At 73.3% G+C, this 84,343-nt stretch carries 77 protein-coding genes and 1 tRNA gene; 29 read left to right on the forward strand and 49 right to left on the reverse strand.

Annotation, left to right across the window (positions count from 1 at the left end):
* Window positions 1–110 precede the first annotated feature (110 nt).
* The 4 genes from ACFCY1_RS10290 to ACFCY1_RS10305 form a co-directional block, all read right to left on the reverse strand.
* Window positions 111–365: a Txe/YoeB family addiction module toxin gene (locus tag ACFCY1_RS10290; RefSeq protein WP_375874160.1), complete on the reverse strand. Its 255-nt coding sequence runs from the start codon at window positions 363–365 to the stop codon at window positions 111–113.
* Complete coding sequence (locus ACFCY1_RS10295) at window positions 362–643, reverse strand: type II toxin-antitoxin system Phd/YefM family antitoxin (RefSeq protein WP_375874161.1); 282 nt, start codon at window positions 641–643, stop codon at window positions 362–364. Before ACFCY1_RS10295 ends, ACFCY1_RS10290 begins: the two co-directional genes overlap by 4 nt.
* A 134-nt stretch (window positions 644–777) precedes the next feature.
* The gene (gene ychF / locus ACFCY1_RS10300; protein ID WP_049658400.1) at window positions 778–1,851 is read right to left on the reverse strand and encodes a redox-regulated ATPase YchF; all 1,074 of its coding nucleotides are present in this window, start codon (window positions 1,849–1,851) and stop codon (window positions 778–780) included.
* 84 nt (window positions 1,852–1,935) lie between these two features.
* Window positions 1,936–2,325 carry a VOC family protein gene (locus ACFCY1_RS10305; protein ID WP_375874162.1) on the reverse strand — a complete coding sequence of 130 codons (390 nt, stop codon included), beginning with the start codon at window positions 2,323–2,325 and terminating at the stop codon, window positions 1,936–1,938.
* A 188-nt stretch (window positions 2,326–2,513) separates the two neighbouring features.
* Between ACFCY1_RS10305 and ACFCY1_RS10310 the strand changes: the two genes are divergently transcribed.
* The gene (locus ACFCY1_RS10310) at window positions 2,514–3,155 is read left to right on the forward strand and encodes a DUF6542 domain-containing protein (protein ID WP_074001337.1); all 642 of its coding nucleotides are present in this window, start codon (window positions 2,514–2,516) and stop codon (window positions 3,153–3,155) included.
* A gap of 24 nt (window positions 3,156–3,179) precedes the next feature.
* Here ACFCY1_RS10310 and ppgK read toward each other — a convergent pair whose 3' ends face one another.
* Window positions 3,180–3,926 carry a polyphosphate--glucose phosphotransferase gene (gene ppgK / locus ACFCY1_RS10315; protein ID WP_074001336.1) on the reverse strand — a complete coding sequence of 249 codons (747 nt, stop codon included), beginning with the start codon at window positions 3,924–3,926 and terminating at the stop codon, window positions 3,180–3,182.
* A gap of 148 nt (window positions 3,927–4,074) precedes the next feature.
* Complete coding sequence (locus ACFCY1_RS10320; RefSeq protein WP_049651726.1) at window positions 4,075–5,049, reverse strand: 4-hydroxy-3-methylbut-2-enyl diphosphate reductase; 975 nt, start codon at window positions 5,047–5,049, stop codon at window positions 4,075–4,077.
* Window positions 5,050–5,169: 120 nt separating this feature from the next.
* On the opposite strand from ACFCY1_RS10320, the gene ACFCY1_RS10325 reads away from it, so the two are divergent.
* From ACFCY1_RS10325 to ACFCY1_RS10340, 4 genes are all read left to right on the forward strand, one after another.
* Window positions 5,170–6,546: an APC family permease gene (locus tag ACFCY1_RS10325; protein WP_375874163.1), complete on the forward strand. Its 1,377-nt coding sequence runs from the start codon at window positions 5,170–5,172 to the stop codon at window positions 6,544–6,546.
* 99 nt (window positions 6,547–6,645) lie between these two features.
* Entirely contained in the window at window positions 6,646–7,860 is a 1,215-nt protein-coding gene (gene xseA / locus ACFCY1_RS10330) for an exodeoxyribonuclease VII large subunit (protein ID WP_375874164.1), read from the forward strand.
* Between the two features lie 32 nt (window positions 7,861–7,892).
* Window positions 7,893–8,150 (forward strand): exodeoxyribonuclease VII small subunit, encoded by a 258-nt coding sequence (locus ACFCY1_RS10335; RefSeq protein WP_049651723.1) that lies wholly within the window; start codon window positions 7,893–7,895, stop codon window positions 8,148–8,150.
* A gap of 110 nt (window positions 8,151–8,260) precedes the next feature.
* Window positions 8,261–8,863 carry a malonic semialdehyde reductase gene (locus tag ACFCY1_RS10340; protein WP_049651722.1) on the forward strand — a complete coding sequence of 201 codons (603 nt, stop codon included), beginning with the start codon at window positions 8,261–8,263 and terminating at the stop codon, window positions 8,861–8,863.
* Window positions 8,864–8,968: 105 nt separating this feature from the next.
* Here the strand turns inward: ACFCY1_RS10340 and ACFCY1_RS10345 are convergent, their stop codons facing one another.
* Entirely contained in the window at window positions 8,969–9,505 is a 537-nt protein-coding gene (locus ACFCY1_RS10345; protein ID WP_310593165.1) for a DUF4245 domain-containing protein, read from the reverse strand.
* A gap of 215 nt (window positions 9,506–9,720) precedes the next feature.
* On the opposite strand from ACFCY1_RS10345, the gene glpX reads away from it, so the two are divergent.
* On the forward strand, window positions 9,721–10,761 hold the full coding sequence (glpX, locus tag ACFCY1_RS10350) for a class II fructose-bisphosphatase (RefSeq protein ID WP_049651720.1): 1,041 nt from the start codon (window positions 9,721–9,723) through the stop codon (window positions 10,759–10,761).
* A 131-nt stretch (window positions 10,762–10,892) separates the two neighbouring features.
* Here the strand turns inward: glpX and ACFCY1_RS10355 are convergent, their stop codons facing one another.
* Window positions 10,893–11,270 carry a WhiB family transcriptional regulator gene (locus ACFCY1_RS10355; protein WP_049651731.1) on the reverse strand — a complete coding sequence of 126 codons (378 nt, stop codon included), beginning with the start codon at window positions 11,268–11,270 and terminating at the stop codon, window positions 10,893–10,895.
* Window positions 11,271–11,586: 316 nt separating this feature from the next.
* Entirely contained in the window at window positions 11,587–12,357 is a 771-nt protein-coding gene (locus ACFCY1_RS10360) for a DUF1707 domain-containing protein (protein ID WP_375874165.1), read from the reverse strand.
* A gap of 146 nt (window positions 12,358–12,503) precedes the next feature.
* Here ACFCY1_RS10360 and ACFCY1_RS10365 point away from each other — a divergent pair, with 146 nt between their 5' ends.
* Window positions 12,504–14,171, forward strand: a complete 1,668-nt coding sequence (locus tag ACFCY1_RS10365) for a fumarate hydratase (RefSeq protein ID WP_049651719.1) — start codon at window positions 12,504–12,506, stop codon at window positions 14,169–14,171.
* Window positions 14,172–14,274: 103 nt separating this feature from the next.
* Here ACFCY1_RS10365 and ACFCY1_RS10370 read toward each other — a convergent pair whose 3' ends face one another.
* Complete coding sequence (locus ACFCY1_RS10370; RefSeq protein WP_049651716.1) at window positions 14,275–15,033, reverse strand: GntR family transcriptional regulator; 759 nt, start codon at window positions 15,031–15,033, stop codon at window positions 14,275–14,277.
* A gap of 137 nt (window positions 15,034–15,170) precedes the next feature.
* Between ACFCY1_RS10370 and ACFCY1_RS10375 the strand changes: the two genes are divergently transcribed.
* The gene (locus ACFCY1_RS10375) at window positions 15,171–15,374 is read left to right on the forward strand and encodes a hypothetical protein (RefSeq protein WP_049651715.1); all 204 of its coding nucleotides are present in this window, start codon (window positions 15,171–15,173) and stop codon (window positions 15,372–15,374) included.
* Between the two features lie 253 nt (window positions 15,375–15,627).
* Here the strand turns inward: ACFCY1_RS10375 and ACFCY1_RS10380 are convergent, their stop codons facing one another.
* Window positions 15,628–15,912, reverse strand: a complete 285-nt coding sequence (locus ACFCY1_RS10380) for a hypothetical protein (RefSeq protein ID WP_117489375.1) — start codon at window positions 15,910–15,912, stop codon at window positions 15,628–15,630.
* Window positions 15,913–16,126: 214 nt separating this feature from the next.
* On the opposite strand from ACFCY1_RS10380, the gene ACFCY1_RS10385 reads away from it, so the two are divergent.
* The 3 genes from ACFCY1_RS10385 (at window position 16,127) to ACFCY1_RS10395 (ending at window position 22,314) form a co-directional block, all read left to right on the forward strand.
* On the forward strand, window positions 16,127–19,081 hold the full coding sequence (locus ACFCY1_RS10385) for a BTAD domain-containing putative transcriptional regulator (protein WP_049651713.1): 2,955 nt from the start codon (window positions 16,127–16,129) through the stop codon (window positions 19,079–19,081).
* 573 nt (window positions 19,082–19,654) lie between these two features.
* Entirely contained in the window at window positions 19,655–20,326 is a 672-nt protein-coding gene (locus tag ACFCY1_RS10390; protein WP_234348376.1) for a class I SAM-dependent methyltransferase, read from the forward strand.
* Window positions 20,327–20,409: 83 nt separating this feature from the next.
* Window positions 20,410–22,314 (forward strand): SpoIIE family protein phosphatase, encoded by a 1,905-nt coding sequence (locus tag ACFCY1_RS10395; protein WP_375874166.1) that lies wholly within the window; start codon window positions 20,410–20,412, stop codon window positions 22,312–22,314.
* A gap of 52 nt (window positions 22,315–22,366) precedes the next feature.
* On the opposite strand, the gene ACFCY1_RS10400 is transcribed toward ACFCY1_RS10395, so the two are convergent.
* Window positions 22,367–24,550 (reverse strand): MMPL family transporter, encoded by a 2,184-nt coding sequence (locus tag ACFCY1_RS10400; RefSeq protein ID WP_074001328.1) that lies wholly within the window; start codon window positions 24,548–24,550, stop codon window positions 22,367–22,369.
* Window positions 24,551–24,674: 124 nt separating this feature from the next.
* On the opposite strand from ACFCY1_RS10400, the gene ACFCY1_RS10405 reads away from it, so the two are divergent.
* Window positions 24,675–25,334, forward strand: a complete 660-nt coding sequence (locus ACFCY1_RS10405; RefSeq protein ID WP_074001327.1) for a TetR/AcrR family transcriptional regulator — start codon at window positions 24,675–24,677, stop codon at window positions 25,332–25,334.
* A gap of 13 nt (window positions 25,335–25,347) precedes the next feature.
* Here ACFCY1_RS10405 and ACFCY1_RS10410 read toward each other — a convergent pair whose 3' ends face one another.
* On the reverse strand, window positions 25,348–26,298 hold the full coding sequence (locus tag ACFCY1_RS10410) for a LysR substrate-binding domain-containing protein (RefSeq protein WP_082346232.1): 951 nt from the start codon (window positions 26,296–26,298) through the stop codon (window positions 25,348–25,350).
* Window positions 26,299–26,489: 191 nt separating this feature from the next.
* On the opposite strand from ACFCY1_RS10410, the gene ACFCY1_RS10415 reads away from it, so the two are divergent.
* Together ACFCY1_RS10415 and ACFCY1_RS10420 are read left to right on the forward strand one after the other, a co-directional pair.
* Window positions 26,490–27,041, forward strand: a complete 552-nt coding sequence (locus ACFCY1_RS10415) for a peroxiredoxin (protein WP_049659815.1) — start codon at window positions 26,490–26,492, stop codon at window positions 27,039–27,041.
* Window positions 27,042–27,044: 3 nt separating this feature from the next.
* Window positions 27,045–27,587: an alkyl hydroperoxide reductase gene (locus ACFCY1_RS10420; RefSeq protein ID WP_049659817.1), complete on the forward strand. Its 543-nt coding sequence runs from the start codon at window positions 27,045–27,047 to the stop codon at window positions 27,585–27,587.
* A gap of 96 nt (window positions 27,588–27,683) precedes the next feature.
* On the opposite strand, the gene ACFCY1_RS10425 is transcribed toward ACFCY1_RS10420, so the two are convergent.
* The 4 genes from ACFCY1_RS10425 to ACFCY1_RS10440 form a co-directional block, all read right to left on the reverse strand.
* Window positions 27,684–29,237, reverse strand: coding sequence for an AI-2E family transporter (locus ACFCY1_RS10425; RefSeq protein WP_375874167.1), 1,554 nt, complete (start codon window positions 29,235–29,237; stop codon window positions 27,684–27,686).
* Window positions 29,238–29,792: 555 nt separating this feature from the next.
* Window positions 29,793–30,551 carry a transglycosylase SLT domain-containing protein gene (locus tag ACFCY1_RS10430; protein WP_181970664.1) on the reverse strand — a complete coding sequence of 253 codons (759 nt, stop codon included), beginning with the start codon at window positions 30,549–30,551 and terminating at the stop codon, window positions 29,793–29,795.
* Window positions 30,552–30,982: 431 nt separating this feature from the next.
* Entirely contained in the window at window positions 30,983–32,317 is a 1,335-nt protein-coding gene (locus ACFCY1_RS10435) for a PhoH family protein (protein WP_049657856.1), read from the reverse strand.
* A 330-nt stretch (window positions 32,318–32,647) separates the two neighbouring features.
* On the reverse strand, window positions 32,648–33,442 hold the full coding sequence (locus ACFCY1_RS10440; protein ID WP_181970663.1) for an isoprenyl transferase: 795 nt from the start codon (window positions 33,440–33,442) through the stop codon (window positions 32,648–32,650).
* Window positions 33,443–33,841: 399 nt separating this feature from the next.
* On the opposite strand from ACFCY1_RS10440, the gene ACFCY1_RS10445 reads away from it, so the two are divergent.
* On the forward strand, window positions 33,842–35,455 hold the full coding sequence (locus ACFCY1_RS10445) for a chitinase (protein WP_074001323.1): 1,614 nt from the start codon (window positions 33,842–33,844) through the stop codon (window positions 35,453–35,455).
* A 242-nt stretch (window positions 35,456–35,697) separates the two neighbouring features.
* Here ACFCY1_RS10445 and ACFCY1_RS10450 read toward each other — a convergent pair whose 3' ends face one another.
* Window positions 35,698–36,417, reverse strand: coding sequence for a hypothetical protein (locus ACFCY1_RS10450; protein WP_079271861.1), 720 nt, complete (start codon window positions 36,415–36,417; stop codon window positions 35,698–35,700).
* A gap of 249 nt (window positions 36,418–36,666) precedes the next feature.
* Here ACFCY1_RS10450 and ACFCY1_RS10455 point away from each other — a divergent pair, with 249 nt between their 5' ends.
* On the forward strand, window positions 36,667–37,881 hold the full coding sequence (locus ACFCY1_RS10455; protein WP_074001322.1) for a pyridoxal phosphate-dependent aminotransferase: 1,215 nt from the start codon (window positions 36,667–36,669) through the stop codon (window positions 37,879–37,881).
* A gap of 191 nt (window positions 37,882–38,072) precedes the next feature.
* Here ACFCY1_RS10455 and ACFCY1_RS10460 read toward each other — a convergent pair whose 3' ends face one another.
* Window positions 38,073–39,899: a phosphoenolpyruvate carboxykinase (GTP) gene (locus tag ACFCY1_RS10460; protein WP_049659026.1), complete on the reverse strand. Its 1,827-nt coding sequence runs from the start codon at window positions 39,897–39,899 to the stop codon at window positions 38,073–38,075.
* A gap of 284 nt (window positions 39,900–40,183) precedes the next feature.
* Between ACFCY1_RS10460 and ACFCY1_RS10465 the strand changes: the two genes are divergently transcribed.
* Complete coding sequence (locus ACFCY1_RS10465) at window positions 40,184–40,858, forward strand: hemolysin III family protein (RefSeq protein WP_049659028.1); 675 nt, start codon at window positions 40,184–40,186, stop codon at window positions 40,856–40,858.
* Between the two features lie 60 nt (window positions 40,859–40,918).
* On the opposite strand, the gene ACFCY1_RS10470 is transcribed toward ACFCY1_RS10465, so the two are convergent.
* The 3 genes from ACFCY1_RS10470 to ACFCY1_RS10480 all read right to left on the reverse strand — a co-directional run bounded on the left by ACFCY1_RS10470 (window position 40,919) and on the right by ACFCY1_RS10480 (window position 43,513).
* Window positions 40,919–41,560 carry a hypothetical protein gene (locus tag ACFCY1_RS10470; RefSeq protein ID WP_375874170.1) on the reverse strand — a complete coding sequence of 214 codons (642 nt, stop codon included), beginning with the start codon at window positions 41,558–41,560 and terminating at the stop codon, window positions 40,919–40,921.
* A gap of 283 nt (window positions 41,561–41,843) precedes the next feature.
* Window positions 41,844–42,764, reverse strand: coding sequence for a hypothetical protein (locus ACFCY1_RS10475; protein WP_375874171.1), 921 nt, complete (start codon window positions 42,762–42,764; stop codon window positions 41,844–41,846).
* 8 nt (window positions 42,765–42,772) lie between these two features.
* Window positions 42,773–43,513, reverse strand: a complete 741-nt coding sequence (locus ACFCY1_RS10480) for a papain-like cysteine protease family protein (protein ID WP_375874172.1) — start codon at window positions 43,511–43,513, stop codon at window positions 42,773–42,775.
* A gap of 285 nt (window positions 43,514–43,798) precedes the next feature.
* Between ACFCY1_RS10480 and ACFCY1_RS10485 the strand changes: the two genes are divergently transcribed.
* Entirely contained in the window at window positions 43,799–44,731 is a 933-nt protein-coding gene (locus tag ACFCY1_RS10485; RefSeq protein WP_049658495.1) for a hypothetical protein, read from the forward strand.
* Between the two features lie 12 nt (window positions 44,732–44,743).
* Here ACFCY1_RS10485 and ACFCY1_RS10490 read toward each other — a convergent pair whose 3' ends face one another.
* The gene (locus tag ACFCY1_RS10490; RefSeq protein WP_375874173.1) at window positions 44,744–45,364 is read right to left on the reverse strand and encodes a hypothetical protein; all 621 of its coding nucleotides are present in this window, start codon (window positions 45,362–45,364) and stop codon (window positions 44,744–44,746) included.
* The gene (locus ACFCY1_RS10495; protein ID WP_375874174.1) at window positions 45,361–47,088 is read right to left on the reverse strand and encodes an alpha/beta hydrolase; all 1,728 of its coding nucleotides are present in this window, start codon (window positions 47,086–47,088) and stop codon (window positions 45,361–45,363) included. The genes ACFCY1_RS10490 and ACFCY1_RS10495 overlap by 4 nt, the downstream gene beginning before the upstream one ends.
* 68 nt (window positions 47,089–47,156) lie before the next feature.
* Here ACFCY1_RS10495 and ACFCY1_RS10500 point away from each other — a divergent pair, with 68 nt between their 5' ends.
* The gene (locus ACFCY1_RS10500; protein WP_375874175.1) at window positions 47,157–47,525 is read left to right on the forward strand and encodes a hypothetical protein; all 369 of its coding nucleotides are present in this window, start codon (window positions 47,157–47,159) and stop codon (window positions 47,523–47,525) included.
* Between the two features lie 5 nt (window positions 47,526–47,530).
* Here the strand turns inward: ACFCY1_RS10500 and ACFCY1_RS10505 are convergent, their stop codons facing one another.
* The 9 genes from ACFCY1_RS10505 to lanKC form a co-directional block, all read right to left on the reverse strand.
* Window positions 47,531–48,391, reverse strand: a complete 861-nt coding sequence (locus ACFCY1_RS10505) for a GNAT family N-acetyltransferase (RefSeq protein ID WP_375874177.1) — start codon at window positions 48,389–48,391, stop codon at window positions 47,531–47,533.
* An 86-nt stretch (window positions 48,392–48,477) separates the two neighbouring features.
* On the reverse strand, window positions 48,478–50,520 hold the full coding sequence (locus tag ACFCY1_RS10510) for a thioredoxin domain-containing protein (RefSeq protein ID WP_375874178.1): 2,043 nt from the start codon (window positions 50,518–50,520) through the stop codon (window positions 48,478–48,480).
* Window positions 50,521–50,561: 41 nt separating this feature from the next.
* On the reverse strand, window positions 50,562–51,389 hold the full coding sequence (locus ACFCY1_RS10515; protein ID WP_079271858.1) for an ABC transporter ATP-binding protein: 828 nt from the start codon (window positions 51,387–51,389) through the stop codon (window positions 50,562–50,564).
* A gap of 35 nt (window positions 51,390–51,424) precedes the next feature.
* Window positions 51,425–53,530 carry a prolyl oligopeptidase family serine peptidase gene (locus ACFCY1_RS10520; RefSeq protein WP_375874179.1) on the reverse strand — a complete coding sequence of 702 codons (2,106 nt, stop codon included), beginning with the start codon at window positions 53,528–53,530 and terminating at the stop codon, window positions 51,425–51,427.
* Complete coding sequence (locus tag ACFCY1_RS10525) at window positions 53,523–54,797, reverse strand: MFS transporter (protein WP_375874180.1); 1,275 nt, start codon at window positions 54,795–54,797, stop codon at window positions 53,523–53,525. Before ACFCY1_RS10525 ends, ACFCY1_RS10520 begins: the two co-directional genes overlap by 8 nt.
* Entirely contained in the window at window positions 54,794–56,749 is a 1,956-nt protein-coding gene (locus tag ACFCY1_RS10530) for an FtsX-like permease family protein (protein ID WP_375874181.1), read from the reverse strand. Before ACFCY1_RS10530 ends, ACFCY1_RS10525 begins: the two co-directional genes overlap by 4 nt.
* Before the next feature lie 385 nt (window positions 56,750–57,134).
* On the reverse strand, window positions 57,135–57,224 hold the full coding sequence (locus tag ACFCY1_RS10535; protein WP_198959315.1) for a class III lanthipeptide: 90 nt from the start codon (window positions 57,222–57,224) through the stop codon (window positions 57,135–57,137).
* 51 nt (window positions 57,225–57,275) lie between these two features.
* Complete coding sequence (locus ACFCY1_RS10540; RefSeq protein ID WP_220450056.1) at window positions 57,276–57,365, reverse strand: class III lanthipeptide; 90 nt, start codon at window positions 57,363–57,365, stop codon at window positions 57,276–57,278.
* Window positions 57,366–57,367: 2 nt separating this feature from the next.
* The gene (gene lanKC, locus ACFCY1_RS10545; RefSeq protein WP_375874182.1) at window positions 57,368–59,935 is read right to left on the reverse strand and encodes a class III lanthionine synthetase LanKC; all 2,568 of its coding nucleotides are present in this window, start codon (window positions 59,933–59,935) and stop codon (window positions 57,368–57,370) included.
* Between the two features lie 214 nt (window positions 59,936–60,149).
* On the opposite strand from lanKC, the gene ACFCY1_RS10550 reads away from it, so the two are divergent.
* The gene (locus ACFCY1_RS10550; protein ID WP_049659617.1) at window positions 60,150–60,797 is read left to right on the forward strand and encodes a response regulator transcription factor; all 648 of its coding nucleotides are present in this window, start codon (window positions 60,150–60,152) and stop codon (window positions 60,795–60,797) included.
* A 41-nt stretch (window positions 60,798–60,838) separates the two neighbouring features.
* Here ACFCY1_RS10550 and ACFCY1_RS10555 read toward each other — a convergent pair whose 3' ends face one another.
* From ACFCY1_RS10555 to mca, 4 genes are all read right to left on the reverse strand, one after another.
* Complete coding sequence (locus ACFCY1_RS10555; RefSeq protein WP_181970661.1) at window positions 60,839–61,756, reverse strand: winged helix-turn-helix domain-containing protein; 918 nt, start codon at window positions 61,754–61,756, stop codon at window positions 60,839–60,841.
* Window positions 61,757–62,071: 315 nt separating this feature from the next.
* Entirely contained in the window at window positions 62,072–63,427 is a 1,356-nt protein-coding gene (locus ACFCY1_RS10560; protein ID WP_375874183.1) for a sensor histidine kinase, read from the reverse strand.
* A 162-nt stretch (window positions 63,428–63,589) separates the two neighbouring features.
* Complete coding sequence (locus tag ACFCY1_RS10565) at window positions 63,590–63,781, reverse strand: hypothetical protein (protein WP_049654716.1); 192 nt, start codon at window positions 63,779–63,781, stop codon at window positions 63,590–63,592.
* A gap of 49 nt (window positions 63,782–63,830) precedes the next feature.
* A complete protein-coding gene (gene mca / locus ACFCY1_RS10570; protein WP_049654715.1) occupies window positions 63,831–64,736 on the reverse strand; it encodes a mycothiol conjugate amidase Mca in 906 nt (301 codons plus the stop codon).
* Between the two features lie 244 nt (window positions 64,737–64,980).
* Between mca and ACFCY1_RS10575 the strand changes: the two genes are divergently transcribed.
* The gene (locus ACFCY1_RS10575; protein WP_375874184.1) at window positions 64,981–65,394 is read left to right on the forward strand and encodes a DUF4307 domain-containing protein; all 414 of its coding nucleotides are present in this window, start codon (window positions 64,981–64,983) and stop codon (window positions 65,392–65,394) included.
* 352 nt (window positions 65,395–65,746) lie between these two features.
* Complete coding sequence (gene greA / locus ACFCY1_RS10580) at window positions 65,747–66,247, forward strand: transcription elongation factor GreA (RefSeq protein WP_049654713.1); 501 nt, start codon at window positions 65,747–65,749, stop codon at window positions 66,245–66,247.
* A 144-nt stretch (window positions 66,248–66,391) separates the two neighbouring features.
* On the opposite strand, the gene ACFCY1_RS10585 is transcribed toward greA, so the two are convergent.
* The 3 genes from ACFCY1_RS10585 to ilvA all read right to left on the reverse strand — a co-directional run bounded on the left by ACFCY1_RS10585 (window position 66,392) and on the right by ilvA (window position 69,686).
* Window positions 66,392–67,249: an ABC transporter permease gene (locus tag ACFCY1_RS10585; RefSeq protein ID WP_049654712.1), complete on the reverse strand. Its 858-nt coding sequence runs from the start codon at window positions 67,247–67,249 to the stop codon at window positions 66,392–66,394.
* A 1-nt stretch (window position 67,250) separates the two neighbouring features.
* The gene (locus ACFCY1_RS10590; protein WP_079271856.1) at window positions 67,251–68,318 is read right to left on the reverse strand and encodes an ATP-binding cassette domain-containing protein; all 1,068 of its coding nucleotides are present in this window, start codon (window positions 68,316–68,318) and stop codon (window positions 67,251–67,253) included.
* Window positions 68,319–68,471: 153 nt separating this feature from the next.
* Entirely contained in the window at window positions 68,472–69,686 is a 1,215-nt protein-coding gene (gene ilvA / locus ACFCY1_RS10595; RefSeq protein ID WP_074001308.1) for a threonine ammonia-lyase, read from the reverse strand.
* 122 nt (window positions 69,687–69,808) lie between these two features.
* On the opposite strand from ilvA, the gene ACFCY1_RS10600 reads away from it, so the two are divergent.
* Window positions 69,809–70,294, forward strand: a complete 486-nt coding sequence (locus tag ACFCY1_RS10600) for a MarR family winged helix-turn-helix transcriptional regulator (protein ID WP_049654708.1) — start codon at window positions 69,809–69,811, stop codon at window positions 70,292–70,294.
* A gap of 24 nt (window positions 70,295–70,318) precedes the next feature.
* On the opposite strand, the gene ACFCY1_RS10605 is transcribed toward ACFCY1_RS10600, so the two are convergent.
* A complete protein-coding gene (locus ACFCY1_RS10605) occupies window positions 70,319–71,473 on the reverse strand; it encodes a cystathionine gamma-synthase (protein ID WP_049654707.1) in 1,155 nt (384 codons plus the stop codon).
* Between the two features lie 276 nt (window positions 71,474–71,749).
* Between ACFCY1_RS10605 and msrA the strand changes: the two genes are divergently transcribed.
* Together msrA and ACFCY1_RS10615 are read left to right on the forward strand one after the other, a co-directional pair.
* Window positions 71,750–72,415, forward strand: a complete 666-nt coding sequence (gene msrA / locus ACFCY1_RS10610; protein WP_049654705.1) for a peptide-methionine (S)-S-oxide reductase MsrA — start codon at window positions 71,750–71,752, stop codon at window positions 72,413–72,415.
* A 169-nt stretch (window positions 72,416–72,584) separates the two neighbouring features.
* On the forward strand, window positions 72,585–72,947 hold the full coding sequence (locus tag ACFCY1_RS10615) for a cupin domain-containing protein (protein ID WP_049654704.1): 363 nt from the start codon (window positions 72,585–72,587) through the stop codon (window positions 72,945–72,947).
* 46 nt (window positions 72,948–72,993) lie between these two features.
* On the opposite strand, the gene ACFCY1_RS10620 is transcribed toward ACFCY1_RS10615, so the two are convergent.
* The 5 genes from ACFCY1_RS10620 to ACFCY1_RS10640 all read right to left on the reverse strand — a co-directional run bounded on the left by ACFCY1_RS10620 (window position 72,994) and on the right by ACFCY1_RS10640 (window position 78,170).
* On the reverse strand, window positions 72,994–73,779 hold the full coding sequence (locus ACFCY1_RS10620) for a hypothetical protein (RefSeq protein ID WP_375874185.1): 786 nt from the start codon (window positions 73,777–73,779) through the stop codon (window positions 72,994–72,996).
* A complete protein-coding gene (locus tag ACFCY1_RS10625; protein WP_053112304.1) occupies window positions 73,776–74,327 on the reverse strand; it encodes a SigE family RNA polymerase sigma factor in 552 nt (183 codons plus the stop codon). The genes ACFCY1_RS10620 and ACFCY1_RS10625 overlap by 4 nt, the downstream gene beginning before the upstream one ends.
* 107 nt (window positions 74,328–74,434) lie before the next feature.
* Window positions 74,435–75,715 carry an Ig-like domain-containing protein gene (locus ACFCY1_RS10630; RefSeq protein ID WP_375874186.1) on the reverse strand — a complete coding sequence of 427 codons (1,281 nt, stop codon included), beginning with the start codon at window positions 75,713–75,715 and terminating at the stop codon, window positions 74,435–74,437.
* 202 nt (window positions 75,716–75,917) lie between these two features.
* Complete coding sequence (locus ACFCY1_RS10635) at window positions 75,918–76,256, reverse strand: hypothetical protein (RefSeq protein ID WP_063780291.1); 339 nt, start codon at window positions 76,254–76,256, stop codon at window positions 75,918–75,920.
* A 513-nt stretch (window positions 76,257–76,769) separates the two neighbouring features.
* Window positions 76,770–78,170, reverse strand: coding sequence for a cystathionine beta-synthase (locus tag ACFCY1_RS10640; RefSeq protein ID WP_049656493.1), 1,401 nt, complete (start codon window positions 78,168–78,170; stop codon window positions 76,770–76,772).
* A gap of 228 nt (window positions 78,171–78,398) precedes the next feature.
* Here ACFCY1_RS10640 and ACFCY1_RS10645 point away from each other — a divergent pair, with 228 nt between their 5' ends.
* The 3 genes from ACFCY1_RS10645 to ACFCY1_RS10655 all read left to right on the forward strand — a co-directional run bounded on the left by ACFCY1_RS10645 (window position 78,399) and on the right by ACFCY1_RS10655 (window position 81,994).
* Window positions 78,399–79,481, forward strand: a complete 1,083-nt coding sequence (locus ACFCY1_RS10645; RefSeq protein WP_375874187.1) for an SGNH/GDSL hydrolase family protein — start codon at window positions 78,399–78,401, stop codon at window positions 79,479–79,481.
* Between the two features lie 63 nt (window positions 79,482–79,544).
* The gene (locus tag ACFCY1_RS10650; protein WP_375874188.1) at window positions 79,545–80,765 is read left to right on the forward strand and encodes an acetyl-CoA C-acetyltransferase; all 1,221 of its coding nucleotides are present in this window, start codon (window positions 79,545–79,547) and stop codon (window positions 80,763–80,765) included.
* 290 nt (window positions 80,766–81,055) lie between these two features.
* Window positions 81,056–81,994 carry a hypothetical protein gene (locus ACFCY1_RS10655; protein WP_049656499.1) on the forward strand — a complete coding sequence of 313 codons (939 nt, stop codon included), beginning with the start codon at window positions 81,056–81,058 and terminating at the stop codon, window positions 81,992–81,994.
* Between the two features lie 93 nt (window positions 81,995–82,087).
* On the opposite strand, the gene ACFCY1_RS10660 is transcribed toward ACFCY1_RS10655, so the two are convergent.
* From ACFCY1_RS10660 to ACFCY1_RS10670, 3 genes are all read right to left on the reverse strand, one after another.
* A complete protein-coding gene (locus ACFCY1_RS10660) occupies window positions 82,088–82,486 on the reverse strand; it encodes a hypothetical protein (protein WP_375874189.1) in 399 nt (132 codons plus the stop codon).
* An 86-nt stretch (window positions 82,487–82,572) separates the two neighbouring features.
* Window positions 82,573–83,457, reverse strand: a complete 885-nt coding sequence (locus tag ACFCY1_RS10665; protein WP_375874190.1) for a Bax inhibitor-1/YccA family protein — start codon at window positions 83,455–83,457, stop codon at window positions 82,573–82,575.
* A 139-nt stretch (window positions 83,458–83,596) separates the two neighbouring features.
* Window positions 83,597–83,678, reverse strand: a tRNA-Leu gene (locus tag ACFCY1_RS10670).
* 288 nt (window positions 83,679–83,966) lie between these two features.
* Between ACFCY1_RS10670 and ACFCY1_RS10675 the strand changes: the two genes are divergently transcribed.
* A partial coding sequence (locus ACFCY1_RS10675; protein ID WP_375874191.1) for an ABC transporter ATP-binding protein occupies window positions 83,967–84,343 on the forward strand: 377 nt, incomplete at its 3' end.

An 84,343-nucleotide genomic window follows, 5' to 3' on the forward strand; every position in this document is an offset into this window, starting at 1 on the left:
AGACGTTGCAGCGGAATGCTCACCATGCGGCTGTGACCTGCGAAGATGCTGATCCCGGCGACCCAAGTCAGCACAGAATCAGCACGGTGACTCGAACTCGACGCCGGCCATCAGTAGCGGTAGCGGGCGGCCAGAACGATGATCTCCCGGTCCGTCACCAGGTAGACGAGGCGGTGCTCGTCGTCGATCCGCCGCGACCAGGCCCCGGGCAAGTGGTACTTCAGCGGTTCGGGCTTGCCGATGCCGGTGAACGGGTCACGCAGGACGTCCTCGATGAGCTTGTTGATCCGGACGAGCATCTTGCGGTCGTTCTTGAGCCAGGAGGTGTAGTCCTCCCAGCCGGTCTCCTCGAAGACGAGCCTCACGAGGCACCCTTCTCGGGACCCGCCACATCCGGGTCGATCAGCTCCCGCTCGGAAAGCCCCGCGCCGCCGAGGGCGTTCTCGTAGGCCTTGAGCAGCCGCCGGGCGTTGGCGGGTGAGCGCAGCAGGTACGAGCCTTCGCGCAGGGCCGCGTAGTCCTCGGCCGAGACGAGTACGGCATTCCCGTGCCTGGAGACGATCTCGATGGCGTCGTGGTCCTCGTTGACCTTCTTGATCAACGGGAAGAGGTCCCGGCGGGCCTCGCTCGCGGTGATGGACATGATGGGAACCCCTTCCGCAAGTGGTACGAAAAAGCGTACCACTCGGGGGCATCGTCGAGCCGGACGGGCACATGCCGGAGGGGTCGGACTTCCCCTGGAAGTCCGACCCCTTGTACGGGAGTTGCGCTACCCGGTCAGACGTTGAAGCGGAACTCCACGACGTCGCCGTCCTGCATGACGTACTCCTTGCCCTCGATGCGGGCCTTGCCCTTGGCGCGGGCCTCGGCGATGGAGCCGGTCTCGACCAGGTCGGCGAAGGAGATCACCTCGGCCTTGATGAAGCCCTTCTGGAAGTCGGTGTGGATGACTCCGGCGGCCTCGGGGGCGGTGGCGCCCTTCTTGATGGTCCAGGCGCGGGTTTCCTTGGGGCCGGCCGTCAGGTAGGTCTGGAGGCCGAGGGTGTTGAAGCCGACCCGGGCGAGGGTGGCGAGGCCGGGCTCCTCCTGGCCCATGGACTGGAGCAGCTCCAGGGCCTCGGCGTCGTCCAGCTCGATCAGCTCGGACTCGATCTTGGCGTTCAGGAAGATCGCCTCGGCCGGGGCGACCAGCTCGCGCTGGGCGTCCTTGAAGTCCTCGTCGGCCAGCTCGGCCTCGTCCACGTTGAAGACGTAGAGGAAGGGCTTGGCGGTCAGCAGGTGGAGGTCGCGGATCGGGGCGGTGTCGAAGCCGGCCTCGAAGAGGGTCTTGCCGGTCTCCAGGATCGCCTGCGCGGCCTCGGCGGCGGCCAGCACGGGGGCGGTGTCCTTCTTGAGGCGCGCCTCCTTCTGGAGCCGCGGCAGGACCTTCTCGATGGTCTGGAGGTCGGCCAGGATCAGCTCGGTGTGGATGGTCTCGATGTCGTCCTTGGGCGACACCTTGCCGTCCACGTGCACCACGTCCGGGTCGGTGAAGGCGCGCACGACCTGGCAGATCGCGTCGGACTCGCGGATGTTGGCGAGGAACTTGTTGCCCAGGCCCTCGCCCTCGCTGGCGCCGCGCACGATGCCGGCGATGTCGACGAAGTCGACGGTGGCCGGGAGGATGCGCTGGGAGCCGAAGATCTCGGCGAGCTTGGCCAGCCGCGCGTCCGGGACGCCCACCACGCCGACGTTCGGCTCGATGGTGGCGAACGGGTAGTTGGCCGCCAGCACGTCGTTCTTGGTCAGGGCGTTGAACAGGGTCGACTTGCCGACGTTCGGCAGGCCGACGATTCCGATCGTGAGCGACATGAAGCGCAGTCCCGTGGGCTTGGAGGAGTTGGGTCGGCACCGTACGGGCCGACCCCCAAGTCTACGGGCAGCCCCCGCTCCGCCTCACTCCTCGGTCGGCGCCGCCCGGGGCTCCAGGAACTCCAGCCGGTTGCCCAGCTTGTCGTCGGCGTAGAAGCGCCGGTGGCCGGGCAGGTTGTCGTCCCAGGTCACCGGGTGGCCGTGCGCGGCGAGGCGGTCGGCGAGGGCGTCCAGCGAGCGGACCAGGATGCCCGGGTGCCCCTTGCGGGACGGGCGGAAGTCCGGGGCCACGCCCAGGTGCACCTCGACCCCGCCGCCGCGGAACCAGCAGCCGCCGCGGGCGGCCAGCACCGGCGGCTTCGCCAGCTCGGTCATGCCGAGCACTCCGGACCAGAAGGCGCGGCACTCGTCCTCGGCGCCGGCCGGGATGTCGAGCTGGACGTGGTCGAGCCGTTCGAAGGTGAAATCGGTCATGCTGTTCCCCCGTGGAGAGACCCGTGAACGGATCCGGTGGTCGTCGTGTGCCGACTCGATCGGGCAGGTCAGCCGACCTGCGTGACGACCTGAGTGACGATCACATCAGTACTCCGTCCGGAGACACGGGACAAGACCTGAACGGTCCATTACACAGTGTGGCGATGATCGGACCGTACGTTGGGCGGGTGGAGCAGAGCATCCGTACCCAGCCGCCAGGGCCCAGACGCCGTCCGCCGACCGGCGCGGCCGCAGCCGCCGTCCCCGGTCCAGGCCGGGCTCCCGAGACCGCCGGAGCCCCCTCCGGACCCGCCCCCGGCTCCCGCCCGCGCCCTTCGGCCGGCCCGTCCGCCGCGCGCCCGGCCGCCCGCCCGGCCGCCCCCCGGCCGCGCCTGCGCCTGCCGCTGCGCGGGCGCGGCGACGAGCCGCTGTACGGGCGGCGGCGCACCGGCCGGCCGACCCGGCTGACGGCCATCGGCACCGGGCTGGTCGCCGTCCTGGCGACGCTCGCGGTGGCGGGCGTGGACCGGCTGCTGTTCGACGGCCTGGGCTGGCTGTTCGGCCTCGGCTACCTGGTGGTCTGCTTCCAGCTCGCCGTCCGGGTGCGCTACGCCGACCTGCTGGCCGCACCGATCAGCGGGCCGATCGCCTTCGCCCTCGCGCTGCTGCTGCTCGAACCGGTGGGCTCCCCGGGCGTCACCGCCCAGGTGGTCTCGCTGGCGACCGGGCTGGCGCTGCGGGCCGGCTGGCTGTTCTCCGGCACCGGGCTGGCCGCGCTGATCGTGCTCGCCCGGTTCGTCGCCCAGCGCCGGATCCAGCGCTCCCGCTGAGCGGCGGCGCCGCGCGAGCGCCCCTCAGCCCTCGGCCCGGGCCGCCGCCATGGCGGCCCCGACGATGCCCGCGTCGTTGCGCAGCTCCGCCGGCACCACCCGTGCCCGGCGGTCCTTCAGCAGCGGCAGGAACTTCTCGTGCTTGCGGCTCACCCCGCCACCGATCACGATCAGCCCCGGCGAGAAGAGCATCTCCACCAGGTCCAGGTACTCGTCGACCCGCCCGGCCCACTGCTCCCAGTCCAGCCCGTGCCGCTCCTTGGCGGCCGAGGAGGCCCGGCGCTCGGCATCCTTGCCGCGCAGCTCCAGGTGGCCCAGCTCGGTGTTGGGCACCAGCGTCCCGTCCACGAACAGGGCGCTGCCGATGCCGGTGCCGAAGGTGAGCACCAGGACCACGCCCGACTCGCCCCGTCCGGCGCCGTGGGTCAGCTCGGCCAGCCCGGCCGCGTCCGCGTCGTTCAGGACGGTCGCGGGCATGCCGAGCGCCTGGCGGAAGAGGCCCGCCGCGTCCAGGCCGATCCAGCCCTTGTCCACGTTGGCGGCCGTCCTGGTGTGACCGTCGACGACCACGCCGGGGAAGGTCAGCCCGACCGGGCCCTGGTGGTCGAAGTGGCGGACCACCTCGCAGACGGCGGCGACCACGGCCTCGGGGGCGGACGGCTGCGGGGTGAGCACCTTCCGGCGCTCCTCGGCGAGCACGCCCCGGGCGAGGTCGACGGGCGCGCCCTTGATCCCCGAGCCGCCGATGTCCACGCCGAATACCGCCGTCATCACGTCCGCCCTCCGCCGTCGGCCGCGGACGGGCGTCCGCGGCCGGTGCCTTGTCCACAGCCTGTGCACAAAGCTACGAGAGCGCGCCCGGGCGCGCACAGCGGAAGGCCCGGTACCCCGCGCGGGGTACCGGGCCCTCCGGGTGGGGTCAGAGCTTGCCCGCCGCCTCGGCGCGCAGGTCACGGCGCAGTTCCTTGGGCAGCGAGAAGGTCAGGTGCTCCTCAGCGGTCTTGACCGTCTCGACCGTGTCGTAACCGCGCGTGGCCAGGAACTCCAGCACGCCGTCGACCAGGATCTCCGGCACCGAGGCGCCGCTGGTCAGGCCGACCGTGGTGACGCCCTCCAGCCACTCCTCGCGGATCTCCTCGGCGAAGTCCACCAGGTGGGCGGCCTTGGCGCCGTACTCCAGGCCGACCTCGACCAGGCGGACGGAGTTGGAGGAGTTCTTGGAGCCGACCACGATCAGCAGGTCGGTCTCCGGGGCCAGCTGCTTGACCGCGACCTGGCGGTTCTGGGTGGCGTAGCAGATGTCGTCGCTGGGCGGGCTGACCAGCCCCGGGAAGCGCTTCTTCAGCTCGCCGACGGTGGCCATGGTCTCGTCCACGGACAGGGTGGTCTGGGACAGCCAGACGACCTTGGACTCGTCCCTGACCTGCACGTTGGCGACGTCCTCGGCACCGTCCACCAGGTGGATCCGGTCCGGGGCCTCGCCCATGGTGCCGATGACCTCCTCGTGGCCCTCGTGGCCCACCAGCAGGATGTCGAAGCCCTCGTCGGCGAAGCGCACGGCCTCCTTGTGCACCTTGGTGACCAGCGGGCAGGTCGCGTCGATGGTGGCCAGCCGGCCGGCCCGCGCCTCGTCGTGGACGGCCGGGGCGACGCCGTGCGCGGAGAAGACGACGATCGAGCCCTCGGGCACCTCCTCCGTCTCGTCGACGAAGATCGCGCCCTTCTTCTCCAGGGTCTGCACCACGTACTTGTTGTGGACGATCTGCTTGCGGACGTAGATGGGCGCCCCGTACTGCTCCAGGGCCTTCTCCACGGCGATCACGGCGCGGTCGACTCCCGCGCAGTAGCCCCGGGGGGCGGCGAGCAGGACACGGCGCTGCGCGGTCTTGGACATGGCTCCATCGTACGGGCGGCCGCGAGCGGCGCCCGCCCGCCGGGCCCCCGGCGCGAAGCCGCGCCGACGGCGGACACATTCCGTGCAGACCCGGTCAACAGCACTCAAAATATGGTGTCTATGAGCTCTGTGAGCGAGCAGGTGACGCCGAGCGGCCTGCGCCGCAGCCTGGGCGTCCGCGATCTGATGGTCTACGGACTGCTGTTCATCGCCCCGATGGCCCCGGTCGGCGTCTTCGGCGTGCTGGACGCCAAGAGCCACGGCGCCGTCGCCACGGTGTACCTGGCCGCGACGGTGGCGATGGGCTTCACCGCCTCCTCGTACGCCCAGATGGTGCGCGCCGTACCGCAGACCGGCTCGGTGTTCGCCTACGCCCGGGCCGGGCTGGGCGAGGGGCCGGGCTTCATCGCCGGGTGGATGGCGATGCTCGACTACCTCCTGATCCCCGCGGTGGCCTACCTGTTCTCCGGGATCGCGCTGAACTCCCTGGTGCCGGACGTCTCGCGCTGGGTCTGGACGGCGCTCGCGGTGGTGGTGACCACCGCGCTCAACCTGGTCGGGGTGCGGACGGCGGCGGTGGTCGGCTTCGCGGTGCTCGCGATGGAGATCGCGGTGCTGGCGGTGTTCGTGGCCGCGGCCGTGGTGGCGCTGGCCCAGGGCGGGGCCCAGCGCGGCTGGGACACCCCGTTCACCGCCGTCGGGGCCTTCTCGATGACCGCGGTGGTCTCCGCGGTGTCCGTCGCGGTGCTCTCCTACCTGGGCTTCGACGCCATCGCCACCTTCGTGGAGGAGGCGGTCGGCGCCTCGGCGGCGGTGGCCCGGGCGGTGCTCTGGTGCCTGGCGCTGGCCGGGGTGCTGTTCGTCGCCCAGACCTACCTGGCGGCACTGCTGGAGCCGCTGGGCCCGCAGCAGCTGGCCGCCGACCCGGCGGCGCAGGGCTCGGCCTTCTACGACACCGTGGAGAGCGGCGTCGGGCACTGGCTGCACGTGCTGGTGGCGGCCAGCAAGGCGATCGGCGCGGCCTTCGCGGCCCTGGCCGGGCAGGCCGCGGCCGGGCGGCTGGTCTTCGCGATGGGCCGGGAGGGCCGGCTGCCGCGGCTGCTCGGCTCGGTCGACCCGGGCAGCGCGGTGCCGCGCCGGGCGCTGCTGGCGGCCGCGGTGATCACGATGGCGGCGGCGGTCTGGGCGGCCGACCGGGACGACGGGCTGGACCAGCTCACCTCGGTGGTCAACGTGGGCGCGCTGACCGCCTTCGCGCTGCTGCACGCCTCGGTGATCGGCTGGTACGCGGTGCGGCACGGCTCGCGGCGGTGGCTGCGGCACGTGGTCGTCCCGGCGCTGGGGATCGCGGTGATCGGGGCGGTGGTGTACGAGGCCTCGACCACCGCGCAGATCGTCGGGCTGGTCTGGCTGGCGGTCGGCCTGGTGGTGCTCGCCGTCCAGGGCGCCGCCCGCGGCGGGGCCGACGGGCGCCGGCCGCCCCGGCTTCCCCGGTGACCGCCGTCGGGCCGCGCCGGGCCGGGCGCGGCCTCGGCCGTACCGACCCGCGGCGACGCGGTCTCGGCCGTGTCGGCCCGCGCCGCTAGCCTCGTACGCATGGCCAACACCAGCTCCCCCGAAGCGCCGCTCCCGGTCGGCAAGGTCTCCGCGCTGATCGGCGGCTGGGTCGACCGGCTCGGCGCGGTCTGGGTGGAGGGGCAGATCACCCAGCTCAGCCGGCGCCCCGGCGCGGGCGTGGTGTTCCTGACCCTGCGCGACCCGCAGGCCGACGTGTCGCTCACGGTGACCTGCTTCCGCTCGGTGTTCGACCAGGTCGCGGAGGTGGTGCAGGAGGGCGCGCGGGTCGTCGTGCACGCCAAGCCGGAGTGGTACGCGGCGCGCGGGCAGCTGTCGCTGCGCGCCTCGGAGATCCGCCCGGTGGGCCTCGGCGAGCTGCTGGCCCGGCTGGAGCAGCTGAAGCGGCGGCTCGCCGGGGAGGGCCTGTTCGCGGCCGAGCGCAAGCGGCCGCTGCCGTTCCTGCCGCAGTGCGTCGGGCTGGTCACCGGGCGCGGCTCGGCCGCCGAGCGGGACGTGCTGGAGAACGCCCGGCGGCGCTGGCCGGCTGTCCGCTTCGAGGTGCGCAACGTCCCGGTGCAGGGGGTCAGCGCGGTGGAGCGGGTGAGCGCGGCGGTGCGGGAGCTGGACGAGCACCCCGAGGTGGACGTGATCATCGTGGCCCGGGGCGGCGGCAGCGTGGAGGACCTGCTGCCGTTCTCGGACGAGGGGCTGGTGCGGCTGGTCGCGGCCGCCCGTACGCCGGTGGTGAGCGCGATCGGGCACGAGCCGGACCAGCCGCTGCTGGACTTCGTGGCCGACCTGCGCGCCTCCACCCCGACCGATGCGGCCAAACGGGTGGTTCCGGACGTCGGCGAGGAACTGGCCAAGGTCCGTCAGCTGCGCGACCGCGCCCGCCGGCACGTGCTGTCCCGGGTCGACCGCGAGCAGCACGGACTGGACGGGGTGCGCAGCCGCCCGGCGCTGGCCGCCCCGCACCGGATGCTGGACGGGCGCGGGCAGGAGGTGGACGGCCTGCTGGAGCGGGCCCGGCGCACCCTGCGGCACCGGCTGGACCACGCGCAGAGCGACCTCGGCCACACCCTGGCCCGGGTGGTGGCGCTCTCCCCGGCGGCCACCCTGGAGCGCGGCTACGCGGTGCTCCAGCGGGCGGACGGCACGGTGGTGACCGACCCGGCGCAGGTCGCGCCCGGCGAGGGGCTGCACGCCCGGGTGGCGGGCGGCGGCTTCGACGTCACGGCGGCCGACGGAGGCTGACGCTGTCACCCGCACCCCCTACGCTGGCACGCATGGCAGAGCAGCAGGAGCAGCAGGACGCGGCGGCGCCGAACCCGGACGACGCGCTGGGCTACGAGCACGCCCGGGACGCGCTGCTGGACGTCGTCCGGCAGCTGGAGAACGGCGGGACGTCGCTGGAGGAGTCGCTGGCCCTGTGGGAGCGCGGCGAGCAGCTGGCGAAGGTGTGCCAGCGCTGGCTGGACGGCGCCCGGGCCCGGCTGGACGCCGCCCTGGCCGCCGAGGAGGGCGCGGGCCCGGGCGGGGAGTGAGGCAGGTCACATTCGCTTGGGGAATCGTTGAAACTTCACCTATGTTGGATGAAGTGACCGGCTGCGGCCGATCATACCGACGAACCCCCTTTCGCATGAGGTGCAGAAGCATGACCACCGACGCCCTGGTACTCGACGCCGCCGCCCAGGACCTGCTGTTCCGCGAGGCCCGCACCGCGAACACCTTCACCGACGAGCCGGTCACCGAGGAGCAGGTCCAGGCCATCTACGAGCTGGTCAAGTACGGCCCGACCGCCTTCAACCAGCAGCCGCTGCGCGTCGTCCTGGTCCGCTCGGCCGAGGGCCGCGAGCGCCTCGTCCAGCACCTCGCGGACGGCAACAAGGCCAAGACCGCCGCCGCCCCGCTGGTCGCCGTCCTCGCCGCGGACAACGAGTTCCACGAGGAGCTGCCGACCCAGTTCCCGCACTTCCCGCAGGCCAAGGACGTCTTCTTCTCGGAGCGCAGCGTCCGTGAGCAGTCCGCCACGCTGAACGGCGCCCTGCAGGCCGCGTACTTCATCATCGGCGTGCGCGCCGCCGGCCTGGCCGCCGGCCCGATGACCGGCTACGACGCCGAGGGCATCAACAAGGAGTTCTTCGGCGACGGCGAGCACTCGGTGCTGGCCGTGGTCAACATCGGCAAGCCGGGCGACGACGCCTGGTTCCCGCGTTCGCCGCGCCTGGCCTACGACGAGGTCGTCACCACCGTCTGATCCGCCCCGCGCGCAAGGGCCCCGCACCGGTTCGTCCGGTGCGGGGCCCTTCGGCGTCGTCCAGGGTGCTCCGGCGCGTGCCGGGCGGGGTGGAGCGGGGGCGGGCTACTTGAGCGCCTGCGCCAGTTCGGCCAGCTCCTCGTAGGAGGCGGTGCCGGTGAGCAGGGTGGTCCCGGGGCCGGTCTGCACGGTCAGCGCGCGGGCCTTCTCGCCCTGCACGCGCTCCCAGGCGCGGCCGGCCACCTCGGCGGTGCCGTCCGGCTTGGCGCCCGTCACGTAGGCGGCCAGCAGGGAGTCGCGCGGCACGTCGCTCTGCTCGACCGCCGCGTACTGGCCGGAGGGGGTCACGAAGCCCAGGTGCCAGGCGTTGCCCCTGCCGTTGTTCTGGTCGGCCGGCTTGTAGCTGACCGAGGTGGCCCGCCACTTGTCGGACAGCCCCTCCGGGGAGAGCACCGGGTACGGCGCCGCACGCCTGGCGGTGGAGGTCTCCACCTTGTACGCGACCTCGTGCACCGGGTCGCCGTTGGCGTCGTGCGGGAGGAACAGGTACCCGATCCAGACGACGAAACCGACCACCAGCATCGACAGGACCATGTCCCGTACGGTCTGCCGGCCCCTCATGCCCTTGTTGTCTGCTGCCACCCCCACATGGTGACTCATCCACATCCCGGGGCGGTCACCAGGGGTATTCACGTCCGGGTGAAACGGGATGAACAGGCGTTTTCCGCCACAGAGCAGCGACCCGCGCCACAGACAGTCATCTCGTGGGCAGATACGATCGCAATACCCTCACCACGGCGTTCGACCTGGCAGTAGTCGGGCGCTCACTGGTCGTCGCGTACAGAGAGGTAACGACGATGTCCACGCAGTACCCGCACCAGCTTCCCAGTGCCCTGGAGGTCGCGCCCGAGGCTCCGGACCGGAACCTCGCGCTCGAACTCGTCCGGGTCACCGAGGCGGCCGCGATGGCCGCCGGCCGGTGGGTCGGCCGGGGTGACAAGAACGGCGCGGACGGCGCCGCCGTGAAGGCGATGCGCACCCTCGTCTCGACCGTCTCGATGAACGGCGTCGTCGTCATCGGCGAGGGCGAGAAGGACGAAGCCCCGATGCTCTACAACGGCGAGCGGGTCGGCGACGGCACCGGCGCCGAGTGCGACGTCGCGGTCGACCCGGTGGACGGCACCACGCTGACCGCCAAGGGCATGAACAACGCGGTGGCCGTGCTGGCCGTCGCCGACCGCGGCACCATGTTCGACCCCAGCGCCGTGTTCTACATGGACAAGCTGGTGGCCGGACCGGAGGCGGCCGAGTTCGTCGACATCACCGCCCCGGCGGCGGTCAACATCCGCCGGGTCGCCAAGGCCAAGGGCAGCGCCGTCGAGGACGTCACCGTCGTGGTGCTCGACCGCCCGCGCCACGACGGCCTGGTCCGGGAGATCCGCGAGGCGGGCGCCCGGATCAAGTTCATCTCGGACGGCGACGTGGCCGGCGCCATCATGGCCGCCCGCGAGGGCACCGGCGTCGACCTGCTGATGGGCGTCGGCGGCACCCCGGAGGGCATCATCGCGGCCTGCGCGATGAAGTGCATGGGCGGCGTGATCCAGGGCCGGCTGTGGCCCAAGGACGACGCCGAGCGGCAGAAGGCCCTGGACGCCGGCCACGACCTGGACCGGGTGCTCACCACGGACGACCTGGTCAGCGGCGAGAACGTGTTCTTCGTCGCCACCGGCATCACCGACGGCGAGCTGCTGCGCGGCGTGCACTACCGCTCGGAGACCGCCACCACCAGCTCGCTGGTGATGCGCTCCAAGAGCGGCACCATCCGCGAGATCAACTCCACCCACAAGCTCTCGAAGCTGCGGGCGTACAGCGCGATCGACTTCGACCGCGCCAACTGAGCCCGGTCGGCGGTAGCCCGGCAGACCGGGCTACCGCCTGCCGGGCCCCACGGCGACGCGCTTCGCGGCCCCGGCGGAATCCCCCTCCGCCGGGGCCGCGGCGCACCGTCCTCCCGCTCTCGGGCCCGCCCTCACCCGGCTATCCGGCGCCGACCGGCCGCCGTCACCCGGGCCGCCTCGCGCAGCTCCGCGTCCCGGCGGCGGCGCCGGGCCAGCACCACCCGCCGCTCGGCGGCCGTCAGCCCGCCCCAGACCCCGTACGGCTCCGGCTGGGCCAGCGCGTGCTCGCGGCACTCCAGCAGCACCGGGCAGCGGGCGCAGACCTGCTTGGCCTGCTCCTCGCGCGACAGCCGGGCCGCCGTCGGCTCCTTGGAGGGCGCGAAGAACAGCCCCACCTCGTCCCGCCGACACGCGGCACCGGTGTGCCAGGGATTGTCCTCGCCCGCGGGGGAACCCGCCGGGCCGCCCGGGGGCTGCGGCTGCGGCCGGACGCCGGGGCGGCGCTCCAGGACCTGCGCGGCGGCGACTGGCGAGGTGGTGCGGGACTCGATCGGATGCAGCACGGCCGTACTCCTGACGAGGCTCTCGGACACGGGGACCCCTCGCTCCCCCGCCGGCTGCGAGCCCCCGCTGTCCAACCCCGGCACGGCCGCTCGGCCGCCTCCGGTGCGCAGCCGTCCAAGAAGCGATGTGCGGAAGGAACTACCCCGCTCGGCCGCGATTCATGCACACTGCACGCAATCGACTACGCAGAGCACTGGCCGCAACGCCGAGTGCCCGGCCGGGAGTTGGCTCCCGGCCGGGCACTGTGCAGGTCAACGACGGTCAGTCGGTGCCGAGTTGACGGCGCACCCACTCCTTCAGCTTCTTGCCGCGGCGCGGCTTGGCCTCGCAACCGCCGAACAGCGCAAGGCCCTTGACCCGGACAACCGGAGCGTACGGGTCCGCCGCGGTCTGCTCGCGGACGTCGAAACCGCCGAAGATGCCGATGCCGGACCCCTGGAGGCTCACGTTCTCCGGGACCCGGATCTGGACCCCGCCGAAGATCGCCGTCACCGTGATCTCCACCTCGGGGGACTCGAACACGGCGTCGCTCAGGTCGATGTCCACACCACCGAACGCGGTGAAGGCGCTCAGGTGCGAGCCCACCCGCCAGCGGCCCTTGCGGGACGCGCCGCCGAAGATCGCCACCACCGTCGGGGCCTCCTGGCGCGCCGGCTGCTGCGGCGGCGGCCCCTGCGGGGCGCTCAACGGCTGCTTCTCGAAGGACAGCGGGCGGGCCGGCAGGTCCCGGGTCAGCGGCGCGAGGTCGCCGAAGGTCTTCGAGGCGTACGCGGCCTCGATCCGCTCGGCGTGCTCGTCCGCGTCCAGGCGCCCCTCGGCGTAGGCGTCGCGCAGCAGCTCCGCGACCTTCTCGCGGTCGGCGTCGGAGACGCGCAGCTCCGCCTCCGCGACCGGCGCGTGCGGCCGCGCCGCGGCCCCGGCCTCGGGCCTGAGTTCGGGTCTGCTCTCTGACTTGGGTTCGGGTTTGGTCATCGGTACGGGCGCCGGCACCGGCGGCTGCCCCGAATCGTCGTGCGACGGCGAGTTGTCCACGGGGTCAGCCTAGTCGCTCGCACTCCTGCGCGAGTGAGCCCGGTCACGCAAGGCTGCCCTGTCCGCATGCCGACTCCCGGCGGGTCCTACCCTGGATGGTGCTTCGCCGACGCAGCCGCACCACTGGACCCCTAAGGACCGCCCCGATGGCTCCCACGCCAGACTTCGAGTACAGCGACCTGCTCCCCCTGGGCGCTGACCCGACCCCGTACCGCAAGCTCACCTCCGAGGGCGTCTCCACCTTCGAGGCCGGCGGTCGCACCTTCCTCCAGGTCGAGCCCGAGGCGCTGCGGCTGCTGACGGCCGAGGCGATGCACGACATCTCGCACTACCTGCGCCCCGCCCACCTCGCCCAGCTGCGCCGCATCCTGGACGACCCGGAGGCCAGCCCCAACGACCGCTTCGTCGCGCTCGACCTGCTGAAGAACGTCAACATCTCGGCCGGCGGCATCCTCCCGATGTGCCAGGACACCGGCACCGCGATCGTCATGGGCAAGCGCGGCCAGAACGTGCTGACCTCCGGCGGCGACGACTCCGCCATCGCGCGCGGCGTGTACGACGCCTACACCAAGCTCAACCTGCGGTACTCCCAGATGGCCCCGGTGACCATGTGGGACGAGAAGAACACCGGCAACAACCTGCCGGCCCAGATCGAGCTGTACGCCACCGACGGCGACGCGTACAAGTTCCTGTTCATGGCCAAGGGCGGCGGCTCCGCCAACAAGTCGTACCTGTACCAGGAGACCAAGGCCATCCTGAACGAGGCGAGCATGCTCTCGTTCCTGGAGCAGAAGATCCGCTCGCTGGGCACCGCGGCCTGCCCGCCGTACCACCTGGCCATCGTGATCGGCGGCACCAGCGCCGAGTTCGCGCTGAAGACCGCCAAGTACGCCTCGGCGCACTACCTGGACAACCTGCCGACCTCGGGCGACGCCAAGACCGGCCACGGCTTCCGCGACCTGGAGCTGGAGGCCAAGGTCACCGAGCTGACCCAGAAGATCGGCATCGGCGCCCAGTTCGGCGGCAAGTACTTCTGCCACGACGTGCGCGTGGTCCGCCTGCCCCGCCACGGCGCCTCGCTGCCGGTCGCGATGGCGGTCTCCTGCTCCGCCGACCGCCAGGCGCTCGGCAAGATCACCGCCGAGGGCGTCTTCCTGGAGCAGCTGGAGACCGACCCGGCGAAGTACCTGCCGGACACCACCGACGAGCACCTGGACGACGACGTGGTGCGCGTCGACCTCGACCAGCCGATGTCCGCGATCCGCGCCGAACTCTCCAAGTACCCGGTGAAGACCCGGCTCTCGCTCACCGGCACCCTGGTGGTCGCCCGCGACATCGCCCACGCCAAGATCAAGGAGCGCCTGGACGCCGGCCAGGGCATGCCCAAGTACCTCCAGGACCACCCGGTCTACTACGCGGGCCCGGCCAAGACCCCCGAGGGCTACGCCTCCGGCTCCTTCGGCCCCACCACGGCCGGCCGGATGGACTCCTACGTCGACCAGTTCCAGGCGGCCGGCGGCTCGATGGTCATGCTCGCCAAGGGCAACCGCAGCAAGCAGGTCACCGACGCCTGCGCCCAGCACGGCGGCTTCTACCTCGGCTCGATCGGCGGCCCGGCCGCCCGCCTCGCCCAGGACTGCATCAAGAAGGTCGAGGTGCTGGAGTACGCCGAGCTCGGCATGGAGGCGGTCTGGCGCATCGAGGTCGAGGACTTCCCGGCCTTCATCGTCGTCGACGACAAGGGCAACGACTTCTTCCGCGAGACCACCGAGGGCCCGCTGATCACCAGCCTGCGCGTCCGCTCCAAGGAGTAACCCCGCGCGGGACCAACCCCGCACGCCCCCGAACCGCCCCGGCCGCCCCGCGCCCGGGGCGGTGGCGTTCCCGGCGCCGCCCCCGCGCTCCTGCCGGCGGCGCTCAGGCGTCGAAGTCGTACTCCAGGACGTAGGAGGCGGCGTCCAGGATCATCTCGTTGAGTTCGACGACCTGGCCCTCGTCGGCGAAGGCGGTGCGGCAGATCAGGATGACCGGGGTGCCGGCGGACAGCTCCAGGCGGGCGGACTCGTCGGCGCCGGGCATCCGGGAGCGGACCTCCTCGCGGAAGTGCACGGGCTTGGCGCCGATCTCGGCGAGCCGGGCGTAGGTGCCGCCGGGGCCGGTGTCCTCGCGGGTGATGGCGGTGCCGGAGACCAGCACGGCGGGCAGGTAGGAGGTCGAGAGCAGCACCGGCTTGCCGTCCAGGACGAAGCGGCGGTGCCGCACGCACATCGGGGCGCCCGGGTCGACCCCGAGCACCCGGGCCACGTGCTCGGGTGCGCCCCGCTCGGTGACGGACACCTGGTCGACCACCAGGCTGCGGTTGTCGATGTCCGCCGACCATATCGACCGGCCGGACCCCCACTGCCCCTGCGCCAGCCGTTGGATGCCGCGCCGGCGCAGCGGCCGGAAGTCCCGGACGAACACCCCGGCGCCGCGGCGCGCCTCGGCGATGCCCTCGCTCTGCAGCACGCCCAGCGCCTGGCGGGCGGTCATCCGGGCCACGCCGTACTCGTCCATGAGGTCGTTCTCGCCGGGCAGGCGGTCGCCCGCGCGGTACCGGCCGGTGTCGATGGCCTCCTTCAGCGCTTCGGCGATCCGCTGGTACTTGGGCTGCTTGTCGCCATTGCTGCCGGTCATCGCCGCTCCCTCTGCCTGGGACAAATCGTAGGCGTGCCCGCGGTCGCCGGTAAGGAGATACGACCGTTGACATCTCTAGAGATATTAGCTTCTCTAGAGATGCTGGCCAGTCGCCGACCAGAGCGAGGAGCAGCACGGTGAGCACCCGACAGCGCAACGCCCCGGCCTACCGGCCCCACGTGGGTGAACTCGTCCTCGACCGGAGGACCGGACGCACCGGCATCTACATGGACACCATCGGCGGCGAGCACTACCTGCGCCCCGAGGGCGGCGGCCGGGAATGGGCCGCGGAACCGCACCACGTCGCCCCCGCCCCCGAGACCCGCGATTCGGCTGATTGAGATCGGCATCGGGAATTGCGGAAAAATCCACGCAAACCACAACAATCAGGACCGGGCAATCCCCCTGGTGAATCCGGAATTCCGGAACGCGCGGCGCCCGACGCCGGGCACGTTACGGATAACGCCGGTCACCATGCGTGCACCATGGGCGGGAATCGGCCACCGCGATGCACCCGCACACGAATTGGCGCGCGCATAACCAACAGCGCCCCCGCGCCCGGACGGGGGCACGGGGGCGCACGGTCGGAACGGCTTACGGGTGGCCGCCGACGAGGGTCTCCGGCTCGTACGGGCCGCCCGGCTTGCCACCGGCCCGGTGGTCGGGCTCCTCGATGTACTGGCCCTCGTCACCGAAGGCGGCGTTCTCGAACGCGTCCTTCTCCGCGTCGGTCGGCGCCGTGTACTCGGTCGGGTTCGAGGACGCGGTCACCGCGCCCTCCACAGCCTTGCCCGCCTCCACAGCGGCGGCCGGGGCCTCGGTCTTCGCCGCGTTCTCGGGCGTGGACGGCGCCGGGGTCTCGCTCTGGTCGTTGGCCATTGGGAGGCCGCCTTTCGGTCATCAATTGTCTTCAGCCCGACCTCTGTGGCACGGGCGCGCGGACAGTATCGTAGGGTTGATTAAATGTCCGATAAACATCGTGCGGCTTGCGGCACCGTCCGGCAGAGTCGGGCGTCCGCCTAAGCTGAACCACCGCGGCGGACCGCCGAGCGCCCTTTCACGGAATCGACACCACAGGCCATCGGGGGACTTCATGGAGTTTCTGGAGACGCCGCAGAACCCTGCGCTGCGCTTCCAAGTCCTCGGTCCGGTCCAGGCCTGGCTCGACGGGAAACCCCTGTCCCTCGGATCCCCCCAGCAACAAGCCGTTCTGACCACGCTCCTGCTGCACTCCGGACGCCCGGTCACCACCCAGGACCTCGTGAACGCGCTCTGGGGCGAGCGGCCCCCGGCCCAGGCGGTGGCGGCGCTGCGCACGTACGTCTCCCGCCTGCGCTCCGTCATCGAGCCCCGGCGCGAGGTGCGCCGGCCCGCCGAGCTGCTGGTCTCGGTCGCCGACGGCTACGCGCTGCGCATCCCGGGCGAGGCCCTCGACCTGACGGTCTTCGAGCGGCTCGCCGGCGAGGCCGCGGCTGCCCGGACCGCCGGCGACAAGCGCGAGGCGCACCGTCTCCTGGTGCGGGCGCTGGACCTGTTCAGCGGCCGTCCGCTCACCGGCATCCCGGGCCCCTACGCCGACGCCCAGCGGCTCCGGCTGGCCGAACGCCAGGTGGCCGCCGCGGAGGAGCTGTGCGCCGCCGCGCTCGACATCGGCCTGCACGCCGAGATCGTCGGCGAGCTCAACAACCTGACGGCCGAGCACCCGCTGCGCGAACGACTGCGCGAACTGCTGATGCTGGCGCTGTACCGCTGCGGCCGCCAGGCCGAGGCGCTCGGCGTCTACACCGACACCCGCAAGCTGCTGATCGAGGAGCTCGGGGTCGAACCCGGCGCGGGGCTGTCCGCGATGCACACCCGCATCCTCGCCGCCGATCCCGACCTGGCCCCTCCCGCGGTGTCCGCTCCGGCCGCCCGCGAGGAGGGTCCGGCCGCGCCTCCGGCCCAACTCCCGGCGGACGTCTCGGACTTCAGCGGTCGCACCGAGCTGGTGGGCGACCTCTCGACGGTCCTGATGAACGCCACCGGCCAGGCCGTGGTGGTGACCTCGCTGGCCGGGATCGGCGGGGTCGGCAAGACCACCCTCGCCGTGCACGTCGCCCACCGCGTCCGCGCCGAGTTCCCGGACGGGCAGCTGTACGTCGACCTGCGCGGAGCCGGTGCCTCGCCCGCCGACCCGGTGGGCGTCCTGGGCGACTTCCTGCACGCGCTCGGCGTCACCGAGAGCCCCGACTCGCTGGAGCAGCGCGCCGCCCTCTACCGCTCGCTGCTCGCCAGCCGGCGGATGCTGATCCTGCTGGACAACGCGCGCGACGCCGACCAGATCCGACCGCTCATCCCCGGGGTCTCCGGCTGCGCGGTGCTCGCCACCAGCCGGTCCCGGCTGGCCGGCATCCCCGGCGCCCAGCTGTTCGACGTCGAGGAGCTGACCCCGCAGGAGGCGCTGGCGCTGTTCTCGGCCATCGTCGGGGAGCAGCGGGTCGCCGCCGAGCCGGAGGCGGCCATGGCGGTCGTCACCGCCTGCGGCTTCCTGCCGCTGGCGGTCCGCATCGCCGCCGCCCGGCTGGCCAGCCGGCCGCGGTGGAGCGTCTCCGACCTGGCCAGTCGGTTAGCCGACCAGCGCCGTCGCCTGGACGAGCTCCAGCTCGGCAACCTCGCCGTCGAGACCACCATCGGGCTCGGGTACGGACAGCTGTCCGTGCCCGAGGCCCGCGCCTTTCGGCTGCTCGCCCTGATCGACTCCCCCGACATCCCGCTGGCGTCCGCCGCCGCGCTGCTCGGGGTGGACGAGTACACCGCCGAGGACCTCGCCGAGGCGCTGGTCGAGGCGAACATGCTGGAGTGCTTCACGCCCGGCCGCTACCGGTACCACGACCTGCTCCGGCTCTACGCCCAGCGGCAGAACGAGCGGATCGGCGACACCGAGGAGCAGGAGCGCGCCGTCCGACGGCTGCTCGACCTGCTGATCCCGACCCTCCGCACCGCGACCCAGCTCATCGAGCCGGACGACCCGCTGCCCGAGCTGCTCACCACCCCCGTCTCGGCCGGGATCGGCCTGCCGACCAGCGGCTCCGCCCAGGACTGGCTCCGGACCGAGGGCGCCCTGCTGCTCAGCGCCGCGGCCGCGGCGGCGGACGGCCCCCGCGCCTCACGGCACGCGGCGATGGACCTGATGATCCTCTTGTACGGTCTCGGCCCGGACCCCACCCACGGCCCTCAGGGGCGGCAGATCCTGGAGACCATCGGCGGCGAGGCGGAGCGCTGCGGCGACCGCGCCGCGCTCGCCCGGGTCCACGTCGCCCTCGGCACCCTGCAGTCCGTCACCAGCGACTTCCAGGGGTCCGAGCAGTCCTTCCGCCGGAGCCTGGAGCACCAGGCCCCGGACGAGCCGACCTTCCTGCTGCTGGCCACGGCCAACATGCTGGGCGTGATCCTGAACCTCGGCAACCGGCCGGCCGAGGCCCTGCAGTTCCTCGAACAGGCCCGTGCCACCAGCCGGGCCGTGGCCGCGCCGATCCTGGAGGCCCGGGTCGTCAGCAACATGGCCCGGGTGCAGCACCGGCTCGGCATGACCGAGACGGCGATCCGGTCGGCCGGCGAGGGCGTCGCCGCCGCGCGGCAGTCCAACAGCGGCCCGCTGCTCGCCCAGACCCTCTATCAGCTGGGCGTGGTGCTCGCCGGCGGCGAGGCCGTCCCGCACCTGCGGGAGGCGCACCGGCTCTACCGGTCGCAGCAGAACCCCCTCTGGGAGGGCTTCACCTTGGCCCGGCTGGCCTCCGCCCTGCTCGTCGCCGACCAGCACGCCGAGGCGGCCTCGGCGGCCGGCGAGTCACTGGCGCTCGGGCAGGAGATGGACTCCGCCTACTGCCAGGGCCTGGCGAACGCCGCACTGGGCGAGGCCCTGTTGGCGCTCGCCCAGCCGGCTCGTGGACTCGCCTGCCTCCAAGAGGCCCATGCGATCTTCACACGGCTCGGTGTGCCTGAGGCCTCCCCCGTGGCGGACCTCATCTCCCAGCAGCACACCGAGCCCTTCTCTCCCCCCGCGCCGTAAGGCTTCCGCTCCCCCACGGACAACCTCCCCCGTTCCGCGCGTCGGCGCCCCCGCAGCCCCCCGGCTGCGGGAGCGCCCTCAACGCTTCCCCGGCGCTGGACTCCACTGTGCACCGCGCCGATTGACGTTCGATAAACGTCCGATAGTCAGCCCGCGGATGGACAAAACCGCAGGTCATCGACCTTCCCTGGGCGCATCGTCCGGCGTGCGGGGCCGCGCGCACAACCCCGTCCGCACCCTCGTGCTTCCGCAACCCGGGCCACAACGGCCCAAGCACGGCGAGTTGGCCGGAAACGGACCCCATGGCGCAGTGATCACGCATATTCTCAGATGCCAGTACGCACACGAGTGTCGGCCGGAAACGCGTCGGGGTGCAGTCCGTCCGTGTGGTGCGGAGAGCGTGACGTACCGCCACCGGCAGCGGCCCCCGGGGCCGCGGAGGAGCCACCGGAGGCCACGGGTGGAAGGGTGCCTCGCAACGTGACGACCGGACAGATATCCGACCCGTTCCCCGTCGGCGAGGACGCCGGCGACGACGAGCCCGAGGTACGGCGGCGGCGGGCAGCACGGGCGCTGCAGGCGGTCGCCTTCGACACCATCGGCGCCGGGTACGGCGAGGCCTTCCCGGCCAAGGACGGCCAGCTGGCCTGCGGCCGGCGGCTGCTCGCCGAGCTCGAACCGGGCGCCCGGGTGCTGGACGTCGGCTGCGGCACCGGTGACCCGACCGTCCGCCAGCTGGCCGCGGCCGGTCTGCGGGTGACCGGCGCGGACCTCTCCGACGGGATGCTCACGCTGGCCCGGCGGACCGTCTTCCCGGGCGGGTTTGCGCCAGTGTTCCATCGGATCGACCTGTACGATCTGGCCACCGAGCGGGCGGACCGGGTCTGGAACGCCCCCGACCTGGGGTCGGAGGGCCGGGGCCGCTTCGCCGCGATCACCGCGTTCTTCTCGCTGATCCTGCTGCCGCAGGACGAGATCCCGACCGTGCTGGGGCAGCTGCGCGAACTCCTGCGGCCGGCCGGACTGCTGGCGCTCGGTATGGTCGAGGCGGACCTGGATCACGTTCCGCTTCCGTTCCTTGGCAGAGAGCTGCGGATCAGTGGGTATCTGAGGGAGGATCTGGAGCGGGTTCTGGTCTCGGCCGGCTTCGCCGTCGAGGAGTGCTCGGGGCATCCGTACGCACCGGCCAGTACCTCGCTGCCGCCGGAGGAACAGCTGTTCCTGTGCTGTCGACGCGTCGGCTGATCGAACCGGGACAGGACCGGCCGCACCCGTGGCCGACGCAACAGAACAGCTCACCGACCACACCGAATCCAGGACAGGCAGCCGTGCGCGACCAGCTCAAGACCGAGGCGGAGCAGCCGCCCGCCGTCCCGGGCCAGCGCCGCCAGGTCCCGGCCGCGACAGCGGGCCCGACACCGCCGGCCCCGGGCCTGACGGCGGCCCCGGCCCTGGCAGCGGCCCCGGCCGCCGCGCGACGGACGGGCGCACGACCGGAGCGCACCGAGATGGCGGACCGCCTGGCGTACCTCGACTCGGCGACCCGGCGGATCAACAGCGCCCTCGACCTCGCCGCGACGCTGCGCAACATCGGCCGGGTGCTGGTCCCGACGCTCGCCGACGCCGCCGTCATCCACCTGCGCGACCCGCTGCCCAACGTCGAACGCGAGCCCGGGTTCCCGGAGGAGCTGCGGATACACCACAGCACCGGCACCCGGATCGGCCGCCGCGGCCGCCCGAGCGGCATGGACGACCGGCGCCGCTCCCGCTACGGCGCCCGCTCGACCGCCGACGGCGGCCCGGCCACCCCGGTGACCCGCGGCGGGGCGCTCGCCCACGCCCTGCTGAGCCGCCGCCCCGCCGACCCCGCCGTCCTCGGCACCCCCTCCGCCGAGCGCGCCGAGACGCTGCTGCGCGAGCTGTACGGCACCCGCGGGGTGGCCCGGCTGGCCGCCGGCACCTCCGTCCTCGCCCTGCCGCTGCGCGGCCGCAAGGCCGTGCTCGGGCTGCTGATACTGATCCGCCGCCCTCCCGAACGCACCGGCCGCCCGGTCTTCGACGCCGCGGACACCGCGACCGCGGCGCACCTCGCCACCCAGGCCGGGCTGGCCGTGGACACCGCGCTGCGCTACGCCCGCGAGTGGGAGATCGCCAACGAGCTCCAGCGCAGCATGCTGCCGCTGCGCCTGCCGCAGTCGCACGGCGTCCGGATCGCCCAGCGCTACCTGCCCGGTGAGCGCGGCGCGCAGGTCGGCGGGGACTGGTACGACGCCGTCCCGCTGCCCGGCAACCGGGTCGCCCTGATCGTCGGCGACGTGATGGGCCACTCGCTCACCTCGGCCGCCATCATGGGCCAGCTGCGCACCAGCGCCCAGACCCTGGCCGCCCTCGACCTGCCGCCGCACGAGGTGCTCTACCACCTGGACGAGCAGGCCCAGCGGCTCGGCCGCGAACAGCACCTGGCCACCTGCGTCTACGCGGTGTACGACCCGATCGCCAACCGGGTGGTGATGGCCAACGCCGGGCACGTCCCGCCGGTGCTGGTCCGCCCGGACGGCACCGCCGAGCTGGTCGAGCTGGACTCCGGGGCGCCGATCGGCGTCGGCGGGGTGGACTTCAACTCCGTCGAACTGCCCGCGCCGCCCGGCTCGGCGCTGCTGCTGTTCACCGACGGCCTGGTGGAGACCCGCACCCGCCCGATCAGCGACGGCCTGGAGGTGCTGCGCGCCCGGATCGCCGCCGCCCGCTGGCAGTCCCCCGAGCAGCTGTGCCAGGAGGCGCTGCGGATCCTGCCGCCCGGCGACCGGGGCGACGACATCGCGCTGCTCGGCGCCTGCTTCGACGGCATCCCGGCCGGGGACGTCGCGCACTGGTACCTCCAGCCGCGCAACGAGACGCCGGGCCGGGCCCGCCGGCTGGCCGCGCACACGCTGCGCCGCTGGGGGCTGGACGAGCTCAGCGAGGCGACCGAGCTGATGGTCAGCGAGCTGGTGACCAACGCCGTCCAGCACGCGACCCGGCCGGTCACCCTGAGCCTGGTGCGCACCACCCGGCTGCGCTGCGAGGTCGGCGACGACAGCCCGCTGCTGCCGCGCCCGCGCCGCACCGGGCCGGAGGACGAACGCGGGCGCGGGCTGCAGATAGTCGCCCGGTGCGCGGACCGCTGGGGCGCGACCAGGCTGGGCACCGGCAAGGTGGTCTGGTTCGAGCAGCGGCTGCCCGTCCAGACCTGACGGCGCCCGGCGGGAACGGGTCCCGCCGGACGCCCGGACCTGCCCCCGGGTCTCAGACCCGGGCGGGCTCCCGCGCCGGCCCCTTCTCCAGCTCGGCGATCAGCTGCTCGCCCTCCATGTCGACCTTCGGCACGACCTTCTCCAGCCGCTTCGGGAACCACCAGGCGGCCCGGCCGAACAGCGCCATCGCGGCCGGCACCAGCGCCATCCGCACCACGAAGGCGTCCACCAGCACGCCCACCGCGAGGGCGAAGCCGATCGGCTGGACGATCGGGTCGTGGCCGAAGACGAACGAGCCGAACACCGCCACCATGATCAGCGCGGCCGCCGTGACCACCCGGGCCCCGTTCTTCACCCCGCCGACGACCGCCTCGCGCGGCGCCGCCCCGTGGACGTGCTGCTCCTTCATCCCGGAGACCAGGAACAGCTCGTAGTCCATCGCCAGTCCGAACAGCACGCCGATCAGCAGGATCGGCACGAAGCTCACCACCGGCCCGACCTTGGGCACGTCGATCAGCCCGTCCAGCCAGCCCCACTGGTAGACCGCGACCACCGCGCCGAGCGAGGCGGTGATGCTGAGCAGGAAGCCGGCCACCGCCTTGAGCGGGACGAGCACCGAGCGGAACGCCAGCGCCAGCAGCACCAGCGCGATCCCGACGATCACCGCGAGGAACGGCGGCAGCGCCTGGCCGAGCTTGGTGGAGACGTCGATGTTGGCGGCGGTGGTGCCGGTGACGGCGATGTCCGCGCCGGTCGCCGCCCTGAGCTCCGCCTTCTGGCCGCGGATCTCGTTGACCAGCGCCTTGGTGTCCTCGTGGTCCGGGCCGGTCCGCGGGATGACGGTCACCAGCGCGGTGCCGCTCGCCTGGTCGACGGTCGGCGGCAGCAGCGTCGCCACGCCGTCGAGGGTCTGGAGCTTCGCGGCCACGCCCTGCACCGCCTGCTCGGGCCGCGGCGCGCCGTGGGCGTCCACCACGACCACCAGCGGCGCGTTGAAGCCCGGCCCGAAGGCCTCGCCCACCAGGTCGTACGCCTTGCGCGCGTCCGTCCCGGCGGCCTGCGAACCGCCGCTCGGCAGGCCGAGGTTCAGGCTCGCGGCGGGCACCGCCAGGGCGCCCAGTCCGGCCAGCCCGACCAGCAGGACGGGCAGCGGGCGGCGGACCACGAAGCGGCCCCAGCGCTCGCCCAGGGTGGTGCGGCCGTTGGTGGCCAGGGCCCGCTTCCAGACCGGCAGCCGGTCGATGGCCCGGCCGGTGAAGCCCAGCACGGCGGGCAGCAGCGTGATCGCGACCAGGACGGCCACCACGACGGCCGCGGAGGCGGCCAGGCCCATCACGGTGAGGAAGGGGACGCCCGCGACGGAGAGCCCGGCGAGCGCGACGACCACGGTCAGACCGGCGAAGACGACGGCGCTGCCGGCGGTCGCGGTGGCCCGGGCGGCGGCCTCCTCCGGCGCCAGGCCCTCGTCCAGGTGGCGGCGGTACCGGAAGAGGATGAACAGCGCGTAGTCGATGCCGACCGCGAGGCCGACCATCAGGGCCAGCACCGGCGCGGTGGTGATGATCTCGAAGGAGCCGGTGAGCGCCAGCAGGCCGGCCATCGTCACGCCGACGCCGACCAGCGCGGTCAGCAGCGGCAGCCCGGCGGCGACCAGCGTGCCGAGGGTGACCACCAGGACCACCCCGGCCACCACCAGGCCGATCGCCTCGCTGGCGCCCTCGATCTGGGCCATGGTGTTGTAGGCGTCGCCGCCGAAGGCCACCTCCAGGCCGGCCGCGCGGGCCGGCTCGGCGGCGGCCTTCACGGCCTCGCGCTGCCCGTCGGTGACGTCGGCGAGCTTGTGGTCGAAGGAGACCAGGGCGATCGCGACCTTCCCGTCCGGCGAGAGCGCGCCGGTGGCGTACGGGTCGGGCACCGCGGCCACGCCCGGCACCTGGGCCATCCGGGCGACGGCCTCGCCGACCGCCCGGCCCGCCTCGGGCGTCCCGATGCCGCCGGGGGCGCCGGCGGCGAAGACGACCTGCGCGGAGCCGTGGCCCTGCGCCGGGAAGGTGTCCTTGATCCGGTCCAGGGTGGCCTGCGCCTCGGTGCCCGGGACCTTGAACTCGTCGGTGGTCTTGCCGGCGAAGGCGCCCGCGGCCCCGCCGACGGCGATGAGCAGGGCGATCCAGACGGCGACGACGGCCCGCCGTCGCCGGAAGCAGAAGCGGCCCAGTCGGTACAGGTACGTGGCCATCGGCGGTCCCTCGGGTCGGTCAGGGCAGGTCGCGTCCCACCGTAGACCGAACTTTGTCGGGTGACAAAGTTGACCGACAAGATCATGCGACGCAGTTGCCCGACCATGGCGCTACCCTGGCGGGATGGCACACGTCCCCGCCTCCGAACGCCGACCGCAACTGGTCCAGGCCGCCATCGACCTGATGACCAGGGAGGGGATCGCGGCCGGCAGCACCCGCGCGATCGCGGCCGAGCTGGGCGTGGCGCAGGCGACGGTGCACTACACCTTCGGCACCAAGAAGGACCTCTACCGGGCGATCGTCGAGCGGCTGACCTCCGACTTCGTCGGCGAGGTGCGCGCCGCCTCCCCGGGCGACGGCGCGTTCGGCGAGCAGGTCCGCACCCTGGTGCAGGCGCTCTGGGAGGCCGCCACCGGCGAGCACGGGCACTGCGTGCTGCTGAGCGAGTTCGGGGCGCTGGCGCTGCGCGACCCGGACATGCGGGAGATCATGCTGGAGATGCAGCACGACATCGAGGGCACCGCCGTCGAGATGCTCGACGCCCTCGCGGCCGCCCACGGCCTGACCCTGGCACTGCCCGCCCGCCGGATCGCCGTCCACTTCCTCGGCGGCTTCGACGGCCTGACGGCCCGCCACCTGACCCTGCGCAACCCCGGCGACCGGCCCGACCCGGACACCCTGGAGGCGCTGGAGCTGCTGGTCGCCACGACGGTCGGGCTCTGCCTGGGCACCCCGGCCGCCCGCCCCGAGCCGGGCTGGCACGGGGACCGGGACGGGCTCTGAGCCGGGACTGACCCTAGGACACGATCCGGACCGGCAGCTCGACCAGCACCTCGCGCAGCGCGGCCGCGAAGCGCTCGTACTCGGCGCTGCGGGCCGAGCCCGGCCGGACGGCCAGCCCGATCCGGCGGCCGGGCGCCGGGGCGGCGAAGCGGACGGCGGCCAGCCGGTCGGTGCGCCCGGCCTCGACGTCCAGTGCGGTGGCGGGCAGCAGGGTCACCCCGAGGCCGCCGGCGACCAGCTGGACCAGGGTGGACAGGCCGGCCGCCCGGGTGGTCGAGCCCGCCGGGTCGGCGCCGACCTCGCGGCAGATGTCGAGCGCCTGGTCGCGCAGGCAGTGGCCCTCCTCCAGCAGCAGGACCTCCAGGTCGAGCAGCACGTCGCGCGGCACGTCGATCCGACCGGCGAGCGGGTGGGTGGGCGGCGTGAGCAGGACGAAGTCCTCGTCGAACAGCGGGATGTCCCTGGTCGGCGAGGTCCCGCCGGCCGGCAGCGCGAGCAGCAGGACGTCCAGCCGGCCGGCGGCCAGGCCCTCCAGCAGCGAGGGGGTGCGCTCCTCGTGGACGTGCGGCTCCAGGTCCGGGAAGCGGTCGCGGACCAGCCGCAGCACGGTGGGCAGCAGGTAGGGCGCGACGGTCGGGATGACGCCCAGGTGCAACGGCCCGGTGAACGGGCGGCGGGCGGCCTCGACCTCCTCGGTGAGGGCCTGCAGCGAGGCGAGCACCCGGCGGGCGTGCTGGTGCACGCGCTCCCCCAATGGGGTGACAATCACCTTGCGCGTCGTACGCTCGACCAGTTGTGCGCCCAGCGACTCCTCCAGCGCCGCGACCGCCCCGGACAGCGCGGGCTGGCTGGTCCCGGTGGCGGCGGCGGCCTCCCGGAAGTGCCGGTGCTCGGCCACCGCGACGAAGGCCCGCAGCTGGGCGACGGTCGGGGTGCGCGGGCTGCGGACTGTGGCGCTCGCCACAGTCGGGTCGGCCTTGGTGCCGCCGTTCCTGCGGGAACCCGGCCGCGACGTGGGGGATTCGTTACTGATAACAATCTCCGATCAGACACATCCAGTGTAGCTATTTCCCTGATCAGTCCACGATGTGGAACTGTGAGCGGTGTCCGGATTCCGGACAAAGCTCCCCTCATCTCACTTCAGGAGAAGCGAACGTGCTCACGATCGGTGACAAGTTCCCCGAGTTCGACCTCAAGGCCTGTGTCGACCTGGATGCCGCGAGCGCCTTCGCCGACATCAACCACAAGTCCTACGAGGGCAAGTGGAAGGTCGTCTTCTTCTGGCCGATGGACTTCACCTTCGTCTGCCCGACCGAGATCGCCGCGTTCGGCAAGCTGAACGACGAGTTCGCCGACCGCGACGCCCAGATCCTCGGCGTCTCCGGCGACTCCGAGTTCGTGCACCACGCCTGGCGCAAGGACCACAAGGACCTGCGCGACCTGCCCTTCCCGATGCTGGCCGACATCAAGCACGAGCTGATGCGCGCCTGCGGCGTCGAGGGCGAGGACGGCACCGCCCAGCGCGCCGTCTTCATCGTCGACCCGAACAACGAGATCCAGTTCGTCATGGTCACCGCCGGCTCCGTCGGCCGTAACCCCAAGGAGGTCCTGCGGGTGCTGGACGCCCTGCAGACCGACGAGCTGTGCCCGTGCAACTGGAACAAGGGCGAGGACACCCTCGACGCCCAGGCCCTGCTGGCGGGCTGACCCATGGCTCTCGACGACCTGAAGGCCGCCCTCCCGGACTACGCCAAGGACCTCAAGCTCAACCTGGGCTCGGTCATCGGCAACTCCGACCTCCCCGCCCAGCAGCTCTGGGGCACCGTGCTGTCCTGCGCGATGGCCACCCGCAGCCCCGGCCTGCTGCGCGAGCTGGAGCCCGAGGCCAAGGCCAACCTCTCCCCGGAGGCGTACACCGCCGCCAAGGGCGCGGCCGCGATCATGGGGATGAACAACGTCTACTACCGGACGCTGCACCTGCTCTCCGACAAGGAGTACAGCACGATGCGGGCCGGTCTGCGGATGAACATCATCGGCACCCCGGGCGTCGAGAAGGTCGACTTCGAGCTCTGGTGCTTCGCGGTCTCGGCCATCAACGGCTGCGGCCAGTGCCTCGACTCGCACGAGGCCGTGCTGCGCAAGGCCGGCGTCGAGCGCGAGGTCGTCCAGGCCTCGATGAAGATCGCCGCCGTCCTCCAGGCCGTGGCCGGCGTCCTCGACTCCGAGGCCGCCCTGGCGGACGTCACCGCCTGACGCACCCCGGCACCCCGACGGGCCCCTCCCGGACACCATGTCCGGGAGGGGCCCGTCGTCGTTCTCCCGCACCGGTCGCCCCGGCACGGCGGGGGGTCAGTCGGTGGCGGGCGCGGCTGACGGGGCGGGGTGGGCGGCCGCGGTGCGCTCGGCGGCGGGTTCGGCCGTGCGCCCCGCCGTGCGCTCGGCGGCCTCACGGGCGGCTTCGAGCGCGGTGAAGACGGCCTGGCCGGCCTCGTTGCGACGGCGCAGGTGGGCGACCACGGTGTTGGTGACGGCGATCAGCGGGACGGCGACCACCGCGCCGCCGATGCCGCCGATGATGCCGCCGGCCGCGACGCCGAGGACGACGCCGAGCGGGTGGACCCGGACGGCCCGGCCGAGGATCAGCGGCTGGAGGATGTGGCTCTCCACCTGCATCACCGCGACCAGCACCACCAGCACCATCAGCGCCGTCCACGGCCCCTGGGTGACCAGCGCGATCAGCACCGCCACGGTGCCGGTGATCAGCGCGCCGACCAGTGGGACGAAGGCGCCCAGGAAGATGATCACGGCCAGCGGCAGCGCCAGCGGCACGCCCAGCAGGTCGACGCCGATGCCGATGCAGAGCGCGTCGATGAAGGCCACGCAGACCGTGCCGCGCACGTAGGCGGTGAGCGTCGCCCAGGCCTTCGGGCCGGCCCCGGCCATCGCGAACCGGGAGTGCCGGGGCAGGCCGCGCAGCGCCCAGTTCCAGATCTTCGCGCCGTCGTAGAGGAAGAAGAAGGTGGTGAAGAAGGTCATCAGCAGCGCGGTCAGCACCTCGACGGCGATCTGCGCGCCGGTGATCGAGGCCGAGGTGAGCTGATCGGTGTTGGTGGTGATGGCCTTGGTGATCTGGTTGGCGAAGTCGGTGATCTGCTGCTGGGTCAGGTGCAGCGGCCCGGTGACCAGCCAGTCCCGCAGCTGGTTGACGCCGGTCTTCACCTGGGTGGTGACGTCCGAGAGGTTGGTCGACACCTGCCAGACGACGAACCAGCCGACCAGCCCGATCCCGGCCAGACCACTCAGGAAGACCCCGCCCGCCGCCAGCGAGCGCGGCACCCCGTGCCGGCGCAGCCAGGAGACCGAGGGCTCCAGCAGCGCGGTGATCAGCAGCGAGGCCAGCACCGAGAAGGCCACCAGCCGCAGCATGTCGACCACGTAGAAGACGACGTAGAGCGCGGCGCCGAGCAGCAGCAGCCGCCAGGTCGACTCGGCGGCCACCCGCAGGCCCCACGGCACCGACTCGGCGGGCGTGGCCGGGCGGCCGGGGTGGTACTCCCGCCCGAGCCCGACGTGCGCGGCCGGGGCGGCCGGGGCCGGTTGGGCCGCCGGAGCCGTCGGGGCCGGCGCGGCGGACGGCGGGACCGGCTCGGCCGCCGGGGCCGGGTCGGCCTGCGGCACCGGAACGGCCCGCGGGACGGGGACGGGGCCCGGCGCCTCGACGAGTGCCGGGACGTGCCCGTCCACGAGCGCCGGCACCGGCCCTTCGGCCAGTGCCGGGAGTGCCGGTTCGTGCGGGTCGGCCGCCATCGCGGCACGCCGGCGCCGTTCGATCACGGCGGCCGCGCTCGCCACCACGGCCATGCCCTTGGCCACGGCCTTGAAGGCCTTTCCGCCCCGCGCCATCCTCGCTACCACCGCTCCCCTGCCGAACCCGCCGTGTCCGGCGGTACGCCGCGGGTCCTGCCGCGGCCGTCAGGGATGACGCTACCCGCCGGAGCAGCGGCGAGTCCGGTCGCCGGTCCGTTCGACTCGAACCGTCCATCCCGATGAACCGGACAAAACGCAAGGTTCCATACGGTTTCGGACACGGTTCACCGGGGAGGAGTCGGGACGAGACCCCGGAGCCCAGCCGCCGAGGTCGCCCCACGGCCAACCGCCGGCGGACCGGCCGGTGCGGGGAGCAACCAGGACCCCTCCCCGCGCCCCGTGTCCGCAACCGGGGCCGCACCGCCCGAGGGCGCACTGGTCAGCGCCGCCCGGGCGGCGCGGTCCGCCCCCTCGCCGCGAACCGGAGAACCGCCGAGCCGGAGAACGGCCTGGCCGCGAACCGGAGAACGTCCTGGCCGCGAACCGGAGAACGTCCTGGCCGGAGAACGCCACGGCCCCCGGTCGCTCGCCCGAGGAGGGCGAACGGCCGGGGGCCGGGTGGAACCGGGCCGCCGGAGCGGCAGCCGTTTCCTAGTACCAGTTGTGCGCCTGCCAGAACGACCACGCACCGCAGGGGCTGCCGTAGCGGGAGTTCATGTAGCCGACGCCCCACTTGATCTGGGTGGCCGGGTTGGTGCGCCAGTCGGCACCGGCCGAGGCCATCTTGGTGCCGGGCAGCGCCTGGACCAGGCCGTAGGCGCCGGAGCTCTTGTTGGTCGCGGTGTAGTCCCAGCCGCTCTCGCGCTTCACGATCTGGCTGAAGCACTGGAACTGCGCGTCGTTGCCGACGATCTGCCGGGCCAGGTCCTGGACCGAGCCGGGGCTGACCGAGACGGGCGGCGCGCTGTCCTCCACCGCGCTCATCGCGGAGCGGGACTTGGAACGGTTCGCGGCGGCCTCGTCGGCCTTGCGCTTGTCGTCCGCGGCCTTGGCGGCCTTCTCCGCGTCGGCCTTGGCCTGGGCGTCGGCCTTCGCCTGGGCGTCCGCGGCGGCCTGCTGGCGCGCGGCCTCCTCGGCGGCCTTCTGCTCCGCGGCGGCCTTGGCGGCGGCGTCGGCGGAGGCCTGCTGGGCGGATGCCTGCTGGCCGATGTTGTCACTGATGGTCTGCGCCTGGGCGCCAGAGGGGACTTCGGCAAGCAGGGTCGCGCCCGCGACGTCGACCGTCTGCGTCGTCTTGCCCTCGCTGCCCGAGGCCATGCCCACGACGGCACCGACAGCGGTGACGGCGGTGGCGGAGGCCACAGCGACTCCCCGGACCGAGATCCGAGTCACATGGATTCCTTCCAGCATCGCCCACGCGTGACCGTACGGGCGCAACATGCCCCTTGACACTGACCTCCGCACGGTGCACTGGTCACGGGAGGTGCTGGCCCGGCGTCCGGCCGAGGTGAGTCGACCAGGCGTTGGAATCGGGCGGCGTACGGCTCAACGTTCTTCAATTGTGCGTCCACCGACCGGAGTTGGTGGACCTTCCGGGGCCTGACCTCCGGTGGCCGGAAGCCCTGCCGCGCCGTACGCGGGGCCTGACAGAACCCTCACCATGCCGCACCGGGTACGGTCGACGCAATTCCCGCCCGCGTGGCGCATGTCACATTCACCGCATGGCAGTTCCCCGGACGGAAAGCACTCGATGTGATGAAACGGACGGGGCCCGCTCCCTCAGGAGCGGGCCCCCGGCCATGAGTTGACCGTATTGTCCGACTATGCCCTCGGAGGGCGGATCACGGGTGGATGTCCTCCAGCATCTCCGTGACCAGCGCCGCGATCGGCGAACGCTCCGAGCGGGTGAGCGTGATGTGGGCGAAGAGCGGATGACCCTTCAGCTTCTCCACCACCGCCACCACGCCGTCGTAGCGGCCCACCCGGAGGTTGTCCCGCTGCGCCACGTCGTGGGTGAGCACCACCCGCGAGCCCTGACCGATCCGGGACAGCACCGTCAGCAGGACGTTCCGCTCCAGCGACTGCGCCTCGTCCACGATCACGAAGGCGTCGTGCAGCGAGCGCCCCCGGATGTGGGTCAGCGGCAGCACCTCCAGCATCCCGCGGGAGATGACCTCCTCGATCACGTCCGGGGTGGTGACGGCGGAGAGGGTGTCGAAGACCGCCTGCGCCCAGGGGCCCATCTTCTCCGCCTCGGAACCGGGCAGGTAGCCCAGCTCCTGCCCGCCGACCGCGTACAGCGGCCGGAAGACCATCACCTTGCGGTGCTGCCTCCGCTCCAGCACCGCTTCCAGCCCCGCGCACAGCGCCAGCGCCGACTTCCCGGTGCCGGCCCGGCCGCCCATCGAGACGATCCCGATCTCCGGGTCGAGCAGCAGGTCCAGCGCCACCCGCTGCTCGGCGCTGCGCCCGCGCAGCCCGAACGCCTCGCGCTCCCCGCGCACCAGCCGCACCCGGCCGTCGCCGGTGACCCGGCCGAGCGCCCGGCCGCGCTCCGAGGTCAGCACCAGTCCGGTGTGGACCGGCAGCTCGGCGGCCCCGTCGACGTCCACCCCCGCGTCGTGGCCGACCGAGAAGAGCGCGTCCACCTGATCGGCCGGGACGTGCAGCTCGGTCATGCCCGTCCAGCCCGAGGTGATCGCCAGCTCGGCCCGGTACTCCTCCGCGAGCAGGCCCACCGAACTGGCCTTGATCCGCAGCGGCAGGTCCTTGGACACGACGGTGACGTCGTAGCCCTCGGCCTGGAGGTTGCGGGCGACCGCGAGGATCCGGGTGTCCGCCTCACCGCCGCCGGCCCGGTAGCCGACCGGCAGTATCGACACGTCGGAGTGGTTGAGCTCGACCCGGATGGTGCCGCCGAGCTCGCCGACCGGGATCGGCTCGTCGAGCCGGCCGTGCCGGATGCGGTAGTCGTCGAGCAGCCGCAGCGCCTGGCGGGCGAAGTAGCCCAGCTCCGGGTGGTGCCGCTTGGCCTCCAGCTCGGTGACGACCACCACCGGGAGGACGACCTCGTGCTCCTCGAAGCGGGTCATGGCGAGCGGGTCCGCCAGGAGCACGCTGGTGTCGAGAACGTACGTGCGCCGGTCTGGTGTCCGGCGGCTCTTGGAACTGACCACTAGGCCTCCAGAGCGGATGACCCTGCGTCATCCGCGGCAAGCCGGCCCCCGCTGCCCCGGTGGCCTCGGGACCGGACTGACTGGAGTATTCCCAGGCGGGGAACGGTGCATTCGCGCCCCCGGCGAACTGACGGATCATTGCCGGTGAACGTTTGGCCTCGCCCGGGCGCCGGGTAGGCCAGGCCTACGGCGGTCATTTCCTCCGGACGGCCGGACCTGGGACGACGGCCCCCGGACACGGGGTCACCGCCCCCGAGGGCGCGGGGCACCGGCCCCGGGAACGCGGGGCACCGGCCCCGGGACGCCGGGCCGGAACCGGCCGATCCGGGACTACAGCCCCAGCCGCCGGTGGCGCTGCTCGTAGGCGCGCAGCGCGCGCAGGAAGTCGACCTTGCGGAAGGCCGGCCAGTACGCCTCGCAGAAGTAGAACTCGCTGTGCGCGCTCTGCCAGAGCAGGAAGCCGGACAGCCGCTGCTCGCCCGAGGTGCGGATGATCAGGTCCGGGTCGGGCTGGTTGCGGGTGTACAGGTGCTCGGCGATGTGCTCGACGGTCAGGACCTCGGCCAGTTCCTCGATCGAGGTGCCGCGTCCGGCCTGCTCCTGGAGCAGCGAGCGGACGGCGTCGGCGATCTCGTGCCGACCGCCGTAGCCGACCGCGACGTTGACCGTTATCCCGTCGATGTCGGCGGTCTGGTCGGCGGCCCGCTTGAGCACGTCGGCGGTGTGCTGGGGCAGCAGGTCCAGCGCGCCGACCGGGTTGACCCGCCAGCGGCGGGCGGCGGCCAGGCCGGTGACGGCGTCCTCGATGATGCCGAGCAGCGGGACGAGCTCGTCGGCCGGGCGGTCCAGGTTGTCGGTGGAGAGCATCCAGAGGGTGACGACCTTGACGTGGGTCTCGTCGCACCAGCCGAGGAACTCGCTGATCTTGTCGGCGCCGCGCTGGTGGCCGTACGCGGTGGAGCCGCCCGCCGCCTTGGCCCAGCGGCGGTTGCCGTCCAGGATCACGCCGATGTGACGCGGGGTGCTCGCGAGGTGGACCTCGACCCGTCGCCCGTAGAGCCCGTACATCCCGCCGAGCAGGGTGCGCAGCCCCGGCGTCCGTTCGGCGACATCGCGCAGACCCATGTTTCCCGGCCCCTCCGTGCTCGTTGCAACTGGTGCGTCTCCGCCCCCGGCGCAGCCTACTCCGGCGCGCAGGTGCACAGTAAAGCCGCAGGTAGCGGTCTGGTCACGGTCCTGTACGAAGTCTGTCCCGACGGGCGTGTCGGGGGTCCTCCGGACGGGTGGCGGGGCCGCCGCGGGGCCTCCGGGGCGCGGACACGGAACGGTCTCCGAATCCTTAACGGAACCGTAAGCCGTTCTTCCGATGCTTGACGACCAGCAATGGTCTAGTCCAGCTTTTGATCCGGGACGGAACGATCCTCCTGCTCCGCCCCGCAGGCTCACTTCGGACCTCCCCTCCCCCACACGCGGCCGCCGCGCCCCCCACCGCGGCGGCCGCTCCTCCCCCAGGAGCGTCACCCCATGGCCCGTACGCTGAACCAGCCTTCGCACAAGCGCCGGCGCAGCCCCCTCCCGGCCGTCGCGGCCGGCGCCACCGCCCTCGCCCTGGCCGGCGGCGGCCTCGCCCTCTTCGCCGGCGGTGCCAGCGCGGCGGTCGGCAACCTGGTCGCCAACGGCGGCTTCGACGGCGGGCTCGGCGGCTGGACCTGCACCGGCGCCGCGACCACGGTGTCCTCCCCGGTCCACTCCGGCACCGGCGCGCTCCAGGCCACCCCGGGCGCCGGCGACACCGCCGAGTGCGCCCAGACCATCAGCGTGCTGCCCAACACCAGCTACACGCTGAGCGCGTGGGTCCAGGGCCCGTACGTCTACCTCGGCGCGCGCGGCACCGGCGGCACCGACCCGTCCGTGTGGTCGAACCAGAACAGTTGGAACCAGCTGTCCACCACCTTCACCACCGGGGCGAACGCCACCAGCGTCACCGTCTACCTGCACGGCTGGTACGGCCAGAGCGCCTACCTCGCCGACGACGTCGCACTGGTCGGCCCCGGCGGCACCGGCACCCCGTCGCCGACCGCGACCCCCACGCCGACCCCGACGCCGACGGCCACCGCCTCCCCCACGGCCACCGCGACGCCCACCCAGACGGCGACCCCGACCCCCACCGGGACGCCCACCCAGACCCCGACGGCGACCCCCACCGCCACGCCGACCAGCACCACCCCGCCGGTCACCGGCCTGCCCGCCCACGCGGTCACCGGCTACTGGCAGAACTTCGACAACGGCTCGACCGCGCAGCGGCTGAGCGACGTCCAGAGCGCGTACGACATCATCGCGGTGTCCTTCGCCGATGCCGTGCCGACCAGGACCGGCGCGATCAGCTTCACCCTGGACCCGGGCCTGTCCAAGGCCCTCGGCGGCTACACCGACGCCCAGTTCCGCGCCGACGTCAAGGCCAAGCAGGCGGCCGGCAAGAAGGTCATCCTCTCCATCGGCGGCCAGAACGGCGCGATCACCGTCGGGGACGCCACCGCCGGCGCCAACTTCACCAACAGCGCCTACGCGATCATCAAGGACTACGGCTTCGACGGCATCGACGTCGACCTGGAGAACGGCGTCCAGGCCGGCCCGCTCGGCGACGCGCTGCACGCCCTGCAGGCCAAGGTCGGCCCCGGCTTCGTCCTGACCATGGCCCCCGAGACCATCGGGATGTACAACACCTCCGGCGCCTACTTCCAGCTGGCGCTGAAGACCAAGGACATCCTCACCGTCGTCAACACCCAGTTCTACAACTCGGGCGGCATGAACGGCTGCGACGGCAAGGTCTACAACCAGGGCACCATCGACTTCATCACCGCGCAGGTCTGCACCCAGATCCAGGGCGGCCTGCGGCCGGACCAGGTCGGCATCGGCGTCCCGGCCTCCAGCCGGGCGGCGGGCGGCGGCTACGTCTCGCCGACCGTGGTGAACAACGCGCTGGACTGCCTGGCCACCGGTAACAACTGCGGCAGCTTCGTGCCGCCGGCCAAGTGGCCGACCATCCGCGGCGCGATGACCTGGTCGACCAACTGGGACGCCAACAACGGCAACGCGTTCTCCAACACGGTCGGCCCGTTCGTCCACAAGATGCCGTGACGGCCGGGAGGCCGTGACCCCCTAGAGCCCAACTCCCCCGGCGCGCCGCTCCTTGAGGGTGGGGCCTGCGCGTCGGCGGCGGGGCCCGTCGTACCGACCGGTACGGCGGGCCCTTCCGTTTCCCCTGTCCCCTCTATTAGGGACGGGGTCCGGCGGGGGCGGTGGCGGGGTCCTCCGGGGGCCGGGAGCGGGGTGGACCGGAGGCCGGGGCGGCTCCCGGTCGTCGCCTGGTACGGCTCCGCTCACCGCGCCAGGACCGCGGTGAGCGCGCCGAGCAGCAGGAACGGGCCGACCGGGAGGTCGAGCCCGCGCACCGGGCGGCGGCGGGCCAGCGCGGCGGCGGCCCGCAGGGTGCCCCACAGCCCGGCGAGCACCATCGCGGCGAACAGCCCGCCGAGCGCCACCGACCAGCCGAACCAGCCGAGCAGCCCGCCCAGGGCGAGCCCGAGCGGGGAGTCCCCGGGGCCCAACGCACCCAGCCAGACGGCCAGTTCGAGCACGCCCCCGACCGCCAGCGCGACCAGCAGGCAGCGCAGCAGCGCACCCGGGTCCCGCTCGGCCTGCGCCGCGACCAGCAGCAGCGCCGCCACCCCGCCGAGCAGCGGCACGGTCAGCCCGTACGGCAGCCGGCGCACCCGCGCGTCGACGAAGCCGAGCGCCACGCCGAGCGCCGCCGCCCAGCCCAGGGCCAGGGTCACCACCACCAGGCGGTCCGCCGCGTACGCCACCGCGACCGCGACCGCCGCCGCGACCGCCTCCACCGTCCAGGGGCCGGCGCCCAGCCGCTCCCGGCAGCCCGGGCAGCGCCCGGTCGGCGGCAGCAGCCGCACCGCGCGCCCGCAGGACGGGCAGGCCTCGCACCAGGGCTCGCCCTCCGGCACCGCGAAGCGGGCGATCCGCCCGCGCAGCGGCGGAGCCGCCAGGAGACCGACCAGCACCGCCGCGACCACGACCGGGACCACCGGCGCACCCCCTCCTCGACCGACACGACCGGCCACATCCTCCCGCGCCGGGCGTGTGCCGTCCGTCTCGTTCCACGGAACGGCGCGGCGGCGCTCCTCGCATACAGGAGCATTCCGGACATTCGACTGCCGGTTCACAAGGCCGCCCGCCGCCCTCGCCTGCCGATCCAAGGGGGCCGTTCCGACCCTCCGAAGCACCCCCGCGGAGACCCGCCGCACGGCCCCTCCGTACCCCTAAAGTAGGCGGACATGCAGGTCATCCAGTCCAGCAAGCTCGCCAATGTCTGCTACGACATCCGCGGACCGGTACTCGACGAGGCGATGCGGCTGGAGGAACAGGGCCACCGCATCCTCAAGCTCAACACCGGCAACCCGGCCACCTTCGGTTTCGAGGCGCCCCCGGAGATCCTCCAGGACATCCTGCGCAACCTCGCCACCGCGCACGGCTACGGCGACTCCAAGGGCCTGCTCTCCGCCCGCCGCGCGGTGGTCATGCACTACGAGGACCGCGGGCTGCACGGCCTCTCCGTCGATGACGTCTTCCTCGGCAACGGCGTCTCCGAACTGATCCAGCTGGCCATGACCGCGCTGCTGGACGACGGCGACGAGGTGCTCGTCCCGGCCCCGGACTACCCGCTGTGGACCGCCTCGGTCTCGCTGGCCGGCGGCACCGCCGTGCACTACCGCTGCGACGAGCAGTCCGAGTGGTACCCGGACCTCGCCGACATCGAGGCCAAGGTCACCGACCGCACCAGGGCCATCGTGGTGATCAACCCGAACAACCCGACCGGCGCGGTCTACCCGCGCGAGGTGCTGGAGGGCATCGCCGAGATCGCCCGCCGGCACGACCTGGTGGTCTACGCGGACGAGATCTACGACAAGATCCTCTACGACGACGCCGAGCACGTCCCGCTGGCCACCCTGGCCCCGGACCTCTTCTGCGTCACCTTCAACGGGCTGTCCAAGGCGTACCGGGTCGCGGGCTTCCGCTCCGGCTGGATGGTGCTGTCCGGCGACCGGCACCGGGCCCGCAGCTACATCGAGGGCCTGACCGTGCTCGCCTCGATGCGGCTCTGCGCCAACATGCCGGCCCAGCACGCGGTGGCCGCCGCGCTCGGCGGGCGGCAGTCGATCCGCGACCTGGTGCTGCCCGGCGGCCGGCTGCACGCCTCGCGCGACGCCGCGTACAAGCTGCTCAACGACATCCCCGGGGTCAGCTGCGTCAAGCCCAAGGGCGCGCTGTACGCCTTCCCCCGGCTGGACCCCAAGGTCCACAAGATCAAGGACGACGCCCGGATGGTGCTCGACCTGCTGCGCTCCCAGCGCATCCTGCTGGTCCAGGGCACCGGCTTCAACTGGCCCGAGCCGGACCACTTCCGGCTGGTCACGCTGCCCCGGCCGGAGGAGATCACCGACGCGGTGACCCGGATCGGCGACTTCCTGAGCGGCTACGTCCAGCCGTAGCCACCGGGCCCGACGACACCCGGAACGGCTCCCGGGACGGCTCCCGGAAAAACACTACGGCCGGAGTTCCGGCCCGGGCGATCTCCTTGGTCGGGGGAAAATCGCCCGGCGGAACTCCGGCCGTCCTGCCGCTCGGCGGGGCGCGCGGTTCGTGCCGCGCGCCCCGCCGCTACCGCGGCTGAGGCTCAGGCTCAGCCGAGGCGCGCGACGAGGTTCCGGTACTCGTCCCACAGCTCCTTCGGGGTGTGGTCGCCGAAGGTCTCCAGGTGGGCCGGCACGAGCGCGGCCTCCTGGCGCCAGATGTCGGCGTCCACGGTGAAGAGCAGGTCGAGGTCCTCCTTGGAGAGGTCCAGGTCGCCGAGGTCGAAGCCCTCGACGGTCGGCAGCACGCCGATCGGGGTCTCGACGCCCTCGCCGGTGCCCTCCAGGCGCTCGACGATCCACTTGAGCACGCGGCTGTTCTCGCCGTAGCCGGGCCAGACGAACTTGCCCTCGGCGTCCTTGCGGAACCAGTTGACGTAGTAGATCTTCGGCAGCTTGGCGGCGTCCGCCTGGGCGCCGACCTTCAGCCAGTGGGCGAAGTAGTCGCCCATGTTGTAGCCGCAGAACGGCAGCATCGCGAACGGGTCGCGGCGCAGCTCGCCGACGGTGCCCTCGGCGGCGGCGGTCTTCTCGGAGGCGATGTTGGCGCCCAGGAAGACGCCGTGCTGCCAGTCGAAGGACTCGGTCACCAGCGGGACGGCGGTGGCGCGGCGGCCGCCGAACAGGATCGCCGAGATCGGCACGCCCGCCTGGTCCTCCCACTCCGGGGCGATGGTCGGGCACTGCGCGGCCGGGACGGCGAAGCGGGCGTTCGGGTGGGCGGCCGGGGTGCCGGACTCGGGGGTCCAGTCGTTGCCGCGCCAGTCGGTCAGGTGCGCCGGGGGCTCGTCGGTGAGGCCCTCCCACCACACGTCGCCGTCGTCGGTGAGGGCGACGTTGGTGAAGACGGTGTTGCCCCAGAGCGTCTCGATGGCGTTGGCGTTGGTGTCCACGCCGGTGCCGGGGGCGACGCCGAAGAAGCCGGCCTCGGGGTTGATGGCGTACAGGCGGCCGTCGGCGCCGAAGCGCATCCAGGCGATGTCGTCGCCGATCGTCTCGACCTTCCAGCCCGGGACGGTCGGCTGGAGCATGGCCAGGTTGGTCTTGCCGCAGGCCGAGGGGAAGGCCGCCGCGACGTACTTGACCTCGCCGCTCGGCGGGGTGAGCTTCAGGATGAGCATGTGCTCGGCCAGCCAGCCCTCGTCGCGGGCCATGGTCGAGGCGATGCGCAGCGCGTAGCACTTCTTGCCGAGCAGGGCGTTGCCGCCGTAGCCCGAGCCGAAGGACCAGATCTCCTTGGTCTCCGGGAAGTGCGAGATGAACTTGGTGCTGTTGCACGGCCACGGCACGTCCGCCTGGCCCTCGGCGAGCGGGGCGCCGACGGTGTGCACGGCCTTGACGAAGTCGCCGTCCTCGCCGAGCTGGTCCAGCACGGCCTGACCCATGCGGGTCATCACGCGCATCGAGACGGCGACGTAGGCGGAGTCGGTGATCTCGACGCCGTACGCGGCCAGCGGGGAACCGACCGGGCCCATCGAGAAGGGCACGACGTACATCGTGCGGCCCTTCATCGCGCCGCGGAAGAGGCCCTGCTCGCCCTGGAAGATCTCCCGCATCTCGGCGGGGGCCTTCCAGTGGTTGGTCGGTCCGGCGTCCTTCTCCTGCTCGGAGCAGATGAAGGTGCGGTCCTCCACGCGCGCCACGTCGGACGGGTCCGAGGCGGCGTAGTAGGAGTTGGGGCGCTTCTCCTCGTTGAGCTTCTTGAAGGTGCCCTGCGCCACCAGCAGGTCCGCGAGGCGCTGGTACTCCTCGTCGGAGCCGTCGCACCACTCGATGCGGTCCGGCTGGGTGAGCTCGGCGATCTCGCTCACCCAAGCGAGCAGCTGCTTGTGGCGGGTGGGCGCGGATGCGCTGAGAGCAGAGATCTCGTACGACACGATCGCTCCGTTTCACGCCATCTCGGCGTGGAGATGGCGTCGCGGGGGTCTGAGGGTGCTTGCAGCGTAGCTCCGGACTCAAGGCCGGAACGCGGCGAAGCGTCGAAATTGACGCACCCTTTACTACAGCCAGTATGATTACCCATCGGTAACATGCCGACCGACCCCGCGACGGAGTGCGCGGCGCCACACTCCAAATACTCCAAAACGTCTAAGAGTGACGATCGCCACTTCCTACGCGCGAGTAACCTACGGAGCCGTAGGTAACGGGTAGCATGCTGCGCATGACTGCTGCTGCGCTCGCGGAGAGTGCACTCACGGAGAGCAAGCCGAAGTGGCGCGGCTGGCTGCACGCCGGAATGTTCCCCGCCACGGTGGCCGCCGGGATCGTGCTGATCTGCCTGGCCGACTCCACGCCCGCCAAGATCGCCTGCGCGATCTACTCGGTCAGCGCCTGGCTGCTGTTCGGGGTCAGCGCGGTGTACCACCGCTTCAACTGGGGGCCGCGCGGGGACGCCGTACTGCGCCGGCTGGACCACGCGAACATCTTCCTGATCATCGCGGGCACCTACACGCCGTTCACCATGCTGCTGCTCAAGGGCGCCGACCAGCAGGTCCTGCTCTGGGTGGCCTGGGGCGGCGCGCTGGCCGGGATCGCGTTCCGGGTGTTCTGGGTCGGCGCGCCGCGCTGGCTGTACACACCGGTGTACCTCGCGCTGGGCTGGGCCGCCGCCTTCTTCCTGCCGGACTTCCTGCGCGCCGGCGGGGTCGCCGTCCTGGTGCTGATGATCGTCGGCGGGGTGCTCTACAGCATCGGCGGCGTGGTGTACGGGCTCAAGCGGCCCAACCCCTCACCGCGCTGGTTCGGGTTCCACGAGGTGTTCCACGCCTTCACCCTGGGGGCGTTCATCGTCCAGTACGTCGGCGTCTCGCTGGTGGCCTACAGCACCACCGGGTGACCACCGGTGCCGTACGCCACGGCCGGTCGGCCACCGGTGGCGTACGGCCCGGTCGGGTGATCACTGGTGGCGCACGGCACGGCCGGTCGATCCCGGCGCACCCCGACGGGCGGTCGAACGGTCCACGGACCGGACGGCCGCCCGTTCCGCCGTCCAGGGCCGCTCGTACGGGGCCCGGAGCTGCGGGCGGCGCGGGTAGGCCGCGTGGTCGGCCGCGCCGGCCTCCGACTGCGGGCCCGGATCCTGCAGCGGCCCGTGCGCGTGGTGCTGCTCGCCGTACCCGTGGTGCTGCTGCCCGCCGTGCGCGTGGTGCTGCTCCCCGTGCGACTCCCGGTGGGGCTCGCGCGGCGGCCAGGCCGGCGCCGGGAGCGCCTCGGGCTCGGGCCACCGCACCGCGCCGACCGCACGGCCCCGCGCCTGCCGGGCGTCCAGCGCCTCGCGGGCCCGGCGGCAGCGCTCGCAGTGCGCGGCGTCCGGGATGCCGCGGCGCGGACGGTGCCGCACCGGGGCCGGGCCGCCGCGCATCGCGCGCCAGCGGCGGGCGACGTAGACCATCAGCAGCAGGGTCTCCACCCCGGCGACCGCCAGGACCAGTGGGGCACCCTTGATCAGATAGGCCGCCACCACGGCCAGCGCAGAGCCCACCACCACCGCCGAGCCCCACACCTGGGAGCTCATCTGCTTGTCGTCCGCGTCGGCCACCTCGGTCCCCTTTCCCGGTGCCGGGCTCGTGGTCGGCTCCCGCCGCCCCACCTCTTCTCCGCTCTCGGCACGCGTCGGCCAGCACTGACCGATTGCCACATCGTATCTACCGTCAGTCATGGCCAACCGCCCCCAGGCGGCGAACGACAGATCAACGTTGCGTCAATTCCTTGTGCGGAAGCAGCACTTCCAGGACACATCACGGAACGTGACCACGGCAAGGCGCCCGGCCGGGAGAACCCGGCCGAGCGCCTCGGTGAACCTCTCGCGACCCCGCCCGCCGTCAGCCGCGGCGGACGCCCCTCCGCCGCAGCACGGCACCCGCGCCCACCAGGGCGGTGGCCCCCAGGGCGGCCGCCGCCGTCACGGCCGGCAGTGCCGAACCGCCGCCCGCGGGTCGCGGTGCGACCGCGAGTTGCGGGCCCTCCCCGGGCTGCGGTGCCGTCCCGGACCGCGGCGCGGCCGCGAGTTCCGGCGCGGCGTCCGCCTCGTAGCCGCCGCCCTTGCCCGCCCGGTCGTACGCCGAGCCGGGCAGCTTGTCCCCGTACCGCTGGTGCACCAGCTGCTGGTACGCGGCCAGCGTGACCCCGCCCGCGCCCACCGAGCGCCGGGCCTCGTCGTCCAGCGGCAGCACCCGGCCGTCACGCAGCACGTACCAGGCGTTGACCTGCGGCTCGCGGAAGGCGGTGCCACCGCCGCTGCCCGCCGCCTTCGCCGCGTAGTCGCTCTCGTCACCGCCCGAGGCGATGTTCACCACCTTCCAGCCGTCGCCCTGCCGGACGGTCCAGACCGAGGCGCTCTGCCCGTCCGCCGCGACCACCTTGCTGGCGGTGAACTCCGACGTCGCCACCGGTGCGCCGGGGGTACCGGCCACGAAGCCGGGGTCCAGGACGTACACCGGCACGGTGTCGCCGACCAGCCGCGGCGCGGCCTCGCCCGCCGCCCGGGCCTCCTCGGCGGCGCCGATGGTCAGCTGCCGGGTCGGCGGGACACCCTTGCGGGCGAAGAAGTGGCCGACCTTGTCGAGGACGGCCGGGTCCTGGACCGCGCCGCGGGCCTGCGCCAGCTCGGCGGCGGGCACCGGGGCCGGGGCGGACGGGGAGTCCGCGTGCGCGGCCGGGGCGAGCACCAGCGCGAGGCCGGCGGCGAGCAGGGCGGTGGCGGTCGCGGTGGCGGCCCGACGGCGGCTCTTGGTCTCGGTCATGGCCGCCCTCACGCGCCGATCCGGTACAGGGAGTGGGTCCACGAGAACGTGTTGTTGTTCACGTAGTACCCGTACTCCGCCCAGTTGTAGCGGTAGTTGGAGGGCCACGGATCGCCCCAGTAGACCCAGTTGCTCGACGTGTCGTAGCCGTACAGGACGTGCATGTGGCCGCCGCCCGAACTCCACTGGATGCGCGTCTCGATCGGGCGGTCCGCGTTCACCTCGGACTGCACGGTGCCGTAGTTCAGGTACCCGTTGACGTACGAGCCCGGGTTGATGCCGACCCAGTTCAGCCCGTTCTGCACGTCGCCCAGCGTGGCCTGGCTGTTGGGGCAGCTGGAGTTGGCGGAGCGGCCGAACGCAGCGTTGCAGAACTGGTTCTGGCTGTAGTTGTAGCCGAACCAGGTGGCGATGGTGTTCCCGCTCGCCGCCCAGCACCAGTTGGTCTGCTGTTGCTGCTGCATGGTGATGTTGAGCTTCTTGAAGGTGCCGGCCAGGTCGGCCGTGCTGCCGGGCGCGGCGGCCTGGCGGACCTGGTGCGCGGCCCGGTCCTGGGCCTGCGTCTGGGCCTGGGTCTGCGTCTGGGCCTGGGTCCGGTCCTGGTACGGAGCCTGGGCCTGGTAGGGGGCCGGCTGCCCGGCCGGGGCGGCGATCGCGGGCGCCGCCACCGCGGCGGTGAGCGCCGGGCCCAGCACGCCGAGGGCGAGCAGCGAGACCGCGCGGCGCAGCCGTATTCGTGGAACTGGCATGGCGGGAAAGCCTCCTTGCACGAGTGGAGCGAGGTGCTGTGTGGGGGCGCGGTCCGGATCGCGCCCCGAGCATCGCGCCTCGTCAGGGACAGGTCAACGGCCGTCCGCGGGGCCCGGACCGAGGTGTGAACGGGCGGACGCGGATGTGAACGGCGCCCGGAGAACCACCGCGCAGCAGGCCCGGACCGGTGACAAACCACCGCACCGATGTGAATATTCACGGTCAAACGCCGCTCCGTCCCGAGCCGCCCGCACGCCGGTCCGCCCGTCCCCCAGGAGGCCGCCATCCACAAGAGCGACCCAGCCGACCTCGCCGCCGCCCTGCGCACCGGCCCCTTCCACCTCGCCCTGCGCACCGCGATCTCCGCCCGGGGCCTCGCCCTCCACCGCATCCGCCGCCACCTCGCCCTGCGAGGCGTCACCGTCGGCCTCACCAGCCTCAGTTACTGGCAGCAGGGCCGCCGCCGCCCCGAACGCACCGAGTCACTGCGCGCCGTCGCCGCCCTGGAAGAGGTCCTCGACCTGCCCGAACACTCCCTCACCCGGCTGCTCGGCCCCCGCCGCGCCGCCGGCCCCGCCCCCGCCGGCCCGCCCGTCCGCCCTTACCGCGACCTCATCTCCCCCGCCGTCGCCGTCGACGACCTGCTCGCCACCCTCGCCGGCCCGCGCGACACCGGACTGCACACCATCACCCACATCGAACGCATCCGCGTCGGCCCCGACCGCCAACTCGCCCGCCGCGACTCCCAGCACGCCCTGCGCGCCCACCGCGACGGCATCGACCGCTACCTCGCCCTCTACCAGGGCGACCCGGGCAGCGATATCACCCGCGTCGGCGTCCGCGCCGAGGAGAACTGCCGCCCCGGCCGCATCCGCCGCGACCAGGCCCACCACCTGCTCGCCGCCGAACTCCTCCTCGACCGCCGCCTACGCGCCGGCGACACCCACCTGCTCGGCTACGGCTTCGACGACGCCCCCTCCCCCGACCCCAGCTGCGAGTACGTCCGCGGCTTCAACTCCGGCGCCGGCCAGTACGTCCTCCAGGTCACCTTCCACCCCGCCGCCCTCCCCGTCCGCTGCCACCGCTTCGCACTGCACTCTCCGGGCGCCGCCCCGTACGAGACCGAGGAACTCACCCTCGACGGGCACCACTGCGTCCACCTGGTGGCGACGGCGGTACGGCCGTGCCTCCTGGGGATCCGGTGGGACTGGGAGTGAGGGGGGTGGGGGTCAGTGCGACCAGTACGGGTCGTCGACGGGGTCGCCCATCGTGGCGAGCGATGTCCTGGCGAGTGGGGACACCGGCTCGTATTCGTGGGCGGGCTGGTACAGCACCCCGTAGGCCTCCACCAGGAACTTCACCCGGTACGTCGAGTCCGGCTGTGCCGCCGCAAGGAACAGGAGGAACGTCTCGCCGCCCGCTTCCCCGACCCCGTGCAAGGACTGGATCTCGTCGGAGGGGTTCGACCGATGGACCACGGTGCTTCCGAGTCCCTGCCAGGCCTGGGTCACCTGGTCCATCAGGGCCGGCAGCCTCGTACTCGCGACCGCGGTCCGACCGACGACGACCTCGGTGACCGCCGACACCATGCTCGGCTCGCCGTCCCAGCGGTCCCGTTCCCTGCGCACCTCGAAATAGGCACCCGCGAAGGCCAACGACGGAGAGACCGCCCCCATCGTGGTGCGCAGGGCATGGTCGATCCGCACCTTCGCCGCTCCGGGTGACAGCCGCGACCGCCGATCGGCCAACGCCAGCGGTCCGTACCCGTTGAAGAACAGCACCGAACAGGCGGTCACCACGACGGCGAAGGCCAGCACGACCGATCCGACCAGCTTCCAGCGGGCCCTCATCGGCCACCCGTCACATGGACGTCGCCGCCCTTGCCCGTGACGATGGAGGCGATGTTGCCCAGCGAGGGGCCACCGAACTCCGGGGTGAGGTACTTGGTGTGCGCACCCACGAGGTTCGCCCCCTGGCTGTACTCGGAGACCGTGAAGCGCTTGCCACCGAAGGACTCGCTCGCCGGATCCCGTCCGTACCAGTTCTCGTCCGGGTGAGCGCCGAGGGGCCACGGGACGAGACCTCGGGGCGACGAGGCGTGGGTGACGACGTCGTTGTCCGCCGCACCGGCCCAGACGTGCCCGGGCAGCCGGAGCTCCGAGGCGCGATCCACACCGGTGCCGGGGCTTCCGATGAACACCACATCATCCGGTGGCGTGTAGTTCCCCTGGTGCGTGGCCGCCTTCGTCGCCAGTCCGACCACGACCGAGCCGTAGCTGTGTCCGATCGAGGTGATGTGCGGGCACTGGCCGCTGCTGTTGGTCGTCCGGAGCCCGGTGACGAACCTCGCGTAGTCGGGTGCGCCCTTGACCGCCGCCTTCGGGTCGGCCGCGTTCAGGTCCTCGCCGGGCGGGTCGTAGCCCAGCCAGACGATCGAGGCCACCGAACCGCCGGGCTTGACCTTCTTGTTGGCCTCGCGCCAGACGTTCAGCGCGTTCTCCGACTCGTTGGTGCCCGGCGTGTCCCCGTGCTTGGCCGGGCCGAGAGAACTGGGATCCGTGGTGACGCCAGGAACATAGGCGGCGATGTCGGTGGCGGTGTCCGGGTTCCCGTAGGAGAGGATCGCGCGTCCCTGGCCTTCGGCACCGATACCGATCAGATACGTGCGGGGACGACCGTCCGTCGCCCCGCCGTCCTGATCGAGGCGGTCCCAGATGGGCTGCAGCTTCTTGAGCTCCGCCTCCTCTTCCTTCGTCCGCTGCTTGCCCTTGAGCTCGCTCAGCCGCTTGTCCAGGTAGCTCCGGTTGACCTGGTCCCGCACGTCCGCCGGGATCCCGTCCAGATTCCCGACCTTCTCCGGGTGGTGGTCGATGAACCACTGCCGGCCCGCCGGGTCGAGGCCGTTCCACCAGCTGTTGACCTCGGTGGGCGGCGCTCCCGCGGCCGGCATGTCCCTCAGGTACGGGGCGCTCGACCCGTTCGCCGTCCGCTGGTCGGCCTCCGCGACCGCGAGGGTCAGGCCCGACTTGCTGGTGGCGTGCTGGGTGAAGCCCCTGAGCAGCCCGGCGAGGGTCTGGTCGGCCGTGCCGGCCTCGGTGAGGGCGGCGGTGATCCGCTTGGCGATCTCCTCGGCCGCCGCCTTCTGCTTGGTCTCCCAGTTCGCGTCCACCGGGCCGGTGGGCGCGGGCCAGCTCACCGTGCCGTTGTCGCTGACGGTCAGGCCCTTGGCACCGGCGTCGACGACGGCCTGCCGGAGTTTCGACTGGGCGAGTCCGAAGAGGTCGGCGTAGTCCCGCAGGGTCTGGCCGAGTGCGGCCAGTTCGGTTTCGGCGGCGTGCAGTTGGGTGGTCGTGCCGTCCAGCGAGGGGATCGCGGCGTCGGCTGCCGGTCCGCTCCAGCCCGACCCGTGGACCCGGTCGGTGGTGCCGCGCTTCCAGTCGGCGGTGTGCTGCGCGAACGCCTTGTGGAGCGCGTCGTACGCGTCGCCGGCCGCGTGGAGATCCCCCGGTCTGGCGTTCTTCAGGCTCGCGAAGTCGAGTCGGCCCGCGCCGGCCCGCTGATCCGGATCAGCCATGAGTGCTCCCCCCGATACTCACCGCTACCATAACCCACGTCTGCCACAGCGGCATTGGGGGAAGAGCGATGGGTGACGGCAAGGGATTCACTGTCAAACCAGGCGAGTTGGCCGCCGCCGGGAACAACGCGCTGGCGGTGGCCGGGAAGGTTCCGGAGGAGACGGCGAAGCTCGCGGAGCCGGGCGACAAGGCGGCCGGGGGGCTGGCGGGGTGGCAGAGCGGGGCGGCGCTGCAGGGGTGCGGCACCGCCTGGAAGTCGCTGCTGGACGGGCTCGCCGGCGACATGAAGTCGGCCGGCGGCAACCTTCTCACCTGCGCGCAGACGTACCTCGGCGCCGACCGGCTGCCCGCGCCCGCCACCGCGGCGGCCGCCACCGATCCCTTCGGCACGAAGGTGGCCGGGGTGGCGGGCGTGCATCTGACCAGGGACGCGTAACTCCGTTACCGGGGCCGGAAGTCCACGATCAGGGAGTCCTCCACCGGCAGGTAGCCGATCTGCTGGTAGATGGAGTTGCTGGTCGGGTTGGCGAGGTCGGTGTAGAGCAGGACCTCGGTGGCGCCGTGGGCGAGGAGGTGGGCCGAGACGGCGGCGGTGACGGCGGTGCCGTAGCCGTGGCCGCGGCTTTCGGCGGGGGTGTAGACCGGGCCGATGCGGGACATGCCGGCGAGCACCGGGCTGCTGCCGGCCAGGGCGACCGGGCGGCCGTCGTCCTCCCACAGGTGCAGGCAGCCGTTCGCGGTCCGCTCGTCCACCGCCCTTGGGACGTCGGGGAGTTCGACCTCGACCTCGGCCAGGAACTCCTGGTACCAGCGGATCGCCAGTTCGCGGTCGGCCGGTCCGGCCAGCCGGTGGCGGCCTGCGGGCGGGCGCGGCGGGTCGGTCAACTCGCCGAGCCGGTAGAGCCGTTCGTCGACGCGGACGGACTGTTCGGTGCCGGTGGCCGCCGTCCAGGCGGCGGCGAAGGCGCGGACCGCTTCGGCTCCCCCGCCGACCCCGGCCACCGTGGTGAAGCCGGCTCCGGCGGCGGCCACGCCGGTCGCCAGTTCGGCGGCCGCGGCCGGCGGCATGAAGGAGAGCCGGGGGGCGAACGGCGGCGTCTGGAGGAAGGCGCCCGCGACCGGACCTCCCTGCTCGGCCCGCCACCAGCCGAAGACCGGCGGCTCGCCGAACACCGTCAGGCCGGACTCGGCCAGCCGGTGCGCGATGGTGAGCAGGACGGTGTTCTCGGCGGGGCGGGCGGCCAGGAAGGCGCCCGCCTGGTCGCGGAACTCGTCGAGGGAGGTGCTGAAAGTCCAGGCCATGGCCCATGGTGGACCCGGCCGGACCCCGCTCGCCAACGATTATCCGGCCGCCGTCGAACCCCTGCCCGCCCCCGCCGGGGCGCCCGCTACTCGACCGCCGTGCCCAGCTTTCCGGCCAGTTCCGCCGGATCGGTGGTCGGGGCGTCGCAGGCGAAGTGCCGGCAGACGTACGCCGCGGGGGCGCCGCCGACCAGCGGCCGGTCGGCCAGCAGCGGCACCTCGGGCTCCCCGGGCGCGCCGACCGCGACCACCGCTCCCGGCGCCGTCCCGAGCAGCGCGGCCCGTCGCAGCGCCGCCGTGGCCGGGTCGCCGTCCGGGCCGACCACGGCGACCTCGCGCGGCCCGTCGAGCAGCGCCTCGGCGACGGCGAGGCCCCAGCCGATGAACCGCGGTGCCCGGCCGGCGAGGGCGCCGACCACGCCGAGGGCCCGTTCGGCGGCCGTGCGGTGCCGGTCGGAGCCGGTGTACGCGGCGTACGTGAGCAGGGCGCCGGCGGCGGCCGTCCAGCCGGACGGGGTGGCGTTGTCGGTCGGGTCCTGCGGGCGGCGGATCAGCTCCTCGGCGTCGTCGGCGGTGTCGTAGAGCGCGCCGGAGGCCTCGTCGGTGAAGTGCTTGAGCACGGTGTCGAGCAGGCCGCCCGCCAGCTGGAGCCAGGAGGCGTCGCCGGTGACGGCGTACAGCGCGAGGAAGCCCTCGGCGGTGTCCGCGTAGTCCTCCAGCACGCCGGCGTTGGCACCGGCCCGGCCGTCCCGGGAGGTGCGCAGCAGCCGGCCGTCGGGGGTGAGGTGGACGGCGAGCAGCAGGTCGGCGGCGCGTTCGGCGGCCTCGACCAGGTCGGGGCGGTCCAGCAGCGCGCCGGACTCGGCGAGCGCGGCGACGGCCAGGCCGTTCCAGGCGGCGACCACCTTGTCGTCGCGGGCCGGGGCGGGGCGGGCCGCCCGGGCCTCGGCCAGCCGCGCCCGGATCGTCTCGTACTCGGCGAAGTCCTCGGGGTCGGCGAGGAGTTGGAGCACCGAGGTGCCGTGTTCGAAGGTGCCCTCGGCGGTGACGGTGAACAGCCGGGCCGCGGTGGCCGCGTCGGCGGGGCCGAGCAGGTCGACCAGCTGGCCGGGCTCCCACACGTAGTACGCGCCCTCGGCGGACTGCCCGGTCTCCTCGTCCAGGCTGTCGGCGTCCAGGGCGGAGGCGAACGCGCCCTCGGGCGTGCGGAGTTCGCGCAGCAGGAAGTCCGCCGTGGAGAGCGCGACCCGGCGGGCCAGGGCCGATCCGGTGGCCCGCCACAGGTGCAGGTAGGCGCGCAGCAGCAGGGCGTTGTCGTACAGCATCTTCTCGAAGTGCGGCACCACCCAGCCGGCGTCCACCGCGTACCGGGCGAAGCCGCCGCCGAGCTGGTCGTGGATGCCGCCGCGGGCCATCGCCTCACCGGTGCGGACGGCCATCTCCAGGGCCGCCTCCGAGCCGGTCCGGGCGTGGTGGCGCAGCAGGAACTCCAGCACCATGGCCGGCGGGAACTTCGGCGCGCCGCCGAAGCCGCCGCGGCTCTGGTCGAAGTCCCGGCTGAGGGCCACCAGCGCCTGGTGCAGATCCGCCTCGCCGGGCGGGTTGTGGGCACCGGCCGAGTACACGGCGGCCCGCTGGGCGAGGTCGGCCCGGATCCGCCCGGCGACCTCGCCGACCTCCTCCCGCCGGTCCCGCCAGGCGGCCTCCACGCCCTCCAGCACCTGCCGGAAGGACGGCATCCCGTGCCGGGGCTGCGGCGGGAAGTAGGTGCCGAAGTAGAACGGCTCCTTGTCGGGCGTGAGGAACACCGTCATCGGCCACCCGCCCTGCCCGGTCGCGGCCTGCACCGCCTCCATGTACACGGCGTCGACGTCCGGCCGCTCCTCCCGGTCCACCTTGACCGGGACGAACCGCTCATTGAGGTACTCGGCGAGCCCGGCGTCCTCGAAGCTCTCGTGAGCCATGACATGACACCAGTGACAGGCGGCGTAACCGACCGACAGCAGGACGGGTACGCCGCGGCGCCGCGCCTCCTCGAAGGCCTCCGGCATCCAGGGCCACCAGTCCACGGGGTTGTCGGCGTGCTGGAGCAGGTACGGCGAGGTCGCGTCCGCGAGACGGTTCGGCATGCCCCCCATCCTCGCGCATCCGGCGGTCGGCGCGCGGCAGGTCAGGCCGGTCCGGACCAGTAGCTGATGCCGAGGTTGGCGTCGAAGGTGCGCATCCGCCCGAGCACCTGGTCGGGGGTCGGGCCGAGGAGTTCGTCGACGATGCGGCCGTCGGCGAGGAAGACGACGCGGTCGGCGTACGAGGCCGCCACCGGGTCGTGGGTGACCATCACGACGGTCTGGCCGAGTTCCCGGACGCACCGGCGCAGCAGCGCGAGGATCTCGGCGGCGGAGCGGGAGTCCAGGTTGCCGGTCGGTTCGTCGGCGAAGACGATCCGGGGCCGGCCGGCCAGCGCCCGGACGCAGGCGACGCGCTGCTGCTGGCCGCCGGAGAGCTGGGCCGGGCGGTGGCCGAGCCGGGCGCCGAGGCCGGCCGCCTCGACCAGGGTGTCCAGCCACTGCCGGTCGGGGGTGCGGCCGGCCAGCGTCAGCGGCAGGGCGATGTTCTCCGACACCGTCAGGGTGGGGATCAGGTGGAAGGCCTGGAAGACGAAGCCCACATGGTCGCGGCGGAGCCTGGTCAGCTGGCCGTCGCTCAGCCGAGTGAGGTCCGTGTCGCCGATCCGGGCGGCGCCCGAGGTGCAGGACTCCAGTCCGGCGAGGCACTGGAGCAGGGTGGACTTGCCGGAGCCGGACGGGCCCATGATCGCCGCGAACTCCCCCTCCCGGAAGGACACCGAGACCCGCTCCAGCGCCACCACCCGGGCGTCGCCCGACCCGTGCACCTTGGTCAGGTCGACGGCCGACGCGGCGGCCGGGGCGTGGTTCGCGGCGGCCCGGGGGCCTCCGGGACGGGACGGGCCTCCCGCGAGGGACTGGGGCTCGGTCATCGGTGGTGCTCTCCTCGGTTGGACACGGGCTGAGGTCAGGACTGCGGTCTGGGCCGGGGGCCGGGCGGACCGGCGGGCGGGTCGGCGGGCAGGTCGGCGGGTGGCAGCAGGCCGGTGCCGGCGGCCAGCAGGGCGAGGGAGCGGACCGCGAGCTCCCGTCCGGCCGCGGCCGGGCGGCCCTGGTGGCCGCCGCTGTCGTGGTGGTCGAGCAGGACCGGCGCCGCCCCGGTGGAGGCCCGTCCGAGCGCCGCGCAGAGCTTCCAGGCGTGCCAGGGCGGCACCCGCGCGTCGTTCGCCCCGGTGGCGAGCAGCACCGCCGGGTAGGCCGTCCCGGGCACCACCCGGTGGTACGGGGAGTAGTCGAGCAGCGCCCGCAACGCCCGCGGGTCGGCCGGATCGCCGTACTCCTCCGCCCAGAGCCGGCCGAGGCCGCCGACCTGGTAGCGGGCCAGGTCGGTGAGCGGGACCACGCACACCGCGGCGGACAGCAGACCGGGCTCCCGGGTGAGCGCGGCGGCGACCACCAGCGCCCCGTTGCTGGCGGCCAGTGCGCCCAGCCCGCCGGCCGGGGCCTCGCCGCGTTCGACCAGCATCGCGGCGGCGGCCCGGAAGTCGTCCACGGTGGCGCTCTTGCCGGGGCCCCGGCCGGCGGCCGCCCAGGCGGGGCCGAGCTCGCCGCCGCCGCGCGCGTGCACCCAGGCGATCCGGCCGCCGGCCCGCAGCCAGGCCTCCATGGCCGGGTCCCAGGAGGGTTCCAGCGGGAGGCCGAAGCCCCCGTAGACGGTGAGCAGGGTCGGCGCGGGGCGGCCGCGGTCCCGCGGCCCGGGGTCGCAGACCGTCACCGGGACGGGCGCGCCGTCCCGGCCGATGGCGGTGAGGGTGCGCAGCGCGGCGCGGCGCTCGGGGGGTTCGACCGGGCCGAAGCCGTCCAGGCTCCTGGTCCAGGTGCCGTACCGGGGGTCGTCGGCGAGCAGCCAGACCGACCCGCCGACCCGCCCGTGCCGGTCGTACGGGGTGGCGCCGAGGCGCAGCCGGGCGGGCCAGTGCAGTGCGGTGGCTCCGCCGCCAGGTGCCTCGCCCGGCGCCCCGCCCGGCCGGTGCAGGTCGAGCCGGTGGGTGGTCCCCAGCCTGCGGAGCAGCGCCAGGCCGGGCCTCCGGCCGGGGCCGAGCACCCGCAGGGCGGTGACCGGGCCCGCCTGCACTTCACCGGCGGCGGGCGGTTCACCGACGGCGGGCGGCGCGACCACGGCGGGCCCGCCGGTGGCGCCCCGGGCCAGCTCGTCCAGGTCCAGCGCGAGCAGCTCGTCGGCGGCGAGGAAGCAGACCGTCTCGTTCAGGTCCAGGGCGGTGACCCGCCGTCCGTCGAGGTCGAGCGGCTGCCAGTCGGGCACCGCCCGGCCGGTCCACCGGGTGGCCCACCAGCGCGCCGGGCCGGACGGCTGCGGGCGGGTGCGCAGCAGCAGGTTCCCGCCGGGACCGCCGTGGAGGGTGAGCCGGACCGGGCCGGGCACCGGCAGGACGAGCCGACGGGCCGGGCCGCCGCCCGGGTGGCGGGCCGCCAGGGTGTGCTCGGTGCGGGTGCCGGCGGTGTACACCAGCGCCTCGCCGGTGAAGGCGAGGGTGGCGTACGGGGCCGCGTCGGGCAGGTGGTGGGGCCGGTCGCCCGGGCGGGTGGGGAGCAGGTGCAGGCCGCCGTTCTCGGCTCCGTCCCGGTGCAGTTGGACGGCGATGAACCGGCCGTGCGGCTCGGGCTGCCAGCCGGCGATCCGGTCACCGGGGCCGATGACGCCCTCGGTGGGCGTCCGACGGGTGCCATCGGGGTGCCGGACGGTCAGGACGTCGCCGTCCGGGCCGCGTTCGTGGCGGAAGAGCAGGCCGCCGGCCTCGGCGGGCGGGGTGGGCGTCCGGTCGGGCGCCTCCCGTTCCACCCGGTCGAGCAGGGCGGCCCAGGCGGGCTCGTCGGAGCGCTGCGGGCGGGCGGCCAGCAGGCGCCGCTGCTCGGCGAGCCAGGCCCGGGTGCGCGGGGTATCCGCCTCCTCCAGCCAGCGGTACGGGTCCGCCGGCGTGAGGTGCGGGTCCGCCGGCGCGGCGTTCGGCGCCGGCGGCCCGGGGGGCGCGGCCCGGTGGTCGAGGTCAGCCATGGACGGCCTCCGCGGGGTTGTCGTTCCGTCGTTCCGGGGCACCCCCGGCCCCGGTCGGCCCGGCGGCGGGCCCACCGCCGGGCCGACCTGCGGTGGCGGCCAGCCCGACCGCGGCGAGGACCACCACGACCACGGCCGCGCCGGCCACCGTGCCGGTCAGTCCGAACGCGTGGGCGCACAGGCCCGCGAGGGTCGGCCCGGCGGGCGCGACCAGTTGGGCGAGGAACCCGATGCCGCTGTGCACCCGGCCCTGCAGACCCGGCGGGGTCACCTCCATCTGGGTGACCGCGATCAGCACGGTGACCACCGGCCCGGCGGCCGCCGCGAGGGCCAGCGGAAGGACCGCCGCCCAGTGCCCCTGGGCCAGGGTGAAGCCGGGCAGGGCGAGCGCGACCACGGCCGTGCCGAGGGCGATGCCCCGGGCGGGCGGCAGCCGCCGGGCCAGCGCCGGTGCGAGCAGCGATCCGGCCAGCCCGCCGGTGCCCAGGGCCGCGGTCAGCACCCCGATGTGCACGGCGCCCCCGCCCGAGGCCACCACCACGATCAGCAGCCCGTTGAACACCAGGTTGAGCACGGCCGCGTTGACCACCGCGTAGCGCAGGAAGGGCACCCGCCAGATGAACCGGACGCCTTCGGCCAGCGCGGCCCGGACACCGGGCGCGGCCGGCTCGTCCCCGGGGCGCTCCCGCCTCCCCTTCGGCAGCAGTGCCACGCAGCAGACGGCCGCCAGGTAGCTGCCGGCGTCGACGGCGAACACCCAGGACGGGTGGACGGCCAGCAGCGCACCGCCGGCCACCGGGCCGGCCATCGCCGCGACGGCCGTCCTGCTCTGCAGCAGGCCGACCGCGCGGGGAAGGTGCTCGGGCCGCACGAAGCAACGCACCACCACGTTCTCGACGGGTGCCAGGGTGCTGCCCACCGCGCCGAGCAGCAGGGCGGCGACCAGCACCGCCCACAGCGGCGGCATGCCGCCGGAGGCCGACAGGGCCAGCGCGGCCAGGACGAGTGCGCCGGCCGCGTTGCCGGTCAGCAGCACCGTCCGCCGCTCACGGCGGTCGGCGAGGACGCCGGCCGGCAGCCGGGCCAGCAGCACCCCGACGGAGAGCGCCGTACCGGCCAGTCCGGCCTGCCGGATGTCACCGCCGGCCCGCAGCGCGACCACCGGGAGGGCGATCACCGAGGCGGCGGTGCCCAGGGCCGAGGCGGACTCGCCGCCGTAGAGCAGCCAGAACGACCGCCCCAGCCCTCCGGCGGCCGCCGCACTCACGCCGACCCCGTCGCGAACTGTCGCCGGATGCCGCGCAGCGGACGGGCCGCCAGCGCCGCCGGGACGGCGGTGGCGACCAGCACCCCGACCAGGACGCCGACCGTCCACGGCACGTCCAGGGCGGGCAGCGCCCCCTGCCCGACGGCCCGGGCCAGCGGCACCAGGCAGATCCCGGCCGTCGCCACCGCCAGGACCGTCCCGACCAGCGCCGAGGCCAGCACCTCGTACACCACGCAGCGCAGCAGCTGCCCGCGGCCGAGGCCGAGGGCCCGCAGGTGGGCGCGCTGGGAACGGCGGTCCCGCTGGGCGATGGCGCAGGTGTTGGCGAGGGCGAGCAGCGCGTACCCGCCCACCACGGCGACGATCAGCCGGGAGGCCATGTCGTCCTGCACGTTGCGCGGCCGCAGGTGGGCCAGGTAGTCGGCCCGCGTGGCGAGCCGCTGGCCGGGCCGCAGCTCCCAGGCGCCCGGGTCACCGCGGAGCAGCACCCGGTCGGCGTACGGGGCCGGGGTGTGTTCGAGGGCGAGGTCGACGGGGAGGACGTACGAGGGGAAGGCCAGGTCCCGCTGGTAGACGGCGACGAGCCGCAGCTGCGCCTGCTGTCCGTCGGCGAGCGTGAAGGTGACGTCCTGGCCGAGCTTCCAGTGGCGCGCGGTGGCCTCGGTGCTGCCCGCGGCGAACGTGCCGGGAGCCAACTCGTCCAGCCGGCCCTGCTGTTCGCCGAGGTCCAGGGCGCTCCGCAGGGCCGCCCCGTCGACGCCCCAGGCGCGGGTGGGCTTGGGCTTGTCGTCGTAGAAGCTGGGCGGCGCGGTCACCTTGGTCGCGATCGGCGCGACGGCCGTCCCGCCGGGCAGGCCGGCGGGCCGGGCGGGCAGCTGGTGGCCCGGCTCGGCCGTCACCACCGCGTCGGCCCGCAGCGCCTGCTCGGTCTGCTGCTGCACGGCGGCCCCGATGGTGGCTCCCGAACCGAGCAGGCAGACCACGGTGCCGACGGCCAGCAGGACGGGCACCGCGATCGCGGCCGTCCGGGCGGGCGCGGCCCGCAGCCCCGCGGCGGCGATCCGGCCGGCCTTGCGGTCGAGCAGCAGCAGCACCGCGCAGCAGGGGCCGACGAGCAGCGGCACGAACCAGGGCGCGAGCACCGCGAGCGTGGGGATGACGGCCGTGGCCAGGCCCATCACCAGCGCGCCCTGGAGCACCGGCGGCAGGTCCATCACGACCATCAGGGCCACGAGCGGCCCGCAGAGCATCAGGACCATGGCGATGCCCGCCACCAGCCGGCCGGCGTTGCGGCGGGGCGGGGCCAGGGCCAGCGACTGGTCCTTGAGGAGGTCGATCGGCTGAACCCGGCCGGCCGCCAGCACGCTGGCCAGCGCGGCCAGCACCGCGACCGCGCAGGTGCCGAGGCAGGCGCCGACCGCGATCGCCCAGGTCTGCCCGGCGGAGGGCAGGTCGACCGCGGCGGGGAACAGCTCGCGCTCGATCAGCAGGCGCCGGCCGAACCCGGCCACCGGGACCGTCCCGGCCACCGCGGCGACGGCGGAGGGGGCCAGCGCGACCAGCGCGACGTCCGCGACGACCAGGGCCCGCAGCCGGCCCGCCGTCACCCCGAGGGCGCGCAGCACGGCGAACTGCCCGAGCCGCTGGTTGGTCCAGAGCGCGACCGTCGACCCCGTCACCAGCACCGCCGACATCAGCAGCATCGTCAGCAGCAGGCCCAGCAGGTTCTGCGCGTCCTTGGCCGCCGCCGCGGCGGACGAACCCTCCGGGTAGGACGGGCCGCTGACCGCCGCGAGCAGCAGCAGACAGGCGCCCACGCCGGTGGCGGTGAGCGCGCAGGCGACCGCGACACCTATGACCCGCCCCGGGTACGCCCGTACCTCGGCGACGCACAGTCGCAGCGCGCCGAGCGGTCCGCTCGGACGGGTAGTCGGTTCTGATGCCACGGCCACGGTTAACTCACCCCAAAACGGTAAACAGAATGCAGAGCCGGGGAAGGCCGCATGTGCCGCGGCCTTCCCCTCTCTGTCACCCGGTACTGCCGGACCCAGGGGGTCAGCAGCTGAACACGCTGTACGAGCTGAACGGGGCGTCGACGACGATCTCCTCGTCGAGCTCCTGAAGCGCCAGAATGTCGGCCATCACAATCACCTCCTCCTCACCGTCTCGCCGGAACGCGGCACCGGGCCACAGGGGTCAGCAGTTGAACGCGCTGTACGAACTGAACGGGGCGTCGACGACGATCTCCTCGTCGAGCTCCTGAAGCGCCAGGATGTCGGCCATCACAATCACCTCCTCCTCACCGTCTCGCCGGTACACGGCACCGGGCTGCCGGGATCAGCAGCTCCAGTAGCTGAGCGAGCTGAACGGGGCGTCGACGACGATCTCCTCGTCGAGCTCCTGAAGCGCCAGGATGTCGGCCATCACAATCACCTCCTCCTCACCGTCTCGCCGGAACGCGGCACCGGGCCACGGACATCAGCAGCTGAACGCACTGACCGAGCTGAACGGGGCGTCGACGACGATCTCCTCGTCGAGCTCCTGAAGCGCCAGGATGTTGGCCATCACAGTCACCTCCCCTCGTCGTCTCGCAGGGACGGGGTACCGGGCTCGGCCCGCTCCGGCGTCCACCCGTGGACGGGGTGGGCGCCGGGGAGCAGGCACTGCCCGGGGCTCTTGGCGGCGGCCAGCGCCAGCAGGGCGCCGGCGGAGCCGGTGGCCAGGTCGGTGGAGAGCCGGATCAGCTGGTCCCCGTGCAGGACGCTGCCGTCCTGATGGGGGGCCAGGTGGAGGTCCACCAGCCGGAGTTGCTCCTCCGCCTCGGCCCGCCAGCGCGGCAGGCGGGCGGCGACCTGGAACAGGGTGTAGGCGAGCCCGGCGCGGCCGTTGAACAGCCCGCCCTGGACGACCACGCGGACCGCGCCGGCCCGGGCCGCGGCCTCCAGCACCCGCTCGGCGTCGAGGGCTTCGGCCTGCGCGGCGGGCAGGGCCAGGACGGCGAGCGCCACTCCGGCCGAGCCCTCCGCCAGGTACGGCAGCAGCCGGCCCGAGCTGTACGTCTGCAGCATGTCGTCGACCAGCCGGCCGTGCCGCAGGTCGCAGCGGACGGCGCGTTCGGCGGCCTCGGCCCAGGCCGTGTCGCCGGTGAGGCGGGCGCAGCGGGCGAACAGCACCGCCGGCCCGGACCAGCCGCGCAGCAGACCCGGGCGGTCCAGCAGCCCGGCCTCGCCGATCCGCCCGGCGGCCTTGGCGGCCAGGGCGAGCGCCTCGTCCGTCGCTCCGGCCTCCAGCAGCAGCTGGGCGACGCCCGTCAGGCCGCCGTACAGGCCGAGCGAGGAGGGCGGCGGGCCGGCCAGCAGCCGGTCCACCACGTTCGCGGCGTCCGGGTGCCCGAGCCGGTGGAACAGCCAGCCGGCTCCGGCCAACCCGTCGTACAGCCCGACGGGCGTGTCCGCGGGGGCGCGCCGCACGGCGGCGGCGAGCCAGTCCAGCTGTTCCCCGCCCGGTACGGCCCAGGCCAGGTGCCGGGCGAGGAGCACGCCGGAGGAACCGTACGCCAGCCCGAGCGCGCCGCCGGGGCGCAGCCCGGCCACGTCGCCGGGGTGGAGGCGGTCCTCCCGCTCCGGGGTCGCCGCCGCGTCGATGCCGCGCAGCAGGGCCGCGGCGGTGAGCTCCGCCCGGGCGCCGGCCGCGGGCCGGGCCCCGAGGTGGGGGCGCAGTGCCGGGGAGAGGGCGAGCCGCCCCGTCATCCGTTCGGCGAAGCCGGCGGGCACCGTCGGGAAGCACTCCGCGACGAGGTCCAGCAGCCCGCCGACGACGGCCGGGTTGCGCCTGGTGAGCGTGGTCAGCGCGACGAAGGCGGCGAGCTGGCAGCAGCCGAGCGCGAACAGGTCGGCCTCGCGGGCGTCGGTGATCTCCGGGTCGGTGAAGCCGGGCGCCCCGAGGGTGCGCCGGCGCGGGGTGTCCAGCGGCGTCGAGAGTTCGAAGTCGATCAGGGCGACGGTGCCGTCCGGGCGGATCATGATGTTGCGGTGGTGGAGGTCCCCGAAGGCCACCCCCTCCCGGTGCAGCGCCGCGACGCACTCCTCGACCAGCGCGAGCCGGGTGACCGCGAGCCCCGCGAAGTCGGCCAGCGCCCGGGCGTCCGGCCGGTGCCGGGTGAGCGGGTACTCCCGGCCCAGCCAGGCGCTGAAGGACTCGCCGGGGATGTACTCCATCACCAGGTAGTGGTGCTCCCAGCTGGTGAAGTACTCGTACAGCTCCGGCACGAACGGCAGGTGGCCGAGCCGCTCCAGGGCGTCCCGCTCGACCAGCAGCCGGGTCACCGCGTCCGTCTCCGAGGCGTCCAGCCCGGCGTGCGGGCGGGCCTCCTTGATGACGACCTGTCGGCCGCCCTCGTCCTCGGCGAGGTAGACCCCGCCGGCGTTGGAGAAGTGCAGCGCCTTGACCACCCGGTAGCGACCGAGGCCGGCTCCCGCGTCGTCGGCGGCCGCGGCGATCCGCGCGGCCAGGAAGTCCGGGGTGGGGGCCCACTCCGGGACGGTGAAGCGCGGGCGCCTGGCGTCCGGCACCAGCCGGCCGTCCGGGTCCTTCACCGCGGGCACCCTGGTGCCGTCCGGCAGCTCGCACCACATCAGGGCGAAGCCCCCGTAGCGCACCGACACCGGGCCCTGGTTCCACCGCAGGTCGGACAGGACGTACGGGCCGGGGCGGCCGCCCAGCGCCTCGTCCAGCTCGGCGAGGACGGTCTCCAGCTCCTCGGCCGTCCTCGGGTAGACGGTGACGACCTTGCCGCTGGCGGACCGGTCGGCGTACTTGGCGTTCGTCACCGCGACCACCAGCCGGCTGCGCAGGTACTTCCAGGGCAGCCCGAGCCGGCGGCAGACCCGCCAGGCCGTCTCGATCGTCTCCTCGGCGGATTCGGGCGTGGCGCTGACGTGGACCTTCCAGCCCTGTTCCGGCAGCTGCGGGGCGCCGGAAGGCGCCAGCACCTCCCACACACCCTGGGTGCGGCCGCGCCAGCCCTCGGGCAGCGCGCCCCCGCCCGGTGTGAACCGGGAGGCCCGGTCGTCACACCGCTCCAGGGCGTCGTACCACACCGGGTCGGCTATCGCATACGACTCGTATTTCGCGTCCACTTCGCCGTCCGCCCCCTTTCGAATATCCGCTGAACCGAATTCCGGTTTCCGCCGGAACCTTCGAAGCTCCGACTCCCCGTTCCGACAGGAACCATCCTTCCCGGACTCCCCGTCATGTGACAACGGTGTTAAGCGGAAACTGAATCCGGCGCATACCAGGCGGAATCCCGGCCTTCACTTCGGGGGCGCCGAAAGCCCGTGCGATCATGACGCCATGAAGACGCGTGTCGTGATCGCCGACGACCAGGCGAGCGTCCGCCAGGGGTTCCGGCACATCCTGGCGGCCCAGCCCGACATGGAGGTCGTGGCCGAGGCCGCGGACGGCCTGGAGGCCCTGGAGGCCGTCCGCACCCTGCGGCCGGACGTCCTGCTGGTCGACATCCGGATGCCGGAGCTGGACGGGCTGGAGGTCACCCGTCGGCTGGCCGGCATCACCCCGGAGGTGAAGGTCGTGGTGGTGACCACCTTCGACCTCGACGAGTACGTGCACACCGCGCTGCGCAACGGCGCCTGCGGCTTCCTGCTCAAGCACTCGGGGCCCGCGCTGCTCGCCGAGGCGATCCGCTCGGCGGTGGTCGGCGACTCGCTGATCAGCCCGCAGATCACCACCCGCCTGCTGCACCGCTTCACCGGCCCGCGCCGGGTCGACCGCTCCCCCGTCGAGCCGCTGACCAGCCGCGAGGAGGAGATCGCCGTCCTGGTCGCCGAGGGGCTGACCAACTCCGACATCGGCGCCGAGCTGTTCATCTCGCTGAGCACCGTCAAGACCCACCTGGCCAACCTCCAGCGCAAGTTGAAGGCCCGCAACCGGGTGGGCATCGCCACCTGGGCCTGGGAGTCGGGCCTGACCGAGCGCGGCTGAGCGGGCCCGCCCGCTCGGCCGCCGCCGGCCGCACCGGCCGCTCATCGCAGCGCCCGCCGACGGTCCCCGATCCACCGCGGGGCCGCGCCGCCGAGGGGCCGCCCCTCCCCGCCCGACGGGGCCTCGCCGCGCAGCAGTGCCCGACCCAGCGGGGTGACGGTGTGCAGCACGCCGTTGCCGCAGCGCCGGGTGTCGATCAGCCCGGACGCCCTCAGCACGGCGGTGTGCTGGCTGACCGCCGAGGCCGTCACTCCGAGCCGCCCCGCCAACTCGCCGGTGGTACAGCCGTCCAGCAGGGCCTGCAGGGCCGCGGCCCTGGTCCGGCCGACCAGGGCGGCCAGCGACTCCTCCCCGCCCCGGCCCGCGCTCTCCGCCGCCTCCCGCGCCCCCACGGGCACGGGGAGGCCGATCCGGTCGGGACGCATCGCGAAGAGCAGCGTCGGAGCCTCCTCGGGCTCCCCGTGCCGGGGCCGGAGCACCACCCCGGCGCCCTGCAGGAAGAGCGACGGGGCCAGCCGCAACCCCCGCCCGTCGAGGGTGAGTTCGACGTCCCGCTCGGCGGGGATCTCCAGCACCGGGGCGGTCCAGCGGATCCGCGGGTGCAGCGTGCCGAGCAGCGCGTCCACCCCGCCGCGGCCGGCGATCTGGCGGCGGGCGTCCCGCTCCGCCTCCAGCCGGGACCGGACGTCCGCCCAGCAGGGCCGCAGCGCCACCCGGTGGAACTCGCGGACCGCCGCCGCGACGTCGGCCCGCTGGACCACCGATTCGGCGCCGCGACCGGACGACACGATCCGGCCATTCGCCCACACCCGCAGTACGTCCCGGAAACCACCGTTGGCTCCCGAAAGGCGCCGCAGCCGCTCGGCCAGCACCGGCTGCCGCGCCAATTGCCCGCGGACGGCCCGCTGCCAGGGGCGGAAGAATTCCCCGCCGCTCCGCCACGCCTCCAGTGCCAGCACCGCCTCCATCTCCTGGTCGACATTTCCAGCAATTCGTACACGAGCCAGATCCTCGGCGGACATCGCAATGCGAATCACAGACTGATCCCCCGATCGGGGTTCATGCATCGGGACGGCCCAGGGGAACCCCGCACCCTGATCGCCGCACCGACATCCTTGCCCGCCCTCGAGGCGCGTCGCCATCGGCCGATCGGCCCATTTGATCGTCGAGAACGCCGAAATCGGCGCCTCCGGATGTGCCGAATGGCCTGGATGGACCCGTCAGCGGGCTCGAATCAGCCCTCCGAACGGCCCCGACGGAACCACCCCGCCCGGTCAGCCCCCGAGGCCCGCCACACCCTCCGTCGGCAGCACCGCGTCCACCCGCCAGCCGCCCTCCGGCCCCGGCCCGACCGTCAGTTCGCCGCCGGCCGCCTCCACCCGCTCCCGCAGGCCCGCGAGGCCGAAGCCGCCGCCCTCCCGCTCGGCCCCGCCGAGCCCGACGCCGACACCGCCCGCGCCGCCCGTGCCACCCGCACCACCCACGCCGCCGTCCGCACCGCCGGAGCCCCCGGCCCCGTCCGGCGCCCCGTCGTCGGTGACCGTGACGCGCAACGCCGGCCGCCCGCCGCACCGGTCCGGGCCGACCTCGATCGCCACCTCCCGGGCCCCGGGCGCGTGCCGTCGGACGTTCGTCAGCGCCTCCACCACCAGCCGGTAACCGAGCCCGCTGATCGCCGCCGGCACCGCCGCCAGTTCGGCCTCCGCGGGGGCCTCCAGCCGCACCCGCGCGGAGCCGCTGCGGGTGAACCGCTCGGCCAGCGCGGGCAGTTCGCTCAGGTCACGGCGCAGACTGCGCGCACCGGCTCCCCCCGCCGCCGCCCGCCCCGCGCCCCGGTCGGCCGTCGCGACCGCCCCGGACCCGCGCGGCTCCGGATCGGCGTCGTCCGCCGTGAAGACCTGGACGGTCCGGTCCATGGTGACCAGTGCCTGCCGACCGGCCGCCTCGATCCCCGCCAGCAGCTCGACCACCCGCCCCGGGTCCTTCTGGGCCAGCACCTGCGCGGCCTGGGCCAGCACCACCACCCCGGTGACGTCGTGCGCGGCGAAGTCGTGCAGGTCTCGGGCCAGGTCCAGGCGCTGCGCCCGCCGCTCGGCCACCACCGCCGCCCGCGCGCGGGTGTCCATCGAGCGCAGGTAGCGGCCGACCCCGACCACCACGCAGGCCAGCAGGGCCGAGCCCAGGCAGAGCTTGACGGTCACCACGGGCGGGGCCGGCGGCTCGGCCCAGAGGGCGATCCGCAGCGGCAGCAGCGCCACCGCCGCCACCAGCAGCGTGCCGTGGCCGAAGGCGGCGGCCGGGGACAGCCTGCGCACCGCGGGGACGACCGGCGCGAGCAGCGCGACGGCCTCCAGCAGCCACCACAACTCGATGCCGCCGGACGCCGGCCCCCGGTAGCCGGCCGTCACCAGCAGCGACACCGCGCAGGCGGCCAGCACCGAGGGGCCCACCGCGCCGACCCGCCCCGGGGCCCAGAGCACCGGGAACAGCCCGGCCACCACCGCCACCGCGCCGGAGCCGACGATCAGCGGCCCCGGGTCCCCCGACCCGGCCAGCGCGGCCGCCAGCACCCCCGCCGCCGCCGTTCCGTACCCCGCCCTGCGCACCACGGTGTGCCACGACCACGTCATGGTTCGGGATCCTACGAAGCCTGACGGCCCGCCAGGACGGCTTCACCGAAGACGGACCCCGCGGACGCTTCACCGAAGGCGGGCCCGCGGACGGCTCTCACCGTAGACGGGCCCCAGCCGGTTCCGGAGAAGGCCGGCCCCCACGGGGGACCGGCCGACGCCTCACTCCTTCGGGCCCTCCGGCTCCTCGACGAAGTCGACCTTCTTGAACTGCCGGTTCATCGACTTGGCCAGGAACCACGTCGCGACGCCGAGGGCGGCGAAGACGACGAAGCCGAGGAGGCCGGGGGTGACCTTGGCGTCGTCGACGGCGAGGTCAGCGGCGAGATTGACGAGGTTCACGGAGGCGCTCATATCTCTATGGTGGCCCGGCTCACGGGGAGCCGGGCCATCGGGGGGTGGTTCAGTCGCGCGTGTCGGCGGCCTCGGCCGCCAGTGTGGGGGTGCGCAGGCCGGCGAACAGGTCGTCCTCCGGCAGGTCGACGTCGACCAGGGTACGGGCGAGCTCGTAGTCCTCGGTGGGCCAGACCTCGCGCTGGACCTCCAGCGGGACGCGGAACCACGGGCCGTCCGGGTCGATCTGGGTCGCGTGGGCGATCAGCGCGCGGTCGCGGGTCTCGAACCAGTCGCCGCAGCGGACCCGGGTGGTGATCTCGCGCTCCTTGCGGCCGCTCTTCTCCCAGCCCTCGATCCACTCGCCGTACGGCGACTCGTGGCCGTGCTCGGTGAGGTACTCGTGCAGGGCCCGGATGCGGCCCATCGGGAAGCCGTGGTTGTAGTACAGCTTCAGCGGCTGCCAGGGCTCGCCGGCCTCCGGGTAGGCGTCCGGGTCACCCGCGGCGTCGAAGGCCAGCATGGTGATCTTGTGGGTCATGATGTGGTCCGGGTGCGGGTAGCCGCCGTTCTCGTCGTAGGTCGTGATGACCTGCGGCTTGAACTCGCGGATCAGCCGGACCAGCGGCTCCGCCGCCGCCTCGACGTCCTGGAGGGCGAAGCAGCCCTCGGGCAGCGGGGGCAGCGGGTCCCCCTCGGGCAGCCCGGAGTCGACGAAGCCCAGCCAGGCCTGGTCGACGCCGAGGATCGCCCGCGCCTCGTCCATCTCCTTGCGGCGCACCTCGTGGATGTTCTCCTCGATGTACGGGTCCCCCTGGAGCTTGGGGTTGAGGACCGACCCGCGCTCGCCCCCCGTGCAGGTGGCCACCAGCACGTCCACGCCCTGCTCGACGTACATGGCCATGGTGGCCGCGCCCTTGCTGGACTCGTCGTCCGGGTGGGCGTGCACCGCCATCAGTCGCAACTGCTCAGTCAACGCCTTGCGTTCCTTCCACACTTGTCGGGCGTTCCGCGAAGTCCGGGTCTGCCCACCGTACGAACCGCTCACTCCGGGACCGCGTCGCCGCGGGGCCGGGCCGCGGATCGTCGCCGGCGCGGCCGAGCCCTGCCCCCGCCGGACCGGCCGCGGGCGTGCCCCTCCTATAGTGACGGACTGGAGGAGCGTCGCATTCCCCCGCACCACCCCGGGCGGCCCCTCCCCCAGGAGAGGACGGAGTCCGATGAGTGCAGACACCACCGCCACCGCACCGCCCGAGGGGCGCTACGGCCGTGGCGGCGACCGCGACTCGGACCGCCGCCTGAAGGTGATCGGCACGGTCTGCGGCGTGCTGGGCCTGGGCCTGATCGCCTGGCTGGGCGGCTCCTACATGCTGCGCGAGTCGAAGATCAACGGCTCGGTGCCGACCTTCGAGGTGCTCTCCGACTCCGAGGTCCAGCTGCACCTCACCGTGCGCAAGAGCAGCGGGCAGGCCGGCAGCTGCACGGTCCGCTCGCAGGGCGACGACCACGGGGTGGTCGGGGTGGCCGACTTCCCCGTCCCGGCGGCCGGCTCCAGCTACGACGCGGTGGTCACCCTGCGCACCACCTCGCGCGGCACCACCGCCGAGCTGCTGGGCTGCACCCCCGCCAAGTAGCGCGCCCCCGCCAAGTAGCGCACCCGCACCGCGCAACGCGCCCCGGGCGGGCGGCGCGCCCGGGCCGGACAGCGCACCCCGACCGGGGCGGCGCGCATATTCGATCCGGAGAACGGGCATCCGTAGAGGGTCCCGCACCCGGTTGCTGTACACCTCGGCGTAACGCCGCCGTCAATGGCGCGCAAACGCCCCTCCCGCTTGTCAGCAGGACTTGTTAGGCTCGTGGTTTCGCCCCTTCCGCACCGGATGGTACGGGAGCGGGCGTTGCTTTGTAGTTGAGACCGATATCACCACCGACCCCTGCTGACGACTCACACCCTCAGCACAGCCCCAGCACCTACGAGGAGCACCCGTGACCCAGACCAGTGAGAACGTGACCTGGCTCACTCAGGCCGGCTACGACCAGCTCAAGGCCGAGCTGGACCACCTGACCGGGCCCTGGCGCATCGAGATCGCCCAGAAGATCGAGGCGGCGCGCGAGGAGGGGGACCTCAAGGAGAACGCCGGCTACCACGCGGCGAAGGAGGAGCAGGGCAAGTACGAGCTGCGGATCCGTCAGCTCACCCAGCTGCTGGAGCGCGCCAAGGTCGGCGAGGCGCCGGCCGACTCGGGCATGGTGGCCCCGGGCATGGTCGTCACGGTCGCCTTCGACGGCGACGAGGACGACCTCATGGAGTTCCTGCTCGCCTCCCGCGAGGTCGCGGGCTCGGACGAGCTGGACGTCTACTCGCCGCAGTCCCCGCTGGGCCGCGCGATCGACGGCAAGCGGATCGGTGACGAGGCCACCTACGAGCTGCCGAACGGCAAGCCGGCCATGGTGAAGATCGTCAAGGTCGTGCCGCACGCCGGCTGATCCGGCCGCGCCACGACACGGGGGCGGCCGCGGGAGTCAGGGACTTCCGCGGCCGCCCTCCGGCGTTCCGGGCGGGGCCGGGCACGGGACCCGATAGCCCAAGGACCCGATCAGCTCCGGGGCCCGATCAACCCAGGGGCCCGGTCAGGCGGTGGAGGAGCGGTACTTGCGCACCGCCAGCCAGGAGAACACCGCTGTGATCACGATCGACCACAGCACCGACACCAGCGCCGCGTGCTGCATCGGCCAGGCGCTGTCCACCGGCCCGACCTGGTTGCCGAACAGCACCCGGCAGGCCTGCACGGTGGCGCTGAACGGGTTCCAGTACGCGATCCCCTGGAGCCAGCCCGGCATCGAGGTGACCGGCACGAAGGCGTTGGACACGAAGGTCAGCGGGAACAGCCAGATCAGCCCGGCCGAGGTGGCCGCCTCGGGGCTGCGCACCGACAGGCCGATCAGCGCGCCGATCCAGGAGAAGGCGTAGCCGAGCAGGAGCAGCAGGCCGAAGGCGCCGAGCGCCTTGAGCACGCCCTCGTGGATCCGCCAGCCGACCAGCAGCGCGACCACCGCCAGCACGACCAGGGTGAACGCGGTCTGGCACAGGTCCGCGAGGGTGCGGCCGACGAGCACCGCGGAGCGGGCCATCGGCAGCGAGCGGAACCGGTCCACCAGCCCCTTGCTCATGTCCTCCGCGATGCCCGCCGAGGCGCCGGCGACGGCGAAGGTGACGGTCTGGGCGAAGATTCCGGCCATCAGGTACTGGATGTACGTGTCCGAGCTGGAGTCGGTGCCGGGGATCTTGATCGCCCCGCCCATCACGTACGAGAACAGCAGCACGAACATGACCGGCTGCATCAGCCCGAAGACCACGATCTCCGGGATGCGGGTCATCCGGCGCAGGTTGCGCTTGGCGACCACCCAGGAGTCGTGCAGGGAGGCGGCGATCCCCCGGCGCTGCCTGGGTATCGCCGGTCCGATGGCGTGCTCGGTGGCGGTGGTCATCTCAGCTCTCCTTCCCGGCCGCGACGGCCCGCTTGTCCGGCCCCGGGCCGCCCGGGCCGTCCGGGCCGCCCTTCCCCCTGCCCCGGCCGCGCGCCTTGGCGTCGGCGCCGTCCTCCTCCTCGGGCCGCTCCTCGGCGACGTGGCCGGTGAGGGTGAGGAAGACGTCGTCCAGGGTCGGGCGGCGCAGCCCGATGTCGTCCATCTCGATCCCGCGGGAGTCGAGTTCGCGGATCGCGTCGGCGAGCACCCGGGCGCCGCCGCTGACCGGCACGGTGATCCGGCGGGTGTTCTTCTCCACCGTCGGCTCGCTCAGCGCGTAGCGGGACAGCGCGGCGACCGCGTCGCCGACCAGGCCGGGCTCGTGCACCACGACCACGATCCGCTCGCCGCCGATCTGCGCCTTGAGCTGGTCGGCGGTGCCGCGGGCGATCACCCGGCCGTGGTTGACCACCGCGATGTCGTGGGCGAGCCGGTCGGCCTCCTCCAGGTACTGGGTGGTGAGCAGCAGCGTGGTGCCCTGCTCGACCAGCGTCTCGATGACCTCCCAGAGCGCGAGCCGGTTGCGCGGATCGAGGCCGGTGGTCGGCTCGTCCAGGAACATCACCGGCGGGCGGACGACCAGCGCGGCGGCGAGGTCCAGGCGTCGGCGCATGCCGCCGGAGTAGGTCTTGGCGGTGCGGTCCTTGGCCTCGGTGAGGCTGAACCACTCCAGCAGCTCCAGCGCGCGGGCCTTCGCGGCGCGGTTGCTCATCTGGTACAGCTCGCCGACCATGGTGAGGTTCTCGAAGCCGGTCAGGTACTCGTCGACCGCCGCGTACTGGCCGGACAGGCCGATCAGGCTGCGGACCTGGTTGGGGTGCTTGAGCACGTCGACCCCGGCGACCACCGCGCGGCCGGAGTCGGGGCGGAGCAGGGTGGTGAGGACCCGCACGGTGGTGGTCTTCCCGGCGCCGTTCGGGCCGAGCAGCCCGAGCACCGTTCCCTCGGGGACGTCGAGGCTGACGCCGTCCAGGGCTCGTACGTCGCCGAAGGTCTTCACCAGGTTCTCGGCTTGGATGGCTGGCGCCATGGCCTTGCCTCATCTCCTCGGACGTATGGGGCGATCTGTCCCACTTTGCCCCGAATTTGGGCACACAGGCGACTCGATTCTCGGCCCGTGGGACTCGAACGCGATGTATCGCGAGTCTCCCAGCACGCGATATATCGCGTCAAGGGCGGGAGCTCAGCCGGCGACCACCACGTACCCCGCGTCCCGCAGCTCCCCGACCACCAGCGCGCAGTGCTCCGGCCCCTTGGTCTCCAGGTGCAGGTCCACCTCGACCTCGGTCAGCCCCAGCCGCGGGTCGGTCCGCACGTGCGCCACGTCCAGCACGTTGGCGTCCACCCTGGTCAGCACGCCCAACAGGTCGGCCAGCGCGCCCGGCTTGTCCGCCAGCCGCACCCGCAGCGACAGGTAGCGCCCGGCCGCCGCCAGCCCGTGCCGCAGCACCCGCTGCATCAGCTGCGGGTCGATGTTGCCGCCGGACAGCACCGCCACCACCGGCCCCTCGAAGGAGTCCGGCTGCTCCAGCAGCGCCGCGATCGGGGCCGCCCCGGCCGGCTCGACCACCAGCTTCAGCCGCTCCAGCCCGAGCAGCAGCGCCCGCGACAGCGCGTCCTCGGAGACCGTCCGGACGCCGTCCGCCAGCGTGTTGACCACCTCGAACGGGATGTCGCCGGGGCGCCCGACCATGATCCCGTCCGCCATGGTGGCGAAGTGCTCCAGCGACACCGGGCGCCCCGCCGCCAGCGAGGGCGGGTACGCGGCGGCGCCGGCCGCCTGCACCCCGACCACCCGCACGTCCGGCCGCAGCGGCTTGACCGCCGCCGCGATCCCGGCCAGCAGCCCGCCGCCGCCCACCCCGACCAGGATGGTCCGCACCTCCGGGCACTGCTCCAGGATCTCCAGCCCGACGGTCGCCTGGCCGGTGACCACGTCCCAGTGGTCGAAGGGGTGGATGAACACCGCGCCGGTCGCCTCCGCGTACCGCTGCGCGGCCTGCAGGGCCTCGTCCACGGTGGCCCCGTGCAGCCGCACCTCGGCGCCGTACTCCCGGGTGGCCGCGACCTTCGGCAGCGGCGCCGCGACCGGCATGAACACCGTGGAGCGCACGCCCAGCAGCGCGGCCGCCAGCGCCACCCCCTGGGCGTGGTTCCCCGCGCTCGCCGCCACCACCCCGCCGGCCCGCTGCACCGGCGAGAGTCCCGCGATCCGCACGTACGCCCCGCGCAGCTTGAAGGACCCGGTGCGCTGGAGGTTCTCGCACTTCAGGTGGACCGGCGCGCCGATCAGCCCGGAGAGGTGCCGGCTGCCCTCCATCGGGGTCACCCGGGCGACCCCGGCGAGCATCTTCTGGGCGCCGCGGACGTCGTCGAGGGTGATCGGCCAGGTGTGCATGGCGCCAGGGTACGGGGACGGGGAGAGGCAATCCGGCATGCCGGGCCTGTTCCCGGGCCCGCCCGGCCCGCGTACGCTGCTGCTTCTGAGTCTCTCTCACCGCACGACGATCGTGAGCCGCGATGACGACGACCTCGCCCCAGGCCACCGACCGCACCGACCCCGTGCACACCCAACTCCAGTACCAGCTCGCGGTGTTCGCGCGCCGAATGGAACAGGTCCGGACCTCCGGCGGCGGCGGGGTCGGGGTGCTGGACCGGGCCGCCTACCTGCTGCTCGACCGGCTGGAGCGGCACGGGCCGGCCAACGTCAAGGCGCTGGCCGAGGCGCTGGGCGTGGACTCCTCCACGGTGACCCGCCAGGTCGCCCCGCTGGTCGCGGCCGGGCTGGTCGGCCGGGTGCAGGACCCGGCCGACCGCCGTGCCGTACGGCTCGCGCTGACCTCGCACGGCGTCGGCCGGCTCACCGAAGTCCGGGACGGCCGGGCCGAGTTGACCCGCCGCCTGGTGGCCGGCTGGCCGCCGGAGGAACAGCGCGCGTTCTGCGCCCTGCTGGCCCGCTTCAACCTCGCGATGGAGTCGTACACGGCGGACCAGCAGGGGCAGTGAGGGGCCCCAGGCCCCTCAACCGGCTCAGCCCAGCGCCTGCTTGAGGTCGGCCAGCAGGTCGTCGATCGACTCGATGCCGACCGAGACGCGCACCAGGTCGGACGGCACCTCCAGCGCCGAACCGGCCACCGAGGCATGGGTCATCCGGCCCGGGTGCTCGATCAGCGACTCGACGCCGCCGAGCGACTCGCCGAGGGTGAACAGCTGCGCGCGGTTGCAGACCTCGACGGCCGCCTCCTCGCCGCCGGCGACCCGGAACGAGACCATGCCGCCGAAGGCCTTCATCTGCTTGGCCGCGATGTCGTGGCCGGGGTGCTCGGGCAGGCCCGGGTAGAGCACCTGGCTGACCTTCGGGTGGCTCGCCAGCAGCTCGGCGACCTTCTCCGCGTTGGCGCTGTGCCGGTCCATCCGGACACCCAGCGTCTTGATGCCGCGCAGCACCAGCCAGGCGTCGAACGGGCCGGAGACGGCACCCATCGCGTTCTGGTGGTACGCGACCTCCTCGCCGAGGCCCGCCTCGGCCAGCACCAGCGCACCGCCGACCACGTCCGAGTGGCCGCCCATGTACTTGGTGGTGGAGTGCACGACCGCGTCCGCGCCGAGCGCGATCGGCTGCTGGAGGTACGGGCTGGCGAAGGTGTTGTCGACCACCAGCAGCGCGCCGGCGCCGTGCGCGATCTCGGCGAGCGCGGTGAGGTCGGTGATGCCCAGCAGCGGGTTGGACGGGGTCTCCACCCACACCGCGCGGGTGTTGGGGCGCAGCGCCTCGCGGACGGTGGCCAGGTCCTGGGTGTTGGCGACGGAGAACTCGACGCCCCAGCGGGTCAGCACCTTGGCGAACAGCCGGAAGGTGCCGCCGTAGGCGTCGTTGGGGATGACGATGTGGTCGCCCGGCTTGAGGATGGTCCGCAGCAGGGTGTCCTCGGCGGCCAGGCCGGAGGCGAAGGCGAGGCCGCGGGCGCCGCCCTCCAGTGCCGCGAGGCACTCCTCCAGCGCGGTGCGGGTCGGGTTGGCGCTGCGGCTGTACTCGTAGCCGCCCCGCAGGCCGCCCACCCCGTCCTGCTTGTAGGTGGACACCTGGTAGATCGGCGTGACGACAGCCCCGGTCTGGGGGTCTGCTTCCTGACCCGCGTGGATGGCGAGAGTCTCGAAGCCCTGAGGAAGCTGGTGCTCGGTCATGGGTCCGAGCCTAGTGTGCGAATGCCGCCAAGCCCGCACGAACCGGGAACCGGGACGAACCCGCAGGTCGGAGCAGGGGCACGGCGGGCCGGAACCCCGGTGCGCCGAACCCCCGGGGCCGCCGCGACCTCCACCGGTCGCACACGTGTTCACCATGCGAAAACCGCGCGGCGGGCCTTCCCGGCCCCGCGCGGAACGGACGGCCGCTCCCGGAATCCGGGGGCGGCCGTCCGCGTTGGACACTGCGCCAGGTTTCCCGACCCGCTGGAGCAGGCCGTGCTGTTCAACCGCCACAAGACCTCGCTGGTCCCCGCCGACCAGGCGCTGCCCGGCCGGCCCACCCCGGCCTTCACCCTGACCGAGCCGCACACCGTGCTCGGGCACCCGCTGTCCGGCCCGTACCCGGAGGGGCTGGAGGTGGCCGACTTCGGGCTGGGCTGCTTCTGGGGCGCCGAGCGCGCCTTCTGGCGGCTGCCCGGCGTCTGGACGACGCTGGTCGGCTACCAGGGCGGCCACACCCCCAACCCGACGTACGAGGAGGTGTGCAGCGGGCTGACCGGGCACACCGAGGCGGTCCGGGTGGTGTACGACCCGGCGGTGATCCCGTACGAGCGGCTGCTGAAGACCTTCTGGGAGGCGCACGACCCGACCCAGGGCAACCGCCAGGGCAACGACGTGGGCACCCAGTACCGCTCCGCCGTCTACACCCACTCCCCCGCCCAGGCCGAGGCCGCGGTGGCCACCCGGGACGCCTTCCAGCCCTCGCTGACCGCGCTCGGTTACGGCCCGGTCACCACCGAGATCGCCCCGGCCGGCCCGTTCTTCCCGGCCGAGCCGTACCACCAGCAGTACCTGTCGGAGGCCAAGAACCCCAACGGCTACTGCGGTCTCGGCGGTACCGGCGCCTCCTGCCCGATCGGCGTGGCCCGCACCCGGGACTGACCTCCCGCCCCGGGCCGCCCCTCGGACCGCCCCGGCCCGCCCGGCCCCGCCCCGGGATCGACCACCCAACGTGACCGATTCCCGATCCGGGCGCAGACTGGAAGGGCCAGCAGGGCCGGCCCGGCCACCCACTGGCGGCCGGGCGGTCCTCGCGGGAGAGGAGTGCGCCATGTCCGGTCTCTACCAGCGGAACTTCGACGATCCCGAGGAAGTCCGCCCCTTCGAGGAGGGCACGGGGGAACTGCGGCTGGTCAACCTGGACGGCGGCCCGGTGGGCCGGGCCGTGTTCGAGCCGGGTTGGCAGTGGTCCAAGCACGTGAAGCCGATCGCCGGGACCGAGAGCTGCCAGGCCGCCCACGCCGGGTACGTGCTCTCCGGCCGGATGAGGATCGTCATGGACGGCGGCCAGGAGGCCGAAGTGGGCCCCGGCGACTTCATGCTCTGCCCGCCCGGGCACGACGCCTGGACCGTCGGTGACGAGCCCTGCGTGATCGTCGACTGGCAGGGCTTCGCGGACTACGCGAAGCGGTGAGCGGAGCTGTGAGCGGAGCTGTGAGCAGACCTGTGGGCGGACCGGGTCACAGCTGCTGCGGGGCCCGCTCGTCGGCGCCGTCGGCGGTGGTGCCCGGCAGCTCCGCCAGGAGCCTGCCCTCGGAGTCGTACGCCGCGATCGCCGGGCTCACCGGACGCCGGTGGGCGGCCGGATCCGCCTCCGGCAGCGGCGGCAGCACCACGTAGTAGCCGATCCACCGCTGCATTCCGACGGTGCTGACCAGGGTGGCGACGGTCGCCCTGCCCCCCGTGAACGCGACGATCCTCGCCGGGGCGACCGGGCCCAGGTAGAAGCTCGCGACGATGAAGCGGTCGCGGTCGCCGTGCGACTGGGCGTAGAGGGCGGGTCTGTCGTGCTCCAGGTTGTCGCTGCGCACGTCCCGGCAGTCCGTGCCGGAGTCGGAGCCGTCCGGCTGGTAGTTGTCGCACTTCTCGAACGGGCTGACCCACATCCGGGCGCCGGCCGCCATCTCGATGCGCTGCCCCGGGCCGACCTGCCGTACCGGCGAGAGCGGCAGCGGCGTGGCGGTGGCCGTGGGGCTCGGCGTGGCGGTGGGCGTGGGGCTCGGGACGGCGACGGGGCTGAACGCCGCCCCCGCCTCGCCCGCGACCTGCCCGACGTGCCGGGCGCTGCCGGCCGTCACCGCCGTCGCCCCGCAGACCAGCGCCACCGCGACCGCGACCGCGGCGGTCCCGGCTCTGCGCCTGGCCCGGCGCCGTCGGGCGGCGGCGATGATCGGCACCGGGTCCGGCCCGGTCGCGTACGGGTCCTGGTCCTTGAGCAGTTCGCCGAGCCGGTGTTCGAAGCTCATACCGTCACCTCGATGTGCGTCGTGGGACTCGCCGTCACGCCGGAACGGTCGGCGAGTTCGGGCAGTGCGCGCAGCTTCGACATGGCCCGGTGCAGCGTGCTCTTCACCGTGCCCTGGGCGATGCCCAGTTCGGCCGCGACGGCGGCCTCGCTGAGGTCCCCGTAGTACCGCAGCACGACGACCGTCCGCTCCCGGCGGGTGAGGGTGCCCAGCGCCTGGTGCAGCAGGGCGCGTTCGGCCTGCCGCTCGGCGAGGTCGTCGGAGAGCGGCCGGTCGGGGGTGTGCTCGACGGGCAGCTCGTGGTTGCGCAGTCGGCGCCACCAGTCGCGGTGCTGGTTGACCACGATCCGGCGGACGTACGCGGTGGGGTCGTCCCCGGTGATCCGGTGCCAGTGCAGGTAGGCGCGCTCCAGCGCCGACTGCACGATGTCCTTGGCCCGGTCCGGGTCGCCGGTCAACAGCTCGGCCAGCCGCAGCAGTTGCCGACCGCTCCCGGCGACGAACTCGCTGAACTCGTCGTCCTGCCGCTGTCTCTGCTCGCGTTTCACACCCGTCCTACTCCTCGGGCGGACCGCGAGGTTCGGTCCGCCCGGGGAGTTTTTCCGACCGGTGGGTCTTCCGACCGGGGTCCGGCCGGTCGGGGTGCGGGGCCGGGTCAGACGGCGCTGCCGGCCTTCCAGGCGGCCCAGCCCATGTTCCAGCCGTTCAGGCCGTTGTCCGGGGCGACCGTCTTGTCGCCGGAGTTCACGACCTCGACCACGTCGCCGACCATCGAGGACTTGTAGAACTTGAAGCCGTCCGTACCGCTGTCCTGGGCGCCCTTGGTGTCCCGGAGGCCGATGCAGCCGTGGCTGGTGTTCTGGCCGCCGAAGATCGACGGCGAGGACCAGTAGTTGCCGTGGATGAAGGTGCCCGAGGTGCTGAGGCGCTGGGCGTGCGGCACGTCCGCGATGTCGTACTCGCTGCCCAGGTTGACGGTCTGCGAGTTCATCCGGGTCTGGGTGTACTGCTCGGAGATCACCATCTTGCCGCCCCAGGTCATGTGCTCGGGCGAGCCGCCGGAGATCTTGTAGACCGCGCTGACCTGGCCGTCGGTGGTGACGGTGAGCTTCTTGGCGGCGAGGTCGGCGACGCTGGTCTGGGCCCGGCCGATGGTGAAGCTCACGTCCTTGGACTGGGTGCCGTACACGCCCTTGGCGCCCTCGACGTCCTTGAGCCGGAGCTTGAGGGTGACCTTGGTGCCCTTGGCCCAGTACTCCTGCGGCCGGAAGTCGAGGCGGGTGCTGGAGAACCAGTGGCCGACGATCTCGACGCCCGGCTCGGCTATCACGGTGATCGCCTGCTGGACGGCCTTGCGGTCGGTGACCGGCTTGCTGAAGTTGATCGAGACCGGCATGCCGACGCCGACCGTCGAGCCGTCCTCGGGGGTGAAGTAGCCGACGAAGGTGTTGGCCGGGGTCGCCGTGGTGAAGACGGCGTTGGAGTCCGCCTCCAGCTTGTCCTTGTCGAGGGCGGTGGCGGCGACGGTGTACTTGGTGCCGCTGGCGGGGGCGGCGGCCGAGGTCCAGCCGGTGCCGTCGGCGGAGAGCTGGCCGGCCAGCTCCTTGCCGGCGGTATCGGTGACCTTGACGCTGGTCAGGGTGCCGTTGGCGACGGCGACCTTGACCGGCTCGCTGAAGCTCGCGGAGGCGGCGCCGTCGGCCGGGGTGACGGTGATGACCGCGGCCGAGGTCTTGGGGGCGCTGCTGCCCGTGCCGCCGGAGGCCGGGGTGCCGTTCGCGCCGCCGGAGCCGCCGCTACCGCCGCTGGCGCTGTTGGCGCTGTTGTCGTTGCAGGCGGTCAGCAGCAGGACGGGCGCTCCGATCAGGCCCGCGAGGACCCCGCGTCGGCTCCAGCTGCTTCCGGCCGCCCGTCCCTGACCGTCCCGTGCCGTCACGTCGCGTCTCCCTGCTGATCATCCCGGGCATTACGGATACAGAAACGCAATACGCCCGTTCACGGTTCCATCACCGAAGGGTAAGCGATCGTATGAGATGACCCAACTTCCCGACGAACAGGGACAAAACGCCCGGCCCGCGGAGCGGACCGGGCGTTCACGGGCGGTGACGGTGAGGACCGTCACCCGACGGTTCCCCGCCCTACTCGGCGGAGCCTTCCACCGCGTACTCGTCCCACTCCTCGTCGTCCGGGTCGAACTCGGTCTGCGCCGACTCCCAGGTCGCCGAGGCGAGCTCCACGCCGGGCACGTCGCCGAGCAGCGCGACGGGGTCGATGAAGTGGGCGAGCGAACCCGACGGGTCCACCTCGATGGCCTCGACGGACTGGGCGCGCTCCTCGTCGTCGAGGTACTCGTCGGCGGTGACGGCCTCCAGGGCGGCCGCCTTGAGCGCGCCCTCGTCGGTGATCTCCGCGATGAGCTCGATCTTCACCCGGACGTAGCGCGGGGCATCCTGGTCGGTCGTTTCAGTGCTGGTCATGCGTGCGAGCGTACGGGACGGACGCGCCCGGCGCGGCGCACGGGCGGCCGCTCGGAGTGCACCCCGCGCGCCCGGCGTGAACGGCGCGAACGGAACGTGCGACGGCGCGAACGGAAGGGGCCGGTCCCTCGGAGAAGGACCGGCCCCACCGTTCCCTGCCTGGGCTCCCCCACCCGGGAGCCGCGGGACACGCGCCGTGCGGCGCGGTGCTGCCGCGGGAGCCGCCGCACCCTGTCGACCGGCCGGGGCCGGTCAGGGGCGGGACGACGGCGCCTCCCGCGGCGGGAGGACACAGCGGCCGGGTCAGGGCCACCCGATGTGTCCGGAGCCGACCGCGGTCGCCGGGGAGCCGCTCCCGGACGGTTGCCGTCGCCTCACTCGGCGTCCTGCCGTTGACCACCACGATGCCCGAGCCGTGTTAACCACGTGCTGCGGACAGGTGACGCCGGTGTACCACTTCCCCCGTGGACGAATCCTCCGCATCCATCCGCGGGGGGCGGTGGTGACGCCGGGTCAGTGCTGGGCGCGGCCGGTCAGGAAGCCCAGCAGGTCCTGGCGGGTGACGATGCCCTGCGGCTTGCCCTCGACCAGCACGACGGCCGCGTCGGCCTTCTCCAGCACGGTCATCAGGTTGGTGACGGTCTCGCCCGAGCCGACCACCGGCAGCGGCTTGGACATCACCTTGTCCAGCGTGTCGGTGAGCTCGATGTCCTTGGCGAAGATGCCCTCCAGCAGCAGCTTCTCCACCACCGAGCCGATCACCTCGCCGGCCATGATGTCCGGGTGGCCGGCGCCCGGGGAGACCACCGGCATCTGCGAGACGCCGTACTCGCGCAGCACCCGGACCGCCTCGGCGACCGTCTCGTTGGGGTGCATGTGGACGAACTGCGGGACGCCGCCCTGCGCGAGGGACTCCTTGCGGGCCAGCACCTCGCCGATGTGCGCCTCGTCGGTGGCCGAGGGCAGGAAGCCGTAGTCGGCCATCCAGTCGTCGTTGAAGATCTTCGACAGGTAGCCGCGACCGCCGTCCGGCAGCAGCACCACGACGACGTCGTCCGGACCGAGCTTCTTGGCGACCTCCAGCGCGGCCACCACGGCCATGCCGCAGGAGCCGCCGACCAGCAGGCCCTCCTCCTTGGCCAGGCGGCGGGTCATCTGGAACGAGTCCTTGTCGGAGACCGCGACGATCTCGTCCGCGACACCGCGGTCGTAGGCGGTCGGCCAGAAGTCCTCACCGACGCCCTCGACCAGGTACGGCCGGCCGGTGCCGCCCGAGTAGACCGAGCCCTCCGGGTCGGCGCCGATCACCTTGACCTTGCCGCCGGAGGCCTCCTTCAGGTAGTTGCCGGTGCCGGAGATGGTGCCGCCGGTGCCGACGCCCGCCACGAAGTGGGTGATCTTCCCGTCGGTCTGCTCCCACAGCTCCGGGCCGGTGGAGTGGTAGTGCGAGGCCGGGTTGTCCGGGTTGGAGTACTGGTCCGGCTTCCAGGCGTTCGGGGTCTCCCGGACCAGGCGGTCGGAGACGTTGTAGTAGGAGTCCGGGTGCTCCGGGGCGACGGCGGTCGGACAGACGACCACCTCGGCGCCGTACGCGCGCAGGGTGTTGATCTTGTCGGTGGAGACCTTGTCAGGACAGACGAAGATGCACTTGTAGCCCTTCTGCTGGGCCACGATCGCCAGGCCGACACCGGTGTTGCCGGAGGTCGGCTCGACGATGGTGCCGCCCGGCTTGAGGGCGCCCGAGGCCTCGGCGGCCTCGATCATGCGCATCGCGATGCGGTCCTTGACCGAGCCGCCGGGGTTGAAGTACTCGACCTTGGCCAGCACTGTCGCGCTGATGCCCTCGGTGACCTTGTTCAGCTTGACCAGCGGCGTGTTGCCGACGAGGTCGATGATCGAGTTGTGGTACCGCACGGGGATCCTCCCGGTCTGTGGGCATGCGATTTCGGTACTGCGGAGTTCGGTACTGCAAAGCGTAGGGCGTGGCACCCGCCCCGCGGCTCCCCTCCTGCACCCCTCCCCCAATGGCCCACCCCCAGCGGCACCCCCGGTACTCCCGCCCTCCGCACGGGTAAGAGCGCTGTGCAGGCATGGCCGTGGCCCCGGAGGGGCCGGCAGGAGAGCACGTGAAGGGGGCACCGGATGCCAGGGGCACGGGACTCGCGGGCCCGGGTGGCCCGCCGGATCGCCACCGCGGCGGCGTACGGCGGCGGCGGCCTCGGCCTGCTCGGGGTGGGCGTCGTCGGCCTGCTGGTGACCGAGAGCAGACTCGCCATCCAGGCCATCGGCGTCCTGGAGACCGTCCCGCCCAAGGCGGACGGCGTCTACGGGGAGGCCTTCGCCGACCGCGCCGCCGACCCGCAGGCCCCGCTCGTGCTGGCCGTCCTCGGCGACTCCACCGGCGCCGGCCTCGGCGTGGCCCGGGCCGGCGAGACCCCGGGCGCGCTGCTGGCCGCGGGCCTCGCCTCGGTGGCCGAGCGCCCGGTCCGGCTGGTCAACGTGGCCCGCTCCGGCGGCCGCTCCGCCGACCTCTCCGGCCAGCTGGAGCAGGCCCTGCCGCACCACCCGGACGTCGCGGTGGTCATGGTCGGCGCCAACGACGTGACCCGGCACAGCCCGGCCCAGCTGGCCGTCCGCCAGCTCGGCGAGGCCGTCGCCGCCCTGCGCGCCAACGGCTGCGAGGTGGTGGTGGGCACCTGCCCGGACCTCGGGACGATCAAGCCGGTGCGGCCGCCGCTGCGCTGGGTGGCCCGCCGGCTGAGCCGGCAGCTGGCCGCCGCGCAGACCATCGCGGTGGTGGAGGCGGGCGGCCGGACGGTCTCACTGGGCTCGCTGCTGGGCCCGGAGTTCGCCGCCCGCCCGGAGATGTTCGCCGCCGACCGCTACCACCCCTCCGCCCAGGGCTACGCGACCGCCGCGATGGCCGTGCTGCCCTCGGTCTGCGCCGCGCTCGGGCTCTGGCCGGAGGAGGAGCGTCCTGCCACGGCCGTCCCGGGCGGCGCGGTGCTGCCGGTCGCGGTCGCGGCCGCCACGGCGGCCGGCCGGGAGGGCACCGAGGTGGCGGCCGTACCGGCGGAGGGCACGGGCCGCCGCTGGGCCCAGTTGAGGCAGCGGCTGCGGATCGGTCTGCCCGGCCCGGAGAGCGGGAAGGAGCCCGGTACGACCCCCGACGGGGGCCCCGGGAATACGTCGGCCAGCTCACACGCTGCGGCGGGTGACGCCTGATCTACCAGGCGGTAACTTTCCTCCCGGACGTCAGGTCCGCCGTCACCCAGCGAGGAGCCCGCCATGCCCGAAGCCGTCATCGTCAGCGCCACCCGTTCGCCGATCGGCCGGGCCTTCAAGGGCTCGCTCAAGGACGTCCGCCCGGACGACCTGACCGCCCACGTCATCCAGGCCGCCCTGGCCAAGGTCCCGCAGCTCGACCCGCGCGACATCGACGACCTGATGCTGGGCTGCGGCCTGCCCGGCGGCGAGCAGGGCCACAACCTGGCCCGCATCGTGGCCGTCCAGATGGGCATGGACTACCTGCCGGGCGCCACCATCACCCGCTACTGCTCCTCCTCGCTCCAGACCACGCGGATGGCGCTGCACGCGATCAGGGCGGGCGAGGGCGACGTCTTCATCTCGGCCGGCGTGGAGACCGTCTCGCGCAGCGTCAACGGCACCTCGGACGGCCTGCCGGGCACCATGAACCCGGTCTTCGACGAGGCCCAGGCCCGTACGAAGAAGCGCGCCGAAGAGGGTGGCGGCGACTGGCACGACCCGCGCGAGGACGGCCTGGTGCCGGACGCCTACATCGCGATGGGCCAGACCGCCGAGAACCTGGCCGCGCTCAAGGGCATCACCCGCGCCGAGCAGGACGAGTTCGGCGTCCGCTCGCAGAACCTCGCCGAGGCCGCCATCAAGGCCGGCTTCTGGGAGCGCGAGATCACCCCGGTGACGCTCCCGGACGGCACCGTGGTCAGCACGGACGACGGCCCGCGCGCCGGCGTCACCCTGGAGGGCGTGGCCGGCCTGAAGCCGGTGTTCCGCCCCGACGGCACCGTGACCGCGGGTAACTGCTGCCCACTGAACGACGGCGCGGCCGCGCTGGTGATCATGTCCGACACCAAGGCCCGCGAGCTGGGCATCACCCCGCTCGCCCGGGTGGTCTCCACCGGCGTCAGCGCGCTCTCCCCCGAGATCATGGGCTACGGCCCGGTCGAGGCCTCCAAGCAGGCGCTCAAGCGGGCCGGCCTGACCATCGGTGACATCGACCTGGTCGAGATCAACGAGGCCTTCGCCGCCCAGGTGATCCCGTCCTACCGTGACCTCGGCGTCGACCTGGACCGGCTGAACGTCAACGGTGGCGCGATCGCGGTCGGCCACCCCTTCGGCATGACCGGCGCCCGGATCACCACCACGCTGATCAACTCCCTGCAGTGGCACGACAAGCAGTTCGGCCTGGAGGCCATGTGCGTCGGCGGCGGCCAGGGCATGGCGATGGTCGTCGAGCGCCTCAGCTGACCCTCCGGGCGCCCTCCGAAGGGTCTGGACCACCCATTTGGAGTGACGCAGCGTAATTGAGGGCCGGATCACACCGAGAGGTCGATCCGGCCCTCATTTCGTTCGTTTTCGACCCGGAAATCGACACTGCGGAGCGGATCAACTCCACTGCGTAGAACGGTGTTACCTAACAATTTGGGGACAAGAGCGAAAGTCCGGGATGAATTGGACATTCGCCCCTGCGGTAACAGCCCCGCATGCGGCAGTGTGGACACGTAACCCCGTTCCGCTCCTCGCTAGGAGTACGTTCCGTGAGCGCCGTCTACACCATCCTGCTGCTGATCCTGATCGCCGTGTCGACCGCCGTGCTGCTCCACCTCCGCGGGCTCTCCCGCCGGCTGGACGCACGGGCCGCGGCCCCGTCCGCGCCCGCACCCGTGGACGAGGCCGCGATACGCCGGGCCGTCACCGAGGCGCTCGCCGCCGACCGCGAGCGGGAGATCACGGAGGCCCGGGCGTTCTGGGCCGAGCAGGAGGCCCGCGCGGCCGAGGACGCGCCGCTGTTCGACTCCCCGTTCTCCGGCACCTTCTCCGGCACCGAGGAGTGGCCGCTCTTCTTCCCCCGCCCCACCGGCCCGCAGGACGCCGTCGACAACGCCGGGACGATGGACCCGGAGTTCGGCGAGGCGCTGCGCTCCGCGCTGGAGGACCTGATCAACGAGGGCGGCTCCGCCCCGGCCGAGCCCGGCGGCGAGGGCGGCGTGCCGCTGCGCCCCGGCCACCCGGCCGGCGAGACCAAGGACGCCCGGGCCCGCCGCGAGGCCGACCTGCTGGCCACCGGCCTGGAGGCCGGGCTGCTGGACGCCGACCAGGCCGTCGAGGAGGCCCCGGTCGCCGCGCCCGACCCGCGCCGCCACCCCTCGCACCCCGACTTCGTGCCCAGCCAGGCGCCGTCCCGGGAGTGGACGGACAGCCGGCTGGCCGCCCTCGCCGAGGAGGCCGTCGCCCTGGTCGACGTCCGCCCGGGCCCGCTGGGCACCCTGGACGTGTACGCCTTCGCCGACGGCACCACCCTCTGCGTGGCCCCGGGCGACCGGGAGGCCGCCTACCGGCTGATCGACGCGGTCCGCGCCGGTGAGCACGTCCGGCTGCTCGGCGGCTCGCGCTTCTCCGGCTCGTACTCGCTGACCTTCTCCACCGACGAGGAGGCCGTCTACGTGCTCGCCGACCGGGTGGTCGCCAGCATCTGACACCGGATCACCAGCAGCAGCGCGCCGAAGGCCGGCCGGGTCACGGGGTTACCGACCCGGCCGGCCTTCGGCGTGTCCGGACTCCTCCGGGCCTCAGCCGCAGAGCGCCGCCGTCTCCCGCACCGCCGCCACCGCCCGGGCCAGCACCGCGGCCGCCGCCACCGGCCCCTCCGGCAGCCCCACCGGGGCGTCCTCCCGCAGCCCCGTGAGCGCGGCCGCCAGGTCGTGCCCGGCGACGGCCAGCTGGTCCCCCACCGCGAAGGCCCCGGCGTCCGGGAACTCCCGCCGCGGGCCGCCCTCCACCGCCGCCGTCAGCGCGACCAGCCGCCGGGCCAGCTCCAGCGCGGCCGCCGCCCGCGACCCGTACCCGGGCACGGCGCCCAGCAGCCTGCTCTGCGGCAGCGAGCGGAAACGATCCGCCAGGGACTCGACGGCTTCGACCAGGGGGTCCACGTCCAGGGGCGCTACGTCGTGGGGCTCTACGTCATGCATGGCAGCGAGCCTAGGCGAAAAGCCGCCGGGCCCCGGAGCGAGTCGCTCCGGGGCCCGGCGGCAGTGGTTCACGAAGGAAGGGACCGTCAGTCGTCGCCGCGCAGGATCGCGATCAGCCGCAGCATCTCCATGTAGATCCAGACCAGCGACAGGGTCAGCCCGAAGGCGGCCCGCCAGGACTCCCGCTGCGGGGCGCCCTGGGCGATGGCCTCCTCGATCGCCGCGAAGTCCAGCGACAGGAAGAAGGCGCCCAGGCCGATGCCGACCAGGCCGACCACGATGCCCAGCGGGCCGGAGCGCAGGCCCATGTCGGCGCCGAAGGCCATCGCGATCATGTTGACCATCATCAGCAGCACGAAGCCCAGGGCGATCGCGATGCCGATCCGCTGGTACCGGGCGGTGACCCGGATCCGGCCGCTCTTGTAGGCGAACAGCATCGCCCCGAAGACCGCCGCCGTACCCAGCACCGCCTGGATCACGATGCCGTTCAGCATGGTGTTGAAGGCGTGCGAGACGGCGCCCATCGCGAAGCCCTGGAGGGCCGCGTAGGTCAGGATCAGCGGCGGGCTGACGCTGCGCTTGAACGAGACCACCAGGCCGACGACCATGGCCACCAGGCTGGCGGCGATCGCGAAGCCGAAGTTCTCGAACGGCAGCGCGAACCAGGCCACCGCGCCGGCGACGACCAGCGTCAGCAGCGTCATGGCGGTGCGGGCGACCACGTCGTCCAGCGTCATCCGCCCGGTGGCCGCCGGGCCCGCCGAGGGCCCGTTGTACAGCTCGTAGAGCTGCTCGTCGGTCATGGGCTGGCCCTGCGGCTGCTGCTGGGCGTAGGGCGTACCCGCGTAGGGGTTCTGGCCGTACTGGTTCTGGCCGTGCTGGGTCCCGGCCTGCGCGGCACCGAACCCCGCGTAGCCGGAGTCGCGGGTGAAGGACCCCTCCCGCGAGAAGACCGGGTTGCTGCTTCTCATTGCTCATTCCCTCCGTGGCGGCACTGCACCGCCCATGCACAAGGGTAATGGCTTGGCAAAAATTCCGGGATACGCCGCGAGGAGGATCCGGTGAACAACGACCGGCGGGGACGCCGTCGCGCCCCCGCCGGGTGATCGGTGCCCGGAGCCGGACTCGAACCGGCACGGCCTCGCGGCCAAGCAGTTTTAAGCTGCCCGTGTCTGCGTTCCACCATCCGGGCGTCTGTGGGACCCCCTGAGCCTAGTCTCCCGGATCACCCTTTCGCATGTTCCCAGCCCCGGAAGTTGTCATGTTTCCTTGCCATCTGACGAACTGTCCGGGATTCGGCCACGAAGGATATCCGTTCCGGCCACCCGTCCGCCTCAGGGTTCACGTCATACCGCAGGAGGAGGGGGTCGCCCGCCCCTACGCCCAGCGGTGGTAGGACCAACCGTCCGGCGGAGCGACGCAGAACCATGATCACGTCGCGGAGCATGGAGGTACAAGTCCGCGAGCACTAGGAGTCCCCGTGACCACGTCGACCGCAACCGCCGTCCGCACCGGCCTGGCGGCCGCCCGAGCCACCGGCCTGAACAAGGTCTACGGGGAGGGGGAGACCCGCGTCGTCGCCCTCGACAACGTCAGCGTCGTGTTCCCCCAGGGCGAGTTCACCGCCATCATGGGCCCCTCCGGCTCCGGCAAGTCCACCCTCATGCACTGCATGGCCGGCCTCGACACCGTCACCTCCGGCTCCTCCACCATCGGCGACACCGAGCTCGTCGGCCTCAAGGACAAGCAGCTCACCCAGCTGCGCCGGGACCACATCGGCTTCATCTTCCAGGCCTTCAACCTGCTCCCCACGCTGACGGCCCTGGAGAACATCACCCTCCCCATGGACATCGCCGG

This window comes from Kitasatospora sp. NPDC056273, from assembly GCF_042268845.1.
GTDB lineage: Bacteria > Actinomycetota > Actinomycetes > Streptomycetales > Streptomycetaceae > Kitasatospora.

Bases quoted from the DNA above. Each gene is read 5' to 3' on its own strand.
- ACFCY1_RS10295 (WP_375874161.1), bottom strand. From the start codon at position 643: ATGTCCATCACCGCGAGCGAGGCCCGCCGGGACCTCTTCCCGTTGATC.
- ychF (WP_049658400.1), bottom strand. From the start codon at position 1,851: ATGTCGCTCACGATCGGAATCGTCGGCCTGCCGAACGTCGGCAAGTCG.
- ACFCY1_RS10305 (WP_375874162.1), bottom strand. From the start codon at position 2,325: ATGACCGATTTCACCTTCGAACGGCTCGACCACGTCCAGCTCGACATC.
- ppgK (WP_074001336.1), bottom strand. From the start codon at position 3,926: ATGACGGCGGTATTCGGCGTGGACATCGGCGGCTCGGGGATCAAGGGC.
- ACFCY1_RS10320 (WP_049651726.1), bottom strand. From the start codon at position 5,049: ATGTCCAAGACCGCGCAGCGCCGTGTCCTGCTCGCCGCCCCCCGGGGC.
- ACFCY1_RS10325 (WP_375874163.1), top strand. From the start codon at position 5,170: ATGAGCTCTGTGAGCGAGCAGGTGACGCCGAGCGGCCTGCGCCGCAGC.
- xseA (WP_375874164.1), top strand. From the start codon at position 6,646: ATGGCCAACACCAGCTCCCCCGAAGCGCCGCTCCCGGTCGGCAAGGTC.
- ACFCY1_RS10335 (WP_049651723.1), top strand. From the start codon at position 7,893: ATGGCAGAGCAGCAGGAGCAGCAGGACGCGGCGGCGCCGAACCCGGAC.
- ACFCY1_RS10340 (WP_049651722.1), top strand. From the start codon at position 8,261: ATGACCACCGACGCCCTGGTACTCGACGCCGCCGCCCAGGACCTGCTG.
- glpX (WP_049651720.1), top strand. From the start codon at position 9,721: ATGTCCACGCAGTACCCGCACCAGCTTCCCAGTGCCCTGGAGGTCGCG.
- ACFCY1_RS10365 (WP_049651719.1), top strand. From the start codon at position 12,504: ATGGCTCCCACGCCAGACTTCGAGTACAGCGACCTGCTCCCCCTGGGC.
- ACFCY1_RS10370 (WP_049651716.1), bottom strand. From the start codon at position 15,033: ATGACCGGCAGCAATGGCGACAAGCAGCCCAAGTACCAGCGGATCGCC.
- ACFCY1_RS10380 (WP_117489375.1), bottom strand. From the start codon at position 15,912: ATGGCCAACGACCAGAGCGAGACCCCGGCGCCGTCCACGCCCGAGAAC.
- ACFCY1_RS10385 (WP_049651713.1), top strand. From the start codon at position 16,127: ATGGAGTTTCTGGAGACGCCGCAGAACCCTGCGCTGCGCTTCCAAGTC.
- ACFCY1_RS10400 (WP_074001328.1), bottom strand. From the start codon at position 24,550: ATGGCCACGTACCTGTACCGACTGGGCCGCTTCTGCTTCCGGCGACGG.
- ACFCY1_RS10405 (WP_074001327.1), top strand. From the start codon at position 24,675: ATGGCACACGTCCCCGCCTCCGAACGCCGACCGCAACTGGTCCAGGCC.
- ACFCY1_RS10420 (WP_049659817.1), top strand. From the start codon at position 27,045: ATGGCTCTCGACGACCTGAAGGCCGCCCTCCCGGACTACGCCAAGGAC.
- ACFCY1_RS10425 (WP_375874167.1), bottom strand. From the start codon at position 29,237: ATGGCGCGGGGCGGAAAGGCCTTCAAGGCCGTGGCCAAGGGCATGGCC.
- ACFCY1_RS10430 (WP_181970664.1), bottom strand. From the start codon at position 30,551: ATGCTGGAAGGAATCCATGTGACTCGGATCTCGGTCCGGGGAGTCGCT.
- ACFCY1_RS10440 (WP_181970663.1), bottom strand. From the start codon at position 33,442: ATGGGTCTGCGCGATGTCGCCGAACGGACGCCGGGGCTGCGCACCCTG.
- ACFCY1_RS10445 (WP_074001323.1), top strand. From the start codon at position 33,842: ATGGCCCGTACGCTGAACCAGCCTTCGCACAAGCGCCGGCGCAGCCCC.
- ACFCY1_RS10455 (WP_074001322.1), top strand. From the start codon at position 36,667: ATGCAGGTCATCCAGTCCAGCAAGCTCGCCAATGTCTGCTACGACATC.
- ACFCY1_RS10465 (WP_049659028.1), top strand. From the start codon at position 40,184: ATGACTGCTGCTGCGCTCGCGGAGAGTGCACTCACGGAGAGCAAGCCG.
- ACFCY1_RS10475 (WP_375874171.1), bottom strand. From the start codon at position 42,764: ATGACCGAGACCAAGAGCCGCCGTCGGGCCGCCACCGCGACCGCCACC.
- ACFCY1_RS10480 (WP_375874172.1), bottom strand. From the start codon at position 43,513: ATGCCAGTTCCACGAATACGGCTGCGCCGCGCGGTCTCGCTGCTCGCC.
- ACFCY1_RS10490 (WP_375874173.1), bottom strand. From the start codon at position 45,364: ATGAGGGCCCGCTGGAAGCTGGTCGGATCGGTCGTGCTGGCCTTCGCC.
- ACFCY1_RS10495 (WP_375874174.1), bottom strand. From the start codon at position 47,088: ATGGCTGATCCGGATCAGCGGGCCGGCGCGGGCCGACTCGACTTCGCG.
- ACFCY1_RS10500 (WP_375874175.1), top strand. From the start codon at position 47,157: ATGGGTGACGGCAAGGGATTCACTGTCAAACCAGGCGAGTTGGCCGCC.
- ACFCY1_RS10505 (WP_375874177.1), bottom strand. From the start codon at position 48,391: ATGGCCTGGACTTTCAGCACCTCCCTCGACGAGTTCCGCGACCAGGCG.
- ACFCY1_RS10510 (WP_375874178.1), bottom strand. From the start codon at position 50,520: ATGCCGAACCGTCTCGCGGACGCGACCTCGCCGTACCTGCTCCAGCAC.
- ACFCY1_RS10515 (WP_079271858.1), bottom strand. From the start codon at position 51,389: ATGACCGAGCCCCAGTCCCTCGCGGGAGGCCCGTCCCGTCCCGGAGGC.
- ACFCY1_RS10520 (WP_375874179.1), bottom strand. From the start codon at position 53,530: ATGGCTGACCTCGACCACCGGGCCGCGCCCCCCGGGCCGCCGGCGCCG.
- ACFCY1_RS10550 (WP_049659617.1), top strand. From the start codon at position 60,150: ATGAAGACGCGTGTCGTGATCGCCGACGACCAGGCGAGCGTCCGCCAG.
- ACFCY1_RS10560 (WP_375874183.1), bottom strand. From the start codon at position 63,427: ATGACGTGGTCGTGGCACACCGTGGTGCGCAGGGCGGGGTACGGAACG.
- ACFCY1_RS10565 (WP_049654716.1), bottom strand. From the start codon at position 63,781: ATGAGCGCCTCCGTGAACCTCGTCAATCTCGCCGCTGACCTCGCCGTC.
- ACFCY1_RS10575 (WP_375874184.1), top strand. From the start codon at position 64,981: ATGAGTGCAGACACCACCGCCACCGCACCGCCCGAGGGGCGCTACGGC.
- ACFCY1_RS10585 (WP_049654712.1), bottom strand. From the start codon at position 67,249: ATGACCACCGCCACCGAGCACGCCATCGGACCGGCGATACCCAGGCAG.
- ACFCY1_RS10590 (WP_079271856.1), bottom strand. From the start codon at position 68,318: ATGGCGCCAGCCATCCAAGCCGAGAACCTGGTGAAGACCTTCGGCGAC.
- ilvA (WP_074001308.1), bottom strand. From the start codon at position 69,686: ATGCACACCTGGCCGATCACCCTCGACGACGTCCGCGGCGCCCAGAAG.
- ACFCY1_RS10600 (WP_049654708.1), top strand. From the start codon at position 69,809: ATGACGACGACCTCGCCCCAGGCCACCGACCGCACCGACCCCGTGCAC.
- ACFCY1_RS10605 (WP_049654707.1), bottom strand. From the start codon at position 71,473: ATGACCGAGCACCAGCTTCCTCAGGGCTTCGAGACTCTCGCCATCCAC.
- ACFCY1_RS10615 (WP_049654704.1), top strand. From the start codon at position 72,585: ATGTCCGGTCTCTACCAGCGGAACTTCGACGATCCCGAGGAAGTCCGC.
- ACFCY1_RS10620 (WP_375874185.1), bottom strand. From the start codon at position 73,779: ATGAGCTTCGAACACCGGCTCGGCGAACTGCTCAAGGACCAGGACCCG.
- ACFCY1_RS10635 (WP_063780291.1), bottom strand. From the start codon at position 76,256: ATGACCAGCACTGAAACGACCGACCAGGATGCCCCGCGCTACGTCCGG.
- ACFCY1_RS10645 (WP_375874187.1), top strand. From the start codon at position 78,399: ATGCCAGGGGCACGGGACTCGCGGGCCCGGGTGGCCCGCCGGATCGCC.
- ACFCY1_RS10650 (WP_375874188.1), top strand. From the start codon at position 79,545: ATGCCCGAAGCCGTCATCGTCAGCGCCACCCGTTCGCCGATCGGCCGG.
- ACFCY1_RS10660 (WP_375874189.1), bottom strand. From the start codon at position 82,486: ATGCATGACGTAGAGCCCCACGACGTAGCGCCCCTGGACGTGGACCCC.
- ACFCY1_RS10665 (WP_375874190.1), bottom strand. From the start codon at position 83,457: ATGAGAAGCAGCAACCCGGTCTTCTCGCGGGAGGGGTCCTTCACCCGC.